This is a genomic window from Nocardia sp. (assembly GCF_025465275.1).
Classification (GTDB): Bacteria; Actinomycetota; Actinomycetes; order Mycobacteriales; family Mycobacteriaceae; genus Nocardia.
In genome coordinates this window covers 1-97684 of the sequence record NZ_JAODNK010000176.1, presented here as the reverse complement: position 1 = coordinate 97684, position 97684 = coordinate 1, and the positions used below count along the sequence as shown (strand labels likewise).

Genomic DNA, 97684 nt, shown 5'->3' with positions numbered 1-97684 from the left:
AGACCATTACCGGTTATCCCGCACTGGTTCCCGAGGGCGACGGTGTGGCGGTCCGGGTGCTGAGCTCACCGGCCCAGCAGGCCGCCGCCATGCGCACCGGTACCCGCACGCTGCTGCTCAATGCGCTGCCGAGTTCGGCGCGAGCGGTCACCGCCGGGCTGCCGCCTGTCGATCGGCTTGCGCTGAGCCAGAATCCGTACGGCTCGCTCGACGCGCTGATCGAAGACTGCCGGGCCTGCGCCGCCGATCAACTCATCGCGAGTTCCGGTGGGCCGGTGCGCAGTCCGGAGCAGTTCAAGGCGCTCGTCGAGAAGGTGCGGCCCAACTTCACCTCGACCGTCGTGCAGATCGTGCGACTGGTGGTGCCGATACTCGCCGAGGCGCACCACGTGCGTGCCGCCCTCGCCGATTCGCGTGATCGGGACGCCGCGCAGGATGTCACGCACCAGCTCGACGATCTCGTATTCCGCGGCTTCGTCTCCGAATGGGGCGGTGTGCGATTGCGCGAACTGCCGCGCTATCTCGAAGCGGCGCGCCTGCGGCTGGAAGCCCTGCCCGCGGCGACCAATCGCGACCGGGCCGGCATGGCCGAACTCGATCGGGTGCACGCCGCCTACGACCGGCTGCTCGAACTGCTGCCCGAGGGCCGCCGCGGTGGCCGCGATATCACCGAAATCTGGTGGATGATCGAGGAATTGCGCGTCAGCCTCTTCGCCCAGCAGCTCGGCACGCCATACGCGGTCTCCGCCAAGCGCATCGAAAAGGCGGTCGACGCGGCCCGCAAGCCCCCCTCCAAACGCTGACTACTGCATCCGGGGCAGCACTCGACACCCTGGCCGGACCCGACACCCTGGCCAGACCCGGAACCCGGGGAGAGCTCGAGCCCATGGGCATGAACCGCTCTGTCATCCCGGCGTGTTTGTGGCCGGGATCCACAGTGCTCCATCAGATTTCAATGGATCCCGGCCAAGGGCGTGCCTGGATGATGGGCGCAAGTATCCCGAAAAGACGAGTGTCGAACGTGCCGGGATGAGTGAGCGTCAGCGACCGTGATCAGTCGGCGGCGACGCCGACGGCGTGTTCGGCGCGGTGTTTGCGCAGTGAGGCGATCTCCTGCTCGAAATCCTCGGCGGAGCTGAAGGATCGGTAGACCGAGGCGAAGCGCAGGTAGGCGACTTCGTCGAGATCACGCAGCGGGCCGAGGATGGCGAGACCGACCTCGTGGCTGGGCACCTCCGGGGCGCCCTTGGCGCGGACCGCATCCTCCACCTGCTGCGCGAGCAGGTTGAGGGCGTCGTCATCGACCTCGCGGCCCTGGCAGGCGCGGCGCACACCGCGAATGACCTTCTCGCGGCTGAACGACTCACTCACACCGCTGCGCTTGACCACCGAGAGAATCGCGGTTTCCACCGTGCTGAACCGTCGCCCACACTCAGGACAGGCACGACGCCTCCTGATGGCGCTGCCTTCCTCGGCTTCACGCGAGTCGACCACCCGGGAATCGGGGTGGCGACAGTACGGGCAATGCATCCGTGATCCTTCGTCGGGGCCTGGGCTCCTCAGCAATCTCGAGGATACCCGGACGGCGGCGATCGGCGTGCGTCCGCCCGGGCGAGCGGCCCCGATCAGGTGGTCAGCTGCCACTCCGCGGTCAGATCGCCGAGCAGATCGGGCAGTCGCCGCAGCAGCCTGCCTTCGGCCAGTTTGTCCGAGAAGGGCTCCGCGAGAACGGGTCTCGCGACGGCCTGATCGGCGGAAAGCTCCAGGTAACGGGGTAGGAGATCATTCGTGATGTAGTTCCACCGCGTGTCGCGGTCGGCCCAGTTGAAATTCGGCAGCGGCGTGCGCAGCGACATGGCGCCCGCACTGATGGTGGTGGGCGCGAACACACCGGGCGCCCGCACACCGGGGACGGCGGCCTTACCGGCAATAGTGCTCACGTAGGTCATGACCCGGCCCATGACGCCGCGACCCGAGGAGGTGGCATCCCACTGGTCGGCGATGATCTGGTTCTGCTCGCGGTCCGTCATGCGATAGGCGGCATCGGCCAGTCCGGCCGGGGTGTGGCCGTCGAGCTCACGCCAGGCGGTGACGGCATTGTCGTCGAGCACGCCGGCCCGGTACATCTCCTCGACCCCGGCCAGGCCGTCGGCGGCATACGCCTCGTGCATGGGCACCTGGTCGATGAAGATGTGCTTCTGCATGATCATCAGCCGGGTCTGGTACCAGGTCAGGTCGTCGGCGGTGAGGCGCTCTCCCTCGCTGCCCAGCGTCCGGATGTCGGCGGGCAGCAGATTCAGCAGATCTGCGGGCGTGCCGCGGAGCAGATCGGCGACCGCACTGCCCACCTGGTGAATGCCCGGGACGCTGACGATATTCGCGACATCACCCATATCGAAGAAGCCCGAGGCGAAGGATCCGCCCGCGAGCCCGGCCAGCCCGACCCAGTAGAAGTCCGGGTGCTGATTATTGAGCCGCAGGTAGTTCACGTACACCTGGATGAAGGTGTGCGAGTTCGCCGGCACACCGCGCACGGGATCCCAGGTGGCCAGATCGATATCGGCATTCTGGGTGGCGACGGCGAGCCAATACTGGTGCAGCAGTGTGGCGTAACGCTGCGGTGCCACGCCCGCCGCGCGCGCCGCGTCGAGGGCGGTGCGCAATTCGGCCGGGTCGAGCGGTAGCGCCGGATTCAGCCCGCCGCCACCGGAGCCGTCGCCATTGACCGACGGCAGATCCAGATAGGCGGTGTAGGTGGAATCGGCGTGTGCCGCCGGTACCGAGACGAATCCCAGCACCAGGCAGGTCAGCAGTCCGGCCAGGCGGATCAGACCCTGGCCGCGGTACGGCCTGGCCGCGCCTCGCGAGTGCGGTCTGCCCGCGCCGCGTGGGAGTGGCCTGCTCGCGCACTGCCGCGTGCCGCCGGTGCCCTGCGCCATTGCGCCCCCTTGTGCAATACACGCCGGTCCGTTCAGGGCCGGCGCGAATGTAGCCTCTGTCACATCTCGGGCACCGTAGCAACGCGTTTCAGTTTTCAATCTACTTTTTCGGCCATCCCCCTGGCCGACCATCCCTATTCAATGCCCGGCTATTGCCAGGCGAACCGCATTTCGGAGGCTTCGAGCCGCGACGCTTCCCCGCGCCACCGCACCGTGGCGACCGAACCGCAACCGGCTAGTGGGGCGGGGCGGGCGCGACCTGGACCACCGAGGTGGTCTGCGAATCGAAGTCGCCGGACCGCAACTGCGCCAGTGCGACCAGGCCGGCGACGGCCAGTGCTGTCATCAGTGCGGTGACCGCGAGCGCCGCGAAACCGATCTGCGCGCGCTGTACGCGAGTGATCGGGTGCGCACCACGAGCGCGTCCGGCGCGGCGCGCCACGATGTGCGCACGCCCGGCACGCGCGCGATCACGCGGTACGGGCTGCAGGCGCGCCCGGCACGGCTGCCGGTCAGCCGCGGGCCGCCAGACCCCGTGGGAGACGGGGGCCGGGGTGCGATCGGCGTGCAGCTCCCACGGGATGCTGCTGAAGCCGAAATCGCTTGCACGAGTGTCGAATTCGCTGGTCACAGTGCGCATCGAAGAATCCTCCATGCTTGGCTTGCCGGATAACTCTGGACAGTTGACTCGCTCATGTGTTCGAAGAACTGATGTTCGAATTTCTACCACGGCCGACCGACAATGTCGCGTATTTGCGCGACATGCGTCGAACAGATGTTTGATCAGTCCGGAGTCTCGGACTACAGTCAGTGACGAGCTTCCCGGACGTTCGGCAAACAGCGCCCGGGAACGAATTCCGGTGAGACACAGCAGTGAACGGAGGACTGCGGCGGTGAGCGAACACAGCGCTGTGGAGGGTGACAACGGTCCGGCCGACCCGATCGGGGAGGGTACCGAGACATCCAGCCAGGGGGCGGATCTCACGGCCCGCCAGCGCAGAGTGCTGGATGTCATCCGAAGCTCGGTCAGCGACCGCGGGTATCCGCCCAGCATCCGGGAGATCGGTGATGCCGTAGGCCTCACCTCCACCTCCTCGGTAGCGCATCAGCTACGTGCGCTGGAACGCAAGGGCTACCTGCGCCGCGACCCGAATCGCCCACGGGCAGTCGATGTCCGCGGGCTGGACGAAACCGTCATGCGCGCCGCATCCGGTGCGCCGCAGCTACGTTCGGTTCCGGCGGAGGTCGAGGGCTCGGCCGATCGCCCGGTGCCCATCTTCGTCCCGGTACTGGGCCGGATCGCCGCCGGTGGTCCGATACTGGCCGAGCAGGCCGTGGAGGACATCTTCCCGCTGCCGCGCGAGCTGGTCGGCGACGGTTCACTGTTCCTGCTGAAGGTCGTGGGCCAGTCCATGATCGACGCTGCCATCTGCGACGGCGACTGGGTGGTCGTCCGTCAGCAGAATGTGGCCGAGAACGGCGATATCGTGGCCGCCATGATCGACGGCGAGGCCACCGTCAAGACGTTCAAGCGCACCGGTTCCCAGGTGTTGCTGATGCCGCACAACTCCCTGTTCGAGCCGATTCCGGGCAATGACGCCCAGATTCTCGGCAAGGTCGTCACGGTCATTCGCAAGATCTGACCGTGCCGGACTGCCGTGGCCCGGCGCCCGCCCGCAGACCGGGCGCCGGGTCACGACACTCACCCGAGGGTCTCGCCCCTCACAAGGCGATACCGCCCCAGACCGCATGCGCCCCGGAATCTCCGACGCGATAGGTCTGCAGCAGCGCCGCGGCTCCGGCCGCCACCGCGAGCACCGCGATCAGCACGTTCGCGATTCGGCCGAGCGGCTTGCCCCTGCCCTCTCGCACCTGCATCAGCACCAGCAGCGCAGCTGGAATGAGTAGCGGTGCAACAAAATACAGCATTTCCTCGCCGAGATTCACATGGCGATCGATAGCCGGCGTCGACCCCAGTCGCTGCTGCAGCCACTCCCCCGCATTTGTGGTCGCCGGCGTCAACGCGACGACCAACACCGCCAATCCGGCGGCCGGCCAGATCCATCTACGCCGCGCCGCAGGCCACAGCGCACAAACCACGAGTAGCACCGCCGTCAATGGCACGAGAACGACAATGGCGTGCACCAGCAGCACATGCGCGGGCAATCCACTGATTGTCGACATTCGACTCCCCTGATTCGGCGGTCCGTTGTTAATCAGGACAACGTAAGAGGACCGCCGCGGGTTCGGCTGTAGCGCGCCGCTATTCGGGCGAGTTCGGCACCTGCACCCGGGCCATGAGCACGGTGGCTTCGGGATCGCTCGGCCGTTCCGGAGCCGACCGCCTGATCACCGTCGTCGCCGCATCGTTCGGCGCCGCCGGTTCGTCCGGCACCGCGGGCTCGCTCAGCGGCGGCACGGATTGATTCGAAGGAGCCACGTCAGCGGGCTGAACCGGATCGATCGTGCGCACCGCAGGAGTCTCCGTACGCGGCGATGCCATGACCTCGGTAAGTCCGAGAGCCGCGTCTTCGGTGCGAACCGGATCGGCGAAAGCCATGGCTGGCGGCGTCGGGTGCAAGAAGCCGAGCATTTCGTACTGGGCGCCAATCGTCATGGCCACCGAGTCCTTGTCCGCGGAGATGAAGCCCTGATTGGGGCCGATCACGCGGCGCAGGGACTCCAGCCAGCGGTGGTCGAGCACGCGGCAATCGGCCCACGGGAAGTATTCGAGACCGGTCCGCAGGAAGAAGCGATCACCGATTCGAGCCTGGCGCAGCAGGTCCAGCAACCAGGCGTCGATGCGATTGGGCTGCGCATTGCGATAGATGCGAGTGTGCGGTGGTATGGCAGCGTTCGCGAACTCTCCGAACGCACTCAGCAACTTCACAGGGAACTCATCCGTCCGGACAAATCCGACGACATCGAGACCCTGCAACTGATCTGGAAGTTGCGCCGCGGCCCGGCGCTCGTTTTGCAGTTTGAACTTCCTGTTGATGTCCTCGGTGCGCATTTATCCCCGCTTTCCCGCCACTGCTTCCGGGAACCCTAGCATGAACCCAACCGTTTCAAATCCAGTCGGTCACCTGGCCAGATGGGGTCTGACCCGCACTTCCGCTATGAATCCGCAACACATATGCGCATTGCCGGTTGCCGTCGATCGGGTCACCGAACATCAGGGCCGATACCGTCCGGTGATGATCTCGCCCTGGGTGTTCAGACCGGGATTTTCGGTGCCCCAGTAATTGCCGTGTGCCCACGGATCGAACGGCAGCAGCGAACCGAAGGGCAGCGAACGCAGCAGCAGGAGGTTCAGAGTCGCGCCCGCGGAGGCGAAGACCGTTGCGCCGAAATGCGGATCGACAGGATCGGCGCCGTGGATCCAGCGCGCGTAGAACGACACCGGATCGTCCGGATCCGCGGTGGCGAAGACATGCTCGTGATTGTGTTCCGGGGCAATGCCGTCCAATCTCAGCTCGGAGACGTCGTGGACCGCCACGCCCGGACTACCCACAAAAACCAGATTGTCCGCCGCGAGCGAGTTGCCATGACTGGCAGCCACTCCCATGAGCGTCGTGCCGTAGCTGTGCCCGACCACGGTGAGATTGGCGGGCACGCCCGTATGCGTGGCGCGCAGACCCGATTCGAATCGATCCAAGGCCGGAGCGCCGTCGTCGGCATATCGATCCGAGAGGGCGTTTCCCAGTCCGGGTGGCGATTCGTAGCCGTACCAGGCGATCACCGAAGTGCGCGCCGAATCGTCGGCCGTGGTCGCAGCCGCCAGCAGGGCGCGGGCTCGCGCCGTTCCGGTACCGATGCCGTCGAGGGCCGAGCCGGTGCCGGGTACGAAGGTGGCGATATTGCTCGCGGCGTCGGGATTATTGAGGGCGATTGCCCCGTGGCCGTCACTGTCGACGCTGAGCAGATAGCACCCGGGGGCACCCGCCGCGCTGATGGCGGCCGTGTACGCGACCGATTCGGTCCGGATCTGCCGGCGTTCGGCGTCCCAGCGGTGCAGCGCAATCCAGTCGTGTGCCGTGTCCGGCAGGTTCTCCCGGCGCGCCCAGTCCGCATGCTGTGCGTCCAGGCTGCTCAGGTCCGATTGCGCGGCCGCGCGCAGCTGTTCGAGATGCATACGGTTGTAGCGGTCCCTGGCGACCGCCGGTATGCCATCCCGATTGCCGATCGCAGGGTCGTAGGCGAACAGTGCATCCTGATCGGCCGGCGCGAGCGATTCCCACAGCGCGCGCAGGGCTTTCGGGTCGTCCGGCAGGAAGGCATTGCCGTCGAGAACGGCGGCCACCCGCGCATTCATCGGCCCGCCCTGCGGTGCGCCGCGCAAGGCCACCAGTGCCTCGACGGCTGCAGTGAGCCGCGCCCCGACGGACTGGTCGGCCTCTCCGGCGCAGTCGAGCAGTGGTAGCAGCCGTGCCTGCAAGACCAGTGCCTTCGCCTCGAAGCAGGCCTGCAGCGCGAGATCCAATGCGGCATTGCCGGTATCGGCATCCGGTGCCGCGACTGTCCCGTCGTCAGCGATCACGCAACCATTGGCGGTGGCTTCGAGTTCGATATCGCGGACCGTCGCGCACACACCGGCCAGTGCGGCCGCGTCGGCAAGCGCATCGGCGATATCGAGTACGGCCGCGCCGATATGGTTCGCAGTCAACTGGGAGGTCAATGCGCGTAATGCCGCCGCAGTGGCCGCCGCACCCCGCCATCCCGAAACAGCCACATCCACATGGTGACCGGCCGCACGCATGGCCTCGCCGAAGCGCAGGTTCCCCACCGCCACAGCATCACTCGCGATTCCGGCCACCGCCGGATCCCACCCGCGCAGCTGTGACATGGTCGCTCTCGACAACGCTCCCTCCCGGATCCTCCCCGCCTACTGCACCCTGCGAATAGCTACGGCCGCCCCGTCAAATAGCTGTCGAGCTGACCCTCGAACGCCGCATCGGTCTCGGCATAGCCCCGCGCCCCCTGCTCGGATACCGCCGCTAGCTCAGACAGGCGATCGGCCATCCCACCGAGCGCCGACCGCAGCGGCTCACCCACACCCGCCGCCGCCGCACCGATCGCCGAATTCGGCATAGCCCGGCCGACTTGCACAATCGAATCCACCGGATCGATCCCCGCGATAGTCGCGGCCTCCACTCGCACCGCCGCCGCCATAACACGCAGCGCATCCACATCAGCGCGCAACATATCCCCCATGAGCTCCCTTTCTCCCGAGCTCAACCGTACTGCGACCGCGGCACACCGGATCGGCGCAAAGTGAATCTGTGGATAACCGATCCGCCATCCACAACCCAACAATCCGGTCAACTGGTCTGCATCGAGCCGATCGAGGAGGGCCGGACCGATTCACGCTCACGACAACCGTCTGAGCGCGTAACCCATTGGGACTCGTGGATTCCGGCCAAAGGCATGCCGGAATGACGGGGACCGGGCTGCGCGCGAACACCACCGATTCGTCCGCGCCACATCGCTGCACGACTGCGCTACGCGGGTGGAGATCAGACGGATTCGCGGTCGCGGCGGGCGGCTTCGCGGGCTAGGGAGCGGTCGCGTTGTTCTTCGAAGCGGAGGACGTTCTTGGCCAATTGGTCCAGGTGGGCGCCGAGGTCTTCGCGGATCTGTTCGCCGCGGGGGGTGAAGTCGGTGCGGTCGAAGAGGTTCCATTGGCGTAGGACCGGCATGATTACCTCGTCGAGGTGCTGGCGGAGGTCGTAGATGCCGTGTTTGGCGAGGAGGACGCTGTTGCGGCGGAAGTCGGGCATGCCGGCGCCGGGCATGCGGAAGTTGCGGATGACCGTCGCGATGGCTTCTATGGCGTCGTCGGGGACCAGGTCCAGGGCCGCGCCGCAGATATTGCGGTAGAAGACCATATGCAGGTTCTCGTCCGCGGCGATGCGCGCCAGCATGCGATCGGCGATCGGGTCCTCGCACACCCGGCCGGTATTGCGGTGTGAGACACGGGTGGCCAGTTCCTGGAAGGTGACATAGGCGACGCCGTGCAGGACGGCGTGGTCGCCGGTGCCGGTGGGATCGTCGACACCCTGCGAAACACAGATCATCCGGGCCTGCTCCAGTGCGACCGGATCGACGCCGCGGGTGACCACCAGATAATCCCGGATGGCAATGCCGTGCCGGTTCTCCTCGGCGGTCCAGCGATCCACCCAGGTGCCCCAGGCCCGGTCGCGGGAGAACGAGTCCGAGATCAGCCGGTGATAGGAGGGCAGATTGTCTTCGGTGAGCAGATTGGTGATCATGGCGGCGCGCGCGAGCGGGCCGAGTCTGGATTGCTCAGGGCTCCAGTCGGTTCCGCCCATGGCCGCGAAATTGCGGCCCTCGCCCCAGGGCACATAGTCGTGCGGATGCCAGGTTTTGGCGAGGGATAGGTGCCGGTTCAGGTTTGCTTCCGCAACCGGCTCGAGCTCGGACAATAATTCCAGTGGGGTCATGGATTTCGCCACAGGCGTGGTCCTCTGTCTGCACTTCGACGGCCGAATCCGTTGTCCGCGAGCCTACCCGGATCGGGCCTCGGCCGCCCGGCCCTGGAACAAGACGACCGTTATGCAGCTACGCGCCGGCGCAGGACCCGATCCCGCAGTCGCGGTCGCGGCGCCAGCCATGCGGCCACCTCACCGTGCCCGATCCGCTGATTGAATCGACCGATCTCCCGAATGGCCTCGCGGGCATCGGGGAGGATATCTGCGGCGGCATGGAAGACGTGGATTGCCTTGTCCCACACCTGCACCCGGCATTCGACCCCAGCCTCGGCGCAGCGCTCCGCCAGCTTGTCGGCGTCGGCGCGCAGCACCTCGGTGGAACCGACCTGGATGAGCACCGGCGGCATGCCGCTGAAGTCCCGGTTGACCGGCGACCAGAGCGGATCCAGTCGGCCGTCGACGGCGAAGCCCCAGATGGCCGGAATCGCCAGCGCTTCACCGGAAAGCATGGGATCGACCCTATTGTTCGGGTGGGCGACTTTATCCGTGGAGTCCAGATCGGCCCACGGCGCAATGGCCGCAATGCCGCCCGGTACGGGCAGACCGCGATTGCGCGCCTCCAATGCGGTGGTGAATGCCAGTCCACCGCCCGCGGAATCCCCGGCGAAGACAATGTGCTCGGGCTCGAACCCTTCGGCCAGCAGATGCCGGTATGCGGCGACACAGTCCTCGATGGTGTCGGTGATATGCGCCCACGGCAGCTGCCGATAGTCGACATTCAGCAGCGGCATACCGCTTTCGCGGGCAATGCGCGCCACGATGCGCCGATGGGTATTGAGCCCGCAGGCGACAAATCCGCCACCGTGGAAGTAGAGGATGGCGGCATCGCGCAGCCGCTGCGGGTCGACGGTATTGGTGTGCCACACCCATTCGGCGCGGAAGTTCTCGAACCGCACCGCCCGCCGCTCGGTGCCGCGCGGCGGAATGAGCACCCGCGCGAGCGGATCGGCGAGTTCGACGGGCGCGAAGATTCCGGTGTGCCCGCGCAGTGGCCGCTTGCCGCCGAGCCACACCAGGGTGTTCATGCTCCGCCGAAGTGTGTTGTAGGACAGCGGATGTGCGATGCGCAGCGGCAGGCTGGCCCGGCCGCGCAGTTCGATGGTGACGGATTCCGGCGCACGGTCGAATGCGGCGTTCCGGGATTGAGCGGGCATCAGCGACTCCTCGACGAACCACGGGCCGACAGCAGTGGTGGCTTGCCCCCGAGATTACACTGTCCCAGACAGCAGGCCAAGACGGAGAGCCCCCAACCGGACTCGCCGTCTCGCCCCGGCTATTTGGCCGGGGCGGCAGGTTGGATCGCGGGCAGGCCGGGCAGACCGGGCAGGCCCGCATCCGGCTGACCCGGGCCGGTCTTGCTGCCGATGTCCTTGTACCCGAACACCTTCCAATGCCGGTCCACCTTCATGAGGTCGACGTACTCGGTCACCGACCCGGTGGTCGGATCGTTCTGGCCGGGCGCCTTACCGGTCAGCTCGACCACCGCGAGCATCCGGATCAGGGTGTCGTTCTGACTGATCACCGCCGCATCGGAGACCGCGCCGGACATACTGGCGTTCGATTCCGCGAGCAGGCTGAGCAGCGCCTTGGTCTGGCGCACCTGCTCTTTCAGAGTATCCGTGGTGGCGGCGGTCATGGCGGCATTCCACTTCGCCATGCCTTTATCGTTCACGGCATCAACGGTGTAGGCGGTGGCCAGAAAGTCGCCGCCGACCTTCAGGGCCGCGTCCCGGTCCGCCGACTGTGCATCGCCGACTGCCACGGTGTGGCGCAGATCGCTACGGGCATCGGCAAAATGCCATGCGCTGAAACCTGATCCGGCCGACGCCAGCACGACCGCCGATGCCGCGGCGATAACCACGGGCAGACGAACTCGATCCCCCACCCGAAGGCGGATCCCCGGGGCGCGCACCGAAGCAGCGCGTGCCGCTCCCTTCTCGGCACGAGCTCCCTTCCGCCCCACCCGGTCCGGCAACGGCTCGGCAGGCTGCACGATGTCGTCGGTCGCCCCGTCGGTCTCGGTGGGCGGCACGGTCGTGTCGGTCGCCTCCTCGGTGTCGGCAACACCCGCGACTGCCGACTCCTCATCGGCTACAGCCGATTCCTCATCGAGGGTGGACTCACCCGTCGCCTCAGCCGGTTCCTCCGCACTCTGGGCCGACGTCTCCGCGACCGATTCCTCGTTGTCCACCGCTGCCGTCGCTGTCTTCTTCGCTGTCGTCATAGGATTCCGCCTCTCGCGGTCAGCATGGGATTCCGCCTTTCGCGGTCAGCGCGGCGTCTCCGCGGGCGCGGGGGCATCGGTGGTTGGGGCCGGTGCGGGCGGCAGGCCGCCCGCGGGGCCGTAGCCGGAGACCTTCCAGTGGCCGTCGATCTTGTGCATATCGACCAGCACGGAGCTGTCATTGGTGCCGGGCTCCTTTGCATCCGGGTCGGTGCGCCCGGTCGATTCGATGACCGCCAAAAGCGTGATCGCATCGCCGTTCTGGGAGACCACGCCGATATCCTTGACCGTGCTGTTCATCTCGAGATGCGCCTTGACCAGCTTGTCGAGCACCCCGCGCCACTGCCCGAGCTGATCGTGCATGGAGTCGGTGGTGCTCGCCAGCACGGCACTGTCCCAGCGATCCAGGCTGCCGTCGTTCACCGTGAACATGGTGGTGAGGAAGTCCGCGCCCGCCTTGGAGGCGGCATCTTGATCGGCGGTCCGCGCCCGGGCGGTGCTCACCGCATCGGCGGCGTGCGTGCGGGCGAGCGCGAAATAGCCGCACGCCGTACCGCTTCCGCCCACCAGCACCGCGGCCGCCGCAACGGCCACCAGCAAGCGGCGCTTGGTCAGCACGATTGTTTTCTTCTGCATACTCGATATCCCCTATCGCGGCTGTTCGGGCTGGCCGGGCACGGTGGGTCCGGGTGTCGCCGGCGCCGGTGTCGCGGCGAGATCGCCGCGCAGGGCCTGATCGCCGCGCCCGGAGTCGACCGCCTTCCAACCGCCGCCGTCGCGCGAAACCTCCACCCACACGGCCGAAGTCGTCTTCACCGGGTCAGTCGTCTGGAAGTTCTGGGTGCTCTCGTCGATCTGCGCGACCACCTTCACGCCCTGGTCGGCCTGCTCCGCGCAGGCCGCATCGGCAACAGTCGCGGACTTGCGCAGCTTTCCGGCCTTGATCAGCTCGGCATTGTCCTGCGCCACTTTGGCAGTCGAGAAATAGTCGTGGACCGGTCCGGCGGTGAGCGCCGCCATCTTGGTGGTCCACTCCTCCGGCGTGCGATAGTCGAAGTTATTGGCCGCCAGCAGAAAATCGGTTCCGGCCTTGATGGCGGCGGTGCAGTCGGCCTCCTTGCGCCGGTATTGCGCGAGCGTGGTGCTGAGCGAATCGTTCCGGTCCGACAGCTCCCAGTTCCGGTACGACATCACCCCCACCGTCGTCGCGATGACCAGCAACGCGGCCGCCAGACCGAGCAGTGGAATCGGAATTCCCTTGTCACTCCAAACTTTCCACCGAGATTCCATCCGTACCCTTTCCTTGCTGCCCTGCTGTTGCCTGTCCCACGCGCCGCCCTAGTGCGGTATGTCCACGAGCACGCGGAACCCCTTCCCGTCCGGGAATGCGGCGAGTAGCCCGTCCATGGTCTTGCCCAGGTCCACGTACGAGTTCTCCACCGGATCGAGCAGATAGGGCCGCAGCACCTCCAGCGCCGGTCCGCCCTTGCCGATCAGCGCGGTCAGGTATTTCATGAGCCGCTGTCCGAGCGGAATGAACGGAACCACCTGTCGCCCACCGCTTTCCTCGGTAATGCTGATCAGCTGATCGAGCAGCACCGGCAGCTCCGGCAGCAGGGTGTGGGCGAGCCGATCGGCGCTCTCGCGCAGCAGTGTGAGCTTCGCGCCCGACGATTCCGAGGCGGCCCCCGCCAGGAAGCCGACGAGCCGCTGAATGAGTTCGCGGTTCTGCCGCAGCGTGGTCGCGAACATGCTGCCGGACTGGACCAGCTTCTGAATGCTCGGTCCCACATCCGCAATGGCGACATCCGCGCCCTGCAGAATCGAATTGATGGCGTCCGGATCGATCTGCGCGATCACCGACTGCACACCGCCGAGGGCGCGCGCGATGGTCAGCGGCTGCACGACCTGTGCGGTCGGAACCACGCCGCCATCCGAGAAGTACGGCCCCTGAGTCGATTTCGGCGCGAAGTTGATGTACTGCTCACCGACGGCGGACAGATTGGCCACCGTCACGACGGAGTCCATGCCGATGTGATAGTCGGCCTTCACCGACAGACTCGCCAGCACCCCGCCCTCGGCCTTCGCCAGCCCGACCACCTTGCCGACCTGTAAACCGTTGAGCGTCACCGGCGAGGTCTGCATGATGCCGCCCGAGGTCGGCAGTAGCACCGACAGCGAGTACGTGCGCGCACCCGGCCGGAATCCGAAGACGCCGTACGTCAGGTAGGCCGAGGCGCCCACCGCCATGATCACCATGGCAAGCGCCGACACCAGAATCTTGCGGGTCATCGCACCAACCCCACCAATTTCAGGACCGGATTCACCCGATCGCGGAAGGCCTGTTCATTGGCCGCGACAATGCGCGCGTCTGCGACCGGATCACCGGTGAGCAGCTCCGGCGGCGTCTGCGGCGCGATATCGGCGATGGTGATGGACGGCAGCCCGCGCGCCGACAGGAACGGGACGATCTTGTTCTGCAGCAGCGCATCAACGGCACTCAGCGTGCGCGGCACCTCATTGGGCGAGGCGATCACGGCCTGTGCCAATGGCGTCCACACATCGAGGAAGCGATCGATCCGATCCACCCGGGTGTTCGTCTTGGGATCGGCCTTGTCCAGCAGGATGTCTCCGGCGTAGGAGGCCAGATCCCGCAACGCGTCGATGAAGTACATGATGTCGGGCAGCACCTTCTGCACCACGCCCAGCAGCACCGGCGCCTGGTCGAAGACGAAGCGCCACACATCATCCGCCTGCCGGAAGGTGTCCAGCGCCGCGGTCGCATTATTGAGAATGGCGCTCAGCTGCCCCGTGCTGGCCCCGATGCGATCGATGGCCACCGAGAACTTCGACATGAAGTCCTTGAAGTCACCGGAATCAGCCGGGAATGCCTGATTCACGCTGCTGACGAAGCTCTGCACGAACGGCACATTGCCGCCGGTCACCCAGCTGACCACGGCCGTCATGTACTGCTCGACGCTGGTGGCCTGTTTGGTCTGGGTGATCGGAATGACGCTGCCCTGCGACAGCATCCGCCCCGAATTCTGGTCTGGGATAGTCAGTTTCACGAAGGTATCGCCGAACAGCGTCTGCTGCGCCATCTCCGCCTCGGTCTCGGCGGGCAGCTTCACGCTCCGGTCGATGGCCAGAATGGCGGTCGGCTGATAGTAGGGCTGCTGATCGGCGGGCAACTCCGGCACGTGCGCATCCGGTCGCGGCCGCACGCTCACCGAATCGACCACGCCGATCTGCGCACCATTGAGTTCGACCTTGGTCTTCAGCGGCAGCGACAGCACATCGCCGAATTCCACCCGCACCTGATAGGTCGGCTTGCCGTAGCGGGTACCGGGCAGCGGCAGATCGAGCGGCCGCACCGCGCAGCTCGTCACCGAGGCCACCGTCAGTACGCCGAGCAATACTGTGCGCCAATGCTTTCCGTGCATGACCATCATCTCCCACCGGCCGCGGACATGAGCAGCTGCACCAGGCCCAGATCCACGGTCTCGCCGGGCGCGAAGTCGCGATTGCACTGTGCGAACCAGGGTTTGGCCATCGTGCAGATATCGCGGGCCAGCGACGGATCGATCCGGAAGCTCGGCGGCACGTACTGCAGCCGCCCCGCGCCCAGATTCTCGTCGAACAGGTGCGCGGCGCCCTGCAGCGCGGGCGGCACATCCTTGGCCAGATTCACGAAATCCTGCGTGTGATCGAGGATTTGGAATATCACCGGCATGACCCCGTCCAAGCCCGCCATGATCAGTCGCCCCCACTTGTAGACGAGCAGATTGGCCAGTGGCGGCACCCAGACCGAGATATCGCTGATGATGCCGACCAGATCGGGTCCGATGCGATTGATGATATTCACCGCATCGGTGGTGGCATCGAGCAGGAATTCGCCATCACTGGCGCCCTGGTCGAGATTCTCGCTGATCTTGCGAAACTCCTTGAGAATCGCGCCCATCAGATAGTTGGCGCCGGCCGCGGAGTCGCCGAGGATGTCGGACACATTGCGAATCGCGCCATTGAGCGGCACCGCGCTGTCGTGCACCTGCTGGGCGATCGCCTTCAGCGAGTCGCCGAGCACATTCGGCGCCGGCTGCTGCAGCGGCGCATCGTGCGGTTTACCGGTGAGGTCCTCGGACAGATTCGCGACCGCCCGCATGGCCTCGGTGAATCCGACCGGAGTCTTGGTGCGGTCCTGGGGAATACAGTGCCGATAGTCGAAGGTGCCGCCGCCGTTGTAGGCCGGTCCGAGCTCGACCCGGCGGTCGGTGACAATCGAATTGGCAATGGTCACCGCGCCCAGCTGCTGCGCCAGCCGCACCTTACGGTCAACGGTCATACGCACCACCACCCCGTCGGCCCGTGGCTCGATATCGACCACATTGCCCACCTGAATGCCGAGCATCGTCACCTTATTTCCCTTGTACAGCCCGACAGCGTCCCGGAATTCCGCGCATACCGCGAGCGGCGCCTCGGTGCTGTCGTAGTACTGCTTGCCGGTGACGGCCACAAACAGGCCCATCACCAGCGCGACCGCGCCGACCATGGCCAGCACCCGGCCCTTGCGGCTGCGCAGGACCACACGACCATGGAAGGCCCGCAATGGATTTCGAGCAGTCATCGCTCAGCACCCAGGCTTTCCGTGCGGGCACAGCGGCGTATCGGTGATGGTGGCCCCCGAATGGTCGATGCGGATATAGGGGTTGTCGGAGTTCTTGGCGAACCACTCGAGCAGCTGCGCGAGATTCGTGTTCATCCCCGCCAGCGCATCCTTATTGCTCACCAGCTCGGCGACCTCCTTGTCCATGGAATCGTAGAGCGGGTCGAGCACCGGTCCCAGTTGGTCATCGGCGAATTTGAATACCGGGGTGATGTAGTCGAAGGCGCGCCGGATCTGCGCGACCAGATTCACCAGTCCGTCCCGATTGGCCGCCACCACCCGGTACACATCGAGCACGTGCTGCCCGGCGAGCTGTAGCCGGTCCAGCTTGTTCATCACCGTCTCGAGGTACTCCTTGGCGACGTCCAGGGCGCGCGCGAATTCGGCGCGGCGTTGCGCCACGATCGCCGAGAGGCTGTTGACATTATTGAGAATTCCGTCGAGCGCCTGCGGTTGCTGCTGGAAGGCGCCGGCCAGTTTGCCGATGGTCTCGCGCAGTTTGCCGACATCGAGTGCGGCCAGCGCCGGCGTCACGTCCTCCATGGCGGCGGACAGGTCGTACGGCGTCTTGGTGTGCTCGCGCGGAATGATCTTGCCGGAGGCGGTGTCCGGTCCGGCAGGCTCGACGGACAGGTAGCGACCGCCGATGGGCGTGAGCAGCTTGACCACCACATGCGAATCCACGCCGACGTGCACCTTGCTGTCGAGTCCGAAGGCGATCTCGGCATGATCGCCGACCAGCGTCACCGTGCGGACCTTGCCCAGCGAGATACCGGCGACGCGGACATCGTCGCCGACCCGCACATCACCGGAATTCTTGAACTCCCCGCGATACACGTTCTCGCCGAATGGAATCACGAAGGCGCCGACAGCGGCGACGAGCGCACCGACGGTCACCAGGATGGCGACGATGCCGACCCGGAACTCGAACTTGTTCTGCGCGTGGGCGCTGCGAACGGTCCAGCGCGGGAAGCGGATTCGCGGAACTGCCAGCCGGTGCAGCACCGCGGTGGCTGATAGCAGGTTCATTTGCAGCCCTCCATGCGCTCTGTGCCCATGAGAATGGTGGTTGGAATGGGCAGCCCGCTCAGGCAGCTCCAGGTGGCCCCCGCCTTCGGTTCCAGCACCAGGGTGTTCAGCGTCTGCGCCGCCAAGGGCACCGCTGCCAGTGTCTGCCGGATGAAGCCGACCATGTCCGGCCCGAGCAGGGTGCTGTAGAGCCGTTCCATGCCGGGGAAGTTGTCGTAATAGATGCCGACGAGCCGGTCGAACAGCGGCATGGCCGCGTTCAGGCCCGGAATCGCCTTGTCTATCAGGCCTTTCAGCGAATCGAGTTTGCCGTAGAGCAGATCGACCGTATCCAGGAGCTGGTCGATCATTCCGTCGATCTTGGGCGACTGCCCCTGAAAACGGTTGAGCAATCCGGAGAAGTTGTCGGCGAGCAGGGTGACCACCGGCTCTTGATCGGCAGCCACCGCAATGATTTGGTTCAGGCTATCCATGACCGGCTCCAGTCCGCGCCCGTCACCGGAGACCACCAGCAGCAGGTTCTCCAGGAATTTGTCCACCGACCCGGCGGAGAGCGCGTCGAAGATGGGGCGCACCGCATCGAAAAGTTCTGAGATGTCGAAGGATCCGTGTGTGCGCTCGATGGGGACCATGGAGCCGGGCGGAACCTTGTTGCCGGGCGCGACCTTCTGCTGCACGGCCAGATACCGGTCGCCGACAAGCGATGAAAACAGTACGGAGACTTCGGTATTGTCGTAGAGCTGCTGACCCTCGGCGACAGTGAACTCCACATACGCGACCGTGCCGTCGAGTGCGATATCGGTGACCTTGCCGACCTGCACGCCCGCCATACGCACATCCGAGCCCTTCTTCAGGCCGGAGACATCGGAGATGAGTGCGGCGTAGCCGCGAACCTGCTCCTTGACCGGGGTCTGCAGGGCCGTCCAGATCATGGCGCCCATGACGGCGATGACGAGGCTGACGATGATCAGCCGAATAGCCGCTGTGCGAACGGGTTTCATCGATCACCGCCAGGAGCGGGTATGCCGAACAGTCCGGGCGGAATCGGGAGCCCCGGAATCTGCGGCAGACCCGGGATGCCGGACGGCGCGGCGGGCACGGTCTGCGGTCCGGCCGCGATCACCTTCGGATCCCCGCCGAGATACGGCAGCCCTGCGAGCAAGAGTTGCACCCGGAGCGAGACCGTCCCATCCGGATTGGTGACAAAGGACTTGTCGATCTGGTCGAGCAATTGCGGCAGCCGGGTGTAGAAGCTGGTGAGCCCGCCGGTCGCGCCGCTGATCGGCGTGAGCACGCTCAGCGCGGCATCCACGACCTGGGTGAATCCCGGCTGCGGGAAGATCTTGATCGCATCACCGATCACCTGCCCGATGAGCGTGACGATGCTCTCCAGGTCCTCGTGCTTGCCGGTCAGGAAGGCAATGCGGGACGCCTGCGCCCGGAAGGTCTCCAGCACACCGCGCGACACATTGACCATGTCCGCGCTGAAGCGCGCGCCATCCTGCAGCGCCGGCCGCGGATCGAGCCCGACCAGAATGTCGTCGCCGACCTTCATACGCCCGAGATCGATTGCGGTGGAGATCATCTTGCCGATGCCGTCGGCGCTGCCCTCGAAATTGAGCACCTTGCCGATGCGCCCGGCGGGACCGGTATCGATCTTCCCGAGCTGCTCGCCGACCATGCGGATGACCGAGGTGACGGTGACCGTCATCGAATCCTTGGACAGCGTGATGGTCGCGCCATTGTGCAGCGGCGTGCCCCGGGTGCCGAGGTAGAACAGCTCCAGCGCCGTCATGCCGAGGGTATTGGAGGAGACGAACCGCGCCTGCACATTGTCGGCGAGGAACTTCGCATTCTCCGGATTCACCGACAGCCGCACGAACTGGCTCTGCACGCCCCGGCTCTCCACCTTGCTGACCTGGCCGATGCGCAGCCCGTCCATCTTGACGTCGGCGCCCTCGACAATGCCCTCCCCGACCTGCTGCGCCTCGATATCGACGGTGAACGTCGGCGTGAATCCGCCCTTGATATAGGTGGTGAAGACCAGTGAGATCAGCACCAGCACCGCGCCGCCCACCAGCCCGGTGAGCAGTAGCTGCCACGGCTTGGGACCCCGCTCGTCGACGGCCTGATACTTGGCTATTCCCATGAGCTATCCCGTAATTCGAATATCGCTGACGAACATGCCCCACAGCGCGGTGGTGAGCGTCAGGTCCAGCACGATAATGAGCACCAGGCTGGCGCGAATGGCACGCCCGGAGGCCACACCCACACCCTCCGGACCGCCCGAGGCGTAGAAGCCGTAGTAGGAGTGCACCAGGATGACCACGACGACGAAGACGATGGCCTTGAACAGCGAGAGGAAGATGTCCTTCGGGTTCAGGAAGGCCTGGAAGTAGTGGTCGTAGGTGCCGCCGGCCTGCCCGTGAATCACCTTGATGAAGAAGGCGGTCGCGAAGTAGCTGCACGACAGTGAGGCCAGGTACACCGGGATCACGATGAGGACCCCGGCGATGACGCGGGTGGTGACGACGAACGGAATCGGTTCCACCGCAGTGGCTTCCAGTGCATCGATCTCCTCGGATATTCGCATGGAACCGATTTCGGCGGTGATGCGGCAACCCGCCTGTGCCGCAAAGGCAATGGCGGCGATGAGCGGAGCCAGCTCGCGGGTATTGGCGAACGAGGAGATGAATCCGGTGAGCGGGCCCATGCCCAGCATGTCCAGCAGCCGGAAGGCTTCGATGCCGATGGCCGCACCGGTCATCAGGCCCATGAAGACCACCACACCGACGGTCCCGCCGCCGACGATGACGCGGCCGTTGCCCCAGCCGATGTCCATGAACACGACACCGATCTGGCGGCGATAGCGGTGGATGGTGCGCGGGACGGCCCGTAATACGTGATAGGCGAAGGCGAATTGATGACCGAGCCCCACAATGGGAGCGAGACTGTTGCCCGCATGCGCGAACGAACGCGCCCCCAGCGCTCGGTATTTAGCTGGTAGAACCATTCAGAGCCCCAAATTGTCCGGAAACCAGATCGTGAGCAATTGGGTGATGAGCACATTCGCAGCGAAGGTGATCATGACGCCGAGCACGACGGTCGCATTCACGCAATCGGCCACACCTTTGGGGCCGCCGGAGGCCTCGAAGCCGCGCTGGCTGGCAACCAGGACAACGAGGATTCCGAAGATGACTGTTTTGATGACGGCAATGAGCAGATCGCTGGTACTGGCAAAGGCCGCAAAGGAATTGAAGAACGCACCGGGTACGCCGCCCTGTACCAGCGTCATCATGTAGATGGTCGACATGCCGACGAAGACCACGAGAATGCACATGAGCGGGCCGACAATGAACATGGCGGCCAGCCGCGGGGCGACCAATCGGTGATTCGGATTGATGCCCAGGGTGCGAATGGCGTCGATCTCCTCGCGAATCTTCCGGGCACCCAGATCGGCGGCGACCGCGGCCCCCACCGCACCACCCATAAGAATGCCCGAAATCATCGGGGCCGCTTGCCGAATCACGCCCAGACCGCCGGCCGCACCGGCCTGCGAAGTGGCTCCGACCTGGGCCGCGAGTGATCCAGCCTGAATCTGAATGATCGCACCCAGCGGGACGGAAATAAGAATGGCGGGCCAGCCCGACACGCTCATCATGAACCAGGCCTGCGTGAGGGTTTCGCGCCACGGGTGCTGGAGTTTGACGATATCGCGTACCAGCCCGTACATGGAATCAACGGTCAGCAGCACCAGTCGGCCGAAGGTGCCGATGGAGCCGAGCAGCGTATTCCACGCCCAGAGCGCCAATCCCACGAAGGGTCGCAGAATGGGCGGGACCGTTTCCCGCAGTGTGGGTTCCGCGACCACGGTCTCATTCGCCGAGTAGTCCGGGTCGGCATGTTCTGCCACCTCTGGTCGCATATTCAGATCCTCCCCACCGCACCGTCTGAGACAATGTATCCAAAGCGGACTGCGCTGTCTGTACTTTGCGAAATTTGCCGAACAGTTAGGGCGTCCACCACTCGACCACGGCCTGCACAGCCGGGTCGCCGCCATTACGCGCTATGGTCAGCACACTCTGGGTCACTTGGATGGAAAGCCCCACGGCCGTTCCGTACCAGCCACTACCCCGTGCGGCAATGCCGGCGCGGATGGAGGTTCCGGTGGCCAATTCGTAAGCCTTGAAATACGATCCGCACACTACGAAAAGCGTGGACTCGGTACTGCCGACCGCGGTGGCCCGGGTCCATTCGTCGCAGCGCGCCGATACCCCGTCCCCGCCGTACCAGCCGTACTGGTTGGCGGTCCGATTCACGAAGTCCGGTAGCGCGCTCGCGGGCGCCGCGGTATAGCCGGCACCATCCGGGAGCTGCGCCGGAATCGATTCCGGCGGGACGACGACCTTGGGCGTGGTCGTCTCGATACGCGTGGTCGGCACGACCGCGTCGGCGCTCACGGACGGCGCCTGCGCCACCACGATGATCGGCGGCGGCGCCCCGAGGTGAGCCTGGAACCACAGCGCCACAACGGTTCCGGTGGCGATGAGCGCCACCGACACCATCAGGCCCGCGATATACGCGAACGCCGATCCCCGCGGTCTGTGCAACCTGCCCACCCGCCCCTCCTCGAAATGTGCGCTCTGTGCTGTGTGCCTATAAAACTGCCCTACCGACTCAGACAGTTGTTAACATACTGTGACCCACGACCCAAAGCAACGCAAACTGCGATCGTTATCACATGGAGGGGACATGAAAGTTCGTCCAGGAACGGCAATCTCGCTGGCTGTGGCCGGAGCTCTACTGTCTCTGACACTTATCGATTGTGGCTCCGGAAACGTCCGGAGCAGCGACGTCACCATTACCGTGGCGCCCACCACCACGATCGCGGCCACCGTCAGCGGCGCGCTGCCGACCCCGCTCACCGCCGACCAGCTGAATACCCAGCTGCAGAACCTGTTCGGCAAGGGCCGCCAGGTCACCGATGATCAGCGGCTGTCCATTGTCGCGGGCGGCGAGAAGTTCCGGGGTGATCTGCCCGAACTCCAGAAGGCCATGTCCGAGAACCCGAATGCGACCTTCGGCGTGACGGCGGGCTCGGTGGCGCTCAATGGCGATGTGCTCGAGGCCGACTTCTGGCTGGACAAGGACGGGAATGGCAATCGCCGGTCCGCGCCGCTGAATCTCAGTGCGGTGAACGGGGAATGGAAGCTTCCGGTCAGCGAGATCTGCGGAATCCTGGCCCAAACCGACTACAAGTCGCCCGCCTGCGCCTCCTGAGCGCGGGTTCCCGAGGGGAGATCCGATCGTGTTCCACTGGATGGGGCGGTGGACATACCACGCCCGCTACACCGTAATCATCGGATTCATTGTGCTGATGGGGGTTTCGGGCCTGTACGGGCTCGGATATCAGGACAAGCTGACCGCGCAGGGCTTCTTCGACGACACCAGCGAATCGGTGGCGGGCACGAAGCTGGCCGACAAGACCTTCGGCCGTGACTTCGACGGCGATGTGATCGCGCTGTACAGCGCGCCCGCCGGCAAGCACATCACCGATCCGGATATCGAGGCGGCCGGGCGGGATCTGACGCAGAAGCTGTTGACCGACTATCGAACTCAGATCAAGGACGTCAGCGGCTACTGGAACGGCAGCCTCGGCAAGACCCGCTTCATCGACGACTCCAAGACCCGGGCCTTCGTGAGCATCGGACTGCAGGGCACCGGCGATCAGGACAGCGTCGACTGCTACCACCAGATCAAGGACAAGCTGGCGATTACCGGCCTGGACGTGCGCATTGCCGGGCGGGTGCCGGTGGCCGACGCGGTGGGGCTGACCATGCAGACCGATATCGAGCGCATGCATCTCATCGCCCTGCCCCTGGTGGCGGTGGTGCTGTTCTTCGTCTTCGGCGGCGTGATCGCGGCCGCGCTGCCCCTGATCATCGGCGGGCTCACCATTGCCGGGTCCTGGGGTGTGATGAAGGTGCTGACCGGGTTCATGCCCGTGCACCAGTTCGCCGATGCGGTCATCTCCCTGATCGGCCTCGGCCTGGCCATCGACTACGGGCTGTTCATGGTGAGCCGGTTCCGGGAGGAGATCGCCGAAGGCCGCTCCACGGAAGAGGCGGTACGCATTACGGTTTCGACGGCCGGGCGCACCATCACCTTCTCGGCCACCATCATCGTGGTGTGCGTGGCGGGGGTGCTCATCTTCCCCATGACCTTCCTGCGTTCGGTGGCCCTGGGCGCACTGACCGCGGTGATTCTGGCTGCGCTGCTGTCGATTACGGTGCTGCCCGCCATGCTCGGCGTACTCGGCAAGCGAGTGGACGCCTTCGGACTGAAGCGCTTCTCCCGCACCAGGACGACGGAGCAGATCGATGCCTCGTTCTGGTCGCGGCTGGCGACCTGGGCCATGAAACGGCCTGCGCTGCTGGCATATCCGATCATGCTGGTGCTACTGGGGCTGATTCTGCCGTTTCTGCACGCAGAGTACGCGGGGCTGACCGAGAAGTATCTGCCGCCGGGCAATGAAACCCGTTCCGCGCAGCAGAGTTTCGATGCGGTGTTCCCGAAGGAGCGGGTCTCGCCGATCAAGCTCGTCATCGAGGGCGCGGACCGGGCCACCCTCAACGCGATTGTGGCCGCCGCCAATCAGACGCCGGGGCGGACCGCGGATTTCGAGAAGCCGTTCTCCAATGGCGTGGCCGAGGCGGGCGTGAACGTCAAGGTGTATACCTCCGGCCTGGTCGATCCGAAGAATGCCGATACTGTGATCACCCGGCTGCGGTCCATCTCACCTCCGGCGGGGGTGACCATGTATGTCACGGGTCTACCTATGCTGGAACGTGATTCGATCCACGGCGTCATCAATCGACTACCGTGGCTGCTGGAAATTCTGGTACTCGCCTCGTTCATCATGATGTTCCTGGCGTTCGGTTCCTTCGTACTGCCACTCAAGGCGGTGGTGGTGAGCGCCCTCAGCCTGACCTGCACCCTCGGCTTCCTATCCTTCGTCTTCTACGACGGACACGGCGCGAAACTGCTGAACTTCACACCACAGCCGCTCAGCTTCCCGGTGCTGGTGATCATTATCGCAATCATCTTCGGCCTCTCCACCGACTACGAGATCTTCCTGATGTCGCGGATGGCCGAGGCGCGGGCGCGAGGCGCGTCCACTCCGGAGTCGATTCGCTACGGCACCGCGCACACCGGCGGCATCATTACCGCGGCCGCACTGGTGCTGATCGTGGTGACCGGCGCATTCGGACTCTCGGAACTCGTGCTCATGAAATACATCGCCTACGGCATGATCGTCGCGCTCGTACTGGACGCCACCATCATTCGCATGCTGCTGGTGCCGTCGATCATGAAATTGCTCGGCGACCGCTGCTGGTGGGCTCCGCGGTGGGCAAAACGATTGCACGCGCGCATCGGACTCGCCGAGTTCGAGACCCCCGCGGCGTCGGTGCACCCGACGACCGAGGAGGTCACGGTATGAGGTCCTGCTCGAGAATAGTGACGGCCCTGGCCGGTGGACTGTTCGCGGCCGGGCTTGCGACCCTTCCCGCCAGTGCCGAACCCAGCAGTTCACTGGCTCAGATCGACTGCTCGGCCACCCACAGGGCTGGTTCGAGGCTGGAGGTGAGCTGCTACAACCCGGATTCGGTGACCGGCACGGTGGATGTGATGTACGTGTGCAGCACGCCGCTGAATTTCGATCACCAGATCTTCTTCAACGAGCCGGGTCACGCCATCGCCGGCGGTTCCACGCTGCGGCTGACTCGCGACTGCGGACCGGAGCAGGTGATGTTCACGTATCAGATCTGGCCGCTCACCGGAGCCCAACTCGATGACCAGACGGCTCGACAGGATCAAATTCGCGAGCAGCGCGATCGCGCGGCAGGTCGTTAAGTTCCTTTTTGCGAGGTTTCCACCGTTTGTTTGCGGGCAATCGAGGGCGGTCCACCCAATTCCGGTTGTCCGGCAGGGCCCACCGTTGTGCCGGAAGGGTGGCCGCCCCAGCCTCGGGCACGTTAACCTCGGGCATCACCTCTGCGATGCACAGGTCAATCACCGCGTCCGCGAACCAAGGAGAGCCGATGGCCCCGGCCATTCCCGCATCAGCGAGAAAGGCGCTCCCCACAGTCGTTTGCTCGGTCGTGGTGGTCGCCGCCGCGATCTGGCAGCACGAGACGGTAGCGGCGGGCATGCGTGCCCTGCTCGGTGCCGACCCACGCTGGCTGGCGCTGGCGGCCCTCGCCACCCTCGGCCTCTGGCCCACCTCGGTATGGATGCTGCGCGGGTCCATTCCGGCACAGCCCTCCGCACGCCGGCTCTTCGCACTCCAATTGGCCGTACCCGCCATCGGACTGGTACCGGCCGCCTCGCTGCTCATCCGGCTCCGTTTCCTGCGCCGGGAGGGTCTCAGCCACAGTGCGGCGGTCGCCTCCATGACGCTGATGGGCTTCGCGGCGCTGGTGGTGCGGATACCGCTGGTAATCGTCGCGCTGCTGGCCACACCCAGTCTGGTGCGGCGGACCGGCTCGCAATCACCCTGGCACGATCTGGGCGCGCGCGCCTCGATGTGGTGGCATCACGCAACCGAGAATCCTTGGCGCACAGGTGCGGTGGCGGCAGCGATCCTCGTGGTCGTCGGCGCACTGGCAGTGTTCGGGATAGTGACCCTGCGTCGCCGGGTGGCGGCTCGCGGTGGCTGGCGGGAGCTCGCGCACCGGGTCCGTTCCGGACGTTCGGATGCGGAATTCGCGTGGAAGTCGGTGGCCGCCACCGCACTCCGGCCGGGCCGCGCCGCACCGCTGTGGGTTGCCGCGCTGGTGCAGCCGCTACTCATGGTGGTGGCGCTGTGGGCGGTACTGCATGCCGTCGGCGCGGATCTGAGCCTGGGCGACACCTTCGTGGTTCAGCTGGTGACAGTGGCGCTGGGGCCGCTACTGCCGTCGCCGAGCGGGGTGGCAGCGAAGGAGATCACCCTCGCTGCCGGACTCACGGCTATTGCCGGACTGACCGGCGGCGTGGCGGTCGCGGTGGCCCTGGGCTTCCGGCTACTCACCTTCTGGTTCCAGATCCCGCTGGGACTGGCCTCTTTCGCCTACCTGAACCACCGCCGCGCCATCTGACAGTTCAGCTCAGACCGGCGTGCAGGTGATGGTCGCGAACTTGGCGGTTCCACCCCACATGGTCTTCGCCTGACCCTGAGCCTGGCGCATACCCTGGGTCGCCGTCACCGACAAGGTCGGCAGCGGATCCCCGGCCCAAGTCTGCGCGGTGCAGCTGTAGTTGACCGAAATCCCCGGCCGAGTAGGCAGCGCCTGCGCGGGCGCCTGCGCGGGCGCCGTCCCGGCCAGTGCGAACACCGGCCCTACCGCCAGCACCGCAACGGGCAAACCAATCAGGAACCTCACACTCACAACGTCTCCTCGCGCACTATCGGGGCAATCGAGCAATCAGGCAGCCAGATTCTCGCACGGTAGACCCGCTGCCGCCGGTTGGTCGGGAGATCACGTATTCAGGTCGGCACCGGCGAGAGCGATTGCCGTGGGGAACAGATGGGTCAGACCGAATCGGCCCAATCCATTGATCGGCGCACCGTGCCGTTCGACGATCTCGGCGAGCACGCCGGGCGCGGCTGCCGCGCCGACATTGTCCATCACCATAATTCGGACATCGGCCTCGTGCGGATCCCATGTGCCGCCACCGAGCAGCCATTGCACCTGCGCCACCAGATGTAGAAGACCTTCGAGTCGAGGCAGGTGCGCGACCAGCAGCGGGTGACCGGAGGCGTCCGCGCTGATATCGATGACGCCGGGGGCACCGTCCATCGACACCGTTCGCCGGTAGTGCTCAACGGTGACGTGCTCGATGCCGCGGATGGCAGTGCGGGCGAGCTCGGACAGTCGCCGATCCAGCTGCACCGGTTCGGGCAGCGGGACCCGGAGCGCGATACCTCCGTCCGCCACCAGACGATCCGCGCGACGCCGCCGGGTGCGCAATTCCTGTGGTGTGGCGCGGAACGTCGCGACCATGACCCGATTGAATTGGCGCAGGCTGCCGAACCCGGCGGCGAAGGCGATATCGGTGACCGAGAGATCGGTATCGTCCAGCAGGCGCCGGGCGAAATGCGCGCGGCGGGACCGGGCCAGCTGATCGGGTGTGGCGCCGACCTGTTCGCGGAACATTCGGCGCAGGTGCCGCTCCGACACCGCCAGTCGCGCTGCGAGATCGGCCTCGTTGCTGCTGTCCAGCACTCCGGAGGCAATGAGATCCACAGCGTGGCAGACCAATTCGGAGGCGTTCGAGGGTCGCTGGTCGCCGCGATACGGCCGGCATCGATGGCAGGCGCGGAATCCCGCGGCCTCGGCGCCCGCCGCCGAGGCGAAGGGCACCACGTTCTCCGACAGCGGACGACCAGGGCACGGCGGCAGGCAGTAGATGCCGGTCGTGACAACACCCTGGAACGCTTCCATACCCCCGAGTCTGCGCGCGGCGGCGTACCCCGGCCAGCCATATCCGGACACATGGGCGAACATGTCCGACTCCGGCGAGATCCGCGCCGCCGACTACTGCTTCATCTTCGAATTGCACAACGGCCTGATCCACCGGGTCCGCGAGGACATGGACACCCGCCGCGCCGAAGAACTTTTCACCGTCTCCGTTCCCTCCTAGCTCGGATGGTGCCGGTCGGCCGGTCAGCCTCGCGGCATGAGCACCGCAGTGTCCCGGCCGACCGCGCGTTGGCGCGCCCTGGTCGAAAAGAACGCCGACTACGAACCGCTGTTCCCCGCGCCGATGATCGCCGGCACCGAACTGGCGATATACGCGTTCGAGTCCGACCTCGGACCCAATGCGGCTTTTGCCGTCACTCAGGCCAGGGGTAGTGGATGTCGGTGAGGGATTCGCTCAGGCGCCAGAGGGCCCGAGCTTGGGTTCGACTGTAGGCCAGTGGATTTCGAAGGGCGCGGCGCGGATAGCCGAAGGTTTCGAAGGCGGGACCGAGGTAGGAGTTGCCCGGAAGATTGGGCATGGTGGCGGCATAGAGCTGGGGCAGGGCACCCATGCGATCGGATTGTGCGAGGCCGACGAGCGCCCGCTGCTGGAGGGCGGCCAGGCGGCCGGATACCCCCTTCTCGGCTCCGGAATCGTAGAGGTGGGTCGCGGAGAGGCCGGGATGAGCGGATACCGCGGTGAGGGCGGTACCGTGCTGGCGCGCAAGGCGATTCAGCTCCGCGGTGAAGAGCAGGTTGGCGAGTTTGGATTGGCTGTAGGCGAGCCAGCGAACGTAGAGCACACGCCAGTTCGGATCGGGCCAATTGATGACGCCGCCCCAGGCCGCGATGGAGGACACGGTGACGACCCGTGGGCTGGGTGCGCGCAGCAAAGCGGGCAGCAACAGGCCGGTGAAGGCATAGTGACCGAGGTGGTTGGTGCCGAATTGGGCGTCGAACCCCTCCACGGTCCGCACATTGCGCGGCAGCGCCATCACGCCCGCATTGTTGACCAGCACGTCGATGGCATTGCCGCGCACGTCGAGATGGTCCGCGGCACGGCGGATCGAGGTCAGGTCGGCCAGATCCAGCGGCAGCACTTCGGGTTTCGGGCCGGTCGCGGCGGCGGCCACGGACTCCAGCGCCGCGGCGGCCTTGAGTTCATTGCGGCAGGCCATGAGCACGTGAGCGCCCTTGGCGGCCAAGGCTTCCGCGGTGCGCAGACCCAGGCCGCTGTTCGCGCCGGTGACCACCGCGGTCTTGCCGGTCTGATCGGGAATGTCGTCGATGGTCCAGCGTCGTGCGATGAGCGGAAGGCTCGCCGTGGTCGTCCCGGCCGAGAGCGTATTGGCCATGCGGTGTCACACTCCTCAGAGGAAATCTGCCGTCTGAGACAATCTATCCGAACGTGTTAGGATGCGACAGTTCCGGCGGCAGGCGGTCGCCGATGATCACATCCACCGAGGGGGCCGCGGATGGCTACCGACCAAGCCGGCTACAGCACGGCGATCGAGCCGCAACCGAGCCCGATCGAGCAGATCGTCCGAATACTGCTGGCAGAGCTGTCCGCCTGGCTCGGACCCAGGCTGTACCGGGCCGGGAAGTTCCTCGCCGCCGAAGTAGCACGCGGCGTAATCGCGCTCGCCGCATTGAGTTTCGCACTCATCGCGGCCATCTACGGGACCATCTACTTCTTCCGCTTCCTGACCGAACTGTTCGCACAATGGATGCCGAACTGGGCAGCCCTGCTGACCACCTCGGCGCTCATGCTGATTCCCGCGGGGATCGCCGCGCTCTTCGGTATCTGGCAGATCTACCGAATGCGCACCGTCCGCGCGACAGCCTCCGCGGCCACCGTGGCAGGCAGTGCCGCCTGGGCCTTTGCGCGCCGAAATCGTCACGGCGCCAGCCAGTTCTGACGCCCGCACGCCGTTCGTCGAGAAGGAACCAACTTCATGGTCACAGTCATCATCGTCGTGGCGGTCATAGTCGTCCTGGGCGCGATCGCCGGCGGCATTTCCGCGCTCCTCATGCGCAGGTGGACGAAAGACGTCCTGGCGGACAATGGATTCGAGGTACGGCCGATCACCTCGGCGGACGTCGGCGAATTCATCGACCGCGCCGCCTTCACCGTGACCGCCAGCCGCGAATTCCCGTTTCCGCCGCACAAGGTGTGGGATGCCTTGCAGCTCAACGGCACCTTCTCCTGGATCCCGCTGATCAATGGCATTCGCTACCGCGACGACTACCGCAGGGAAGGCGCGCTGCGCAGTTTCGACGGACTGCTGTTCGCGGTGCAGGAGCGGGTGATCATCATGGCGCCCAACACGCAGCTCACCGTCTCCGGCACCAAGATCTCGATTCCCTTCCTGATCAAGGCCTTCGCCGAGGATTACCGGCTGACCGAGACCGCGGACGGTACGCAACTCACCTGGACCATCGCATTCCAGCCGCGTATCGGCTCGTTCCTGCCGCTGCGCTGGGCCGCACCGTTCATCCGGCCCTTCGCCTCCTTCGGCATCAAGGGTCTAGCCGCTCGCATCTAAGTTGTTGCCGCAGTGCGGATCCCGGCGCACACCGCGATCCGCACACTGCGCTACCGCCGGTCCAGACCCTCCAGCTTCCGCGTCAGATAGTCATCGATCCGCGTCAGCACCGCCGGGCGGGTCACGCGCGCTCGCAATCCGGTCAGCTTGTCCGGCCGCAGGACTCGCGCAGCCAGCCGCGCACCGCCCGGCGAGACCCGGGTGGCCAGGTACAACGCCCGGGCCTCGATGGGGGTCGGCACCACGGCTGGATTGCGGGCCGCCACCCGGACGATGGTGCGCGCAATGCTCTCCGGGCTGTGCGCGACGAAGCGCTCGGCCAGCGAGATCACGCTGAGTGTGCGCGCCACATCCACCGCGGCGCCCCTATCGACCTCACCGTCCTCGTAGATTCCGGTGTGCACCAGGGCCGGACAGACCGCCGTCACACCCACACCGGTGCCGGCGAACTCCAATCGCAAACCCTCGGTGAGCATTTGCGCCGCCGCCCGGCTCGCGCAGTACGGGGTGCTCAGTGGAATCGGCGTGAAGGCCGCCACCGAGGTGACATTGATAATGCGCCCACCGCGCCCGGATTCGACCATCTGCCGCCCGAAGTGGGTGCAGCCGTATATCAATCCCCAGACATTGACGCCGAGCAGTCGCTCCCAGTCCTCGAGGGTGTGCTCCAGAAACGGCCCGGCCGTGCTGTATCCGGCATTGTTGACCAGCACCTTCGGCGTACCGAATTCGGTGTGAATGTCCTCGGCGAAAGATTCCATGGCCGCGGCATCGGCCACGTCCACCGCATAGGGTGTGGCGACACCGCCGAATGCTTCGATGGATTCCACCGTCTGCACGGCCCGCGCCTTATCGAGATCGGCGGCGATGACGATGGCCTTCTTACGCGCGAAGCGTTGCGCCACCGCGCGGCCGATACCGCCACCGGCACCGGTGATGACGACAACTTCGTTCTCGAAGCCTGCCATGTGAGGTCCCCTGATTCCGCGGCTGCGGCGCTGCGTTCTCATACTTCCACATACTGTCCCAGACAGTGTACACTCTGACTCTCCAGCGGAGGAGTAGACCACAAATGAAACCCTTCCACCCGCGACTTGCCGTGGTGACCGGGGCAGGCAGTGGCATCGGTCGCGGCACCGCCAAGGCCCTCGCGGCCCGCGGGGCCGAGATCATTGTCGCCGACATCAACTTCGCTACCGCCGAAGACACTGCGGCACTGATTCATTCGGCGGGCGGTTCGGCCTTCCCGTATGCCCTCGATGTAGCCGATCCACTCTCGCTCGAAGCCCTGGCGGACCATGTGAAAACCGCGCACGGTGTGCCCGACGTAGTGGTCAATAATGCCGGAATCGTGGTCGGCGGGCCATTTTTCGACATCCGGCCCGCTGATCTGCGGCGCATTGTCGATGTCAATCTGACCGCGATCGTGCACGGGTGCCGCCTGTTCGGCGCGCAGATGGCCGAGCGCGGCACCGGCGGGCAACTGGTGAACATCTCCTCGGTCGCCGCCTTCGCGCCCATACGGATGGGCACGCCCTACGCCTTCACCGCGGCCGGGGTGAAACATCTCAGCGAGACCCTCCGCGTCGAAATGGCTCCGCTCGGAATCGGTGTCACCGTGGTGTGCCCGGGATTGATCGCCACCAATCTGGCCGCCACCGCCACATTGGCCACGCTCAGCACCGAGCAGGTCGCCATCACCCGGCAGATCGTGGTGAAGGGCATGACACTGCTGGGCATGCATCCGGACAAGGCCGGCCGCAAGATCGTCGCGGCGGCCGCCGCGAATCGCGCCATGCTGCCGCTGCGCGCGGAATCGCGGCTGATCTACTACTTCACCCGCGCCTTCCCCGATTTCACCCGGGGCCTGATGCGAGTCGGCAGCGGACCCGAGGTGGAGCGGGCGGTCCGCTTCGTCATCGACCATCCCGGCTTCGTCGGGGTGGCGCGGGAGGCCGCCGAGCTCATGCCGCAGCGGCCGGGACTGCAAACCTATTGGGAACCACCGGAATACGATGATCCGCTGCCACCACCCATACCGTTCAGGAGATGAGCCCCGATGGCCGATCGACCGATTCCCCCCGCCGAACCGCCCACGCCACGGAATCTGCTGATCCTCGCGGCGCTGGCGCTCACCGTCATCGCAGCACTCATCGCGGCTGCCGCGTTCGTCGCGGGGTGAGCGTCAGGCCGGGTGCGGCTGGACACCACACTCGCTGCACCGAGCTGAAATCCGCTGCAGCTCAGGCGGCTTCGCCCTCCTGCACGTAGCCGGGCAGCCAGCGTTCCAGCAGGCCGAGGAAGGCGCCTTCGGCATCCAGCTGCGCACAGACGGCGACAACTCCGCCGAGCACGCGGCCGAGCATGACCAGATCGGGGAGTTCGGGCGGCGTGCGCACGGCGAACGTGTTGTTCATCGATACGTTCTGCAAATCCATGGCGCGCAACATGTGGCCCTGCAACAGATCCCGGCTGATGTGCAGCCGCTCACCCTGCAATTCGGCGACGATCGGCGAGACCACGCGCTTGATGGGTTCCAGGTCGATATCGTGGCCGGGGCGCACGAATCCATTCGCGTGCAGGGAAGCCATCAGCGCGTCGTAGTCCTCGGCGACGGCGAGCCGGGCCAGCTCGCCCACCACCGGCGGGAGGCCGTCCGGCACGGCGATGGTGGCGCCGAAGTCGATAATGCCCAGCCGGCCGTCGTCGAGCAATTGGTAATTGCCCGGATGCGGATCACAGTGCAGGAATCCGACCCGCTTCGGTGAGCTCAGCCCGAACTCGACCAGCAGTTCTCCGACCCGATTCCGCTGCTGGACAGTGCCTTCGGCAATGATCTTCGACAGCGGGGTGGCCGACATCCATTCGGTGACCATGACCTTGGGCGCGCTCGCGATCACCCGGGGCACGAAGAATTTCGGGTCGCCGGCGTAGGCGGTGGCGAAGCGCCGCTGATGATCGGCCTCGAGCCGGTAGTCGAGCTCATCCTCGGTGCGCGAGACGAATTCCTCGATCAGCGCTTTCACGTCCACGCCGGGCATGAAGACCCCGAAGGTGCCCGAAAGCATCTGCAGCAGTTTGAGATCCGACATGAGTGCGACATCCGCGCCCGGATACTGGATCTTCACCGCGACGGTGCGGCCGTCCTTCCATACCGCCCGGTGCACCTGGCCGATACTGGCCGCGGCCACCGGCTCGTCCTCGAACAGGGAGAACCGCTCGCGCCAGCGGGTACCCAGTTGCTCGTCGAGCACGCGGTGCGCCTGCGCCGTCGGCATGGGAGGCGCCTGATTCTGCAAGCGCGACAGGGCATCTCGATAGCGGTCGGCAAAGCGGGAGGGCACCGCGGCCTCGGCGACACTGAGCGCCTGCCCGAGTTTCATGGCGCCGCCCTTGAGTTCGCCGAGCACCCGGAAGACCTCATCGGCGGCCTTGTCGATCAGCGCCTCGTCGATGGTGCCGCGATCGGCGCCGGTCATGATGGCTTTGCCGGTGGCAGTCATGCGCCGGGCCATAATGCCCACCGGCAGTGCCGCGATCTTCGCCGACCGTGCCAGACCGGTTCTTCTCTTGCCCGCCATGGTGCCTCGATTCGTATCGCCATTGCTCGCCTGGGCGAAGGTGACAGAGCATGCCCCACGGACACGAATCGAAGACTAGAGTGTCTCAGACGGTTGGTCAAATAGCTTGTCGCGCAGAAATTCCGGCATCCTCCGTGACGCCGACCAGTTCCTCGAAATGCGCGACGACCCTCTCGTGGTACATGGCGAACAGATCCTCGAACAGCGACAGTTGCGGTTCGGAGGGGCCGGAATCGGACTCCCACACCGCCAGCAACGCGCGCCACACCAGCACATGCAGATCCGGTGAGGCCGCGAAATACGCCTGCACCGCCTCCGGCACCTCGAACAGCATTTCGCCGACCGAATTCAGCACCGCACGCTGCATGGTGTGCCCGAGATCGGTGAGAAGAGTGCGCACCACACCGATTTCGATGATCAGCATCCCGGCATGATCGGGATGCTCGCTGCGGGCCAGGGTCTCCAGCTCATCGATGGCGCCGTGCAGCGCCCGGGGCTCGACGCCGCCCTCCCCCTCGGTGTAGTCCAGCAGCGCGTCGAGCACGATGACCCGTTCGGCGGCAACGATATTGCGGAAAATATCGGCCGCCACCTCGGGCGCGTGCATGGAGAGCCGGAACAGGCGGCGGTAGACGTCCAGCCCACCGGCCCGGCGCACATCACGCACCGTGAAGCCGCGGCCGCGGTGCGCGTCCACGAATCCGTAGGACTCCAGCCTGCCGAGCACCAGTTGCGCGGTGGCCCGGTTCATTTCGAATTCCTCGGCGACCTGGCGAACGGATGGCATCAGATCGCCGGGCGCGTATTCGCCGGTCGCGACGCGGCGAGCCAGTTCGTCGGCGACATCCGCGACGACCGTCTGGGCACCCATCCTGTCACCTTTCGACAACTTTCGGATACGTCCCAGACAGTTTAAGCTCTTATATGCCAAACTGCACGTGCGCACACCGCGGCGGGCCGCACCGAAACTGCCGTGCGCCGCGTACACAATGAGGTGAGCAATGACCAAGCGGCGAACCAGCAGTCGTTCAAGGGGTACCGGTGGCACGCCGCCGGTTCGGACCGCGGTTCGCAATGCCAAAATCGCCGCCCTGCCCATCGCGTTCGCCGGGCGGCAGGCGGCGGGGGTCGCGCAACGGGCCCGCGGCAGATCCGCCGCCGAGGTCAGCCAGGACATCCAACTACGCACGGCGCAGCACATTTTCGAGGTGCTCGGCGAACTCAAGGGGTGCGCCACCAAATTGGGGCAGCTGCTCGCGCTGTACGAACTCGCCTTGCCGCCGGACCTGGCCGAGCCGTATCGAACGGCACTGGCGCAGCTGCAGGATTCGGCGCCGACCATGCTGCCGTCCCGGGTGCACGAGACCATGGCCGCGGAGATGGGCGAGAGCTGGCGCTGGAACTTTCGGGAATTCGACGATCGGCGCGCGGCGGGCGCCTCCATCGGCCAGGTGCATCGTGCGGTGTGGCGCGACGGCCGGCAGGCGGCGGTGAAGGTCATGTACCCGGGCGCGCACGAGGCTGTGCTCAATGATCTCGAACAGTTGCGGCGACTGTCGGTACTGGCCACCGTCTTCGTTCCCGGCGCCGATGTGCCCGCGGTGACCGAGGCCATCTGCACCTCCGTGGCCGAGGAGCTCGACTATGCGGCCGAGGCCGAGCACCAGCGTGTCTTCGCCGAGGTCTATGCCGACGACCCGGATTTTGTTGTGCCCAAGGTCATTACCCAGCGCGGCAATGTGATCGTCAGCGAATGGCTGCACGGCACACCGGTCTCGCGCATTATCGAATCCGGTGCGCCGGAGGAACGCAGCCGCGTCGGGATGCTCATTCTGCGATTCCTGCTGTCGTCGTGGACGCGCACCGGGCTGCTGTACTGCGATCCGCATCCCGGTAATTTCCGGGTGCTGCCGGACGGGCGGCTCGGGGTCGTCGACTTCGGGGCGTGCGTCGTCTGGCCGGCTGTCGGATTCGAGGATCTGGTCAGTGAAGTCATGGACGCCGCACTCAATGGCACCATGGCCGATCTCGATACCGCGCTGCGGCGGCACGGGTTCGTCGAGGCTGATCGCGCCTACGACGTGGCGACCATTGCCGAGGGAATCGCGGTGGCCACCGAACCGTTCACGCAGCATGATTTCCGATTCAGCACCGAGTGGCTGCGGCATCGGGTACGGCACGTCATGGATCTGCGGCTGACGAATGCGCATCGGCAGATGAGCATCCCCGCCTACGTCACGCCGTTCGCCCGCGCGCTGCTCACCGCCATCGGCGTGGTGTGCCAGCTGGATACCGAGGGGCCGGTACGTGGTGAATTCGCGCGCTGGTCACCGGAATTGGCGGCGGTATTCGAGCGGTTCGACAATCGGAGTGCCCAGCCGACGGATCTCGGCCTGGCGCGGCAGGTACGGACCACCCCTGTCCCGCGGCGGTTCTCGGTCGTCAGCTGAAGCTGTGCTGGGCGAGGAAGTCGCTCACCAACTCGTTGATGCGGTCGGGAACTTCTAGAGCGAGCAGGTGCGCGGCCTCCTCGATCACGACGAAGTGGGCGCCAGGAATCGCCGCGGCCATCGCCTGGACTTCACTGATCGGGAATATCCGGTCCTCAGCCCCGGCGACCACCAGAACTGGGGACGAAACTGCCGCGAGAAGACCGACATTGTCCGGACGCTGGGACACCACACTGCGCACGCAGTACCGCGCCGACTCGACGTTCACCCTGGACGCGACCTCGAGAACGGTCTCGGCTGCTTCCGGTCGGCTACGCAGGGACGTCGGGCCGAGAAACGCGCGCAGCACCGCACGATCCAGCGGTGGACGGAGCCCGCCGAGAATGCCCGCGGCCGTCACGAGGACACGAAACTTCATGCGCTGGAGTCGGCCTGCCGGGGAGGCCGTGCCGTTCAACAGCACTGCCGATGCCACCCGTTCGGGATATCGCGCCGCCAGCACCGCACCCGTCATCGCGCCCCATGAGTTGCCGACGATATGAGCACGAGGGATCTCCAGCGCATCGAGGATGGCGCACGCGCAATCGGCACATTCGCCGAGGGTGAACGTCCGCGTGACCGGTGAGCTGGTCCCGTGGCCCGGAGGATCGATCGCAAGGGTCTGGTACCGCCCAGCCAGATGCTCCACCTGCTTGGTCCACAAGGTGTGGTCCATCAAAAGGCTGGGCCACAGCAGAACCGGCTCACCAGCGCCGGTTCGGTACACGGTGACCAACCCCAACGGGGTCTCGATATCCACGCGGTCGGTCATGAAGTCTCTCCTCCTGGATAGGGCGGATCGAGGGCAGGCATAGAACGGTTCTATGCATCCATCGAACTGTGACCGGTACCGGGACATCCTTACCCGGCCGATGCTGAATACATGACCACAGTGACCTTCCGCCGCAGCACCGATACCGTCTCCCCGGTTGCGGCGGCGCGTACGTCCGTGAAGTCGCGTTATGCCGTCCGCCCCGGTCAGGAACCAGGCGATGCCCTGCGTTCGCTCGGACCGAATTGGTTCGCCGTGGTGATGGGCACCGGCATTGTCGCCAACTCCGCCGCCACCCTCCCACTGCAGTTCCCCGGCCTGCGCGCCGCCGCCACCGTGGTGTGGGCATTGGCCGCGCTGCTGCTGGTCGTACTGGCCGGCGCCTGGGTGGCGCACTGGCGGCGCTACCCCGAGATCGCACGCTCGCACGGCGCGCATCCGGTCATGATGCAGTTCTACGGCGCTCCCCCCATGGCGCTGATGACCGTCGGCGCGGGCACCCTCGTGCTCGGCAGTGACGTGATCGGAATGTCCGCCGCCGTGGCCATCGACTGGGTGTTGTGGACCGCGGGCACCGCCCTCGGGCTGCTGGCCGCGTGCGCCATTCCCTTCCGCATGATCACCCGCCACAATTTCGACAGTGATGCCGCTTTCGGCGGTTGGCTCATGCCCGTGGTGCCTCCCATGGTCTCGGCCGCCACCGGCGCCCTGCTCATCCCCCACATCCCCGCCGGCCAGCCCCGAATGACCATGCTCTTCCTCTGCCTGGCCATGTTCGGCCTGAGCCTCATCGCCGCCATCGCAACCATCACCGTCATCTGGTCCCGCCTGCTGCACCACGGCCTCCCCGCCGCCGGCATGGTCGCCACCGTCTGGCTGGTCCTCGGCCCCCTCGGCCAATCCGTCACCGCCGCAGGTCAACTCGCCAACGTGGCCCCCACCACCCTCCCCGACCGCGAAGCCGCCGGCCTGGACGTCTTCGCCCTCATCTTCGGCGTCCCCACCTGGGGCTTCGCCCTCCTCTGGCTGGCCCTCGCCATCGCCGTCACCTACCACACCCGAAAGACCATGCCCTTCAACATGACCTGGTGGGGCTTCACCTTCCCCCTGGGCACCTGTGTAACCGGCAGCACCGTCCTCTACACCCACACCGGCGCAAACCTCTTCGCCCTCACCGCGATAGCCCTCTTCGCCCTCCTCCTCGCCGCCTGGTCGACAGTCGCCCTCCGCACCCTCCGAGGCATCTACCACGGCACCCTCTTCCACCCAGCCCCCTGACCCCGGACTACCGGAGGCCCTCAACGGTTTTGACCGTTGAGGGCCTCCGGCACGAACGCCAGACTCATCCTGAAGGGCGTGTGGGCCGTTACCGGCATTCCTCCCGTCATGCAGAACAAGAAGAAGCCTCGGAACCCTGGGTGACGTAGCCGGCGTCGGCTCCCGATGCTGTCAACTCCCCCAAATGGGGGGACCGCACAGCCCGTCTCCCGACCGCACAGCACGTGTCTCAGCGGCACAGACCCCATAACGGTTGTGCCGCTGAGACACCCGCTGTTCCGTCCCCGGTATCCGACGTTTTCTATGCCGAAACGGTCGGTGCACCTGGGTTTCTTGCCTCCCGGGCAGGGCTGGTCTGGCAGGGGTGCGAGCAAAGCTCGAGATGGCCGTGCTGGTGGCGTCGGGAGGGGTACCCGATTTACCTTCCGCAGTACCGGGGGATGCTGCGGTACCGGCCGGAGGACTGGCTGTGGTCCCGTTCTCGAGAACAAAACCCGAAAAGACAAGAACCACAAGACCGAGAACCCGAAGAACCAACCCGCACAACGACCTGTAGCACCGGCGGGCTGGAGTCCGGCGGTGGGACAGGTCGGTGGAGAAGACCTACTGGCGGAAGCGTTTCCGCTCTCGCTCGTTGCGGGCTCGGATGCGTGCCAGGGCGGCGGCCTTCTGCTCGAGGGGGTGGTGAACATGGTTCACCTGCGGTGTCCCGGTCGGGTTGATGTGTGGTGGCCCGATCCACCCGGTCCGCCCCGGGAACTCCGAATCCGGTCCCATGACAACGGTTTTCCACCCGCCGGGCCCGTCGTGGACCTGGGCGTGGCAGTGGTCGCATACCAGGGTGAGGTTGTCGATATCGGTCCTGCCACCCTTTGCCCACTCGTCGATATGGTGCACCGCGCACATGGTCGCAGGCGCGTCACACCCCGGGCGGGTGCAACCCTTCTCGGAGGCGATGAGTGCCAGTCGTTGTGCGGGACTGGCCAACCGGGGCTCCTGGTCGGAACCGACTGAACCCGGACCATGCTCGGAGCTTCCTGAACACGGACCGAACTCGGCACTGGCGGGGCGAGCGTCGTCGCTGAGGATCGCTGCCCCGGAGTCGGATTCGGTGCTGGATGAGCGCAGGTCGCAGTCGGGACCGGCCAACCGGGGACCCGGGCCGAACCCAGCCGACCGCGGGTCGTAGGCGAGGCTGGCGGGCCGAGGGCCGTAGCTGAGGATCTCCGACCGGGAGTCGTACTCGGTGCCGGATGCGCGCACGTCGCGGTCGGAACCGGCCGGACCGCGCTCACGACCGGCGGGGCGGGCATCGTCGCCGAGAAACGCTGACCCGGTGTCACATTCGGTGCTGGATGAGCGCTGGGCGAGCTCGAGGCCCGCGTGTCGGTCGCCGCGACCCAGATACAACGGCAACCCCACCGGGTTGAGCACCGCGAGGTACTTGTTGGACTTGGCAGCCAACTCGAGGGCTTGCGGGATCGACACGATCCCACCGGACGCCGTCGTCGCCACACCCGCTCGCGCTTCCAGATCAGCCACACTCATGGTGACGATCGCCGACACCGGCAGGCCGCGGTGCTTGCCGAGCTTGGCCGGGCCACCGAACTCCGGACGCAAAAACGCCAGCAACGCATCATGATTACGTTGCGCCGGGGTACGGGTATCGCGTTCGGCGCACGCCGCCAACTCCTGCGCAGTGAGCTTGTGATCAGCCACCCACGGGCTCTGCGGGTCCTTCGCGTTGCACATCCCCGGGCGGGCCAGCTTCGCGAACATCGGCTCCAACACCGACCGCAGCTTCCGGTTGATCTCCCCCACCCACGGGGACATCCCGTCCGCGCGTTCGGCACCGAGGGTCAGCCCGCGCATCCGCTCACGATCGGCATCAGTGCTCAAGGTGCCATCCGGGTCCAAGCCCGCCAACAACACCTCCCCCATGACCGGCAATCCTTCCGGGTACCCGGTGGGGGCGAACTCGGTCAACTGCAGCTCCGTGGCTTCACGCACATCGGCGTCGAGACTGCCGGGCAACCGGTTCATCACCGTCATGATCCGCCGCACATGCTCGACGGAGATGGCACCCTCACGGTGGGCTTTGGCGACGTGCGCCAAGGTCGGTTCCAGCTCGACCCCGGACACGATGCGCGGACCGGTCTCCACAGCGATGTTCACGCGGGACGCCGCATCGGCGCGGGAGATACCCAGGGTTTGGCGCAGAAACACTTTCGGGGTGGCGACCCCGCCACGCTGAGCCAGACCTCGAGTGGTGGTCTCGATGACGTACCGGGTCTCGACCGCTTGGAGCTTGCGCTTACAGGTTTCCACTTCCCGCATCACCGCGATGAATTCATCATCCTGCAACGGAACCAGCGACGCGTTCAGGAGGTCATCGACCGCTGCTGTCAGTGCGTGCGCACTGACAGCAGTTGCGGATTCTCCCCCCGGATTCATGCCTCTATTCTACCGCCGGTGATCACACCCGGAAAGGCGTATTGTGTTGTGATATAAGGATATTCAGACTGGCGGACCGACCAGCCCCTTTCGCGTCCTTATTCTTTTCTCGTCTTGTTCTTTGGTCGTTTTCTCTTCTTCTCGTCCAGGCGTCCTTATCTTTTGTTCTTTGTTGCGTCTCCCACCCGCCGGGCGCTCTCAGCGTTAGTTCAGGGAGTCGTGGTTAGAGTCCGGCGCTGTGACCGAGACGACGAGATCTGGTGCCGTTACGACCCGTGTGCTGCTCAGTAAGGTGCCTGAGGTCACGGTGTGGTTTTGGATCATCAAGATCCTCTGTACGACCGTGGGTGAGAGTTTCGCCGACTGGATCAACCTGACTTTGGGGGTTGGGCTGGGCCTTACGGCGGTCATTTTTACCGTCGTGCTGGCGGCGGTGCTGGGGTGGCAGCTGCGGCTCAGCCGGTATGTACCGTTTGCTTACTGGCTTTCGGTTGTCGTGTTGAGTGTGACCGGCACGCTCTACACCGACATCCTCACCGACAGTCTGGGTGTTCCGCTCGCACTCAGTACGGGCGTTTTCGCGGCGGTGCTGGCCATTGTCTTCGGAGTGTGGTTCGTGCGGGAGCGGACGCTGTCGATCCACAGCATCGTCACCTTGCCGCGGGAGCTGTTCTATTGGCTCGCAGTGCTTGTCACCTTCGCCCTGGGCACAGCGGCCGGTGACTGGACACTGGACCTCACCGGCTGGGGACCCGGAATTTCGGTGCTGCTGCCCGCCGGCCTGATCGTCTCGATCGTGATCGGCTGGCGACTGGGCGCAAATGTGGTGCTGTCCTTCTGGCTCGCCTACATCCTGACCCGCCCGCTGGGAGCGAACCTCGGCGACTGGTTCGCCTCGCCGTCGGCCGACCACGGCCTCGGATTGGGTACTGCCACAACAAGCGTCATCTTCCTCGCCGCGATCCTCGCAGCAGTCGTATACCTGACCCGAACCCGCAGCGATGTCATCCCCGCATCCGAACGGACCCAGACACCCACCGCGACAACACATCCGGACCGCGAACGCCTCATGATCGGCTACTACGCCGCCGTCACCGCCGCCACGGCAGCCCTACTCATATGGGCCGCAGCGCAACCACACGCGACAGTGGCGAGCGAGGACGACACCAGCGCTGCGCCCACATCGACGTCACTCTCTTCAGGCGATGCGACAGCTCACTTCCCGCAGAACGAAACAACCAAGTTCCGCACCATCACCCAGGACACGCTCGCGAAGGTGCAGGCCGGCGACCAGACCGGTGCGAAGACCCGAATCAAGGACCTCGAAACCGCATGGGATGACGACGAAGCAACCCTTCGCCCCCTCGACCAAAACGCGTGGCACACACTCGACGGTCAGATCGACAGCACCTTGAAGGCCGTCCGCGCCGGCACCCCCGACACCGCAACCGAGACAAAGACCCTCACCACACTCTTGGCCGCGCTCGGCTGACGTTGGCTCGATCGGATGGGCCGTCGGCGAATCCGAGCGAAAGGATCCGAAGGCCCGGGCGGAGCTAGCCCTGCGGTGCTTCCAATTTGTCGATGTCGGTGAGCACCTTTTTGTGCCAGTCGATTTCGGCTTGAAGACGCATCCGCGCGTGGTCGACGATGAGGTCGTCGGCACGAGTTTGATTGGGCCAGTGACGGTCTGGGTGGTGTTCGAATCGCGAGACTCGAGCCTTCAACACGGCAAGGCGGTCTTCGAAGTAGCCGCGGAGGAGAGTGCGGTCGAGGTCGGCGCTGACCACCAGGGCGAGATCTACCGGGTCGGGGCGGATGTCGACCTCGGAGAAGGCTTCGTCGCGCAGGGCGCGGAGTTCGCGGCGGCCCTCCTCGGTGATTTCGTAGACGGTTCGGGCGGGGAGAGCTCCGTCTTGTTCGGTGCGGAGGGGCCGGATGAGACCTTCGGCTTCCATGCGGTGCAGGGCGCTGTAGAGGGAGCCGGGTTTCACCCGGGACCACAGGTCGGCGCGATCCAGGCGGGCATCGCGGCGGAGCTGATGGCCGTGCATCGCACCACGTTTGGCCAATGCGGCGAGTACGAACAGCCGGGTCTCGTTCACTTCGCCAGTCTGACACGACTACTCAAATTTGAGTACCCTCGCTGGATGGCTGTTCGACCGATACTCATCGCCGGTGACCCCAGGCTGATCACTCCGGCCCTGCCCGTCACCGCCTTCGACAATGAGCTCGCGGACTTCGTGAGCGATTTGTTCGAGACCAATACCGCCGCGCACGGTGCCGGGCTGGCGGCGAACCAAGTGGGCGATTCGCGTGCGGTATTCGTGTACGACCTGATCGAGTCCGGAGTTCGGCACCGCGGTCATGTCGTCAACCCCGTGCTCGAGACCTCGGAGATTCCGGAGACGATGCCCGATCCCGATGACGATCTCGAAGGGTGTCTGTCGGTGCCGGGTGAGTGGTTTCCCACCGGACGGGCGGAGTGGGCGCGGGTCACCGGGGTCGATCTCACAGGGCAGGCCGTTGTTGTCGAAGCCGGCGGGTATCTCGCGCGGTGTTTTCAGCATGAGATCGACCACCTCGCCGGATGCCTCTACCTGCAACGACTGATCGGGCGGAACAGGCGGGCTGCGCGGAAAATGGTCAAGAATCGGGGGTGGACGGAGGCGGGAGCGAGTTGGGTGCCGGTGCGGGGGTCCTGAGACCCTGGAGTTGGCGGGTGGTTGGGACTGTGGGGGCTCGGCTAGCCTGACTCGGTGTTCATGGTCGAATTTGTTGCCGCGCGACTCCCGAGGCGATTGCTGTCGGTTTTTGTGCGGAACGCGGAGTTGCTGAAGTTTCTCACCGTCGGCGGCATCGCGTTTGTCACTACGACGGCGCTTTTCTTCGGCCTGAAGTGGACGATTCTGCACGAGAAGCCGATTACCGCGAATATTGTCGCGACGGTCATCGCCACCGTGGTGTCGTATGTGCTGAACCGGGAGTGGGCCTTCACCGCTCGGGGCGGTCGCCAGCGCAGGCACGAGGCGGCGCTGTTCTTCGTGGTGGCCGGTCTCGGTGCGGGGATCACCGTATTGCCGCTGTGGGTGTCGCGGTATGTGTTCCTGCTCTGCACCCCACATGTGTCGCTGCTGGTGGAGAATATCGCCGATTTCATCAGTGCCACCATCCTCGGCACCCTGCTCGCGACCGTATTCCGCTGGTGGGCCATGCGCAGGTTCGTCTTCCCGCAGACGGTCGCCGCGGAGCTGGAGCAGGCCGCACCGGTCGAGGCGCACGAATAAAGGATCCCGGAAACGGGCGCGGTGTAACCCCGCTCGCTATCTACTGAGAGACGTGAATACACGTCGTTGGTGGATTCGGGGAGCGTCGATTCATGGTGCGTCGGACAGGGTCCGATCGCTCGCGGGCGGACGAAGGCGTGAGCCCCGGCCGGGAGCTGCGGCTGGTGTCCGGTGACGGGTACTCCGGGTGGGAAGCGCTCTATCGAGACAATGTCACCTGGGTATATGCGCTGATGGTCGGAAAAGTCGGCAATCGGCCCGATGCCGAGGATCTGACGGCCGAGGTGTTCACGGTGGCGCTCAAACCACTGCGGATCTCGGCCACCGTCCCGGAGGTGCGCGCTTATCTGCGGGCGACCGCGCGGACGGTGCTCGCGGGCTATTGGCGTACCCGCATGGGGCGCGAGATCACCACGATCGACGACGATTTCGCGGACGATCCGCCCGAGGAAGTATCGGACGGCCGGGCCGAGATGCGCGCGCGAGCGGTGCTCGATCAGCTGTCCGGAAATTATCGGCGAATACTGGAACTGCGATTCCTGCAGGGCCTGTCGGTCAAGGATTCGGCGCAGGACCTGGGTGTCAGCGTCGCCAATGCGAAGGTGTTGCAGCACAGGGCGTTGCAGATGGCGGCGCGGCTGAACGAGGGAGGTGCGCGGTGAGCGAGCGGGAAGTGCGGCATTACGTCGAGGAGCTCCTGGCCGGGCGACGACCGCGCTCGTTCCGGCCCGATGACAATGATGCCGAGGAGATGCGCACCGCCATCGAGCTGCAGTCGGCCCGGCTCGGCAGCGCCGCGCCCAGCCCGGAATTCCTGACCGGACTGCAACAGCGGCTCGCGGCCGAAATGGCCGAGCCGCAAGAAGAGTCGCCACCCCAGCGCGGGACGACCCGCCGACGGCAGGTACTCATCGGCACCGCCACCGCCGCGGCGGCAGCCACCGCCGGAGTGGTCGTCGATCGCATGATCACCCATCAGGCGGAGCCCAATTCGCCTGCCGCACAATCGACTCTGACGCCCACCAATGGATCGTGGCGCCACATTGCGGCCAGCGCCGACCTCCCCGAGGGCAGCACCGTCTCGTTCGATCTCGGCACCCTCAACGGATTCGTACGGCGCGCCAACGGGATTCCGGTGGCGGTCTCCGGAGTCTGCACCCATCAGGGCTGCAAACTGTGGCTGGACGCTCCGGCCGACCGACTGCGCTGCCCCTGCCATTCGACCTCCTTCTCGATCAGCGGGGCCGTGCTGTCGCATCAGCTGCCCATCTCCCCCGCACCGCTCCCGCACCTGCAGGTGCGGGAAAACAACGGCGCCATCGAGGTTTTCGCGCCGAACGTGTAACCCGGGTCCCTATCTCAAGATGACCGATCCCGCAGCAGGGACGGACACATCCCGGATGGAGGCCCGGACCCATGAGACTTATCCGCAGCCCGCGGCGGACGGCCCTCGCCGTTGCCGCCGCGGCGACAGCACTGCTGTCGGTGAGCGCGTGCGGCAGCGGCGGTAACGCCCCGGACAATGCCGCTCCCACTTTTGTTTTCGCTTCCGGCACCGATACGCCCGGCATGGTGCCGGGGGGCGGCGGATCGGCCATGCCCAGCATGCCGGGGATGACCGCCATGTCGAGCACGTCCGCGCCGGCAACGGCGCCGGCGAACGCACCTGCCGGTCCGAATGCCGTCACCATCACCAATTTCGCATTCACACCGGCCACCCTGACGGTGCCGGTCGGCACCACGGTGACGTGGACCAACCGGGATGAGGAGCCGCACAATATCTCCCCGGCCGCCGGGGGCTTCAAATCGCCGAATATGGGCACGGGTGCGACGTACACGTTCACATTCACCAAGGCGGGCACCTTCGCGTATGTGTGCTCGATCCATCCGTTCATGCACGGCACCGTGGTGGTGACGGGATGAGTCAGGAGATGGATCCGCGCGATCCGCAGGCCATGACCCGCCGCCAGCTGATGCGGCACAGCGCCTGGTTCGGCGCGGCAGTGGGATTGGCGGTGGTGGGCGGCGAGGTCGTCTCCCATATCGCGGGCACCGCCGCAGCCGCCACCGATCGCCCGACCCTGCGATTCGCACAGGTCAGCGACAGTCACATCGGTTTCACCGGTACGGCGAACGCCAATGTCACCGACACCTTCACCGAGGCGATCAACCAGGTGAATTCGCTCGGATACACCCCCGATTTCGTCATACACACCGGCGATCTGACCCATCTGGCCACCCCGGAGCAGTTCGATCAGGTCAAACAGCTCATGGGCGGGCTGCGCACACCGCACGTGTTCACCGTTCCGGGAGAACATGATTCGAGCGACGATGCCGGGCAGCGCTATCGCTCGGCGTTCGGGAAGGGCACCCGCGGTGACGGCTGGTACAGCTTCGATATCGCCGGTGTGCACGTGATCGGACTCGTCAATACGATGAATCTGCAGGCCCTGGGCCATCTCGGCCAGGATCAGCTGGATTTCGTCCGCAAGGACGTGTCCGGATTATCCAGCGACACACCGATCATCGTGTTCAGCCACATCCCATTGTTCGCCATGTATCCGCAATGGGGCTGGGGCACAGACGATGCCACCGAGATGCTGAGTTACCTGCGCCGTTTCGCCTCGGTCACCTGCCTGAATGGTCATGTGCACCAGCTGTTCACGAAGACCGAGGGAAATGTCACCTTCTACAGCGGCACCACCACCGCCTATCCGCTGCCGGCGCCCGGCGACGGCCCGGCGCCGAAGCCGGTGACGCTGCCCGCGGGAAAATTGCACGCTGCGCTGGGCATTCGTGAAGTCACCTACCAGCGCGGACAGCAGCAGCTGGCGATCAAGGAGCAGCCGCTGACGTGAGGAAACACGCCGTGGTGGGGCCGCCGCGCCGGGGCCCTGCTACCGCGCGTGCGAAGGCGCGGATTATTGCGGGTAATCTACTACGCTGAGCTGGTACAAGATGCTGTGCAGCAGTGCGGCGCACGGCGATTACAGGAGGGAGAGCCTTGCCACTCCACCGTTTTCGATCCTCCGCCGCTGTGAGCCTATTGGCGGCGCTACTCATGGTGGTCACGGCATGCTCGTCGTCCTCGACGATCAGCAGCACACTCGGCAGTGTGCCGCCGGTCCCGTCGCCGATCACCATTGCCCCGGCCCAAGGTGCGGACAAGGTCGATCCAGCCGCGCCCGTCCAGGTCACCACGACCAGTGGTGTGCTCAGCACGGTCACGCTGACCAATGACGACGGCAAGGTCATCGACGGCACCTTCACACCGGACAAGACCGCGTGGAAGCCGAACGAGCAACTGGGCTACGGCCGCACCTACACCCTGAAAGCCCAGGGCATGGATGTGACGGGCGCCACCGGCCCGGCCACCTCGAGCTTCACCACCATCAAGCCGGGCAATCAGACCAAGGTGTATCTGAACACCACCGGCGGGCAGTCCCTCGCCGACGGCGGCACCTACGGTGTCGGCACGGTCGTGGTCGCCCACTTCGATGAGGCCATCCCGGACAAGGCCGCCGCGGAGAAGCATCTGACCGTCACCACGACCCCTCCGGTCGACGGCGCCTGGTACTGGATGGACAGTCAGAACGCGCACTGGCGGCCCAAGGAGTACTACGCACCGGGCACCAAGGTGAGCGTCGCGGCGAACATCTACGGCATCGAGGTCGGTCCCGGCCTGTTCGGCCAGGAGGACACCAAGACCTCCTTCACCATCGGTGCGTCGCACGTCTCCATCGCCGATGACAACACCCATCAGGTGCAGGTGTTCGAGAACGGCAATCTGATCCGCACCATGCCCACCTCCATGGGCCGGGGCGGCAGTGAGGTCATCGCGGGCAAGACCTTCTACTTCTGGACCCAGCCGGGTGTCTACACCGTGATGGACAAGGCCAATCCGGTGATCATGGACTCCTCGAGCTACGGCCTGCCGATCAATTCGCGGCTGGGCTACAAGGAGGCCATCTCCTGGGCCACCCGCATCAGCACCGATGGCATCTATCTGCACGAACTGGATACCACCGTGTGGGCGCAGGGTAATACCGACACCTCACACGGCTGCCTCAACCTCAATGCCGACAATGCGCAGTGGTTCTTCAATTTCGCGCAGCCCGGCGATGTGGTCGAGGTGCGCAATACCGGTGGCCCGACGCTCGATGTGTGGCAGAACGGCGACTGGGGATTGCCGTGGGATCAGTGGGTAGCCGGTAGCGCTCAGCACTAGAGGACGCGCTACCTCAGGGGAACTGCTGTGCGCTGCGCCCGCTCCCGGGCAGCCAATTGCGCAGTGCGCACCAGATACCAAGCAGCGACGGAGAATTCGGCGGCTACCGTGCCCCACACCAGGGTCCACACCGAGTGGGTGCCCAGGGTGATGAGCAGCGCGGTGGCCGCCACCGCTGTACCGATGACCGCACCGATCATGATTCCCACGGTGTCCTGCCGGACGGGCAGGGTGGCCGTGGTGATGAACGATGTTGTGGCGGTGGCGAAGAGGATGAACACCTCCACCCGCAGGATCGGCACCACACCGCGGAAGTCGTCGTCGTAGATCAGGTGTACGGCCAGCGGCGCGGTAATCCAGACCCCCACCACCGCGACCGCCGCGACCGCGACACAGGCTGCCAGCGCCCGCATTTCGTGCCGCCAGAAGCGTGAATCGGTGCGCTCGCGCGCGAGCCGGGGCAGCAGCGCCAGCCCGATGGGATCGAGCAGCGACTGCACGGCGCGCACCAATTTGTCACTGGAGGAGTACAACCCGAGCGAGGCGGCGTCCAGGACCGAGGAGTAGACCGTCGCGGTTCCCTGCCCGTAACTGGTCACCAGCAGCCGGGAGGCGAGCACCGGCCCGCCCTTGCGCAGAATGACCGCGATCCGCGTCGGCCGGGCCGGGCGACCGTACTTCTTCAGGGCGTCACGCCAGGTCAGCGCCACCGTCACGGTGGACGAAAGCAGCAGGCACAGCAGCACTATCGAAGGATTCGGCAGACGAGGCAGCAGCAGCACCAGCAATCCGAGATAGACCACGCGCCCGGCGATCTGATACGACGTGGACGCACCGAAACGCCCCTGCCCCACCAGCAGCCAGTCCTCGGACATGGACAGGAAGCCGCCGACGAACAGCCCGAGCAGAATCATGCGCAGATGGGTGCCGGCCCCGAAGACCAGCCCCGCGGCCAGCGCCACCGCGAGCACGCCGAGAATGCTCGCCCGCACCGCCAGATAACTCCCGCGCAATTCATCGAGGCCCTCCTCATCCAGGAGCGCCGCCAGGAATGTATTGATCCCCAGATCGACCAGCAGCGAGCCCAGGAAATACGACGACATACCGATGGCCAGCAGCCCGACACCCCCGACGCCGAGGGTGCGCGCGGTCAGCGGCACCGTCACGGCGGTGACCAGGAATTGCCCGTAATTGCCGAGGCTCACGAAACCGACATCGCGCAGCACGGACAGCAATCCGTCCTCGGCGAGGCGTGCTCGTATTCGGTCAAGCATGAATGTCGGCGTATCGCTGTCGATCCGGCATGGCAGGTCCTCGCTCTCGCGCCCGGCACGACCATGCCGACGAGCGAAATTGTCTCGCTGCCAATGGGCCACCGCTACCCGAAAGGTCCGGGTGGCCGAAATACGCTATGCCGCAGTTGCTTGAAGTCGGCGGGCGTGCGCCACCAGCGCCATGGCATCGGGTCCGCTGATGCGGCGTTCGACGGCATCGGCGAAGCGCTGCACCGTGAAGACCAGTGCGGCCGGACGTGTGAGCCACAGCGACACGTTCAGTAGCGGATCGAAAACCGCGGGCACACCCAGATTCCGGCGGGCCGGCCGGGGCAGCATGGCGACCAGCTGCGGGGTGACAACACCGGCCAGCAGCATCGGCGCGAGCTCCGGCAGCTGGGTGAGGGCGAATCCGCGCATCATGGCCAGGGTGGGATTCACGACCAGATCGGCGCCGAACCCGTCGATCACGCCGTAGGTATCGGCGATTCCGGCGTAGTACTCGGCCACCTCCCGACAGGTCGTCGGGACATCCTGTGGCCGCGCGCCCATCAGGACGCCGAATTGCTTGGCCTCCCACCAGAATCGGTCCCGATCACGCGGGGTGAGCCGGTGCGGTGGGCGCAGCCCTTCGAAGGCGAAGTTCTCATAGACCAGCAGTGCCGCCTGCATGATCGTGACGTGCGCGAAGAGCACCAGTTCGGGGCCCTGCGCGGCATAGGGCTCGCCCGTGCCGGGAATGGTGCCGGTCATCGGAGCGTGATAGCGGCGCAGGTGCGCCGCCACCCGATCGGCGGTGGCCTTGTCGCCCAGAATGATCGGGACCGGAACACCGACGGTGCGCTGGGCGCGCCGGACGGCCATGATCGGGCTCATGCTGTGGCTGCGGCGACCGGTGACAGCCAGCGGATCGTGATCGAGAATCACCGCCTGCAGCGGAATGTGCGGCAGTTCGAGCAGTGCGGTCACCGGCGCCAGGAAGGCGGTTACCGCCGGATGCAAGAGCACCCGCCACACCTGGGATCCGGGGCCGAAGTAGCCGTAGTCGTGCTGCTCGTCGAGCCCGGCGGGGATGGGGGCGGGACCACGCCGCCAGATACGGGCATTCTGAAACGCTTTGGCGCGAGTATTCATGGCCGATCACCTCTTTGTGCTCTATCTCGGCTGTGCCACAAGCGTATTGACCAGTCGGACGACTTGACAAGTCGTGTGACTTGTTCGTGGCCCTACCGGTATCGTGGGCGAGTGTCGGTCACGGCGGGAAAAAGCAAACGCAGCCGGGCGCAACAGCGCGAGGACACCCGCATCGGCATCCTCGACGCCACTATCGCCAGCCTGATCGAGAACGGTCAAGCCGCCACCACCACGCGTGGAGTGGCCGAACGAGCGGGCTTGAGCCAGGGCGCGGTGCAGCACTACTTCCCCACCCGGGGCGAACTGCTCGATGCCGCGGTCCGGCGAATGGCCGATCAGAGCGCCCAGGCCGTCGTCGAAACCTATTCGGAGATAACGGGAACCGACCGCGAACGGGTCGCCGAACTGGTCGACGAACTGTGGTCACTGGCCCAGCTCGCACCGATCAGCGTCGGTCTGGAGCTGCTCGGCACCGCGCGCACCGATCCCGAAATGGCCGATACCGTGGCACATCTCGTCGAACACATCGAGACGACGATCTTCGAGGTGGCCCGCCAGGTGCTCGGCGAGCTCGCCGACCTGCCGGGCGCCCGGGATTGGCTGCGCATCACGGTCATCACCATCGCTGGTGTGCTGCTGACCTCGTCGGTGCCCGCCGCCGCGAGTCTGGTCCCGGAGTGGAGCACCGTGCGGCATCACATCATGACCAGTTTCGATACCTGGCGCGCCGAGCACCGCTCAGCAGGACACGCGTAGCAATCCGGCATAGCGGGCACCGCGGTGACCCACAATGGGGCGGTCGCCCATCGAAAGGTCGCCGCACCGATGAAGACCACCCGAATCGTCCTGGCCTCCCGCCCGACCGGTATGCCGCAGCAGGAGAACTTCCGCACCGAGACGGCGGAGTTGGCGCCGCTGAAACCTGGTGAGGCGCTGCTGCAGACGCTGTATCTCTCGTTGGATCCGTACATGCGCGGGCGCATGAGCGACGCACCGTCCTATGCGCCCCCGGTGGCGGTCGACGAGACCATGTGCGGCGCTACCGTCTCCCGGGTGCTCGAATCCACGGATCCGGCACTGCACACGGGCGATATCGTGCTCGGTTACGCGGGCTGGCAGACGCATTCGGTCGAGCAGGCCCGGTTCCTGCGCAAGCTCGATCCGGCAGCCGCGCCCCTGACCACCGCGCTGGGCGTGCTCGGTATGCCCGGATTCACGGCCTACTCCGGACTGCTCACCATCGGCCGCCCGCAGCCGGGCGAGACCGTGGTGGTCGCCGCGGCCACCGGGCCGGTCGGTGCGACGGTCGGCCAGATCGCGAAGATCAAGGGCGCGCGGGCGGTCGGTATCGCCGGTGGACCGCAGAAGGTCGCCCTGCTGCGCGAGCGCTTCGGGTTCGATGCCGCGATCGATCACCGCGCACCAGACTTCGCCGAACAGCTCGCCGCCGCGACGCCCGACGGCATCGACGTCTACTTCGAAAACGTCGGCGGGGCGGTCTTCGACGCGGTTCTCCCCCGCCTCAACAAGTTCGCCCGCATTCCGGTCTGTGGCTTGATCGCCTCGTACAACAACACCGATCTCCCCTCGGGACCTGACCGCATGGGTCTGCTCATGTCGATGATCCTGCGCAAGAGCCTCACGCTGCGCGGCTTCATCCAGACCGAATTCCTCGATCAGTTCACCGAGTTCTACCCCGATGCGACCGGGTGGCTGGCCGACGGGCGGCTCACCTATCTGGAGCACATCGTCGACGGACTCGATCACACGGTGGAGGCCTTCCAGGGCCTGCTCACCGGTAAGAATCTCGGCAAGCTGGTCATCAAGGTCGCCGACTGATCGCAGCGACGCCGCCCTGGGTCAGCGCATGGCCGTGACATACGGCCGCAGACCCAGGGTGATGTCGACGCAGGCCCCGAGCAGGACATCACGTTCCACCGCGTCGGGGGTGCGCTTCAGGATGAGCCGGGTGCCGAGAATCGGCACGGGGAGCGGCTGCCCGGCGTGATCCCACCAGATGTAGGTGTTGTACAGCTCATCGGCCAGGCGGCCGAGCGTCCAGCCGCCGGCGGTGCGCACCACATCGAGGCGGCCGAATTCCTCGCCCATGCGGTCCAATATGCGCATGCGGAACAGCTCCGGGGTCTTCGGATCGTCGGCGGGGACGAAGTGCAGCAGTGTGCCCGCGGTCGAAGCCACAGCGGTGGAAGTGTCCGAGCGGGTAATGGCTGCGATGGCGGTGCCGTCGGCGCGGCTCAGGAGGGTCGGCGCCGAATCCTTGGATTGCACCCAGACCACCGTTCCGTCGGCATAGGTGATCGAGTGCCGACCGGTCCCCCCGTTCTTGAATCCGAAGAGCATGGCCATCTTCCCGCCGAATCCGTCCCCCGCGCCCTGCACTCCGACCGCCATCGGGTCCCCCGGCCCGGCTTGGAAGCTGATCTTCAAAGCGTTCGAGGTTTTGTGAACGACCCGACCCTCGATCATCGTCGAGCCGTTCTGCGGGGCTGACATGCGTCGATGGTAAGCCCGAAGGCTGGTGTGCGGACCCGGTTTCGGTGCGGCACGCCAGCGGGCAGGCGGTCATTTGCCGGTCGGATGTCCTACCGTGGCCAAGGCGGTGGTCCAGTCGGTGGCAATGGCGACCTGCGCATCGACGAGGCCGACCTTGCCGCTGCAGATGAGCGAGTGCAGCTGGTTCTCGACGGTATCCTTCGGATTCGCGGTGCCGCCGCCCTGCTTATGCCCCGGGGACGGCGGTTCCACCCACAGATTGCGCGGATCGTCGGGGTCACCGCCCAGTTCGAGCGAGATCAGGTGGTCGTATTCGGCATCGCGCGGATCCCCGGTGTAGCCGTAGGACTTGATATTCGCCGTCTTCTCCGGACCGGTGATATTCGAATTCGGCCGAATCCCGCCGGTGTAGCCGGATTTGCAGATGGTGTCGGACAGGTTCGCAGCCGTCACTTTCGGATTCGTCGCGCCCGGTGTGCACGTCCTATCCGGAAGTGGCTGCCCGTCAGCGGTTTTACCATAGTGGCAGGTACCCGGAGCGGGCTGTTGCTGCACGGTGTACTGCACCGGGCCCGGACCGACCGGTACGGACGATGGCACGTCCTGTTTCGCAGGCCCCTGCGAAACCTCCTGTGCCACATGGTTGGCGGGGTGCGTGGAACACGACACCGACAATCCGAGTGCCAACAGGCCGATCATCAGCCCTTTGTATGCCTTCATAACCATCCCCTGCCAACACCCAGTGAAGCATCCCAATTGTGCGCTACCCCTTGGGGACACGCTCAGCGAGTGTTTCTCGGCGACACGCCAGCAGGATGGATTCACCTGGGGCAGGGACGCATTCGGCACCGAGGCTGGAGCCGCTATCCTCTTCTGTTCCGAATTGTGCTTCCGCACAATTCGATCTTCAAAAATCCGTGAGGCGACCGGATAATCGTGATGCCATTGTGCACAGCAACAATGCTGGACAGTACGATCGTTTGCCATGAGCACCCCGCGCACTCGGCCCGAAGGCTTCGTCGCCCGCGCCAGCACGACATTGCTGCAGCGCCTCGACGACGTGGTCGATCGGGTGGCGGCGGAAATCGAACGCGCCGAACCGGTTTACGGCAGTTCGCACGCGGTCACGCCCGAGGAGTTGCGCCGCACCAACCGCGCCAATCTCGAGGCCATCCTCAGTCATCTGGCCGGAGATCCCGAAGCGGGTACCGCCGCACCCCGCAGTACCGGGCACCGCCGGGCCGAGAACGGAGTGCCGCTGCCCTCGGTGCTGCGGGCCTACCGCATAGGTTCCGGCGTGGTGTGGGATGAGCTGCTGACCATGGCCGGAGACGATCCGAAGGCAAGCCGGGAACTGCTCGATATCGCTTCGCGGGTCTGGAAACTCGTCGACGACTACTCGCAGGCGCTCACAGACGGGTATCAGGAGACGGTGGCCGAGCAGCTGCGCCGCGACGCCCGCGCGCACGATGCCGCGCTCGACGCACTGTTGAGCGGACAGGTGGACGGCGCGCGACTGTGGGAGTGCGCCCGCACGCTCGGGCTGCCCGCGCAGGGTTCCTTCGTGGTGGTCGCGGCCACCACCGGCGCCGCCGCCACCGAGGCGCTGCCCGGGGTGGGTGAGGCGCTGTCCGTGCTCGGCGTCGCCTCGTCCTGGCGGGTCCGGGCCGACAGTCATATCGGAATCGTCACGCTGACCACGCGATTCACCGAACCGCGACTGCATGCGCTGCTGGCCGAGCGCAGTGTGGGGCGGGCCGGCATCAGCGCGGCGTTCGGTGCGCTGACCGAGGCCGTCACCGGACTGCGTCAGGCCGAACTTGCGTGCGCCGCAACACAATCCGGGTCGAAGCAAGTGCTGCGCTACGACGAGGCGTTGATCCCGGTGCTACTGGCCGGATCGCCCGACGTCGCGAGTGCGCTCGCCCGCGCCGTACTCGGCCCGATACTCGCGCTGCCCCAGCACGATCGCGACGTGCTGCTCGATACCGTGCGCACCTGGTTCGCGCACGACGGCGAGGTATCGGCCATCGCCGCCGCGCTCTTCTGCCACCGCAATACCGTGCGATTCCGGCTCAATCGCGTGGCCGAGCTGACCGGGCGGCGGCTGACCGAACCGCGCGCGGCCACCGAGATGTACCTGGCCTTGGAAACCCATCGCATCCAGGGCGACGGCTCCGAGCGCTGACCCCGGCGGCTACCCCACGACTGCCTGCCGGCGGGTGAAGGTGCCATGGAAACCCCAGGGGATGTGGTGCTCGAGCCATGCGGCGGCCAGCGGGCCGCCTTCCAGGTCACGGGCATCGAGAACGACCAGCTGCGAACGGTTTTCGGCGAGTTCGTGATTGAGGAACAACAGCCAGCCGTCGTCCTCGTCGGCATCCTTCGTCCGGGGTACGAACAGGGGCTCACCGACAGCGCTGAGCCCGAAATCGCACTCGGTGGTGACACCGGTGCGGTGGTCAACCTTCATGATCGAGTTCAGCAGGCCGGTGGCGCCCGAGCCCATGGCGGCGAGATAGCTGTAGTGGTGTTCCCTGCTCCCGCGCCGCCAGTCGAATTGCGGGAACTCACAGCTGGTCCCGCTTAGCTCACGCTCGATCACGGTGCCGCCCTTGGTAATCCGGTACTGCATGAGCCGCGAGGATGGGAAGCGCGGGGCCTCCGGCGTATTGACGGCACTGGTCAAGCGCCGGAATTCCTGCCATTCGGTATCGAAGCGGACCAGCTCGATGACCACATCGTCGCCATCGTCATAGGCATTGGTGAGGTGTACGTGCAGCAGCGCCTCGTGTTCGATGATGCGCGGCTTGCCACCGTCCTTCGGCACGAGCAGGAAGCGGGTGCCCTTGGACCGCTTGAAATCGAGTGAATCGATGAAACTGCGGGTGGCGAGGGTGATCTTCACCAGATCCGGCAGCAGCGGATCCAATACGAACACCAGATACCGCTGGGTGAGCGCGAAATCGTGGTTCCACGGCAGATCGAGCATGGGAATCGTGGCGAGGGTGTGCAGCTTCCCTGCCCGATCCACCCGATACGTGCGAATCCGCGGGGTCGGCAGCAGATCCAGGCCGAAGTTGTACATATCACCGGTGTCCGGATCCCACTTCGGATGCGCGGAGAACGCGCCCAGGAAGCCGAGCTTGCCGTCGAAGTCGAAGCGCCCCAGCGTCTCCAGGCTGTCCGGGTCGATCCGGTGCGGATTGCCCATCTCCCACAGCGCCAGCAGTCCGCCCGCGTAGTTCACGATATTGGTATTGGCGACATTCGCGGCCATGCGACCCACATTGGCGAGCGGGCCGCCCGGAATCTGGTCTCCCACACCGCGATAGCGAATCCGGTCCGAGCGCTGGCCGTGCTCGAAGTGCCGGGTGCGCACATAGCGATTGCGATAGTGCACCGAATCGCCGTCCAGCACCAGCTGCGACACCATGCCGTCGCCGTCGAAGATGCTGTGCAGCAGCGTCTTTCCGACCTGGAACTTACCCGGCCCGATGCGATAGAGGGTGCCGGTCAGATCTTTCGGCAGTGCGCCGTCGATCTGGGTCACGCGGTAGTCGAGTTCGTCGGGCAGCGGGTCATAGGCCCGCCGGTACAGGTCGGTGGTGGAAGCCGACAGCTCATCGATGGCCATGATTCTCCCTTGAAACCGCATTCTGACGACAGGCGTCGTCCAATTGTTAGGTGTTCTAAGATGGCTGTCAATGACAAGGTCGGGAGTGGTCCGCAGTTATGGCGGCGTGAGCGCCGAGGATCGACGCGCCGAACGCCGCACCAGGCTGCTCACGGTCGGGCAGCGGCTATGGGGTGAATTGGGCACGGCGGCGGTGACCGTGCGCGGGGTCTGCAAGGCGTCCGGGCTCACCGATCGGTACTTCTACGAGCACTTCGCCAATCGCGATGAACTGCTGGTGGCCATTGCCGATCAGCTCCGCGATCAACTGCTCACCGCCATGGTCCAGGCGGGCGTCGCCGAGGCGGGCGGCGCTGCGGAAAAGCTGCAATCCGGGCTGCAGGCCCTGCTCGATATCGTCGCCGGCGACCCGCACATCCACCGCATCGCCACCAGCGACCCAGCCGGGGTCGCGGGGCTGGCGGAGCGCCGCCGCGAAATGCTCGGCATCATCGCCGATCTGGTCGTGCAGTACGCGCCGACCGCACTCGAAACCGAGCTCGATCCCGAATCACTGCGCCGCGCGGCGCTGTTCATCACCGGCGGCGTCAACCAGCTCATCGAGGGCTGGCTCGACGGCAGTCTGGCACTGTCCACGGCCGAGCTCGCGGCCGAATGCGCGCGGCTGTCCGTGCGTACTCTCACTCCCTGAATGTGGTCGGTAAAACGGCGGGGCCCGAAGGACCCCGCCGTCGCACTGCACACGCAAATGTCAGTCCGTCGTCAAGAACTCCTCGAAGGTCGGGCTCGGCAGTTTCAGCTGAGCATGGATATCGCCTCCGAGTCCGAAGTGCCCGATGGCCCCGCCGTAGTTCTGCTGGTAGCTCTGCCACAGCACCACAACGCTGATGATCCGATTCGCGCCGGGTAAGGCCGGATCCGGGAACGGATTCGGCAGCACGGCACGGTAAGTGCCGGCACCGTCCGTATCCGTGATGAACACATTGGGCACCCCGAGCGGCCCGGGACGCGTAGGCGCGTCCGGGTGCAGGTCATTGCTGCGCAATGACATCACGGTGTAGAGCGAATCAGGTATGAGATCGGTGAATTCGAAACGGAATTCACCGTTTCGACCGTCCTCGCCGACCGTGACCTCGACGCTCCCGCGCGCCCGCAGCCACTCCCCCAGGGTCACCGGGGTGGTGAGCCTGCGCCCGTCCTCGGGGCGCAGATCCGGAATCGGCGTCTCGTGGAACGGATAGCTCGGACGCCGCACCGCATCGGCATCGGGCCGCTGATCCGGCGCGAAGACCATGGGATAGTTATTGGCGGGCAAGGGAAGTGGGAGTGTGTACAGCACGCTCGCCGCGTCCTCCTCCGGCAATTCCTCCGGCAGCTCGCGCACGACCGTATAGGGCGCCAGCGCACCGAACTTCGGCACCGGCGTATCGGCCGCGACAATGGCCCGGCCCCAGCGCCGCGCGACCGAACCGTCCGGCCCGGGCTCGTTCAACCAGCCGACGACGATGAAATCGCCTGCGGCATCGAGCACTTCGCTCGGCGGATACAGCGGACCCTGGGTGGTCGGGGTCAGCTCGTACGTTCTGGTCACCATACCGATACCGCTTCCTGCTCGGCGAGAATCCGGCCGGGGCCGCCGACCGCAGCACTCACCTTGTCGCCCAAATGAATCCAGCCACCGGCACTCGCCTGTTCGGCCAGCACCGGATCGTCGCCCCGGAAACCCCGGTGCGTGACCGACCGCAGGAACGGCAGATCACTGGCGTGATCGCCGTAGCCATAGGTGTTCTCGACCGAGATGCCCTGTGCAAGCAGGAACCTCACGACAGCGTCCGCCTTGCCCGGACCGATCATCGGCCGCTCGATTTCACCGGTCAGCACACCGTTCTCGTCCGCCACCAGGTTGGTGGCAATGAGGTGATCGGCGCCGAGCGCCGCTGCCACGGGGGCCAGCGGGGCGGCGAACGATCCCGAGAGCAGCACCGTCACCACTCCCGAATCACGGTGGGCGCACAGTGTTTCCACCGCATCGGTGTAATAGGCGGCGCCCTCGGCCGTGAAGGCCGCGAACCACCGCCTGCCCGCCGCGGCGAGGTCTGCGGCGGGCACACCGCGATACGCGCGGTAGTAGTGCCGATTGACCTCCTCCCGTGGCACGCCCGCGGCCGCCCGCTCCTTCACCTCCCCGCTCAATCGTGCGTATTCGGTTCCGTCGTCACCGTGCTCGGCCAGCCAGAAACGCTGGAAGGCGAACATGCTCTTAACCGTGATCAGGGTTTCGTCGACATCGAAGAAGGCCGCGGCAGCAGGGGCACTCATGCCACCGCACCCAGGTACGCGGCAATCGCCTTGGCCGCCTTGTGCCGTTCGATCTGCGAAATGCGCTCGTTCGGCAGGGCGGCGTAGGTGATGCGGGTGGTCGCCACACTACGATCGAGCTGGCGCACATCCACTTCGACGGCGAACTCCAGCTTGGCGGGGTCCTCGATCGAGACCGGGGTGAGGACCGCGTGCAGGGTGGCGGGCAGCGGGAACAGGAACGACTTGAACTCCAATTCGATGCTGTTCCAGACGATGTAGAAGTGCTGCTCGGGCCAGCGCCGGCCGTACTCCAACTCGAAGGCTCCGAGGAACAGCTGTCGCACCGCCTCTACGATCACCAGACCCTGCACGTGTTCGCCGGTCTGATGGTCCAGCAGCAATTCATTGTCACCGTGAATCCGCAGATCTGCCCGGAACTCGGTGTCGTTCTCCCGAATGAGGTTGGCCAGCAGCACATTCGAGTTCTGATACTTGTGTACCTGGTGCCGCGGCGCGGGCTCGGCGACCGGACCGGTCACCTGCACTCCCGCCGGTGCGTGCACGGTCGCCACATGCTCGACATAGTCCAGATCGTGGCTGGTGACACCCTGCCCGAGATGGATGGTGAGCGGCTCCGACGCCTCCCGCAGCCGGCCGCCGCGCAGGGCGGCGACCAGCCCGGACACCGTAAAGGCCCGGTCGTCCTCGGTTATGCCCCGGAACCGGTCGGCGACCAGCAGTATCGCACCGGCCGTCAGCGGTTCGGTCGCAGGATGCGCCGAGGAAAGTTGGGCTACAGACATGGTTCTACCTCCGAGAGCGAGCACGCTTATGGCGGCGCTTCTGCCGCCATCCGGTCGTCACCCGGAGCACCCCGCCGTCGCTGGAGGGTTGCCGCCCAGCAAGCCGGGGCTTGACGCTGGAACTCATGACCGTGATTGAAAAACTATGTGGCGCAGGGAATTACAGACAACGATTCAAACCAGGGTGGTGATAACCCCCCGACCACGCGCCGAGGCGTAGGCCAGCGCCGCACCGGCAAGCGTGAATCCGGCAATGGCCAGTGCCACCGCCGAATACCCACTGTAGGCAAAGAGATTCGCCACCTGCGGACCCGCACTCGCGCCCACGAACAGCGCGAAGGTGTAGAGCGCGGTGGCGGCGCCACGTGCCGCACCCGCCTGCGCAGCGATGGCCTGCACGGCGGCCGGAGCCGCGACGGCGATCGCAGCGACGAACACCAGCAACCAGACCGCGACCCAGACTCCGCCGAACGGAATCGCGGTCACCGCCGCGGCGATCCCGGCGATGCCCAGCGCGACGATCACCCGGGTATGCGGAGCGATCACGCCCAGCCGCCCGGCGAGCAGCGGGACCGCGATCATGGCGGGAATCGCACTGGCCCGCAAGGCAAGTAGCGCACCGTTGCTCGATCCCACACCCTCCGGTGGTGCGAGCTGAATACCGGTGTACAGCCCGACGAACGAGCCGAGCACCGCCAGGCAGCTCAGGTACAGCAGCACCAAACGGCCCTGCCGCAGCAGAGCGGCGAAGGGTGCGAACACGGTTCGCAGTGTCTCGCCGAATCCCGCCGACTGCGCCGTGGTCTTCCCCTCCGCTTTCGCCTCACCTTCCAGCACGACCTGCAGCACCACAGCCGACACCACGAAGGCGAGAGCTCCCGCGATGAAGATGGCATGCCATCCCCAGGCATTCCCGATGAGCTGTGCCAGCACCTGCGCCACCACACCTGCCGCGAGGAAAGAGCTGGTCAGGCAGGTGAGCGCAAAGATCCGGCGCTCTGGGGCTATACGCTCGGACAGATACGCGAACGCTGCCGGGGCGAAGAACGAGGCGGTCAATCCCTGCAGAATGCGGGCGGCCAGCCCGGTGCCCAGCCCCGGAGCGAGGGCAACAATGAGTGAACTGAGCACGGTGGCGATCAGCCCGCCGACAATGACCGGCCGCCGCCCCCAGCGATCGGAGAGCGGTCCGGTCACCAGAAAGCCTGCGCCGTAAGCCAATCCGAACGCGGTAGTGGTCCAGGTCGCGGCCGACTTGGCGGTATCCCAGTCCAGCGCCAGCCGATTCAGTACCGGCAGCACCACATACAGCTGACCGACTACCAGAATTCCCACCGCGCAGACGGCCCCGACGGTGCGCCCGGCCGGGGCCCAGACCTGCTGCTCAGTATCCGGCGGCGAGCTCACGCGCACGCTCCTGAGCTGCCGCGAACCCGGCCTGCGCATCCTCGGTCAGCACCGTGGGCGCGAACCGGATCTCCGCAATGTCCTTGATACCCACGAAGTTCAGCCAATCCTGCACGAACGGAGTCGCGAAGTCGGAGCCGAACTCCACCGGCACGCCGGGCTGGTGCACACCGCTGGTGTAGACGGTGACCACACGCTTCTGGGTGAGCAGCCCGGAGTAGCCGGTCTGCGGATCGAAGGTGAATGCCCAGCCGGGCTGGGTGACGATATCGACCCACTGCTTGAAGATGTACGGGACGCCCGCATTCCAGATCGGGATATTGATGACGTACTGATCGGCTGCCGCGAAGCGGTCGAAGACCGTGCGCGCCTGCTCCCAGGCCACCAATTGTTCGGGAGTCTGATCCCGGCCGGTGAACAGCGCGAGCTTGGCTTCGGCTGCGTGCGTACCGAATTCGGGCAGCTTCGCCTCGAAGAGATCGAGGGTGTCGACGATCAGCTCCGGGTCACGCGCCGTCAGCCCTTCGATGAAAGTCTGTGCCAGCGCCTTCGACTGGCTGTGCGCGCCACGGGCCGAGGCATTGATGTGCAGCAGGGTGGTCATTGAAATCCTTTCGTGGACAAGAGAGTCCAAGGAATATCAACCTGTTGCTACGCCTCACGAGGGTTACGTGCGGGGTGATCGGAAGCCGCCCGGTGCGACCGGCCACCCCTGAAACGCACACGATCCGGGCGAGAACACGCGGTCAGCCCACCTGGTGGCCGAGCTCGATCCGGTCGTCCGAGACCCGCGCGGCCAGGAATCGGAGAATGAGTTCTCCTGTGACGTCGGCCATTTGGGCATGTGGGTAATGCCCCGCGCCCTCGGCCATCGCCACCTGGCCGACGCCGGCCGGCATGGCGGTGACGATGGCTTCGCCCTCGGCCCTCGGGTCCGGGAAGTCGGGGTCCAGCGATCCGAAGATCACCAGCGCCGGGCAGGTGACACCGGGCAGCTGGGCCTGTGCGTCGGCGGGCGTGGAGTTGCCGGTTTTCATGAATTCCGCCATCCGGCCCGGCTGCCGCAGGACGGCGGCCAACCCGTCCATGTACTCGCGGTAGTCCTCCGGCTTGGCGGGGTAGGCGACGTCGAGGTAGCGCAGCCACGCCCGGACACTGCGCAGCGTGAACAGCAGGCCCAAGCGCACCATGCCCCGCCGATGGCGGCGGTTCGTCAGCAGGGCCTTCATATCGGCCTTCTGGACCAGGGTGAACGGATTGATCTCGACAATGGCCGCCACCAGTTCCGGTGCGGTGGCCGCGGCGATGGTCGCGGCTCCGCCGGACAGCGAATGCCCGACGATCACGGCCGGACCGCCGAAATGCGCGATCACCTCGATCAGATCATTGGCGACATCGGTGCGGCTGATGGCGGCCTTACCGGTCACCGATTCCCAGTCCAGGCTCGACTCACCGTGTCCCCGCATGTCCACATTGACAACCCGGTAGCCGGCGGCGGCGAGCCGCGGCACGAGGTGCCGGTACACCTGGCGGTGGTCGCCCATACCGTGCGACAACACCAGCAGCGGCCCGTCTCCGGTCACGTCGTATGCGATCCGGCCGCCACTCATATTCAGAAATTCGGTCACTGCCTTGCCTTCCCATAAGCCCTCGGGATGTCGAGGACGCACACTGTGGTGATCGAATTGAACGGCGATCGGCGGCCCACAGCGAGGGCGGCGGCTGGTTCGGTCACCGATGCGGCCGAGATCGTCACTCCGACCCCTGATTCGCACGTGCGGGAAGGTATTGCTCTACACCACGGCGGGCTCGGACGCGGATGCCTCCAGCCGCAATCCGCGGCGCAGCGCGTCGAGCTGATCAGCGGCGGCGCGGCGACTCACCGCGGCATCGGCGACGAGGCCGGAACCGTGGAAAGTGCCCGGGTACAAATGCAATTCGGTGGGCACACCGGCCCGGGCCAGGCGCTGGGCGTAGTCGATGCCGTCATCGCGAACCGGGTCGAACTGGCTGGTCGAGATGTAGGTCGGCGGCAGACCGGAGAGATCGGCCGCCCGCGCAACGGCGGCATACTGCGACACCTCCGCACTGCCGGGTTCGACCTCCGCGCCCAGATAGTGCCGCCAGATCACCTGCAGGCTGGGCCCGTCAATATTCGGAGTATCGGCGTATTCGGTGGCCGACGGAGTCTGCAAACGATCGTCGGTGGCCGGGAAATCCAAGAGCTGGAAGCACAATTCGGGCCCGTGCTGATCGCGGGCGAACAATACGAGACCCGCCGCGATGGCTCCACCCGCGCTGTCACCTGCCACCCCGATGCGAGTGATATCGATCCGCAGCTCATCCGCCTCCCGCACCGCCCACTGCAACGCGGCGTAGGAATCCTCGAGACCAGCCGGGAACGGATGTTCGGGCGCCAGCCGGTAATCCACCGACACGACCACGATGCCCAACTCGGCAGCGAATCGAATCATCTTGGCGTGCACCATCTCCAAGTCACCCAGCACAAACCCGCCACCGTGCACATAGAGCAGCGCGGGCAGCGCCCCCTCCCCGTCTACGGGCGTGTAAACGCGCACCGGCACCTCGACCCCGGCATTCTCACCGCGAGCAACCAGATCGCGAATCCCCACCGAGTCCGGCACCGGCACCTGAGGTCGCCCCGCGAACAGTTCACGCATCTGAGCGCGCGCCGCCGGAACATCCTTGTAATCCGCCGGGCGCAGCCGATCCACCCACGGCGCCAGCTCCGGATCGAATGTGTAAGTCATGCCCCCGGTCAACCCCCGCACCGGAACCCCTATTCCCCATACGGTACGAACCGGCGGTGACCTGATACCCGGCCGATTGCGCGAAACTCTGGAAGTCTGAGGCGATGCAAGACCTTCCCGAAACAACCGGGGCCGTGCAGGTTCCGGGGCGCTATCGGATTTCGCAGTCCGCTGCCTTCTGGCTGCTGTCGACGGCGCTGGCACTGTTGTTGTTCGCTTCGGCGGCGCCCTCGCCGATGTATCCGGTGTACCAGCAGATGTGGCATTACTCGCCGCTGGTTTCCACGGCGGTGTATGCGGTCAATGCGCTCGCGCTGTTGGTGACGCTGCTGTTCGCCGGATCGCTGTCCGATCACGTCGGACGGCGGCCGGTGCTCGTGGGCGCGGTGCTGCTCGAGCTCGTGGGGACGCTGGCGTTCGCCGAAGCGCATTCGGTGTCATGGCTTTTCGCGGCGCGCATTCTGCAGGGCATTGCCACGGGGATGGCGACGGGTGCGATCAGCGCGACGCTCATCGATCTGCAGCCCGCGGATTCGCGACTCGGCGCGCTGATGACCAATGTCGCGGCGGGTGGCGGATTGGCTTTGGGCGCCATCTGTTCCGGGCTGCTGGTCTCCTACGCGCCCGCGCCCACGCACCTGGTGTACTGGCTGCTGGCCGCGGCGTTCGTGGTGATCACCCTCGGTGTACTGCTGATTCCGGAGACGGTCGCGCCCGACGGTCGCGCACTGGCCTCGCTCAGGCCGAAAGTTTCGGTGCCACCGCAGGTTCGAGCCGCCTTTGTCACCATGCTGCCGTCGATCACCGCCACCTGGGCACTGGGCGGGCTCTATCTCGCCCTGGGTAGCGCTCTCATGCGGGTGCAGTTCCATCTCTCCAGCCCACTGGCCGGAGGGCTGGTAGTCGTTGCGCTACAGGGGACTTCGGCGATCACCGCCCTGCTGGCGCGCGACTGGACCATCGATCAGGCACTGCGGCGCGGGCCGCTGCTCCTGATCACCGGGGTCGCCGTGGCAATGCTGGGCGTGGCAACGCATTCGGCGTCACTGTTCTTCGCCGCCAGCATTATTGCCGGGATCGGCTTCGGGCCGTCCTTCTCCGGAGCCCTGCGCATGCTGACCGGACTCTCGCCCGCAGAGAATCGCGCCGAGGTCGTGACGGCGATCTATGTGGTCTCCTATCTGGCGCTGAGCGTGCCCACCGTGATCGCCGGGCTGTGCCAGACCCGGCTGGGCCTGGCCACCACCACCTATGGCTACGGCGCGATCGTCATCGCACTGGAAACTTTCGCTATGTTCGGCTCGATGTGGCATCGCAGTCCGCACACCGCACTGGCCGGCGTCACCTGCCCGGCGCCGTGTCCGGGCACCGTCGCGGCCATGCCACGGGTGGTGTCGGCACATCCCTGATGCTCAGGCGAGCGCGAAGGTCAGCAGCGCGATCGGTCCGCCCGGATCACGCGACCACGAGTAGCCGAACCACACGCCCGGCGTGATCTCGCGAATCTCGTCGTAGATCTGCGGGGTGGGCGAGGGCGCATAGTTCAGCGCCCAGGTCGGGCGGCCGTCGAGGATGGCGGGTGCGCTGTACACATTGGCGGGCCAGCCTTCGATGCCGGCCGGGGTGATGCGGTTCATCAGATAGCCGCCGTCCGGACCGGTGTAGAAGGTCTTGCCGATCCACACCGCCGGCGTCCAGGCCGCCATATCGACCGGCCGGATCACCCATCCGTTCTTCACTCCCATCGGTACCGCCCCCTGCGCGGCATCGCGGAAGATATTGTCCTGCTGCGCAGGACCACACCGAAAACGTAGTGAGTCAATTGTTGCCGCGGGATTCCCGTCGTACAGGACGCAGCCGCCGCCGTAGTCGGCATCGGCCGACGCAATCGGCGCTGTGCAGGGATTGAGCGCGAACGCAGTACCCAGTCCGGCGAGGGCGAGAAGCCTAACCAGGGCATTTCGAATCGTTTTGCGGCGTGATTGCATCACTGCCTCCAACTGGTCGACCCCGACCTATCAGTGATGCTAGTTCGCTATTGATTAACTGAACCCCTGCGTCACTGAAATGAGACCCATCGGTATTTACCCATGCACACCGACTATTACGCCCGGTCAGACGATTGACAGCGAATTGACAGCTCGGTCACCAAGGCTGCCAAGCTTCACGGCGATTAATTGAGCATGAGCCAGAACAAGCCTCGATCACCGCAGGTACGGTGGCTGTGGATTACTATCGGCATCCTTATCGCCGCGGTCACAGTGGCCCTGAGCACGGCACCCAACGCGCTCGCCACTGTCCACCCCCCGATCGCCACAACGCAGCAACCCGTCACCGCTCCCCCAGTGACGACAGCGGCCCCCGTGGCCGCCGCCCCCGGCCTTCCCGGCCCGTCGCCGCAGGCGATCGCCCTGCAGATGCAATCGGCCATTCAGGCCGCCTCCCCCGGCACCACCGTGGGCATCGATGTGGTCGACACCCAGACCGGTGCGGTGCTCGCCGACCTGAATTCCGATCAGCAGTTCTACACAGCTTCGGTGGTCAAGGTTCTGATCGCTCTCGATGATCTGCAAAGCCAGAACTGGCAACCCGATTCGGGTACCACGGGGCAGCTGCAGCAGATGCTCGCCACCAGTGACGACGATATTGCCGACTCGCTCTGGGATGCCGACGGCGGCGATGCCATCGTCACCCGGATGGCGAATCTCATCGGCATGCCCGGCACCCAGGCGCCCGCCGATTCCAGTGAATGGGGCGAAACCCTCACCACCCCACAGGATGTGGTCACGCTCTACCAGTGGCTCACCGCTCAGGCCCCGCCCTCGGCGAGCAACCTGATCCTCATGGCACTGCGGGGCGCCACGCAGATCTCCGCCGACGGCACCGATCAGTACTTCGGTATTCCGGACGGGCTGAACGGCGACGACTGGGCGGTGAAGCAGGGCTGGATGTCCCTGGACAGCTCCACCACCCTGGACACCACCGGACTCGTCGGTCTGGGCCCCGATCAGCCACTGCGCTACGCCGTGGTGGTACTGACGTCACAGTCCGCCGATATCAGCTGGTCCGCCGCCGGTGCAGCTCTCACCGACGGCGTATCCCAGCTGCGGCCACTGATCCCGTGAGCCGATGAAGTCAGTCCAGGGTGAGTACGGCGGCCGTTCCGGAGATGACGGTTTCGCTCTGATCGACCAGGGCGGCCCGCACCTGCACGCTCTGGCCCTTCGCCAGCGACGGTTGGCCGGCTACCGCGGACAGGGAGACTGTGGCGGTATGTTCGGCGCCGTCACAGGTGGGATTGTTCTGAGCGCCGGTGGCCGCCGCGCTGCTGGCATTGGGGTCCCCCACCATCGCCTGAATGCTTGCCACTCCGGCACCGGCATCACAGGTGTAGCGGACCCCCACCTCGTCCGCCGCGGCACCGGCGATCTGGATGGTGCTCGCGGCGAGCGCCGGGGCGGCGGTGAACGCCAGGGCGGCGCCCATGGCCAAGAAAACGGTCGCGGTGCAGGCAGAACGCTGACACTTCCGGAAAGTCACCATGGATCTATGGTCCAGGCCACCGGCGCTCGCGGTGGGAGAACCGGTCCGCACGGCGCGTCGCCCAGGGCCTATCGGGGCGGTTGCTGACCCTGCCGATTGGCGAGTTCATCAACGAAGACCTTGGCGCATTGAGCCAGTTGAGCCGGCGTGAGGCCCGCGAGATCCTTGGCACAGTCCGCATTGGCCGCGGCGGGTGATTGGCCGGGTGCTGCGAGGGCCGCTGCTCCGGTGTCGTCGAGTTTCACCAATTGGACCGGACTCTTATGGCTCGCACTGATATCCACGCGATAGGCCACCCGGCCGTTGAATTCGACGAAGCCGCGCCAGGTGTCGCCGTCGATCGGCGTGAACTCGACCAGCTTGCCGCCGTTGGACATTACGGTTCCGGCATTGGTCGCCAGCCAGGAGCGGGCATCGGCATCCAGATTGTCGATATTGATACGGCGCGGGTCATTGTCGTCGAGAACATAGACCGACTGCGGGTTCGGATTGCCGCGGTGCACCTCGTCTGCGGGCGTGATCGAATAGGCGACGAACAGTTCGGAGGTGCTGCCGCGCAATGTCATCGGAGTGACCCACTGCAAGCGGCCGGTGGTCTTGTCGCGCAGCAGGTACTCGGAGACATTGCCGCTCTGCGCGCCGGAGGTGGCCGGGTCGAAGCCGAAGTGGTTGCGGTTCATGTTCTCTCGGCCCGCCGCCCATTTGTCCTCGGCGCGCTGGTAGGCCGTCAGGGACTTCGGGTAGACCGGTCCGGGCAGCGCACCGGCCGCCACATCACGCTGATAGTCGAGCTTGATGTGGCCGTGGTCGCCGCGCACGGTGATCACACCGGCGGGAGCGGTCACGGTGCGATGGGTCCAGGCCACCGGCTCGGTGACGGGGATGGCCACAACCGGCTCCTTGCCGTCGCAGTAACCCCACACGTCGCCCATCTCGAAGCCGAGCAGCGGGTACTTCTCCTTCAGCAGATTGTTCAGGCTGTTCTTGCGCGCACCGCCGAACGCCCGGTCGATGCCGTAGTCACCGGTGAAGTTGCATTCGGTGGCATTGCCCTGCCCCGTCCACTGCGCCACACCGCCCAGCGGCACATCGATACCGCTGCCGTCGAGCACACCGCTCCACGCGCCCGATGCGCCGTCCTTGCCATTGAGGTAGGTGATGGTCTCGGTGCGCAGACTCACCGCCTGCACATCCCCGGTCGCCCTGGACAGCGCGATCTGCGCACCATCGAGTGAACCGACCCGGGGATCCCATCCCGCCGGCGACAGATCACCCTGTTTGATGCAGCCGTACACATCGTGCCGGCCCTTGATCGCGCAGCCGTCGGAATTGTGCGCGCCGCCGTCCGCGAGCAGGTGCACCGAGCCCGGAACATGGCCGGGGTCATGGACATAGAACGTCGCGGCCCCCGCGTAGTAGCGGCCCTCGTTCTTGTCGAGCCCATATAGGAACACTCCGACGCCGACAACCGCCACCACCAGCAGCAGCACACCGATCCCGCTCAGGGCACTGAGGGAGTCGGTGACCCCGTACGCCAGCACCCCCACGGCCACGTACGCGAGCGCCCACCACAGTCCGCTGCCGTGCTCGATGACGTTGAAGAACCACGCCCGCAGACCGTTCTGCGTGCCGAACCCCGGCGCCAGCAGCGCGCATACCAGCCAGAACAGGCCGATCAATGCGGGCGGTACCAACCAGACCGCGAAAACCCTAGCCCCGTACGACATTTCCGAACTCCGATCGGAGGAGCAATCCAGCGCAGTTGCACTGTAGTCCTTCCAGATCAGGGTGGACATCACCCCAAAAATGGCGGCTCAGCACCGCAAACCTGTATCGGTCAGGCAACTTTCAGGCTGAGCAGTTGCCCGCTTGCAGCGCCTCGATCGTGCAGGTTGCCGTACTGGGGTAGTAATCGCCCATGACCGAGGCGGCGACCGCCGGATCGGAGTTGGGCGCCACGTACTGCACGGCTTGCCCGAAATTGCTGTCGGGCAGCATATTCCGCAACAGGATCGCGTGCCGGGCATTCGGGCCCTGCAATGACCAGGGCACGAAGGTGACACCGGGAACCGCCTCGATCGCGGATCGCTGCTGCTCGGTGCCGACCACGTAGGTGTAGTCACCGCTCGAGTCGATTCGCGTATCGGTGTCATTGCGGCATCCGACATCAACCGTGTTGTCGGGCAATGCGTTCCGCACCACCGGACCGGGGAGGTCGAGCATATTGACACAGAGCGAGAAATAGCGGACGTCGGCGCTCGCATTCGGCCAAGGCGTCGGATGCGGCCCTGCGGGGACGGTGGGGGCCTTGCCGTGGATGAGAACGACCTGCCCGTCGGCCGGGCGGTCGAGGGCATCGGCCAGGTAGGCATTGTCGACATTGGGGAACGCGCCCGCACCGGTGACCCGCCGGAAACCGGTCGGCGCCGAAGGCGCGGACGGCAGCATGGAACGCAACGCGATGAGATCATCGGCCGCGCCGAGCACCGTGCCGAGCGCCTCGCCGGCAACGCCACCGACGCAGGGGCGCAAGGTGTTCGATGTCCCATGATCGGTGAGGGTCACGCTCGGCAGCGATACTGCCCCGGGTCCGCCGGTGGGCAGGTAGACGCGGTAGATCAGGTATCCGATCCCGCTGCTGGTTCCGGCCGGGGCGAGCGGCAGGACATTCGGCTGTCCCGGACTAGCATCCCCGCGCACCGAAATGCTGTAGTTGCCGCCCGGCGCTCCCGCCTGCTGCCACGGATTGACCGCATCGGCAGCGGGGGTGATGTGGTCATCCGGTAGCGCCGAATCGATGCCCGCGGCGGTGAAGCTGCTGAACCTGCTGTCGTAGGTATTGAACGACATGTATCGCGCGTCCGGGAACTGCCCGGACACAGTGATATTCAGTGTGGGACTGACCTGGTAGGGCAGGATCCAGTACGCCGCACCGCTGTCGGGGTAAGCGAAGTTCAGCGTGCCCAGGGTGCGCGGTGAGAGTTCCATCGACCAGGAACAACCGCCCGCGATATCGGACGAGCCCGCACCGGGATCGGCGTGGGCGACCGTGACCGGTCCGGGAAAACCGGCAGCCATCAGCACGGCGGCCGCACCGGCCAATGCCGGGAGCAAAAACTTCATGCCAGCAAGCTAGTACACGTGCACACCTAAACTGACGGTGTACTTGATCCCGTGCCAGCTCTCACCGCAGATCTCGAGCACTACGGCAAGGAGTTTCGCAATTGATTCGTATCCCAGTCTCGGCGGCGCTGTGGTGTAGCGCGGTTTTCACGGTCGTCGCCAGCTTCGCGGTCACTGCCCCCACCGCAGCGGCCGAACCGGAAAGCACCTGGCTGTGCAGCCCCGGCCAGGCCGGCGACCCGTGCGGCGGCCGCTCGGGCGCACCTGTCGACTGCTTCTATATCTATCCCACCGCCTCCCTGCAGCAGACCACGAACGCGAACTTCGACGCCTCACCGGAGCTGCGGGAAGTGGCTCGGGCACAGGCGGGACCGTTCGGCGCGGACTGCAATGTGTGGGCTCCGGTATACCGGCAGGCGACGCTGCACGCACTGTTCTCCGGCTCCGCGCGGGACCGCAGCACGGCGGCGGACCTCGCGTACCAGGACGTCGAACACGCGTGGGACGACTATCTGACGCACCACAACAATGGACGCGGCGTGGTCCTCATCGGGCATTCGCAGGGCGCCCGAATGCTGCGGACCCTGATCCACAATCGGATCGACGGAAAACCCGTGCAATCACAATTGGTTTCGGCGCTGCTGCTCGGCGGCAATGTACTGGTCCGCAAGGGCTCGACGGCCGGCGGCGATTTCGCGGCCGTTCCGGCGTGCACCGACCCGGGTCAGACCGGCTGCGTCGTCGCGTACTCGTCCTTCTCGCGAACACCACCGTCCGACACCCGCTACGGTGTTTCGCCGCAGGTCCCGGATGATTCGGCCGTCCGCGGAAACCTGCCGTACGGACCGGATTACGAGGTGCTGTGCACCAACCCGGCCGCCCTGCACGACAATCTCGAGGCCCCCATCCACGGCATCGTGGCGAACGGATTCAGCGCCCGATGCACCGACGGTGACGGACCGCATGTGCTGATGATCGAAGGGCCGGGCGCCGCACTACTGCCCGCCCTCCCGAACGAGACCTGGGGACTGCATCTGCTCGACTTCACTCTCGCCCAACGGGATCTGGTGAATCTGGTAGCCGCGCAAAGCGCGGCCTACCTGCACTGACAGCTCCGGAAGCGTGCTCCGGCAGTGGGTTTCAGCAGGCCAGGTCGACGAGACTCGGCTTGCTGACACTGTTGGCCGCACGGCTGATACTGCCGGCCGCACGCACCGCGGCCGATACCGCGACCACCGGCGGCACCCAGCGGGCCTCTTCCGGGGAAATCTGCCAGCGGGCCGCACCGCTCGACACCCGGGCCGGCGGCAGCGGAACTCCGGCGCCGTCGGTGTACACGATCGCGCCGGCGGCGCGCAGTGCTTCGATTGCCTTTGCCGCCTTGGCGATGCCGACCACCAGGTGGATCTCGCGGCGCTGCGGCCCCGGCATTTCGATCACCGGGCCGATCAGCTTGTTCGCCCGTAGGAACTGGCCCACCCTCGCGGCCAGGACGCCGCTGACCTCGATTGCCGCGATCGCCTGGTCGGTGATCAAGCAAGCGCCATTGGCGGTTTCGGCGACCGTCCACCCGAGCCGGCTGTAGTCGTGCGCGATATCCGGCATAACCACGGCGACTGATCTCGGAAACGTAGCGGGCACTGTCTTCTCCATTTCACCAGGTCGATCAGATCTCACATCGCTGTGACGGACGATTCAGGTTGCTAGGGCTACCCTCGTCTCCGAACCTGTGCGTCAAATCCGTCAAGGCTGGGAACTTCCCTACAGAATGCTTGCGGTAACGAACCACCCCGGCAATTCTGCGCGATTCGGCCGTCCTGGGCATCGCCCGGAGGTCGCGGCCCAGGTACTCCTTTGGTCGGACCCGCAGGCCGTCTTACCCTCAGACAACCTTAGATAACGTTGCGCCACAACCAATTATGCCGAGACCCTCGCTACTGCTTGCGAAGTAGCGAGGGTCTCACGGAATCGAGGCTGCTGCAGCGGTCGGCGCGGGGCGCCGAAACCGGGTCCTATCAGGCCAGTTTCAGGCTGCGCCCGATGATTTCCTTCATGATCTCGGTGGTGCCGCCGTAGATGGTCTGCACCCGGGCATCCATGTACGCCTTGGCGATCGGGTACTCCCGCATGTAGCCGTAGCCACCGTGCAGCTGCAGGCATTTGGTGATGAGGTCCAGCTGCTCCTCGGTGCTCCAGTACTTGGCCATGGCGGCCTCCTCCACGGTGAGCTTCTCCTGATTGAGCAGCTCGATGCAGCGGTCGACGAAGACCCGCACGGCCGTGGTCTTGGTGGCCAGCTCGGCCAATACGAAGCGGGTGTTCTGCTGGGCGCCAATGGGTTTGCCGAACGCCTTGCGGTCGCGTACGTACTGGATGGTGCCCTTCAGCGAGCCCTCCATGGCCGCCGCCGCCATGACGGCGATGGACAGGCGCTCCTGTGGGAGGTTCTGCATGAGGTGGATGAAACCCTGCCCCTCGGCGCCGAGCAGGTTCTTACCCGGGACGCGCACATCCTGGAACGACAGTTCGGCGGTGTCCTGCGCCTTGAGGCCGATCTTGTCCAGATTGCGGCCGCGCTCGAAGCCGGCCATCCCGCGCTCGACCACCAGCAGCGAGAAGCCCATGGCGCCCTTCGCCGGATCGGTCTGCGCGACCACGATCACGATATCGGCATTGACGCCATTGGTGATGAAGGTCTTGGAGCCGTTGAGGATCCAGTCGTCGCCGTCCTTGACCGCGCGGGTCTTGATGCCCTGCAGGTCGGAGCCGGTGCCGGGCTCGGTCATGGCAATGGCGGTAATGATCTCGCCGGAGCAGAAGCCGGGCAGCCAGCGCTGTTTCTGCTCCTCGTTCGCGAGCTCCAGCAGGTAGGGGGCGATCACGTCATTGTGCAGGCCGAAGCCGAGACCCGAGTACTGGCCGTAGGTGACCTCTTCGGTGACAACGGCGTTGTAGCGGAAGTCCTTCACGCCACCGCCGCCGTACTCCTCCGGCACCGCCATACCGAGGAAGCCCTGCTTGCCGGCCTCCAGCCAGACCGTGCGATCGACAATGCCGTCGTGCTCCCACTGCTCATGATTGGCAGCGACGTGCTGGTCGAGAAACTTTCGGAACGACTCCCGGAACAGATCGTGTTCAGGTTCGAAAATAGTGCGTTCCACGCCAACCTCCTGAGTGACCACATCGGCACATGCCTCTGCCTGACACGGTACTAGAAAGTCGAATCAGGGTTAACTTCGAACCCCGGAAAAGTGGTTCGAACTGCGAGTGTCTCCCTTGACCTCGCGGTACGAAGCCACTGAACCCCGGTAAACTACCGAGAGATCGGCAAGTCACAGACCCATGGCTGAGAGCGTGCGTCCGAGCAGATGGCGGCCACGGTCCCGGGACCGCTCGGCGAGCAGGAAATCGAGCTCACCTTCGAGTGCCTTGCGCGTCACCGCCTGAAGTTCGACGGCAGCGGCCTCGATATCCGGGGCATCGCGCCACGGGCTGGTATCGATCGGCGTTCCCAGCGCGTAGTAGAAGCGCTCCGGCTTGGGCACCAGCGTCGGGCCGAGGCCGCGAATCAGCGGCGGCGTCAGATTCGCGCGCAGCCCCAGACCCGTGACCGCCTTGCGCAGCGGGCGCATGACCGGATGGTTGCCGTCGAAGACGATGTCGTAGATATCGTCGCCACCGACCATGGCGATCGGCACGATCGGCGCACCGGTCTCGATTGCCATGCGCGCGAAGCCCGTTCGGCCCTCCCAGAGCAGCTTGTACTTCTGCCCCTTGCCGCGCATGGCTTCCCGGCCACCGCCGGGGAAGACCGCCACCGCCTCGCCCGCCTCCAGCAGCGCGTAGCAGTTGTGCCGATTGCCGCGCACAACTCCCAAGCGGTGCAAGCCATCTCGCAAGACCGGCACATCGATGAGCACATTCTCGGCGAGGCCCCGCACCAGCCGGTCATGTTCGACGAGGATCTCGTGCGCCAGCACCGGCGCATCCGTCCCACCGGCCAGGGTGTGGTTGCCGACCAGCAGCACCGGACCCTCGGCCGGGAAATTCTCCAACCCGTAGAAGCGCGGACTGAACCAGGCGCGCGACGGCGCCACCAGCAATTCGATCGCGCGCCGATCGGTATCGGTCAACGCGACATGCAACGGCGCCCCATCCGTGAGCCCCGGCGTCTCGGACTTTCGAGCGTCATTTCGAGACAAGACATCCCTCCCTGCAGAGATTTCGATAACAGCATGCTAACGAAAATCCCCGCAGGGGACCCAGTCGGGTAAGCCCGGCCCTTGCGGACCTTTGCGGCTCAGTCGGTTTCGGCCGGTTCCGTACCGGCAGAGACGAATTCGGTCAGCGCACCGGCCAGCGACTGCGGGACGCGGGCGCGGACCCGGGTGCCGGACTCCACGTGCTCGGAGCTGATGATGCGGCCGTCCGCGTGAATGCGGGCCAGCAGATCACCACGGGTGTAGGGCAGCAGCACGCTGACCTCCACATCCAGACCGCCGAGAATATTGGCGAGCTGGGCGCGCAGCGCCTCGATGCCCTCACCGGTTTTGGCGGAGACGAAGACCGCATCCGGCAGCCAGCCGCGCAGCTGGGTCAGCTCCATCGGCTCGAGGGCGTCGATCTTATTGACCACCAGCAGTTCCCGCGGCGCGGGCGTCTTGGTGTCGCGCAGCACATCGGTAATGACCTCGCGCACGGCCTTGATCTGACCGTCGGGCAGCGGGTCGGAGCCGTCCACCACATGCAGCAGCAGATCCGCGCCGGTGACCTCTTCGAGGGTGGAGCGGAAGGCCTCGACCAGCTGGGTGGGCAGATGCCGGACAAAACCGACGGTGTCGGTGAAGACGACCTCACGCCCGTCTTCCAGCGCGGCCTTACGGGTGGTCGGATCCAGGGTCGCGAAGAGCGCGTCCTGTACCAGCAGCCCGGCGCCGGTGAGCGAATTCATCAGACTCGACTTGCCCGCATTGGTGTAGCCGACAATGGCCACCTGCGGTACGCCACTCTCGACACGGCGAGCGCGCTTGGTATCGCGAGAGGTCTTCATCTCGCGAATCTCGCGGCGCAACTTGGCCATGCGCTCACGAATGCGCTGCCGGTCGGTCTCGATCTTGGTCTCACCGGGACCACGGGTACCGACACCACCATTGGCGCCGGCGCGACCACCGGCCTGCCGGGACATGGACTCACCCCAGCCGCGCAGTCGCGGCAGCATGTACTGCATCTGCGCGAGCGCGACCTGCGCCTTGCCCTCACGAGAGGTGGCGTGCTGGGCGAAAATATCCAGAATCAAGGCGGTGCGGTCGATGACCTTCACCTTGACTATCTTCTCCAGCGCGGTCAGCTGCGCGGGGCTCAGTTCACCGTCGAGGATGACCGTATCGGCGCCGGTCTCGAGGACCATGGCCCGCAGCTCCTCGGTCTTGCCGGAGCCGATGTAGGTGGCCTTGTCCGGTTTATCGCGGCGCTGGATCAGCGAATCGAGCACCTCCGAACCGGCGGTCTCGGCGAGGGCGGCCAGCTCGGCCATGCGCGCATCGACCTGGGCGGTGCTGCCCTCGGTCCAGACGCCGACCAGCACCACACGCTCCAGGCGCAGCTGCCGGTACTCGACCTCGGTGACATCCTCGAGTTCGGTGGACAGCCCGGCGGTGCGGCGCAATGCGGCGCGCTCGTCCAGCTGCATCTCACCGACTGTCGGCGACGCGGACCAACCGGCCTCGGCGTCGTCGGTGTTCTCCTCAGCGGGAGTGAACTCGTACGTCTCTTGTTTACTCATACGCCTCCATAGTCCCACGGACCAACGGAACAGCGCATTCGGTTATTTCAGAGCGATTCGTATCAAGCGTCCTGCCACCATTTGGCGGCGATTCTTCCGCTGGCCACGAGAACCGAGGGGCCGCGGAGCCAGGCTGCGCCGTTTTCGATGCCTACGGTGACGGTGCCGCCGGGGATGTGGACCTGGACGTGGCCGGTGTCGGTGGCGAGGTCGAAGCCGTCGCGAGCCAGGGCGGCGGCTGCCGCGGCGACGGTTCCTGTTCCGCAGGAACGGGTTTCGCCCACTCCCCGCTCGAAGACACGCATGTCTACACCGCGCTGGCCGTCCGACGCGACGCCCAGAGCAGTGAGGATTTCCACGTTCACGCCCTTCGGAAAGAGGGTGTGGTCGAAGGACGGAGCGTGGGTGAAGTCGAGTTCGCCCAGTTCCTGATGCGTGAGGGTGGCGTCCACACAGGCCAGGTGCGGGTTTCCGACGTCGATGCCGAGGCCGGTGAATTCACGACCGTCCAGGGTGGCGGTCGAGGGGCCGAGTACGCGGACCTTGCCCATGGCGACGGTGACCTCACCGTGCACGGGATCGGCGTGGTGCACAACGACCGGGCGTGCGCCCGCGCGGCTGCCGACTACGAACTCTTCGCTCTGTTCGAGACCCGTCGCGACCAGATAGTGGGCGAAGACACGGACGCCGTTGCCGCACATTTCGGCGATCGAGCCGTCGGCATTGCGGTAATCCATGAACCAGTCGCTGGGACTCACGCCCTCGGGGAGCACCGGCAGGGTGCCGGTCTCGAGGAGTGCACCCGCCCGCGCCACGCGCAGGACGCCGTCTGCGCCGATGCCGCGCCGGCGATCGCACAGGGCCGCGACGCGCGACTCGGTCAGTTCCAGCCACGCGTCCGGATCGGGCAGCACCACAAAATCGTTCTGAGTGCCGTGCCCCTTGCTGAATTCGATGTCAGCTGCGCTCTCGTTCACCATGTCGTCCTCACCAACACCGTCGTACCCGGACCCGAAGTTTTCACCGCAACGCCCGGCGTTGCCGGGAAATTTCGTACAGGGCCACTGCCGCCGCCGACGGCGCACCGAGGGTGCCGTCCGACGGAATGCACGCCAGCTCGTCGCACGCCTGCTGCCAGGCGGGGCCGAGCGTCTCGCTTTCATCACCGATGACCAGTACGGTGCCGCCGCCGAATTCGAGCTCGTCGAGGGCGATTCCGCCGTGATCGTCACTGCCGACGATACGGGTGGCGATACCGCGCCGGCGCTGCCGGTCCCGGAATGCGAGCACCTGCGCCGGCCCGGAGGCACGTAATACCGGCACCGCGAAAAGCGCGCCGTCGGACGCCTGCACGCTGCGCGGATCGTAATGGTCTGCGCCGGAACCGGTAATGATCACGCCGCCCGCCCCGAAGGCCGCCGCCGAACGAATGAGCCCGCCCAGCCGCGCGGCTGAGACCGGGCGGTCGATCACCACCACATTCGGCGGATTCTCCGGAGTACCGGGCGCGAAATCCTCCAGCTCCATGCGCCGCGAGATGGCCACCGCCACCAGTTCCGGCACCTGTTCCGAGGGCTCTGCCAGTTCGGCCATCACCTCGGGCACCAGTCCGACGCTCGGTACGCCGCTCGAGTCGAGCACCTGCCGGGCCCACGCCGACGGCTCCGGACCGCCCAGGCGGTAGACGAGAGTCTCCAGCGGCCAACGGCATTCGAGCGCCTGGGCGATCGGCCGCATGCCGTGCACCAGAAACCGATTGTCCCGAAGCCGGCTGGCACGATTCTTCAGGTACGCCTGCCACACCTGGACCGAGGCATTGCGGGCGTTCGCGCGACGGGTCACTTACCGCACTTCCTGTTCATCCTTCTCGGTCGAGGAGTCGATGAGGGCCAGCGCCGTGGCCGCCAGCTGGGGGTCCGCGCCGTTCACCCATCGCACCCGCGTATCGCGGCGGAACCAGGAGCGCTGGCGCCGGACATAGCGCCGGGTACCGATGAAGGTGCGCTCCTGTGCTTCGTTCAGGTCGTATTCGTTGTCCAGGTAGTCCAGGACTTGTGCGTAACCGATTGCGCGGCGGGCGGTCTGGCCGTCGCGTAGTCCCTGGTCGATGAGCGTGCGCACTTCGTCGAGCAATCCGGATTCGAACATGCCGGCGGTACGCAGCTCGATGCGGGCGTCGAGTTCGGTGGTCTCGCGGTCCACACCCAGAATGATGGCGCCCCAGCGGGGTTCGCCGATCTGCGGAGCGGAGGCGGCAAACGGCCTGCCGGTCAGTTCGACCACCTCGAGGGCGCGCACCATGCGGCGGCCGTCGGTGGGGAGGATGGTGGCGGCGGCGACCGGATCGGCGGCCTGCAGCGCTTCGTGCACGACCACCACACCGCGCTCCTCCAGCAGGGCTTCCCATTTGGCGCGGACCGTCGGGTCGGTCGCCGGGAAGTCCCAATCATCCAGCAGCGCCTGCACGTACATCATCGAACCACCGACGATGACCGGTGTGTGGCCGCGCGCCATAATCGCCTCCACATCGGCGCGCGCGGCGGTTTGATAGGCGGCGACCGTGGCGGTCTCGGTGATATCGAGAACGTCGAGCTGGTGGTGCACGATGCCGCGGCGTTCCTCGACGGGCAGTTTCGCGGTGCCGACATCCATACCGCGATACAGCTGCATGGCATCGATATTCACGATCTCGCCGTGTAGTCGCTCCGCCAGATCCAGTGCCAGATCGGATTTTCCGGTCGCGGTGGGGCCGACAACCGCAATGGGGGTGATCATGCCGTGCCGCCCGGGTGCCAGACGCTCACGTGGTACGCCACACCGAACGGGGCTGCGGCGTAGTAGGTTTCGACCTTCGGATCGGTGTCATCAGCACCGAACAGACCGGCGAGGACCTGATAGGCCGGGCGGCCGGCGACATCCAGTTCGGCGCACAGCTGCGGGTCGAGGGCGGCCAGCGCGGCCCGGTCCCCCGCCGTGAGCGCTCGATCGATATCCGCCTGCACCGCTTCCGCGCGCGCATCGAGGTATCGGGGCGCCTTCGTGGACATGGTTGCCGCACCGTCGCCGACAATCAGGACGCCATACCGGTCGGTCTCGGCATCGAGCTCGGCGCGGAGCCGGGTGCCGAGGGCCACACACTCCGCGGGTGTGCTGTCGGCGGCTATCAAGCGGGCCTGCGCGGAGGCTTCGGGAGCGACCTGCTCACGGAGCCAGCCACCGATCAGCAGCGGCAGCGGCAGCGCCGGGTCGGCCGTCGTATGTGCCACGGCCCTTGACAAACCCACGCGCACATCGACGCCGTAGCTCCGGAACGTGCCCACCGTCTCCGGGCCCAGGACCCGATCGGACTCGGCCGCGCCGACCACGATCCAGCGCGACACCTGCTCGGAGAGCGCTCCCGCGGCGGACAAAACAGCGCTGCGCAGCACAGCTACTTCACCGTCGGTCGCTGCGCCTGCCGCGCCCCCGAGTTCGGGTACCAGGGCGGGCGGTGAGGGAACCAGCGACGCAACACAGAACACGCCGTCAACCGTAGCGCTACCGTGCCTCACCAGCCCCACCCCGCCCGGGTCGCCGCGCCGCTTAGGTGGCCTCAAAGACAGCATTTCGCACCCCAGCCTGGTTGAATGGGTTGTGCTAGACAGATGAGCTAGGGCGTAACCAGGCAGCCGTGACGCGCGGCAGGGACGAGGAGCGATGACCGAGAACAGCGGAAACGAGAAGGCTACCCAACCGGAGTCGACACCGACGCCTGTGCCCGGCGCCGCCGCTCGACCGTCACCGGCCACTGTCGCCGGTCCCCGTCCGGGGCCCGGGCCGCGCAAACCGGAAGCCCCGAAACCGCACGCCGTCAAGCCTGCTCCCGGCTCTACGACCCCGCATCCGCATCCGGTGGTGGTGCCTGCCGTGAGCGACCCCAGCCAGTGGGGACGGGTCGATGAGGACGGCACCGCCTGGGTCAAGACCATCGAGGGCGAGCGTGTTGTCGGCTCCTGGCAGGCCGGCGATACCGCCGAGGGCCTGGCTCACTTCGGCCGTCGCTTCGACGATATCGCCACCGAGGTGGCGCTGCTGGAGGCCCGGCTCGCCGCCGGTACCGACGCCCGTAAGACCAAGACCGCCGCCACCGCGCTTGCCGAAACATTGCCGACCGCGGCTGTCATCGGTGATATCGATGGGCTGACGACCCGGCTGCAGGCCATTATCGAGCACTCCGACGAGGCGGCCGCGCACGCCAAGGAAGAGAAGGACCGCTCCCGGCACGAGCAAACCGAGCGCAAAGAGGCGCTGGCCGCCGAAGCCGAGCAGATCGCCACCGAATCCACGCAGTGGAAGGTCGCGGGCGATCGGCTGCGCGAGATCCTCGACGAGTGGAAGACCATTCGCGGTGTGGACCGCAAGGTCGACGACGCGCTGTGGCGGCGCTTCTCCAAAGCCCGCGAGGCGTTCAACCGCCGCCGCGGCGCGCACTTCGCCGAACTGGATCGGGAACGCGCCTCCGCCAAGACCCATAAGGAAGGGCTGTGCATCCGGGCCGAGGAGCTCTCCAGCTCCACCGACTGGGCCGGCACCGCCGCCGTCTTCCGGGATCTGCTGGCCGAATGGAAGGCCGCCGGACGCGCACCCCGCGAGGCCGACGAGCAGCTGTGGAAGCGCTTCAAGGCCGCACAGGATGTGTTCTTCGCGGCCCGCAACTCCGCCGCTTCCGAGCGTGATGCCGAATTCGAGGACAATGCGACAGCCAAGGAAGAGCTGCTGCTGCATTACGAAGGCCTCAATACCGAAACCGGTCTGGATTCGGCCCGCGCCTCCCTGCGCGATCTGCAGGAGAAGTGGGATGCCATCGGCAAGGTCCCGCGCGAGCGCATCCACGACCTCGAGGCCCGCCTGCGCGCCGTCGAAAAGCGCGTCCGCGATGCCGTCGACGCCCAGTGGCGCCGCTCCGATCCGGAGGCCATGGCCCGCGCCGCCCAATTCCGCGAGCGCGTAGCGCAATACGAGGAGCAGGCCGCAAAAGCCCAGGCCGCAGGCAAAACCCGCGATGCCGAAAAGGCCCTGGAACAAGCCCAGCAGTGGCGCGAATGGGCCGAAGCCGCCGAAGGCGCCGTCAGCCAGCGCTAGACCCACCACGAGAACGGCCTGGGCAACCGAATTCGGTCGGCCCAGGCCGTTTTCGTCGGCCTGCTCGGCTCGAAGCCCCTCGTCGGCCTGCCCGGCTCGAAATCCCTCGTCATCCCGGCACGCTTTTGGCCGGGATCCACAGAACCCGTTGGAGCACAGCCGGTGGATCCCGGCAAAAAGCATGCCGGGATGACGACGCGGGTGGATTCCTTTGGGGGGCAGATGAAACCAGCGTCACTCGGGGAGCGGCGTTAGGCTCGCTGGATGGCACCGAACCGGGAAGCACTTATCGCGCATCTGCTGGCGACCGGAATGGCGGGGCGGGTGGCCACGCCTCGGGAGAACAATCTGCTGCATTATCTGCTGCTGGCGCATCGGGATCCGGATTATTTGTTCGGGCTGGATCCGGGGCCGCAGTGGACCGCGGATGCGGTGCTGGAGCTGATGGCGCGCAAGGTGGGGGTGAGTCCGCGGCTGAATTTCCGGCGCGGGGTGGACACCATCGATCCGGAGCGGACGGCCGCTGCACTGGATCGGTATGCCGCGCGATTCCGGGTGGCGCTGCGGGATCGGCAGCGGGTGCTGTTCGCCACCGGTCATCCGCGCACGCTCGGGCCTTTCTATCAACTGCTGGCCGCGGCGTTGGAGCAAGCGGGTGGCACGGTCGTGAATGCCGGTGCGGGACTGGGATACGACGGCGAGACGCGGTACGGAATACAGCGACTGGAGGTCGACTTCTTCCTGGGCGTCGCGACGCTGCACGATCCGGGCGGCCCGATCCATACGCATTCGGCCGAGCCCGTTCAGATCGTGCTCGCAGAGCTCGCGCACACCGGCGATCGGATGCCGGATCTTGTTGTCGCCGATCATGGTTGGTGCGGCGGAGCGGCGCAGGCGGGCCTCGACGCGATCGGCTTCGCCGACTGCAATGACCCGGCCCTGTTCGTCGGCGAGGAGGAGGGCACGGTCGCCGTGGCGGTGCCGCTCGACGACGGCATCGACCCCGACAAGTACGGGCTACTGGCCGATTACATCCTGGCCGACTCCTACAGCGACACAGCGGATCTCAACCGGTGACAACCTCGTGCCTGCTGGCGCGATGAGAGCGGCGGTATTCGCTCGGTGAGACGCCCACCTCGCGGCCGAAGTGCGCGCGGAGGTTCGCGGCAGTGCCGAGACCGCAGCGTTCGGCGACAATATCGACGGGAAAGTCGCTGGCCTCCAGCAGTTCCCGGGCGCGGATCAGCCGCTGGGTGAGCAGCCACTGCAGCGGGGTGCCGCCCAGTTCGGCGTGGAAGTGGCGGGCGAGGGTGCGTTCGCTGGTATTGGCATGCCGGGCCAGATCCGAGACGGTGAGCGGCCGGTCCAAGCGGTGGATGGCCCACTGCAGCGTGGCCGACAGGCCGCTGTCGTCCGGGTAGATGGGGACCGGCGATTCCAGGTACTGCGCCTGGCCGCCCGCTCGGTGCGGGGGCACCACGAGATAGCGGGCGGCGGCATTGGCCGCCCCCGACCCCAGATCCTTGCGAATCAGGTGGATGCACAGGTCCATTCCCGCCATGGTGCCCGCACTGGTGAGGATGCGGCCGTCATCGATATAGAGCACCGACGGGTCGACCTCGAGGTGCGGAAAGCGTTCGGAGAGTGCGCTGATATGCCGCCAGTGTGTGGTCATGCGGCGGCCGTCGAGCAGCCCGGCGGCCGCCAGTACGAAGGCTCCGGTGCACAGCGAGGCGACGCGGGCGCCGGCCTCGTAGGCCGCGCGGACGGCGTCCACCAGATCGGCGGGCGGGTCTTCGCGCACATTCGGGACGGACGGGACGATGACGGTATCGGCGCGGACCAGATCGTCGTAATCGTGATCGGTCAACGCCACGAACGGATCTCGCAGCTCCGCCGACCGGGTGCCGCGCGGACCGCAGAGCTGGAAGCGGTACCACGTGTCGGGATCGACGCCCAGTGGCGGCTCGTAGAACACCTGGTAGGGAATGGCGACTTCGAAAATCGGCATGCCCGGCGCCACGGCGACCGCGAGAGTGCCTGGATCGGTGTGCGTTCCCGGCCCGTTCTGGTCCATGTCAGAATCCTATCGCATCATGGCATTCCTGCCACTGTTCGCCGGAATGCCTCGGTCGCATAGTCGAATCATGACGACAACGACCGAACGGGAAGCAGCGCTGCGGCAGCAACCGCAGGATGCGCCGAACCCCCGGCGCTGGCAGATTCTGGCCATCGCCGGCATTGCCCAATTCCTCGCCATTCTCGATCTTTTCGCGGTGACCGTCGCCTTCCCGACCCTGCAGGCCACCTTCGGGACCTCCACGAGCGCGGTGTCCTGGACGCTGAACGCGTACACCATCGTCATGGCCGCGCTGCTCGTCCCGGCCGGGCGACTGGCCGACGACACCGGCCGTAAGCGCGGATTCCTCATCGGTATAGCGCTTTTCGGGCTGGCCTCGATCGCCTGCGGCCTCGCCCCCACCCTGGGGACGCTCATCGCGGCACGGGTGGTGCAGGCCGCGGCGGCCGCGCTGCTGGTGCCGACCGGTCTGGGATTGGTGCTGCCGAGCTTCCCGCGCCGGGAACACGCCACCGTCATGGGCATCTGGACCGCCATTGCCGCCGCCGGCGCGGCCAGCGGACCGGTACTGGGCGGACTGCTCCTGCAGGCCGGATGGCGCTGGATCTTCTTCCTGAATGTGCCGTTCACGCTGGCGGCCTTCATTCTCGGCATTCTGGTGCTGCCGGATATCAAGCTGCACGCGAAGCGGCGGCTGGACCTGCTCGGCGCACTGCTGATTCTCGGGGCGACCGCGGGGTTCACCACGGTGTTCGTGCAGGCCTCCACCTGGGGGTACACCGGCCCGGCCACCCTCGGCTGCCTGGCCGCGGCTATCGCGCTCACCGGCTGGTTCGCCTGGCACGTCCGGCACCATCCGGATCCGGTGGTGAGCCCGGTCGTGCTGCGGCACAAGCTGTTCCGCACCGCCACCTTCGGAGTGTTCTGCTACTACCTGGCTTTCGCCGCCATGATTCTGGAGGCGACGCTGTTCCTGACCGAGCATTGGCACTACTCGGTGCTGGAGGCCAGTCTCGGGGTCGCGCCGATGCCGATCAGCTGCCTGGTGCTGTCACCGTTCTCCGGCCGCTTCATCGCCTGGGTCGGCGCTCGCGCCTCGGCCGCACTCGGTGGTGCGAGCCTGGCGGCAGGCTGCGCCTGGTGGGTGGTGACCAGTGGGTTCACCGATTCGTATGCGCTGGTCATACTGCCCGGCAGTGTGCTCGCCGGAGCCAGTACCGCGCTGCTGCAGCCGCCGCTGTTCGGGTCCGCGGCACTGCTGCCGGCCGATCAGATCTCATTGGGTTCGGGCACTCTCATGATGGCGCGTCAGACCGCCTCGGCGCTCGGCGTCGCGATCCTGATGGCGATACTCGGTGAGGGCACACAGCGGACCCTGGGCGAATTCCAGGCCGGTTGGATCTACATGGTGGTCGTGGGCATCGCGGCTATGTTCGCCGGTCTGGCGTATCGACCGAAAACCATGGCCGAGCCCGCCTGAGAAGCCCACGAAAAAGGCCCGGCGGTCACCGAATTCGGTGGCCGCCGGGCCTCACGTCGGATTATTCGCCGAACAGGCGGCGGCGGCTGGCTTCCTCGGCGGCCCCGGCGGCCAGGCGGCGCTGCTCCTCGGCGGCGAGGTGGACGGAGGTGCGGCCCCACACCACGCGCACCCAGTGGAAGGTCAGCACCACGATGGCGATGGCGGACAGAATCAGGCCGAAGCCGGGGCCCGCACCGTGATAGTTGTTCAGGCCCGGGGTGTTGCGATGCCAGATGGAGAACACACCGAACACGCTGCCGACGGCGGACCCGGCGACCGCGATCCAGGCCAGCGCCCAGCGGCGGGTCATCAGGGCGAGCAGTGAGAAGCCGATGCCGAAGATCAGCACGAACCATTCGAAAACGCGGGAGGGCAGCCCGATGTGCTCCGCCTTAGCGGCGGCGTCGTACATGATGACGTCGAAGCCGCGGGCATGACCTGCATGCGGCAGCACCATCGAGAGCAGCAGCACGACCACCGCGCCGGCCACCACCATGGCGCGCACGCCCGGATCGATCTCCCCGGCGATCTTGCGCTCGACCGCTTCGAGGTCGTCCCGGAACTGCTCGAAGTCCTGACTGTTCTCGGCCGACTTCATGCTCTCCTCGTTCGGTTCGGGCGCCGATGTCGACGCCGAATCGGGCTGTGCGGCTTGATCTTCCGGTCGCGCATCGCTCGGCTCGCGAGCCTCGTCGGGGCCGGTGGGCTGCTGCTCGGTCATACGCTCTGATCCTGAGTCGTCCGGGAGGGGTGTCGACCCATCATGCTCCCGCACCGATCTGCCCTACTACGCGGTGTCGGAATACGCCCGGCCCGTCAGGCTCCGCATTCGGAACCGCAGCCCGCCGCGGCGGTTTCCACCACAATCGGCGCACCGATCTGCGGCAGGCCGAGGCCGACGCCGATGGGCGGGGTCTTCGGAGTGATGCCGAGCTCGTGCGCGTCACCGGCGCGGGTGCGGCGGTGGGTCTGCACGGGGGCGTCGGCGATCAGGTGGTGCGGGGCGGCCTCGGTGATATCGACGGTAATGATGTCGCCGGGGCGGATCTCGCTGCCGGCCGGGAGATCGGCCGGCGGCCGGAAGTGCACCAGGCGGCCGTCCCGGGCGCGGCCGCTCATGCGCGCCGTGGCCGCGTTCTTCTTGCCCGCACCCTCGGCGACCAGCAGTTCCACCGTGCTGCCGATGAGCGCCTGATTGCCTTCGAGGGAGACCTGCTCCTGCAGTGCGATGAGTCGCATATAGCGCTCCTGCACTACTTCCTTCGGCAGCTGATCGGGCATATCCGCGGCGGGAGTGCCGGGGCGGATGGAGTACTGAAAGGTGTAGGCGCTGGTGAATCGTGCCTGCCGCACCACATCCAGGGTCGCCTGGAAGTCCTCCTCGGTCTCGCCGGGGAAGCCGACAATGATGTCGGTGGTAATGGCGGCGTGCGGCATGGTCGCGCGCACCTTGTCGATGATGCCGAGGAATTTGGCGCTGCGATACGACCGCTTCATGGCCTTGAGCACCCGGTCCGAACCCGATTGCAGCGGCATGTGCAGCTGCGGGCAGACATTCGGGGTGGCGGCCATGGCCTCGATGACGTCATCGGTGAATTCGGCCGGATGCGGGGAGGTGAAGCGCACCCGCTCCAGGCCCTCGATGCTGCCGCAGGCGCGCAGCAGTTTGGCGAAGGCGCCGCGGTCGCGCTCCTCGGTCGGGTCGGCGAAGGAGACGCCGTAGGAATTGACGTTCTGACCCAGCAGGGTCACCTCGAGCACACCCTGATCGACCAGCGCCTGCACCTCGGCGAGCACATCGCCGGGGCGGCGGTCGACCTCCTTGCCGCGCAGGGCGGGCACGATGCAGAAGGTGCAGGTGTTGTTGCAGCCCACCGAGATCGACACCCAGCCGGCGTACGCGGATTCGCGCTTGGCGGGCAGCGTGGAGGGGAAGGCTTCCAGGGATTCGATAATCTCGACCTGGGCTTTTTGATTGTGGCGGGCCCGCTCCAGCAGTACCGGCAGCGAGCCGATGTTGTGGGTGCCGAACACCACGTCGACATACGGCGCCTTCTTGACGACGGTGTCGCGATCCTTCTGCGCGAGGCAGCCGCCGACCGCGATCTGCATGCCGGGTCGTTCGGCTTTGATCGGGGCGAGATGGCTGAGCGTGCCGTACAGCTTGTTGTCGGCGTTCTCGCGCACCGCGCAGGTATTGAAAACCACCAGATCAGCGGTCACGCCGGGGCTGGCCTGCACATATCCGGCATCTTCGAGCAGGCCCGAGAGCCGTTCGGAATCGTGCACGTTCATTTGGCAGCCGTGCGTGCGCACCTCATAGGTCCGCGCTTCCTGCTCGCTGCTGCGCTCGTCCACCGCGCCACGTGCTGAAACCTGCCCCAACGAATTCACCCAACCAGGGTAATCGCTGCCCAGACCGGGTTACGGGCGGGTGTCGACTCGGCGCACGGTACCGATGCTCGAACCAAAGACGAGCATTTCGGGCACAGTGCCTCTAAGGTCACAATTCATGACCGACGCGCCTGTATCCGTCAGCAAGTCCGCGCCGATGATTTCGATGCGGAGTGTGGACAAGCACTTCGGCTCGCTGCACGTGTTGCGTGACATCAATCTCGAAGTGCCCGCCGGGCAGGTCGTGATCGTGGTGGGCCCTTCCGGCTCCGGCAAGTCGACCCTGTGCCGCACCATCAATCGATTGGAGACGATCGACTCCGGCGAAGTCGCCATCGATGGGGTGCGGCTGCCCGATGAGGGCAAGGCTCTGGCCAAGCTGCGCGCCGATGTCGGCATGGTGTTCCAGTCCTTCAATCTGTTCGCGCACAAGACGATTGTCGAAAACGTCATGCTCGCACCGGTGAAGGTGCGCGGCCTGGACAAGACGACGGCGCGCGCCCGCGCCATGGAATTGCTGGAGCGGGTGGGCATTGCCGAACAGGCCGACAAGTATCCGGCGCAGCTGTCCGGCGGACAGCAGCAGCGGGTGGCCATCGCGCGGGCGCTCGCCATGGATCCGAAGGTGATGCTGTTCGACGAGCCGACCTCCGCACTCGACCCGGAAATGGTGTCGGAGGTCCTCGATGTGATGGTGCAGCTCGCCAAGGATGGCATGACCATGGTTGTGGTCACCCACGAAATGGGCTTCGCCCGCCGGGCCGGCAATCGTGTGCTGTTCATGGCCGACGGGCAGATCGTCGAGGACACCGAGCCCGAATCGTTCTTCACCGCACCGAAATCGGAACGCGCCAAGGATTTCCTCGGCAAGATCCTCAGCCACTGACCTGCTCTCCCTACAGAATAGGATTTTCGATGAGGCTCAATCACGTGCTCAAGGTTGCCGCCGGGGCGGTTGCCCTGGCGGTCGTCGCCACCGGATGTGGTGGCGGCAGCGATAAGACCGCGAGCCAGCACGCCGCCGACGGGAAGCTCACCGTCGGCATCAAATACGACCAGCCCGGTCTGGGTCTGCACAATAAAGACGGCTCCTTCAGCGGCTTCGATGTGGATGTGGCCAAGTTCGTCGCCGACAAGATGGGCGTGAAGCCGGAGAACATCACGTTCAAGGAGGCACCGTCCGCGCAGCGCGAGACGCTGATCCAGAACGGGCAGGTCGATTTCATCGCCGCCACCTACTCGATCACCGATACGCGCAAGGAAAAGGTCGATTTCGCGGGGCCCTACCTGCTGACCGGGCAGTCGCTGCTGGTGCGTGCGGACAATACCGATATCACCGGTGCGGAGTCGCTGAACGGCAATAAGAAGCTGTGCTCGGTGAAGGGCTCGACCCCGGCGCAGAACGTGAAGGACAAGTACGCCAAGGAAGTTCAGCTGCAGGAGTACGACACGTACTCGCTGTGTGTTGAGGCGCTCAAGTCCGGCTCGGTCGATGCTGTCACCACCGATGATGTGATTCTGCGCGGTTATGCGGCGCAGTCGCCGGGTGCGCTGAAGGTGGTCGGCGCGCCGTTCACCGTCGAGAAGTACGGCATCGGTGTCAAGAAGGGCGATACCGAATCCCGCACCAAGATCAATGACGCTATCGACGCCATGATCTCCAGCGGCGCATGGAAGACGGCGCTCGAAAAGAACTTCGCCGGAACCGGATTCCAGGCTCCCGCGCCGCCGCAGGTCGATCGGTACTGAGTTCATGGAGCGTGCCGGGCGTTGATTCGCCCGGCACGCTTCGCTTTCGGTAAGAGCTACTGCACGCAGAGTTACTGCGATCGGAGGGGCGCGGACGCCGTGTTCGACTTGATCTCGAAATATCAGACCCAGCTGCTGGATTCGTTCTGGGTGACCATCAAACTGACGGCGTATTCCGCGGTGCTGGCGCTGGTTCTGGGCACCGTTATCGCCGGCATGCGGGTGTCGCCGATACCGGTCGCGCGCTGGCTCGGTACGGCGTACGTGAATACCTTTCGCAATACGCCGCTTACGCTGATCATCATCTTCTGCTCGATCGGCCTGTACACCACGCTCGGTGTGAAGCTGGCGCCCGCCGGGCCGAATGATCTGGCGGAAAACAACTTCCGCTTCGCCGTTCTCGGATTGAGCGTGTACACAGCGGCTTTCGTGTGTGAATCGCTGCGAGCGGGCATCAATACGGTGTCGCTGGGGCAGTCGGAGGCGGGGCGCTCACTGGGTTTCACCTTCCTGCAGAATCTGCGACTCGTGGTGCTGCCGCAGGCTTTTCGCGCCGTTATCGCGCCACTGGGCAGCGTGTTCATCGCCCTCACCAAGAACTCGACCGTCGCGTCGGTGATCGGTGTCGGTGAGGCCGCACTGCTCATGGACACCATGAACGAGAACGAGGCCGCCCCACTGGCCATCGGCGCGATCTTCGCGCTCGGCTTCGTGGTGCTCACCCTGCCCACCGGTCTGCTCTTCGGCTGGTTGGCCAAACGATACGAGGTAGCCCGATGAGCTCGGCTTCGGTCCTCTACGACGCTCCCGGGCCCAAGGCTCGGCTGCGCTACCGGCTCTATTCGGTAGCCGTGGTGGTGGTGCTGGCCGCGGCCGCCTGGTTCGTGCTGCACGCCCTCGACAGCAAGGGCCAGTTCGAGGCCGCGAAGTGGAAACCGTTCCTGGACGGGCAGATCTGGTCCACCTACCTGCTGCCGGGTCTGCGCGGGACCATCGAGGCGGCGGTGCTGTCGATCGTCTTCGCGCTGGTGATCGGCATGGTGTTCGGCATTCTGCGACTGTCCGAGCATCGGATCGTGCGGGTGGTCGCGGGCGCCGTGGTCGAGGTCGCGCGGGCCATCCCCGTGCTGATCCTGATGATCTTCCTGTTCGCACTGTTCTCGACCAAGAATCTCTTCCCCTCCGATCAGCTGGCGCTGGCGGCCGTCGTGACCGCGCTGACCATCTACAACGGGTCGGTCATCGCCGAGATCGTGCGCTCGGGCATTCGCTCGCTGCCGAAGGGACAGTCCGAGGCGGCAGTCGCGCTCGGCCTGCGCAAGAACCAGGTCATGCGCGTAATCCTGCTCCCACAGGCGATTACCGCCATGCTGCCCGCACTGGTCTCGCAAATGGTGGTGGCGCTGAAGGATTCGGCGCTGGGCTACCAGATCACCTTCGTAGAAGTGGTGCGCGCCGGTAAACAGCTCGGCGCCGCCGAACAGAACACCGTCCCCGCACTGCTGGTGATCGCAGCCATCATGATCACCCTCAACTACACCCTCAGCGTCGTCGCCACCCAGCTCGAACGCTGGCTGCGCACCCGCAAGCGCGGATCAACCGTGGTGAGCGCCAACATCACCACCGGCGCACCAGGTATGGATCTGACCGGCGCAACCCGCCCGTAGCTCCTCGCGCCCCAGCCCGGGCGAAACACCACTCCGGGCTGGGGGCGCCTCACTCTCGCCGAGGCACCATCTCGCTCTCGCCGGGGCACTGTCCCCCGTGCTCGCGTACCGCCCCTCTCCGCTGGGGCACCTGTGCAGCTCCCGGCACCTTCCGACTTGGGGCCAATGTCCCGGAGCCTCGGACAGCGGGCAATCCTTCCTCGCATACTGCTCTATATGAGCGAAGAGGACAGAGCCCGAAGACAATTCCTCCTCGGCCTGATCACGGTCGCGGTAATCACTCCCCTGGCGGCCCTCTGCACCGCCCTCGCCGCAGCCATAGGCACCCTCCTCATGGAAGACGCCCGCACCCGCCTGGCCCAAGCCCTCCGAGCCCGCCAGCCCTCTCCCCGCCTCCCCCTCCCCCGATCGGCCACCCCCCGCCCCGTAAGCCCGGCCGGCACCCGCCACCCCCGCCGCGGCCCAGCCGTCACCCGCCTCCGTGGCCGAATAGTCCACTGAGCCCACAGCTTTCACCGATCCGGCTCGGTACCGCTCTTCACAGCAGACACGCGAGGTCATACGCTCGCGCAAAGTCATCTGCCCACACCGCCGCGTGATCGCGCTCATAGGCCCGAAACAACCTCTCCTGCACAACCTCTCGCCGCAGCCAAGCGACCACCGCGCCCTCCTGATCAGACACCCAACCCATCTCGTTCACCAATGCCGCCAGATGCCGATCCGCCGCACAGCCGGCAATGCTCTCCCACGCGGTCAAAAACCGCGCCGGACCGATCCCTGCCGAGGCCACCCCACCGAGGAATTCCCGAGCACCCGTAAACGCTCCGACCCGAGCCGGAAACTCGCCCAGCACTCGACGCCACACCGCATCCAGAAACTCTTCGACCGCCCGCCGCTCCCCCAGCGGCCAACTCCCCCACTGCTCCTGCTGCAACTTCCCCAAAACGATTCCGGCATCAAGCTCGTCCGAGGTGATCAATCGCCCGAACAACATCGGCAGGAGCGCCTTCACATCGTCCCGCCCGCCCACCGTATTGCCCAGCTTGATACTGAGCCAGAACAGATCGCACTCATCAACCCGAACAGGCGGACCACAGTGCGGGCAGCGTTCCAACACCGCCCTCCGGGCATACCCCCCGAACGCCACCACCAAGCCGTCCATCACACCGACGATCCTGTCCCCCGCACCCGTCATTCATCAACCCATTTCCCCAGCAACCGCCCGGGCCTGTCTCCTCGAGTGGCCAACCGCCCGTCGTCATGTACCCCGCGCAGCGAATTCCTCACCCGCCGGCCAACGAAACAGCCCGTCTCCAAACCCAACAGCGCGTGCAGACCGTGTTCGATCCCGAGACAGGCTGTTCGGACCCCGAAGCGGACTGTTCGGACCCCGAGGCAGGCTGTTCGACGCGTGCGAAACGTTCACTCCAGCAGTAGGCAGCCAGTTCGACTTTGCGGGTGACGGAACAGCCTGTCTCCAAACCGAACAGCGCGCAGACGACCCGAAGCGGCCTGTTCGGACCCCGAATCGGCTGTTCGACCCGTGCGAAACGTTCACTCCAGCAGTAGGCAGCCAGTTCAACTTTGCGGGTGACGGAACAGCCTGTCTCCAAACCCAACAGCGCGCAGAGAACCTGCTCGACCCCGAGGCGGCCTGTTCGGACCCCGAATCGGGGGGAATCGGGCGGGTTCGGATCCTGGGGCGGCTGTTCGATCGGGGGTGAGGTTCGCCGTGTGGTCGACGTGGGCTCTTGGAGGGACGCCGTGCCGCGCACAATTTGGGTTGCCGCGCAGCTAATAGCAATAGATTTCGTGCGCGGCGGGCGAAAATGTGCGCGGGAGAATGGTTGCGGGTGGTGGAGAGCGCGAACTGTCGTAGAAGAGCGGGTTGCTGCTTTGCACGGTTCGGCTGTGAGCGTCTCAGGCGATTCTGGGCTGGGGGGCAGTCGGGTTAGAAGTAGTTGGCGGCGGCTAGTTCTTGTTTGACTACCGAGTAGGCGGTGGAGGGGCTGTAGCCGCGGCGGGCGAGTAGGGCTACCAGGCGGCGGGTGGCTTTGTCGCGGTCGAGGTTTGGGGGGAGGGCGCGGATTTTGCGGCGGATCAGGTCGGCGGCGGCGTCTGCGTCGTCGACGGGTGGAGATGGGTCTGATTCGTCGTCGGCGGTGCCGGATTCGTCGTCGGGGGGTTGCGACGGCTTGGCGGGGCGGGTGCGGTCCTGCCTGCGGGGTTCGGCGAGGCCGGCTGTTGCCAGTTCGGCGGTGACCACCGCGTAGGCGGTGGAGGGGTTGTAGCCTTTGCGAGCCAGCATGCCTACCAGGCGGTTGGTTGCTTTGTCCCGGGTCAGGTCCGCGGGGAGGGTTCGAACCTTGCGGCGAACCAGGTCGACGGCTCGGGCATGCTCGTCATCGGGGGTGATGGTGGAGAGAGCCTCTTCTGTGAGATTGGGGTCGATGCCTTTGCGGCGGAGTTCCTCGGCCAGCACCTTTTTGCCCTTGCCGGAGTAGGTGTGGCGGGAGTAGACCCACTGCTGGGCGAAGGCGGCGTCGTCTACCAGGCCCACCTCGGTGAGGCGGTCCAGGGCGCGGTTCGCTACTTCGACGGAGAAACCCTTGGCGGCCAGGCGATCTGACAGTTCGAAGCGGCTGCGGGCGCGGTCGGTGAGTAGACGCAGGCAGATTTCTTTGGCCTGCGCGTCGGTGCCGCCGTCGGGCAGCGGTTCGACAACGCCGGGACGGCCGCGGGCGCCACGGCGAGAGCGGCGGTCGCGAGAAGACGAATCGTCCGCGAAGTAGGAGTCGGGGTCCGTAATGGACCGGCCGCCCTCGCCCGAAGTGGGCGGCGCTTCCTCTCGCTGCCCATCCGGCCGACGCCGACCGGCGTGTGAACGGCGTTGTGGTGACTGCTCTTCCGAGTCGAATCCCGCATCGGAATCGGACTCGTTGCCGGAATCAGACTCGGCGCGAGAGCCGCGCGAGCGCGACCTACTGCGGCCGCCGGACTCTTCGCGAAAGCCCGCCTCGTCATCGAACCCGCCTCGCGACTCAGACCCACCGCGCGGATCAGACCGGTCGCGCGACGCTGACCTGTCGCGAAAGCCGGACCCGCTGCGCGACTCTGATCCGCTGCGCGACTCGGACTCATCGCGAAAGTCGGACCCGCTGCGGGAGGAGAACTCCTCACGAATGCGGGACTCGTCTCGTGCTGCGGGCTCTTCACGAAAGCTGGTCTGGCTGGGCGTGCCGGCCTCGGTCCAGCGGCTGGAGGCGGCCCAAGGGTCGGAATCGTAGCGCTTCGAGGCGGGGGTGCGGCCGCGAGCTGCCAGTGAATCCAGTTGGCGGCGCAGGCGTTCCACCGCATCGAGGCGGGAACTTTCGGGTCCCGGCGAGGATGGCCGGGACCCGGAGGTGTTCCGTTCGGTCATCGACTAGAAGTCGGCCGGGGCCTCGGCGGCGTCGGCGGTGACGACTGCCCCGATGCCGAGCTTCTCCTTGATCTTCTTCTCGATCTCGTCACGCACATCGGTGTTCTCGAGCAGGAACTTGCGGGCGTTCTCCTTGCCCTGGCCGAGCTGGTCGCCCTCGTAGGTGTACCAGGAGCCGGACTTGCGGACGAAGCCGTGCTCGACACCCATATCGATGAGCGAGCCCTCCTTGGAAATGCCGTGGCCGTAGAGGATGTCGAACTCGGCCTGCTTGAACGGCGGGGCCACCTTGTTCTTGACGACCTTCACGCGGGTGCGGTTACCGACCGCGTCGGTGCCGTCCTTGAGGGTCTCGATGCGGCGGACGTCCAGGCGGATGGTGGCGTAGAACTTCAGCGCCTTACCACCGGTGGTGGTCTCCGGCGAGCCGAACATGACGCCGATCTTCTCGCGCAGCTGGTTGATGAAGATGGCGGTGGTGCCCGAATTGTTCAGGGCGCCTGTCATCTTGCGCAGCGCCTGGCTCATCAGGCGGGCCTGCAGACCGACGTGGCTGTCACCCATTTCGCCCTCGATCTCGGCGCGCGGCACCAGGGCGGCGACCGAGTCGATGACGATGATGTCGATGGCGCCGGAGCGGACCAGCATGTCGGCGATCTCGAGCGCCTGCTCACCGGTGTCGGGCTGGGAGACCAGCAGCGCATCGGTGTCGACGCCGAGCTTCTGGGCGTAGTCGGGATCCAGCGCGTGCTCGGCGTCGATGAACGCCGCCACACCGCCCAGCGCCTGCGCATTCGCTACCGCGTGCAGGGCGACGGTGGTCTTACCGGAGGATTCCGGACCGTAGACCTCGACAATGCGGCCGCGCGGCAGACCGCCGATGCCGAGCGCGACATCCAGCGCAATGGATCCTGTCGGAATAACCGAGATGGGCTGGCGGGTCTCGTCGCCCAGGCGCATGACGGCGCCCTTGCCGAAGCCCTTCTCAATCTGCGCCAACGCCAACTCGAGTGCCTTGTCGCGATCGAATGCCTGTGGTGCCATCGTGGTCCCCTTCTCGACGGGTGAGTCTCAATCTGTGGTTGGCGCCCACGCTAGAGGGCGGCACCGACAAGTTCCGACGCCGAGCTTAGACGAACAGGTGTTCGACGCAAGCAACGCGCTACCCGACACGCGGATCGCTTACAGACATGTAGCGGGCGGGCACCTCACTGTGACGGCTTGACCGCCGGGCGCCGCGAGTCGAGCAGCGTCTGCGACTGCTTGTAGGTCCGGAGCGCAGGCGTCACCTCGACATCGCCGACTCCCTCGAGCGACCCCAGTCGTTCGGTGACGAACCGGTAGAGATGAGCAGTGTCGCGACAGGCCACCGAGGCGAAGAGATTCGCCGATCCGCTGATCGCCGCGAGAAAGGCGACCTCCGAATAGGTGGCGACGGTGAGGCCCACCTTCTCCAGATCCCCCGGGCGCACCCGCAGCCACAGCAGGGCACGCGCACTGTAACCCATTGCCTCCATGGCGAAGTCGAGATCGAAGTACAGCACCCCGGATTCGACGAGTTCGCTCATGCGCCGCGCCACCCGGGTCGCGCTCCATCCGGTGGCGGCGGAGATCTGCGCATAGGGCGCACGACCGTCGTGGCCGAGGATGGTCAGCATGATCCCGTCCTCGCGCGAGAGCGTCACCGGCGCTTCCGGCCCGGAGGGCTCCCACAGGCTCGGTCGCGGGCCGAGTTCGCGCAACTGCTCGGTGGTGAGCATCCGGCCGTAGCGCGGCCACTCGTCGGCGAGCGAAAACTGCCGCATCACCTCCTGCACACTCAGTTCGAGCACATCGCTGACGCGGGGAATCAGGCGCAGCAGCAGTTCATCTCGACGCTCGGCCGAGCGCGGCCGGCCGGTACAGAACACCTCGTAGCCGGTGGAGAGCAGGGAAACCCAGCTGAGATCCGGTACCCGGGCCAGTGTTTCGGCCAGTACCGGTGCGCGGCTGGGCGTGGACCTGATCCGCAGCAGCCACTTGGTGTGCCCGAGCGGCACCGAATTCACCTGCCCGGAGACGTGGATCATGCCGCGGCGGCGCAGCGATCGATACCGTCGCGCGGCGGTCTGCTCCGAGATGTCGAGGATCGCGCCGAGCCGGGCGAAGGAGATCCGCGCATCGGCGGTCAGTGCGTGCACGATCTGCTTGTCGAGGACATCCAGTATGTCGGAATCCTCGACGTATTCACCCTCCATAGGAGGATTCTAGCGGATTCTCGGTAGCGACTAGGTAGATATCTCACTCATTCTAGAGACTAGGGGACGAAATCGTTCGTTCTTTCTTGGAGGTTCCCGTGCGGAAATGGCTACCCCTGTTCGCGGCGTGCCTCGGCACATTGATGCTGCTCATAGACGTGACCATCGTGAATGTGGCACTGCCGCAGATGGCCGTCGACCTCGGCACCGGCCTGTCCGGACTGCAGTGGATCGTCGACGGATACGCGCTCGCGCTGGCCGCGCTGCTGCTGGCGCTCGGCTCGCTGGCCGACCGGGTGGGTGCGAAGCAGGTCTATCTGGTCGGGCTGGCGCTGTTCGCGATCGCCTCGCTGATCTGCGGCATCGCCGATAACGCGCCGGTTCTGGTGGCCGCGCGCATCTTCCAGGGCGTGGGCGGCGCGGCCATCTTCGCGACCACCCTGTCACTGCTGCATGCCACCTATACCGGGCGCGATCGCGGCATCGCCTTCGGCACCTGGGGTGCGGTATCGGGCGCGGCAGCAGGCATCGGCGTCGTCCTCGGCGGTGTGCTGACCGATCTGCTGTCCTGGCGCTGGATCTTCTTCGTGAACCTGCCCATCGCGGCGGTGACGATCCTGTTGTCCGTCACCGTATTTCCCGCCTCGCAGCGACACCCGGGACGGAATGTGGATGTGCCGGGCATGCTGGCCTTCAC

The 97684-nt window shown here is 66.0% G+C and carries 99 protein-coding genes, 1 pseudogene and 1 riboswitch; of the genes and pseudogenes, 38 read left to right on the top strand and 62 right to left on the bottom strand.

The annotated features are described in order from the left end of the window. On the top strand, positions 1-803 hold an 803-nt coding region (locus JWN03_RS36505), incomplete at its 5' end, for a DUF3418 domain-containing protein (RefSeq protein ID WP_297625009.1). A 250-nt stretch (positions 804-1053) separates the two neighbouring features. Here JWN03_RS36505 and nrdR read toward each other — a convergent pair. From nrdR to JWN03_RS36490, 3 genes are all read right to left on the bottom strand, one after another. After that, on the bottom strand, positions 1054-1530 hold the full coding sequence (nrdR, locus tag JWN03_RS36500; protein WP_297625007.1) for a transcriptional regulator NrdR: 477 nt from the start codon (positions 1528-1530) through the stop codon (positions 1054-1056). Between the two features lie 95 nt (positions 1531-1625). Next, entirely contained in the window at positions 1626-2939 is a 1314-nt protein-coding gene (locus JWN03_RS36495) for a hypothetical protein (RefSeq protein WP_297625004.1), read from the bottom strand. A gap of 235 nt (positions 2940-3174) precedes the next feature. Continuing rightward, positions 3175-3579 carry a hypothetical protein gene (locus tag JWN03_RS36490; RefSeq protein ID WP_297625002.1) on the bottom strand — a complete coding sequence of 135 codons (405 nt, stop codon included), beginning with the start codon at positions 3577-3579 and terminating at the stop codon, positions 3175-3177. A 301-nt stretch (positions 3580-3880) separates the two neighbouring features. On the opposite strand from JWN03_RS36490, the gene lexA reads away from it, so the two are divergent. Continuing rightward, on the top strand, positions 3881-4582 hold the full coding sequence (gene lexA, locus JWN03_RS36485) for a transcriptional repressor LexA (RefSeq protein ID WP_297625031.1): 702 nt from the start codon (positions 3881-3883) through the stop codon (positions 4580-4582). 79 nt (positions 4583-4661) lie between these two features. Here lexA and JWN03_RS36480 read toward each other — a convergent pair whose 3' ends face one another. The 18 genes from JWN03_RS36480 to JWN03_RS36395 all read right to left on the bottom strand — a co-directional run bounded on the left by JWN03_RS36480 (position 4662) and on the right by JWN03_RS36395 (position 21986). Then, positions 4662-5123, bottom strand: coding sequence for a DUF2231 domain-containing protein (locus JWN03_RS36480; RefSeq protein WP_297624999.1), 462 nt, complete (start codon positions 5121-5123; stop codon positions 4662-4664). A 79-nt stretch (positions 5124-5202) separates the two neighbouring features. After that, entirely contained in the window at positions 5203-5829 is a 627-nt protein-coding gene (locus JWN03_RS36475; protein ID WP_297624997.1) for a hypothetical protein, read from the bottom strand. Between the two features lie 285 nt (positions 5830-6114). Further along, the gene (locus JWN03_RS36470) at positions 6115-7785 is read right to left on the bottom strand and encodes an alpha/beta hydrolase (protein ID WP_297624994.1); all 1671 of its coding nucleotides are present in this window, start codon (positions 7783-7785) and stop codon (positions 6115-6117) included. A gap of 59 nt (positions 7786-7844) precedes the next feature. Continuing rightward, positions 7845-8153 (bottom strand): hypothetical protein, encoded by a 309-nt coding sequence (locus JWN03_RS36465; RefSeq protein WP_297624991.1) that lies wholly within the window; start codon positions 8151-8153, stop codon positions 7845-7847. Between the two features lie 302 nt (positions 8154-8455). Beyond that, the gene (locus tag JWN03_RS36460; protein ID WP_441343128.1) at positions 8456-9403 is read right to left on the bottom strand and encodes an acyl-ACP desaturase; all 948 of its coding nucleotides are present in this window, start codon (positions 9401-9403) and stop codon (positions 8456-8458) included. A gap of 110 nt (positions 9404-9513) precedes the next feature. Then, complete coding sequence (locus JWN03_RS36455) at positions 9514-10605, bottom strand: alpha/beta hydrolase (RefSeq protein ID WP_297624985.1); 1092 nt, start codon at positions 10603-10605, stop codon at positions 9514-9516. Positions 10606-10724: 119 nt separating this feature from the next. Continuing rightward, positions 10725-11675, bottom strand: coding sequence for a hypothetical protein (locus JWN03_RS36450; RefSeq protein ID WP_297624982.1), 951 nt, complete (start codon positions 11673-11675; stop codon positions 10725-10727). A gap of 45 nt (positions 11676-11720) precedes the next feature. After that, positions 11721-12311: a hypothetical protein gene (locus JWN03_RS36445; RefSeq protein WP_297624979.1), complete on the bottom strand. Its 591-nt coding sequence runs from the start codon at positions 12309-12311 to the stop codon at positions 11721-11723. Between the two features lie 12 nt (positions 12312-12323). Further along, a complete protein-coding gene (locus tag JWN03_RS36440; protein ID WP_297624976.1) occupies positions 12324-12965 on the bottom strand; it encodes a hypothetical protein in 642 nt (213 codons plus the stop codon). A gap of 48 nt (positions 12966-13013) precedes the next feature. Beyond that, complete coding sequence (locus tag JWN03_RS36435; protein WP_297624973.1) at positions 13014-13967, bottom strand: MlaD family protein; 954 nt, start codon at positions 13965-13967, stop codon at positions 13014-13016. Further along, positions 13964-15118 (bottom strand): MlaD family protein, encoded by a 1155-nt coding sequence (locus JWN03_RS36430; RefSeq protein ID WP_297624970.1) that lies wholly within the window; start codon positions 15116-15118, stop codon positions 13964-13966. The genes JWN03_RS36435 and JWN03_RS36430 overlap by 4 nt, the downstream gene beginning before the upstream one ends. A 5-nt stretch (positions 15119-15123) precedes the next feature. Beyond that, the gene (locus JWN03_RS36425; RefSeq protein ID WP_297624967.1) at positions 15124-16299 is read right to left on the bottom strand and encodes an MlaD family protein; all 1176 of its coding nucleotides are present in this window, start codon (positions 16297-16299) and stop codon (positions 15124-15126) included. Positions 16300-16302: 3 nt separating this feature from the next. Then, positions 16303-17367, bottom strand: coding sequence for an MlaD family protein (locus JWN03_RS36420; RefSeq protein ID WP_297624964.1), 1065 nt, complete (start codon positions 17365-17367; stop codon positions 16303-16305). Then, on the bottom strand, positions 17364-18368 hold the full coding sequence (locus JWN03_RS36415) for an MlaD family protein (RefSeq protein ID WP_297624961.1): 1005 nt from the start codon (positions 18366-18368) through the stop codon (positions 17364-17366). The genes JWN03_RS36420 and JWN03_RS36415 overlap by 4 nt, the downstream gene beginning before the upstream one ends. Beyond that, positions 18365-19516: an MlaD family protein gene (locus tag JWN03_RS36410; RefSeq protein WP_297624958.1), complete on the bottom strand. Its 1152-nt coding sequence runs from the start codon at positions 19514-19516 to the stop codon at positions 18365-18367. Before JWN03_RS36410 ends, JWN03_RS36415 begins: the two co-directional genes overlap by 4 nt. A 3-nt stretch (positions 19517-19519) precedes the next feature. Next, positions 19520-20380 (bottom strand): ABC transporter permease, encoded by an 861-nt coding sequence (locus JWN03_RS36405; RefSeq protein WP_297624957.1) that lies wholly within the window; start codon positions 20378-20380, stop codon positions 19520-19522. Beyond that, a complete protein-coding gene (locus JWN03_RS36400) occupies positions 20381-21292 on the bottom strand; it encodes an MlaE family ABC transporter permease (RefSeq protein WP_297624956.1) in 912 nt (303 codons plus the stop codon). It abuts the gene before it with no gap. 85 nt (positions 21293-21377) lie between these two features. Further along, positions 21378-21986 carry a hypothetical protein gene (locus JWN03_RS36395; protein WP_297624954.1) on the bottom strand — a complete coding sequence of 203 codons (609 nt, stop codon included), beginning with the start codon at positions 21984-21986 and terminating at the stop codon, positions 21378-21380. Positions 21987-22119: 133 nt separating this feature from the next. Here JWN03_RS36395 and JWN03_RS36390 point away from each other — a divergent pair, with 133 nt between their 5' ends. The 4 genes from JWN03_RS36390 (at position 22120) to JWN03_RS36375 (ending at position 26507) form a co-directional block, all read left to right on the top strand. Continuing rightward, positions 22120-22647, top strand: coding sequence for a hypothetical protein (locus JWN03_RS36390; protein WP_297624952.1), 528 nt, complete (start codon positions 22120-22122; stop codon positions 22645-22647). A gap of 28 nt (positions 22648-22675) precedes the next feature. Next, the gene (locus JWN03_RS36385; protein ID WP_297624949.1) at positions 22676-24868 is read left to right on the top strand and encodes an MMPL family transporter; all 2193 of its coding nucleotides are present in this window, start codon (positions 22676-22678) and stop codon (positions 24866-24868) included. Beyond that, positions 24865-25281 (top strand): hypothetical protein, encoded by a 417-nt coding sequence (locus tag JWN03_RS36380; RefSeq protein ID WP_297624947.1) that lies wholly within the window; start codon positions 24865-24867, stop codon positions 25279-25281. Before JWN03_RS36385 ends, JWN03_RS36380 begins: the two co-directional genes overlap by 4 nt. A gap of 188 nt (positions 25282-25469) precedes the next feature. Continuing rightward, positions 25470-26507, top strand: a complete 1038-nt coding sequence (locus JWN03_RS36375) for a lysylphosphatidylglycerol synthase transmembrane domain-containing protein (protein WP_297624944.1) — start codon at positions 25470-25472, stop codon at positions 26505-26507. A gap of 9 nt (positions 26508-26516) precedes the next feature. On the opposite strand, the gene JWN03_RS36370 is transcribed toward JWN03_RS36375, so the two are convergent. Both JWN03_RS36370 and JWN03_RS36365 read right to left on the bottom strand, forming a co-directional pair. Further along, on the bottom strand, positions 26517-26792 hold the full coding sequence (locus tag JWN03_RS36370) for a hypothetical protein (protein WP_297624941.1): 276 nt from the start codon (positions 26790-26792) through the stop codon (positions 26517-26519). A 96-nt stretch (positions 26793-26888) separates the two neighbouring features. Then, positions 26889-27917 (bottom strand): helix-turn-helix domain-containing protein, encoded by a 1029-nt coding sequence (locus JWN03_RS36365; RefSeq protein ID WP_297624938.1) that lies wholly within the window; start codon positions 27915-27917, stop codon positions 26889-26891. On the opposite strand from JWN03_RS36365, the gene JWN03_RS36360 reads away from it, so the two are divergent. Then, a complete protein-coding gene (locus JWN03_RS36360; RefSeq protein ID WP_297624935.1) occupies positions 27916-28053 on the top strand; it encodes a hypothetical protein in 138 nt (45 codons plus the stop codon). The two genes, JWN03_RS36365 and JWN03_RS36360, sit on opposite strands and share 2 nt — an antisense overlap. Positions 28054-28089: 36 nt before the next feature. Continuing rightward, positions 28090-28278 (top strand): hypothetical protein, encoded by a 189-nt coding sequence (locus JWN03_RS36355; RefSeq protein WP_297624934.1) that lies wholly within the window; start codon positions 28090-28092, stop codon positions 28276-28278. Here JWN03_RS36355 and JWN03_RS36350 read toward each other — a convergent pair. Next, on the bottom strand, positions 28247-29227 hold the full coding sequence (locus JWN03_RS36350) for an oxidoreductase (protein ID WP_297624931.1): 981 nt from the start codon (positions 29225-29227) through the stop codon (positions 28247-28249). The two genes, JWN03_RS36355 and JWN03_RS36350, sit on opposite strands and share 32 nt — an antisense overlap. Positions 29228-29347: 120 nt before the next feature. Here JWN03_RS36350 and JWN03_RS36345 point away from each other — a divergent pair, with 120 nt between their 5' ends. Beyond that, positions 29348-29791 carry a phage holin family protein gene (locus tag JWN03_RS36345; RefSeq protein ID WP_297624928.1) on the top strand — a complete coding sequence of 148 codons (444 nt, stop codon included), beginning with the start codon at positions 29348-29350 and terminating at the stop codon, positions 29789-29791. 36 nt (positions 29792-29827) lie between these two features. After that, the gene (locus JWN03_RS36340; protein WP_297624925.1) at positions 29828-30418 is read left to right on the top strand and encodes an SRPBCC family protein; all 591 of its coding nucleotides are present in this window, start codon (positions 29828-29830) and stop codon (positions 30416-30418) included. 50 nt (positions 30419-30468) lie between these two features. Here the strand turns inward: JWN03_RS36340 and JWN03_RS36335 are convergent, their stop codons facing one another. Then, the gene (locus JWN03_RS36335; protein WP_297624922.1) at positions 30469-31386 is read right to left on the bottom strand and encodes an SDR family NAD(P)-dependent oxidoreductase; all 918 of its coding nucleotides are present in this window, start codon (positions 31384-31386) and stop codon (positions 30469-30471) included. Positions 31387-31490: 104 nt separating this feature from the next. Here JWN03_RS36335 and JWN03_RS36330 point away from each other — a divergent pair, with 104 nt between their 5' ends. Together JWN03_RS36330 and JWN03_RS36325 are read left to right on the top strand one after the other, a co-directional pair. Further along, positions 31491-32471, top strand: a complete 981-nt coding sequence (locus JWN03_RS36330) for an SDR family NAD(P)-dependent oxidoreductase (RefSeq protein ID WP_297624919.1) — start codon at positions 31491-31493, stop codon at positions 32469-32471. A 6-nt stretch (positions 32472-32477) separates the two neighbouring features. Continuing rightward, positions 32478-32600, top strand: a complete 123-nt coding sequence (locus JWN03_RS36325; protein ID WP_297624916.1) for a hypothetical protein — start codon at positions 32478-32480, stop codon at positions 32598-32600. A gap of 61 nt (positions 32601-32661) precedes the next feature. Here JWN03_RS36325 and JWN03_RS36320 read toward each other — a convergent pair whose 3' ends face one another. Both JWN03_RS36320 and JWN03_RS36315 read right to left on the bottom strand, forming a co-directional pair. Further along, positions 32662-33999, bottom strand: a complete 1338-nt coding sequence (locus JWN03_RS36320; protein ID WP_297624913.1) for an ABC1 kinase family protein — start codon at positions 33997-33999, stop codon at positions 32662-32664. Between the two features lie 97 nt (positions 34000-34096). Then, positions 34097-34870, bottom strand: coding sequence for a winged helix-turn-helix domain-containing protein (locus JWN03_RS36315; RefSeq protein WP_297624910.1), 774 nt, complete (start codon positions 34868-34870; stop codon positions 34097-34099). Between the two features lie 130 nt (positions 34871-35000). Here JWN03_RS36315 and JWN03_RS36310 point away from each other — a divergent pair, with 130 nt between their 5' ends. Continuing rightward, positions 35001-36449, top strand: a complete 1449-nt coding sequence (locus tag JWN03_RS36310; protein WP_297624907.1) for an ABC1 kinase family protein — start codon at positions 35001-35003, stop codon at positions 36447-36449. On the opposite strand, the gene JWN03_RS36305 is transcribed toward JWN03_RS36310, so the two are convergent. Further along, entirely contained in the window at positions 36442-37260 is an 819-nt protein-coding gene (locus JWN03_RS36305; protein WP_297624904.1) for an alpha/beta fold hydrolase, read from the bottom strand. The two genes, JWN03_RS36310 and JWN03_RS36305, sit on opposite strands and share 8 nt — an antisense overlap. Positions 37261-37371: 111 nt before the next feature. Between JWN03_RS36305 and JWN03_RS36300 the strand changes: the two genes are divergently transcribed. After that, entirely contained in the window at positions 37372-38538 is a 1167-nt protein-coding gene (locus JWN03_RS36300) for a TDT family transporter (protein ID WP_297624902.1), read from the top strand. A 603-nt stretch (positions 38539-39141) separates the two neighbouring features. Here JWN03_RS36300 and JWN03_RS36295 read toward each other — a convergent pair. After that, positions 39142-40992, bottom strand: a complete 1851-nt coding sequence (locus JWN03_RS36295) for an HNH endonuclease signature motif containing protein (RefSeq protein ID WP_297624899.1) — start codon at positions 40990-40992, stop codon at positions 39142-39144. A 238-nt stretch (positions 40993-41230) separates the two neighbouring features. On the opposite strand from JWN03_RS36295, the gene JWN03_RS36290 reads away from it, so the two are divergent. Continuing rightward, on the top strand, positions 41231-42484 hold the full coding sequence (locus tag JWN03_RS36290) for a COG4705 family protein (protein WP_297624895.1): 1254 nt from the start codon (positions 41231-41233) through the stop codon (positions 42482-42484). A 64-nt stretch (positions 42485-42548) separates the two neighbouring features. On the opposite strand, the gene JWN03_RS36285 is transcribed toward JWN03_RS36290, so the two are convergent. Further along, positions 42549-43097 carry a PadR family transcriptional regulator gene (locus tag JWN03_RS36285; RefSeq protein ID WP_297624893.1) on the bottom strand — a complete coding sequence of 183 codons (549 nt, stop codon included), beginning with the start codon at positions 43095-43097 and terminating at the stop codon, positions 42549-42551. A 45-nt stretch (positions 43098-43142) separates the two neighbouring features. On the opposite strand from JWN03_RS36285, the gene JWN03_RS36280 reads away from it, so the two are divergent. The 7 genes from JWN03_RS36280 to JWN03_RS36250 all read left to right on the top strand — a co-directional run bounded on the left by JWN03_RS36280 (position 43143) and on the right by JWN03_RS36250 (position 48507). After that, the gene (locus tag JWN03_RS36280; protein ID WP_297624891.1) at positions 43143-43697 is read left to right on the top strand and encodes a peptide deformylase; all 555 of its coding nucleotides are present in this window, start codon (positions 43143-43145) and stop codon (positions 43695-43697) included. A gap of 60 nt (positions 43698-43757) precedes the next feature. Continuing rightward, positions 43758-44279: a GtrA family protein gene (locus tag JWN03_RS36275; protein ID WP_297625029.1), complete on the top strand. Its 522-nt coding sequence runs from the start codon at positions 43758-43760 to the stop codon at positions 44277-44279. Positions 44280-44371: 92 nt separating this feature from the next. Continuing rightward, positions 44372-44941 (top strand): RNA polymerase sigma factor, encoded by a 570-nt coding sequence (locus JWN03_RS36270; RefSeq protein WP_297624888.1) that lies wholly within the window; start codon positions 44372-44374, stop codon positions 44939-44941. Next, positions 44938-45624 carry a Rieske (2Fe-2S) protein gene (locus JWN03_RS36265; RefSeq protein ID WP_297624885.1) on the top strand — a complete coding sequence of 229 codons (687 nt, stop codon included), beginning with the start codon at positions 44938-44940 and terminating at the stop codon, positions 45622-45624. Before JWN03_RS36270 ends, JWN03_RS36265 begins: the two co-directional genes overlap by 4 nt. 71 nt (positions 45625-45695) lie before the next feature. Continuing rightward, positions 45696-46202 carry a cupredoxin domain-containing protein gene (locus tag JWN03_RS36260; protein WP_441343126.1) on the top strand — a complete coding sequence of 169 codons (507 nt, stop codon included), beginning with the start codon at positions 45696-45698 and terminating at the stop codon, positions 46200-46202. Next, positions 46199-47137, top strand: a complete 939-nt coding sequence (locus tag JWN03_RS36255) for a metallophosphoesterase family protein (protein WP_297624882.1) — start codon at positions 46199-46201, stop codon at positions 47135-47137. Before JWN03_RS36260 ends, JWN03_RS36255 begins: the two co-directional genes overlap by 4 nt. A 203-nt stretch (positions 47138-47340) precedes the next feature. Next, on the top strand, positions 47341-48507 hold the full coding sequence (locus JWN03_RS36250; protein WP_297625023.1) for a L,D-transpeptidase: 1167 nt from the start codon (positions 47341-47343) through the stop codon (positions 48505-48507). Positions 48508-48515: 8 nt separating this feature from the next. On the opposite strand, the gene JWN03_RS36245 is transcribed toward JWN03_RS36250, so the two are convergent. Further along, positions 48516-49781 (bottom strand): lipopolysaccharide biosynthesis protein, encoded by a 1266-nt coding sequence (locus JWN03_RS36245; RefSeq protein ID WP_297624879.1) that lies wholly within the window; start codon positions 49779-49781, stop codon positions 48516-48518. A 135-nt stretch (positions 49782-49916) separates the two neighbouring features. Continuing rightward, complete coding sequence (locus tag JWN03_RS36240; RefSeq protein WP_297624876.1) at positions 49917-50915, bottom strand: oxygenase MpaB family protein; 999 nt, start codon at positions 50913-50915, stop codon at positions 49917-49919. A 111-nt stretch (positions 50916-51026) separates the two neighbouring features. On the opposite strand from JWN03_RS36240, the gene JWN03_RS36235 reads away from it, so the two are divergent. Together JWN03_RS36235 and JWN03_RS36230 are read left to right on the top strand one after the other, a co-directional pair. Next, entirely contained in the window at positions 51027-51671 is a 645-nt protein-coding gene (locus JWN03_RS36235) for a TetR/AcrR family transcriptional regulator (protein WP_297624873.1), read from the top strand. A gap of 69 nt (positions 51672-51740) precedes the next feature. Next, the gene (locus JWN03_RS36230) at positions 51741-52754 is read left to right on the top strand and encodes an NADP-dependent oxidoreductase (protein ID WP_297624870.1); all 1014 of its coding nucleotides are present in this window, start codon (positions 51741-51743) and stop codon (positions 52752-52754) included. 21 nt (positions 52755-52775) lie between these two features. On the opposite strand, the gene JWN03_RS36225 is transcribed toward JWN03_RS36230, so the two are convergent. Together JWN03_RS36225 and JWN03_RS36220 are read right to left on the bottom strand one after the other, a co-directional pair. Further along, a complete protein-coding gene (locus JWN03_RS36225; protein ID WP_297624867.1) occupies positions 52776-53429 on the bottom strand; it encodes a hypothetical protein in 654 nt (217 codons plus the stop codon). Between the two features lie 69 nt (positions 53430-53498). Further along, positions 53499-53882 carry a hypothetical protein gene (locus JWN03_RS36220; protein WP_297624864.1) on the bottom strand — a complete coding sequence of 128 codons (384 nt, stop codon included), beginning with the start codon at positions 53880-53882 and terminating at the stop codon, positions 53499-53501. Between the two features lie 532 nt (positions 53883-54414). Between JWN03_RS36220 and JWN03_RS36215 the strand changes: the two genes are divergently transcribed. Further along, complete coding sequence (locus JWN03_RS36215) at positions 54415-55617, top strand: PucR family transcriptional regulator (RefSeq protein WP_297624862.1); 1203 nt, start codon at positions 54415-54417, stop codon at positions 55615-55617. Between the two features lie 9 nt (positions 55618-55626). Here JWN03_RS36215 and JWN03_RS36210 read toward each other — a convergent pair whose 3' ends face one another. Then, a complete protein-coding gene (locus JWN03_RS36210) occupies positions 55627-57066 on the bottom strand; it encodes a carotenoid oxygenase family protein (RefSeq protein ID WP_297624859.1) in 1440 nt (479 codons plus the stop codon). A 70-nt stretch (positions 57067-57136) separates the two neighbouring features. Between JWN03_RS36210 and JWN03_RS36205 the strand changes: the two genes are divergently transcribed. Beyond that, positions 57137-57757, top strand: a complete 621-nt coding sequence (locus JWN03_RS36205; RefSeq protein ID WP_297624856.1) for a TetR/AcrR family transcriptional regulator — start codon at positions 57137-57139, stop codon at positions 57755-57757. A gap of 60 nt (positions 57758-57817) precedes the next feature. Here JWN03_RS36205 and JWN03_RS36200 read toward each other — a convergent pair whose 3' ends face one another. The 7 genes from JWN03_RS36200 to JWN03_RS36170 all read right to left on the bottom strand — a co-directional run bounded on the left by JWN03_RS36200 (position 57818) and on the right by JWN03_RS36170 (position 64348). Beyond that, positions 57818-58660, bottom strand: a complete 843-nt coding sequence (locus JWN03_RS36200; RefSeq protein ID WP_297624853.1) for a hypothetical protein — start codon at positions 58658-58660, stop codon at positions 57818-57820. After that, positions 58654-59385, bottom strand: a complete 732-nt coding sequence (locus tag JWN03_RS36195) for an HAD family hydrolase (RefSeq protein WP_297624850.1) — start codon at positions 59383-59385, stop codon at positions 58654-58656. Before JWN03_RS36195 ends, JWN03_RS36200 begins: the two co-directional genes overlap by 7 nt. Next, positions 59382-60170, bottom strand: a complete 789-nt coding sequence (locus tag JWN03_RS36190; protein ID WP_297624847.1) for an AfsA-related hotdog domain-containing protein — start codon at positions 60168-60170, stop codon at positions 59382-59384. Before JWN03_RS36190 ends, JWN03_RS36195 begins: the two co-directional genes overlap by 4 nt. Positions 60171-60187: 17 nt before the next feature. After that, a riboswitch (SAM riboswitch) is annotated at positions 60188-60301 on the bottom strand. A 43-nt stretch (positions 60302-60344) separates the two neighbouring features. Beyond that, the gene (locus JWN03_RS36185; RefSeq protein ID WP_297624844.1) at positions 60345-61577 is read right to left on the bottom strand and encodes an MFS transporter; all 1233 of its coding nucleotides are present in this window, start codon (positions 61575-61577) and stop codon (positions 60345-60347) included. Further along, the gene (locus JWN03_RS36180; protein ID WP_297624841.1) at positions 61555-62181 is read right to left on the bottom strand and encodes an FMN-dependent NADH-azoreductase; all 627 of its coding nucleotides are present in this window, start codon (positions 62179-62181) and stop codon (positions 61555-61557) included. The genes JWN03_RS36185 and JWN03_RS36180 overlap by 23 nt, the downstream gene beginning before the upstream one ends. 142 nt (positions 62182-62323) lie before the next feature. Further along, positions 62324-63205 carry an alpha/beta fold hydrolase gene (locus JWN03_RS36175; RefSeq protein ID WP_297624839.1) on the bottom strand — a complete coding sequence of 294 codons (882 nt, stop codon included), beginning with the start codon at positions 63203-63205 and terminating at the stop codon, positions 62324-62326. Between the two features lie 165 nt (positions 63206-63370). After that, positions 63371-64348: an alpha/beta hydrolase gene (locus JWN03_RS36170; RefSeq protein ID WP_297624836.1), complete on the bottom strand. Its 978-nt coding sequence runs from the start codon at positions 64346-64348 to the stop codon at positions 63371-63373. Between the two features lie 104 nt (positions 64349-64452). On the opposite strand from JWN03_RS36170, the gene JWN03_RS36165 reads away from it, so the two are divergent. Then, the gene (locus tag JWN03_RS36165) at positions 64453-65757 is read left to right on the top strand and encodes an MFS transporter (protein WP_297624834.1); all 1305 of its coding nucleotides are present in this window, start codon (positions 64453-64455) and stop codon (positions 65755-65757) included. A gap of 3 nt (positions 65758-65760) precedes the next feature. Here the strand turns inward: JWN03_RS36165 and JWN03_RS36160 are convergent, their stop codons facing one another. Then, positions 65761-66336: a hypothetical protein gene (locus JWN03_RS36160; protein ID WP_297624831.1), complete on the bottom strand. Its 576-nt coding sequence runs from the start codon at positions 66334-66336 to the stop codon at positions 65761-65763. Between the two features lie 357 nt (positions 66337-66693). On the opposite strand from JWN03_RS36160, the gene JWN03_RS36155 reads away from it, so the two are divergent. Then, entirely contained in the window at positions 66694-67473 is a 780-nt protein-coding gene (locus tag JWN03_RS36155) for a hypothetical protein (protein WP_297624828.1), read from the top strand. A 10-nt stretch (positions 67474-67483) separates the two neighbouring features. Here the strand turns inward: JWN03_RS36155 and JWN03_RS36150 are convergent, their stop codons facing one another. The 3 genes from JWN03_RS36150 to JWN03_RS36140 form a co-directional block, all read right to left on the bottom strand. Next, positions 67484-67891 carry a hypothetical protein gene (locus JWN03_RS36150; RefSeq protein WP_297624826.1) on the bottom strand — a complete coding sequence of 136 codons (408 nt, stop codon included), beginning with the start codon at positions 67889-67891 and terminating at the stop codon, positions 67484-67486. A gap of 68 nt (positions 67892-67959) precedes the next feature. Further along, positions 67960-69618: a hypothetical protein gene (locus tag JWN03_RS36145; protein ID WP_297624822.1), complete on the bottom strand. Its 1659-nt coding sequence runs from the start codon at positions 69616-69618 to the stop codon at positions 67960-67962. A 121-nt stretch (positions 69619-69739) separates the two neighbouring features. After that, positions 69740-71014, bottom strand: coding sequence for a hypothetical protein (locus tag JWN03_RS36140; RefSeq protein ID WP_297624820.1), 1275 nt, complete (start codon positions 71012-71014; stop codon positions 69740-69742). 101 nt (positions 71015-71115) lie between these two features. Here JWN03_RS36140 and JWN03_RS36135 point away from each other — a divergent pair, with 101 nt between their 5' ends. Then, positions 71116-72123: a DUF3089 domain-containing protein gene (locus JWN03_RS36135; protein WP_297624816.1), complete on the top strand. Its 1008-nt coding sequence runs from the start codon at positions 71116-71118 to the stop codon at positions 72121-72123. A gap of 31 nt (positions 72124-72154) precedes the next feature. Here the strand turns inward: JWN03_RS36135 and JWN03_RS36130 are convergent, their stop codons facing one another. The 8 genes from JWN03_RS36130 to JWN03_RS36095 all read right to left on the bottom strand — a co-directional run bounded on the left by JWN03_RS36130 (position 72155) and on the right by JWN03_RS36095 (position 80317). Continuing rightward, positions 72155-72655, bottom strand: coding sequence for a hypothetical protein (locus tag JWN03_RS36130; protein ID WP_297624813.1), 501 nt, complete (start codon positions 72653-72655; stop codon positions 72155-72157). Positions 72656-73029: 374 nt separating this feature from the next. Beyond that, the gene (locus JWN03_RS36125) at positions 73030-74175 is read right to left on the bottom strand and encodes an acyl-CoA dehydrogenase family protein (RefSeq protein WP_297624810.1); all 1146 of its coding nucleotides are present in this window, start codon (positions 74173-74175) and stop codon (positions 73030-73032) included. 171 nt (positions 74176-74346) lie between these two features. Continuing rightward, positions 74347-75147 carry a lysophospholipid acyltransferase family protein gene (locus tag JWN03_RS36120; RefSeq protein WP_297624807.1) on the bottom strand — a complete coding sequence of 267 codons (801 nt, stop codon included), beginning with the start codon at positions 75145-75147 and terminating at the stop codon, positions 74347-74349. A gap of 167 nt (positions 75148-75314) precedes the next feature. Further along, the gene (gene hflX, locus JWN03_RS36115; RefSeq protein WP_297624805.1) at positions 75315-76796 is read right to left on the bottom strand and encodes a GTPase HflX; all 1482 of its coding nucleotides are present in this window, start codon (positions 76794-76796) and stop codon (positions 75315-75317) included. Between the two features lie 62 nt (positions 76797-76858). Next, the gene (dapF, locus tag JWN03_RS36110) at positions 76859-77776 is read right to left on the bottom strand and encodes a diaminopimelate epimerase (protein WP_297624803.1); all 918 of its coding nucleotides are present in this window, start codon (positions 77774-77776) and stop codon (positions 76859-76861) included. A gap of 40 nt (positions 77777-77816) precedes the next feature. Next, positions 77817-78638, bottom strand: a complete 822-nt coding sequence (locus JWN03_RS36105; RefSeq protein ID WP_297624800.1) for a TrmH family RNA methyltransferase — start codon at positions 78636-78638, stop codon at positions 77817-77819. Then, positions 78639-79571 (bottom strand): tRNA (adenosine(37)-N6)-dimethylallyltransferase MiaA, encoded by a 933-nt coding sequence (gene miaA, locus JWN03_RS36100; RefSeq protein WP_297624798.1) that lies wholly within the window; start codon positions 79569-79571, stop codon positions 78639-78641. It abuts the gene before it with no gap. Beyond that, positions 79568-80317: a hypothetical protein gene (locus JWN03_RS36095; RefSeq protein WP_297624795.1), complete on the bottom strand. Its 750-nt coding sequence runs from the start codon at positions 80315-80317 to the stop codon at positions 79568-79570. Before JWN03_RS36095 ends, miaA begins: the two co-directional genes overlap by 4 nt. A 175-nt stretch (positions 80318-80492) precedes the next feature. Between JWN03_RS36095 and JWN03_RS36090 the strand changes: the two genes are divergently transcribed. Further along, entirely contained in the window at positions 80493-81917 is a 1425-nt protein-coding gene (locus tag JWN03_RS36090) for a DUF349 domain-containing protein (protein WP_297624793.1), read from the top strand. 264 nt (positions 81918-82181) lie between these two features. Further along, a complete protein-coding gene (locus JWN03_RS36085; RefSeq protein WP_297624791.1) occupies positions 82182-82994 on the top strand; it encodes a phosphatase in 813 nt (270 codons plus the stop codon). Here JWN03_RS36085 and JWN03_RS36080 read toward each other — a convergent pair. Beyond that, complete coding sequence (locus JWN03_RS36080; protein WP_297624788.1) at positions 82984-83994, bottom strand: GlxA family transcriptional regulator; 1011 nt, start codon at positions 83992-83994, stop codon at positions 82984-82986. The two genes, JWN03_RS36085 and JWN03_RS36080, sit on opposite strands and share 11 nt — an antisense overlap. A gap of 70 nt (positions 83995-84064) precedes the next feature. Here JWN03_RS36080 and JWN03_RS36075 point away from each other — a divergent pair, with 70 nt between their 5' ends. After that, entirely contained in the window at positions 84065-85477 is a 1413-nt protein-coding gene (locus tag JWN03_RS36075) for an MFS transporter (protein ID WP_297624785.1), read from the top strand. 61 nt (positions 85478-85538) lie between these two features. Here JWN03_RS36075 and JWN03_RS36070 read toward each other — a convergent pair whose 3' ends face one another. Next, positions 85539-86117 (bottom strand): Rv2732c family membrane protein, encoded by a 579-nt coding sequence (locus tag JWN03_RS36070; protein ID WP_297625020.1) that lies wholly within the window; start codon positions 86115-86117, stop codon positions 85539-85541. A 218-nt stretch (positions 86118-86335) separates the two neighbouring features. Then, positions 86336-87877: a tRNA (N6-isopentenyl adenosine(37)-C2)-methylthiotransferase MiaB gene (gene miaB, locus JWN03_RS36065; RefSeq protein WP_297625017.1), complete on the bottom strand. Its 1542-nt coding sequence runs from the start codon at positions 87875-87877 to the stop codon at positions 86336-86338. 193 nt (positions 87878-88070) lie between these two features. On the opposite strand from miaB, the gene JWN03_RS36060 reads away from it, so the two are divergent. The 5 genes from JWN03_RS36060 to JWN03_RS36040 all read left to right on the top strand — a co-directional run bounded on the left by JWN03_RS36060 (position 88071) and on the right by JWN03_RS36040 (position 91830). Then, positions 88071-88799: an amino acid ABC transporter ATP-binding protein gene (locus JWN03_RS36060; RefSeq protein WP_297625014.1), complete on the top strand. Its 729-nt coding sequence runs from the start codon at positions 88071-88073 to the stop codon at positions 88797-88799. 29 nt (positions 88800-88828) lie between these two features. Beyond that, entirely contained in the window at positions 88829-89662 is an 834-nt protein-coding gene (locus tag JWN03_RS36055; RefSeq protein ID WP_297624782.1) for a glutamate ABC transporter substrate-binding protein, read from the top strand. Between the two features lie 99 nt (positions 89663-89761). Next, entirely contained in the window at positions 89762-90442 is a 681-nt protein-coding gene (locus JWN03_RS36050) for an amino acid ABC transporter permease (protein WP_297624780.1), read from the top strand. Further along, a complete protein-coding gene (locus JWN03_RS36045; RefSeq protein WP_297624778.1) occupies positions 90439-91329 on the top strand; it encodes an amino acid ABC transporter permease in 891 nt (296 codons plus the stop codon). Before JWN03_RS36050 ends, JWN03_RS36045 begins: the two co-directional genes overlap by 4 nt. 216 nt (positions 91330-91545) lie before the next feature. Next, positions 91546-91830 carry a hypothetical protein gene (locus JWN03_RS36040; protein ID WP_297624775.1) on the top strand — a complete coding sequence of 95 codons (285 nt, stop codon included), beginning with the start codon at positions 91546-91548 and terminating at the stop codon, positions 91828-91830. Positions 91831-91867: 37 nt separating this feature from the next. On the opposite strand, the gene JWN03_RS36035 is transcribed toward JWN03_RS36040, so the two are convergent. The 5 genes and pseudogenes from JWN03_RS36035 to JWN03_RS36020 all read right to left on the bottom strand — a co-directional run bounded on the left by JWN03_RS36035 (position 91868) and on the right by JWN03_RS36020 (position 96987). Further along, complete coding sequence (locus JWN03_RS36035) at positions 91868-92491, bottom strand: hypothetical protein (RefSeq protein WP_297624772.1); 624 nt, start codon at positions 92489-92491, stop codon at positions 91868-91870. A gap of 789 nt (positions 92492-93280) precedes the next feature. Next, on the bottom strand, positions 93281-93580 hold the full coding sequence (locus JWN03_RS45880) for a hypothetical protein (protein ID WP_441343127.1): 300 nt from the start codon (positions 93578-93580) through the stop codon (positions 93281-93283). Next, positions 93557-94138, bottom strand: a pseudogene (recX, locus tag JWN03_RS36030) (recombination regulator RecX); the annotation flags it as partial. The gene JWN03_RS45880 and the pseudogene recX, both read right to left, overlap by 24 nt. Before the next feature lie 615 nt (positions 94139-94753). Next, a complete protein-coding gene (gene recA, locus JWN03_RS36025) occupies positions 94754-95794 on the bottom strand; it encodes a recombinase RecA (RefSeq protein WP_297624769.1) in 1041 nt (346 codons plus the stop codon). Positions 95795-95958: 164 nt separating this feature from the next. Beyond that, positions 95959-96987 carry an Lrp/AsnC family transcriptional regulator gene (locus tag JWN03_RS36020; RefSeq protein ID WP_297624767.1) on the bottom strand — a complete coding sequence of 343 codons (1029 nt, stop codon included), beginning with the start codon at positions 96985-96987 and terminating at the stop codon, positions 95959-95961. Between the two features lie 98 nt (positions 96988-97085). Here JWN03_RS36020 and JWN03_RS36015 point away from each other — a divergent pair. Next, positions 97086-97684: MFS transporter (locus tag JWN03_RS36015; RefSeq protein WP_297624765.1), on the top strand; the 599-nt coding region annotated here is incomplete at its 3' end.

What these genes read in the sequence shown, in the direction of transcription:
- nrdR (WP_297625007.1), bottom strand. Translation starts at nt 1,530, where the DNA reads ATGCATTGCCCGTACTGTCGCCACCCCGATTCCCGGGTGGTCGACTCG.
- JWN03_RS36495 (WP_297625004.1), bottom strand. Translation starts at nt 2,939, where the DNA reads ATGGCGCAGGGCACCGGCGGCACGCGGCAGTGCGCGAGCAGGCCACTC.
- JWN03_RS36490 (WP_297625002.1), bottom strand. Translation starts at nt 3,579, where the DNA reads ATGCGCACTGTGACCAGCGAATTCGACACTCGTGCAAGCGATTTCGGC.
- JWN03_RS36480 (WP_297624999.1), bottom strand. Translation starts at nt 5,123, where the DNA reads ATGTCGACAATCAGTGGATTGCCCGCGCATGTGCTGCTGGTGCACGCC.
- JWN03_RS36470 (WP_297624994.1), bottom strand. Translation starts at nt 7,785, where the DNA reads ATGTCACAGCTGCGCGGGTGGGATCCGGCGGTGGCCGGAATCGCGAGT.
- JWN03_RS36465 (WP_297624991.1), bottom strand. Translation starts at nt 8,153, where the DNA reads ATGGGGGATATGTTGCGCGCTGATGTGGATGCGCTGCGTGTTATGGCG.
- JWN03_RS36460 (WP_441343128.1), bottom strand. Translation starts at nt 9,403, where the DNA reads ATGACCCCACTGGAATTATTGTCCGAGCTCGAGCCGGTTGCGGAAGCA.
- JWN03_RS36455 (WP_297624985.1), bottom strand. Translation starts at nt 10,605, where the DNA reads ATGCCCGCTCAATCCCGGAACGCCGCATTCGACCGTGCGCCGGAATCC.
- JWN03_RS36450 (WP_297624982.1), bottom strand. Translation starts at nt 11,675, where the DNA reads ATGACGACAGCGAAGAAGACAGCGACGGCAGCGGTGGACAACGAGGAA.
- JWN03_RS36445 (WP_297624979.1), bottom strand. Translation starts at nt 12,311, where the DNA reads ATGCAGAAGAAAACAATCGTGCTGACCAAGCGCCGCTTGCTGGTGGCC.
- JWN03_RS36440 (WP_297624976.1), bottom strand. Translation starts at nt 12,965, where the DNA reads ATGGAATCTCGGTGGAAAGTTTGGAGTGACAAGGGAATTCCGATTCCA.
- JWN03_RS36435 (WP_297624973.1), bottom strand. Translation starts at nt 13,967, where the DNA reads ATGACCCGCAAGATTCTGGTGTCGGCGCTTGCCATGGTGATCATGGCG.
- JWN03_RS36430 (WP_297624970.1), bottom strand. Translation starts at nt 15,118, where the DNA reads ATGCACGGAAAGCATTGGCGCACAGTATTGCTCGGCGTACTGACGGTG.
- JWN03_RS36425 (WP_297624967.1), bottom strand. Translation starts at nt 16,299, where the DNA reads ATGACTGCTCGAAATCCATTGCGGGCCTTCCATGGTCGTGTGGTCCTG.
- JWN03_RS36420 (WP_297624964.1), bottom strand. Translation starts at nt 17,367, where the DNA reads ATGAACCTGCTATCAGCCACCGCGGTGCTGCACCGGCTGGCAGTTCCG.
- JWN03_RS36415 (WP_297624961.1), bottom strand. Translation starts at nt 18,368, where the DNA reads ATGAAACCCGTTCGCACAGCGGCTATTCGGCTGATCATCGTCAGCCTC.
- JWN03_RS36410 (WP_297624958.1), bottom strand. Translation starts at nt 19,516, where the DNA reads ATGGGAATAGCCAAGTATCAGGCCGTCGACGAGCGGGGTCCCAAGCCG.
- JWN03_RS36405 (WP_297624957.1), bottom strand. Translation starts at nt 20,380, where the DNA reads ATGGTTCTACCAGCTAAATACCGAGCGCTGGGGGCGCGTTCGTTCGCG.
- JWN03_RS36400 (WP_297624956.1), bottom strand. Translation starts at nt 21,292, where the DNA reads ATGCGACCAGAGGTGGCAGAACATGCCGACCCGGACTACTCGGCGAAT.
- JWN03_RS36390 (WP_297624952.1), top strand. Translation starts at nt 22,120, where the DNA reads ATGAAAGTTCGTCCAGGAACGGCAATCTCGCTGGCTGTGGCCGGAGCT.
- JWN03_RS36380 (WP_297624947.1), top strand. Translation starts at nt 24,865, where the DNA reads ATGAGGTCCTGCTCGAGAATAGTGACGGCCCTGGCCGGTGGACTGTTC.
- JWN03_RS36375 (WP_297624944.1), top strand. Translation starts at nt 25,470, where the DNA reads ATGGCCCCGGCCATTCCCGCATCAGCGAGAAAGGCGCTCCCCACAGTC.
- JWN03_RS36360 (WP_297624935.1), top strand. Translation starts at nt 27,916, where the DNA reads ATGTCCGACTCCGGCGAGATCCGCGCCGCCGACTACTGCTTCATCTTC.
- JWN03_RS36365 (WP_297624938.1), bottom strand. Translation starts at nt 27,917, where the DNA reads ATGTTCGCCCATGTGTCCGGATATGGCTGGCCGGGGTACGCCGCCGCG.
- JWN03_RS36355 (WP_297624934.1), top strand. Translation starts at nt 28,090, where the DNA reads ATGAGCACCGCAGTGTCCCGGCCGACCGCGCGTTGGCGCGCCCTGGTC.
- JWN03_RS36350 (WP_297624931.1), bottom strand. Translation starts at nt 29,227, where the DNA reads ATGGCCAATACGCTCTCGGCCGGGACGACCACGGCGAGCCTTCCGCTC.
- JWN03_RS36345 (WP_297624928.1), top strand. Translation starts at nt 29,348, where the DNA reads ATGGCTACCGACCAAGCCGGCTACAGCACGGCGATCGAGCCGCAACCG.
- JWN03_RS36340 (WP_297624925.1), top strand. Translation starts at nt 29,828, where the DNA reads ATGGTCACAGTCATCATCGTCGTGGCGGTCATAGTCGTCCTGGGCGCG.
- JWN03_RS36335 (WP_297624922.1), bottom strand. Translation starts at nt 31,386, where the DNA reads ATGGCAGGCTTCGAGAACGAAGTTGTCGTCATCACCGGTGCCGGTGGC.
- JWN03_RS36330 (WP_297624919.1), top strand. Translation starts at nt 31,491, where the DNA reads ATGAAACCCTTCCACCCGCGACTTGCCGTGGTGACCGGGGCAGGCAGT.
- JWN03_RS36325 (WP_297624916.1), top strand. Translation starts at nt 32,478, where the DNA reads ATGGCCGATCGACCGATTCCCCCCGCCGAACCGCCCACGCCACGGAAT.
- JWN03_RS36320 (WP_297624913.1), bottom strand. Translation starts at nt 33,999, where the DNA reads ATGGCGGGCAAGAGAAGAACCGGTCTGGCACGGTCGGCGAAGATCGCG.
- JWN03_RS36315 (WP_297624910.1), bottom strand. Translation starts at nt 34,870, where the DNA reads ATGGGTGCCCAGACGGTCGTCGCGGATGTCGCCGACGAACTGGCTCGC.
- JWN03_RS36310 (WP_297624907.1), top strand. Translation starts at nt 35,001, where the DNA reads ATGACCAAGCGGCGAACCAGCAGTCGTTCAAGGGGTACCGGTGGCACG.
- JWN03_RS36305 (WP_297624904.1), bottom strand. Translation starts at nt 37,260, where the DNA reads ATGACCGACCGCGTGGATATCGAGACCCCGTTGGGGTTGGTCACCGTG.
- JWN03_RS36300 (WP_297624902.1), top strand. Translation starts at nt 37,372, where the DNA reads ATGACCACAGTGACCTTCCGCCGCAGCACCGATACCGTCTCCCCGGTT.
- JWN03_RS36295 (WP_297624899.1), bottom strand. Translation starts at nt 40,992, where the DNA reads ATGAATCCGGGGGGAGAATCCGCAACTGCTGTCAGTGCGCACGCACTG.
- JWN03_RS36280 (WP_297624891.1), top strand. Translation starts at nt 43,143, where the DNA reads ATGGCTGTTCGACCGATACTCATCGCCGGTGACCCCAGGCTGATCACT.
- JWN03_RS36275 (WP_297625029.1), top strand. Translation starts at nt 43,758, where the DNA reads ATGGTCGAATTTGTTGCCGCGCGACTCCCGAGGCGATTGCTGTCGGTT.
- JWN03_RS36270 (WP_297624888.1), top strand. Translation starts at nt 44,372, where the DNA reads ATGGTGCGTCGGACAGGGTCCGATCGCTCGCGGGCGGACGAAGGCGTG.
- JWN03_RS36260 (WP_441343126.1), top strand. Translation starts at nt 45,696, where the DNA reads ATGAGACTTATCCGCAGCCCGCGGCGGACGGCCCTCGCCGTTGCCGCC.
- JWN03_RS36255 (WP_297624882.1), top strand. Translation starts at nt 46,199, where the DNA reads ATGAGTCAGGAGATGGATCCGCGCGATCCGCAGGCCATGACCCGCCGC.
- JWN03_RS36250 (WP_297625023.1), top strand. Translation starts at nt 47,341, where the DNA reads ATGGTGGTCACGGCATGCTCGTCGTCCTCGACGATCAGCAGCACACTC.
- JWN03_RS36245 (WP_297624879.1), bottom strand. Translation starts at nt 49,781, where the DNA reads ATGCTTGACCGAATACGAGCACGCCTCGCCGAGGACGGATTGCTGTCC.
- JWN03_RS36240 (WP_297624876.1), bottom strand. Translation starts at nt 50,915, where the DNA reads ATGAATACTCGCGCCAAAGCGTTTCAGAATGCCCGTATCTGGCGGCGT.
- JWN03_RS36230 (WP_297624870.1), top strand. Translation starts at nt 51,741, where the DNA reads ATGAAGACCACCCGAATCGTCCTGGCCTCCCGCCCGACCGGTATGCCG.
- JWN03_RS36225 (WP_297624867.1), bottom strand. Translation starts at nt 53,429, where the DNA reads ATGTCAGCCCCGCAGAACGGCTCGACGATGATCGAGGGTCGGGTCGTT.
- JWN03_RS36215 (WP_297624862.1), top strand. Translation starts at nt 54,415, where the DNA reads ATGAGCACCCCGCGCACTCGGCCCGAAGGCTTCGTCGCCCGCGCCAGC.
- JWN03_RS36210 (WP_297624859.1), bottom strand. Translation starts at nt 57,066, where the DNA reads ATGGCCATCGATGAGCTGTCGGCTTCCACCACCGACCTGTACCGGCGG.
- JWN03_RS36205 (WP_297624856.1), top strand. Translation starts at nt 57,137, where the DNA reads ATGACAAGGTCGGGAGTGGTCCGCAGTTATGGCGGCGTGAGCGCCGAG.
- JWN03_RS36200 (WP_297624853.1), bottom strand. Translation starts at nt 58,660, where the DNA reads ATGGTGACCAGAACGTACGAGCTGACCCCGACCACCCAGGGTCCGCTG.
- JWN03_RS36195 (WP_297624850.1), bottom strand. Translation starts at nt 59,385, where the DNA reads ATGAGTGCCCCTGCTGCCGCGGCCTTCTTCGATGTCGACGAAACCCTG.
- JWN03_RS36190 (WP_297624847.1), bottom strand. Translation starts at nt 60,170, where the DNA reads ATGTCTGTAGCCCAACTTTCCTCGGCGCATCCTGCGACCGAACCGCTG.
- JWN03_RS36180 (WP_297624841.1), bottom strand. Translation starts at nt 62,181, where the DNA reads ATGACCACCCTGCTGCACATCAATGCCTCGGCCCGTGGCGCGCACAGC.
- JWN03_RS36170 (WP_297624836.1), bottom strand. Translation starts at nt 64,348, where the DNA reads ATGACTTACACATTCGATCCGGAGCTGGCGCCGTGGGTGGATCGGCTG.
- JWN03_RS36165 (WP_297624834.1), top strand. Translation starts at nt 64,453, where the DNA reads ATGCAAGACCTTCCCGAAACAACCGGGGCCGTGCAGGTTCCGGGGCGC.
- JWN03_RS36160 (WP_297624831.1), bottom strand. Translation starts at nt 66,336, where the DNA reads ATGCAATCACGCCGCAAAACGATTCGAAATGCCCTGGTTAGGCTTCTC.
- JWN03_RS36150 (WP_297624826.1), bottom strand. Translation starts at nt 67,891, where the DNA reads ATGGTGACTTTCCGGAAGTGTCAGCGTTCTGCCTGCACCGCGACCGTT.
- JWN03_RS36145 (WP_297624822.1), bottom strand. Translation starts at nt 69,618, where the DNA reads ATGTCGTACGGGGCTAGGGTTTTCGCGGTCTGGTTGGTACCGCCCGCA.
- JWN03_RS36140 (WP_297624820.1), bottom strand. Translation starts at nt 71,014, where the DNA reads ATGAAGTTTTTGCTCCCGGCATTGGCCGGTGCGGCCGCCGTGCTGATG.
- hflX (WP_297624805.1), bottom strand. Translation starts at nt 76,796, where the DNA reads ATGAGTAAACAAGAGACGTACGAGTTCACTCCCGCTGAGGAGAACACC.
- dapF (WP_297624803.1), bottom strand. Translation starts at nt 77,776, where the DNA reads ATGGTGAACGAGAGCGCAGCTGACATCGAATTCAGCAAGGGGCACGGC.
- miaA (WP_297624798.1), bottom strand. Translation starts at nt 79,571, where the DNA reads ATGATCACCCCCATTGCGGTTGTCGGCCCCACCGCGACCGGAAAATCC.
- JWN03_RS36090 (WP_297624793.1), top strand. Translation starts at nt 80,493, where the DNA reads ATGACCGAGAACAGCGGAAACGAGAAGGCTACCCAACCGGAGTCGACA.
- JWN03_RS36085 (WP_297624791.1), top strand. Translation starts at nt 82,182, where the DNA reads ATGGCACCGAACCGGGAAGCACTTATCGCGCATCTGCTGGCGACCGGA.
- JWN03_RS36080 (WP_297624788.1), bottom strand. Translation starts at nt 83,994, where the DNA reads ATGGACCAGAACGGGCCGGGAACGCACACCGATCCAGGCACTCTCGCG.
- JWN03_RS36075 (WP_297624785.1), top strand. Translation starts at nt 84,065, where the DNA reads ATGACGACAACGACCGAACGGGAAGCAGCGCTGCGGCAGCAACCGCAG.
- JWN03_RS36070 (WP_297625020.1), bottom strand. Translation starts at nt 86,117, where the DNA reads ATGAAGTCGGCCGAGAACAGTCAGGACTTCGAGCAGTTCCGGGACGAC.
- JWN03_RS36060 (WP_297625014.1), top strand. Translation starts at nt 88,071, where the DNA reads ATGATTTCGATGCGGAGTGTGGACAAGCACTTCGGCTCGCTGCACGTG.
- JWN03_RS36055 (WP_297624782.1), top strand. Translation starts at nt 88,829, where the DNA reads ATGAGGCTCAATCACGTGCTCAAGGTTGCCGCCGGGGCGGTTGCCCTG.
- JWN03_RS36045 (WP_297624778.1), top strand. Translation starts at nt 90,439, where the DNA reads ATGAGCTCGGCTTCGGTCCTCTACGACGCTCCCGGGCCCAAGGCTCGG.
- JWN03_RS36040 (WP_297624775.1), top strand. Translation starts at nt 91,546, where the DNA reads ATGAGCGAAGAGGACAGAGCCCGAAGACAATTCCTCCTCGGCCTGATC.
- JWN03_RS36035 (WP_297624772.1), bottom strand. Translation starts at nt 92,491, where the DNA reads ATGGACGGCTTGGTGGTGGCGTTCGGGGGGTATGCCCGGAGGGCGGTG.
- recA (WP_297624769.1), bottom strand. Translation starts at nt 95,794, where the DNA reads ATGGCACCACAGGCATTCGATCGCGACAAGGCACTCGAGTTGGCGTTG.
- JWN03_RS36020 (WP_297624767.1), bottom strand. Translation starts at nt 96,987, where the DNA reads ATGGAGGGTGAATACGTCGAGGATTCCGACATACTGGATGTCCTCGAC.